The sequence below is a fragment of the Asanoa sp. NPDC050611 genome (assembly GCF_040654855.1).
Classification (GTDB): Bacteria; Actinomycetota; Actinomycetes; order Mycobacteriales; family Micromonosporaceae; genus Asanoa.
Window position 1 is genome coordinate 1 of the sequence record NZ_JBFAIU010000002.1, and the last position, 86,190, is coordinate 86,190.

Consider the following 86,190-nt stretch of genomic DNA (forward strand, 5'->3'; position numbering starts at 1 on the left):
GTTACAAGTTCCATCACATCGACACGACGCCGCTGGAACCCATCGTCGAGCGGTGGCTGAGGAAGGGATCACGATGAGGATCAACATCGCCAGCGCCTGGCGGCTGGTACCGCGGCGGCCGGCGGGCCGGCGCCGACCACCCCGGCGCCGGACCCTAAGGCGGATACCGGCGTCACCCCTGAGCAGGCGCGCGCGAAGGCGCTCGAGTCGGGTAACCACTCGTACACCCCGGCCCCGGAGCCGGCCGGCGACGCCGGCATCACGGGGTTCGCACCCAGCCCGCCAGCGGTGCCAGACGAGGACTTCGCGCGGGAGTGCGAGAACAGCCGCGCCGCGTCGGCCGACGAGTACGGGTTCGTGAAGAACCGGTTCCAGTGGTGTCGCAACATGATCGCCTTCCACTACGTCGTCGACAGCACCGGCCAGCGCACCGGGTTCATGTGGATGGACCTGACCGTCGTCGGCTACGGCCGCGACGACGGTCAACGCAACGTGCGCCTGTTCGTGCGGCCCAACGAGGTAGCCTTCGCGAAGTCCTACACCCCGACGACCAAGTTCGGGCTCGACATCGTCTGCCTCACAAACATCTCGTCCTGCCAGGAGCCCGACGACCACAACCTGACCATGGCGCAGTGGCTGGCTCTTCGGGTCTCCCGCGACTGGATCTCGTTCACCTTGAGCTCGGACGAGACCGAGGGCCTCGGCCCAGAAAAGGTGCTGTGGCACGACTTCGCCATCGAGGCCGAGTACTTCGACGGCGTCTCGGAATTCAACGGCGACTACGGCATCCGCTGCGACTCGGCGACGTACATCCCGAACGCAGCGAAGGCGTGCATTTTCTACGACGTCATTCCCCACCTCCAGTACTGGATCCTGAACGCCGACGGGACGAACAGCGGGCACAAGGCGGTGGCCGAACACATCCGGCAGGCCCAGGACCAGCCGAATACCACCTGGCCGCCCAAATTGGACGGCAGCAACAAGGTGATTCCGGGGAAGTACACGGGCGAGTCGAGCGCGTTCACGTGGCTGGAGCGGGTGTCCAGCGGCTCCGACCGGTACAAGGAAAACGGCACGGTCAAGGACTACTGGTGTTCGTTCCTGGAGCGCGAGGGCGACAATCAGTGCGACGAGTACCCGTTCGCCAGCACCTGGCAGGGCGCCGGACTCGGCGACGGCAACTTCTCGGTGAAGTACGTGCCCCAGCCCGACAACTCCAGCGCCGGCGGGTCCCTCGTCCAGTACTACAACCGCGACCGGATCCTCTACACCCCGTACGACTTCTTCTACGTTCAGGTCCTGGACCGCCAAGGGCAGGGCGGAAACTCGGACGGTCCGCCGATTGTCAGCGCGGGACCCGAGATCGACGGCGACGAGGGCTCGGCACTGCGGCTGTACGGTTCCGTGCGCGACTCGTCACCAGGACTGCAGATCCAGTGGACGGCGACGCCGGTCGAGAACGTGGACCCGGGCACGAGCTGCGTGTTCAGCGACGCGACGATCCCCCAGCCGACGATAACGTGCAACGACGACGGACTGTTCCTGGCTGAGCTGACCGTCAACGACGGAGTGAACCCGGCCGCCAGGGCCTCCACCCTCGTGACTGTCCACAATGTCAGCCCGGCCGTCCGAATCACCGAACCGACGGCCTGGCAGCTGTTCCGCGTGAACGGCCCGATCGTCTTCAACACACCGTTCACCGATCCGGGCACGAACGACACGCACTTCTGCCAGTACAACTTCGATCAGGGGTTCTCCGATCCCGCGTTCAGGCCCTCGGTGCCCAACAACTGCGGCCTCGTCAAGGGATACGATCACGCCGGCATGTATACGGTGACCGCCAGCGTGACCGACGACGACACCGGCCAGGACGACACGAGCGTAATGATCGTCGTATACGACCCGCATGAGGGATCGGCGACCATCACCGGGACTACCGCCACACCACCTGGGGCGGTGGTGGGAAACCCGACCGCGACCGGCGCCACCCACCTGGTCTACAACGCCCAATACCCGCTGGGCGGCAGTAGGCCGTACGACCCGGAGCTAAATGGCCAGGCACTGTCCTGGGTGGACGGAATACCATTCCGGCTGCAGCTGGTCGCGATGGAGTGGCTGGTCATCACCGAGGACGGCAACGTGGCCGGCCGAGGCACGGGCACGGTGAACGGTCAGACCGGCTACACCTGGGTCCTCTACGGCTGGGACTCCTGCGACGGCGCGAATAGCCCTGGCTGCCAGAACGTACCGACCGACAAGGTGCGGCTGGTCATCTTCGAAACCGCCACGGGCCAGGTGGTCTACGACCACAGCCCGGGCAGTCGCGAGTACGATGTGGATCGAATTTCGCCCACGGAACTGACGTCGGGCGCAGTGCGTGTCCGGCGCTGGCCGCGGAACTAGGAATCCACGCAAGCGGATCTGTGCGACTGACACCAACGCGGTCCGGGCCGGCGATGCCGCCGGCTCGGACCGGCGCCGAACGGCGCCGGGTCGAGAGGAACACATGCAGTCCCTTGGCAGCGTGCGGGCGCGCGTCACGCCCGACCACGGCTTCGTCATCGTGCTCGGCACTGGATACCAGAAGCCGTTCCTCCCCGACTTCAGGGAAGGCCGCCTCTGCTACGCCAGCGACGACATCCTGTACCTGATGAGCGCGATCGGCTGGGCCCACGACGACGAGGTGATCCTCGAGGCGTGGCCCGGCCAACCGCCGCCCGACCCAGCGGCGGAGCGCTCCGACACCACGAACATGGTCCTGAGTGAGGGCCGGATCTACGTCTCGCGCCTGATGGAGGCGGCGGTGAGCCCTGTGCTCACGGCCGGGTCGCCCGGGCCCTACCACGTACGGGTAGAGGTGACCGGCCGGGCGGCGGTCGCCACATACTACGAAGATCGCACCCCGGGCGATCCCCACGCCCTCGAACAGATGCGGGTCCACCTCTGGCCTGCGTCAGTCGGCGAGACCCTAGTAGACGACGACGGCGCTAAGGCGTGACAGACGATGCCGTTGATCTGGACGCAGGCTGTGGTCGTGGAGGAGCGGTTTCGCAGGCGATGAGTCGGTGGGGGACGGCGTCGCGGCGTTACCGGGCGTCAAGGCCGAGCATCCGCAGGGCGAGGTCGAGGGGTCAGCGTGTCGGCGGTGTTTTGGTGGCGCCGACCAGGTCGGCGACCGCCAGCACAAACTCGACTTGGCCCCTTTCGCGGATGCTGACCTGGCGGTTGCGTGAATGGGGAAGCACAGCGGCGGCAAATGCCGAGGCCGCGCTGGCCGGCGAGCCCATCGGCAGCCTGTTCCGCTGACGAGTAGCCGGAGATAGCCGGCCTGTTCCACACATCCCCCCGGTGAGAACAAGATCCAGTTCTGCGAGGCAGGTACTTTAAACGATTTTGGTCCATTGGTGCGTATGGATTAGAGAGAGCAGCGCCCACACCCCTCAAATGGATACCCTTGCCAACATGGAAAACGGGCGATCATTGAATCTGCCAAATCCATCAAAGCTGGGATCCGAGGACGAGTGGCGGCTGCTGCTGCCGTCACCCTGGTAGCCGCCGCACTAACCGGAGTAGCGCAGGCACCCGCAGCGGCCGCGGGATGTGTGCAGACCGGCTACATGCGAGACAACACAGATGTCGGCTCGCCCTCGTGGTATGAGGGCGTTGCCCGTTGCATCACGGGCGAGGGCTACGTTCAGGTCAAACTCTGGTGCACAAACTCCGTAGGCGGAGTCACAACCGTCTACGGCCAACGAAAGTGGTCGGATGGATCGTTTGCACGCGATTCCATCGCCCGCTGCCCCTATCCTGAATTCATTTACCCATACAGGATCGAGGTGCTTTTGGGTTAGCCGAGAAATGCTGACGCAATGGAATGGACGCGGGCGCACTGGTTGTTGGGTGTGTACCCGGGCGAGCTCGGACGTCACCGCATGCGCGTGCGACCGCGGCACACAGTCCTTACCAGTCAGGCATGTCAGGCGGCGAGCCGCGAGCCTGTCACATCGCCGGCGTATCACCAGCGCGAACGTGACCTGCCGACGAGCTCAGCGAGCCGTGCCTGCAGGTAGGTGTTGGCAGGGTCCATGGTGATGGCGGCCTCGAGGGTGGCGCGGGCGGAGTCGGGTGTGCTGCGGTCGGCTAATCGACGTAGGCGTCGAGCACGGTCCGGCGTACGTGCTCGCGCTGCGGCGACAGCCACGGCCAGCGTCGATTCTCGGCAAGCTCCCCTGTATACAGGTTCGTGACCGTGGTCCACGCGTCGATGAGGACCTCTCTAGTGACGGTGTGTGTGGCGAGGTCCGCGGCAGCGTGCAGCCGCCAGAGGTCGACGTCGAGCCGTGGGTGGAGCTGGTAATGGTCGCCGTCGCGATCGACCGCATCTGCGGCGTCGCCGGTGGCAAGGGTTCGGCGTAGTTCGCTGATTGTGGTTCAGAGCTTGCCGGTGGTGGAGTGCGGACGTTCGGCGGGCCAGATCGCTGTGACGAGCTGGTGGCTCGTGGCGCCAGCGGGGTGGACGGCTAGGTAGACCAGCACCTGCCACGCCGCCGAGCGGCGGATCGGTACCTCGTGTCCCTGGCGGCGAATCTCCAGCGGACCCAACGTTCGCAGCGACCATCGAGACCCGGTGGGGGCGGTCGCGTTGCCGCGGGCGCAGGCATTGCGGGGTCACGGAGGCCGGCTCAGTGGTGGGGTTGGTGGCGAGGTGGACGAGATCGGTGGCGGCACCTTCCGTTAGGAGGCAGAGGCGAGCAGGCCCCCACAGGTTCTGATTGGGTTGGTGGCAGGTAGCCGTCGCGGTCGATGTTCCAGGTGCGGCCGTCTGGCCATGGACCGATCAGGATCGCGTTGGCGTGGTGGGTGAGGGGTGTCGGCGAGCCGGGCTCGGGCAGCCGGGTCCGTCGGTGTGGCAGCTAGCAGGACTGCGGAACGTTCCGTGCGGCGGAGGGCGGTGAAGGCCTGGTCGAGGCTCGCGCACTCAACGAGGGCAGGGGCGCTAGCGGCAGGCACGGCGCCCGCAGCAGGTCAACGTCCCCACCGACCTCCTTACCGGCCGCCCGCACCAGCGCAAGCGCTAGGACCGGCCGGCGGCAATAGATGTCCCCCTCCGGTGTTCCCGCGGCGTTAGGTTGCGAACATCTATTCGCCGGGGGACCAGCGCTGAAACGTGGGTGATGCGAGACGAACGCTGAGCTACGGTCCTCCGATGCAGGCGTATGAGGTTCAGCGGGCAACACAGGCAGCCCTATCGAGCGCCTCGTCGCTCGGGCTAACCGCGCACGACGCCGCCGTCCTGCACAACTCGAACAAGCTCACCCTGCATCTGCGGCCCTGCGACGTGCTGGCCCGGGTGGCACCGGCGGCGCACCAGTGCGCACAGCTTGAAGTGGACGTCGCGCAGCGGTTGGCCGAGGTCGGGAGCCCGGTCGCCGCGCTTTTAAGGCCCGAGGTCTTCGTCCAGGACGACTACGTGGTCACCCTCTGGGCTTATTACGAACCGGTGACTACTCAACCGATCCCAAACGCGGATTTCGTCGACGCGCTCAAACGTCTGCACGCTGGAATGCGCAGGGTCGACCTGCCCACCCCGCACTTCACGGACCGGGTTTCTGAGGCCCAGACGCTCGTGGCCGATCACGGCCGAACACCGGAACTGGCTGACCCGGACCGGGTCTTCCTCGACCGCACGTTGGACCGCATGCGACGAGCGGTCAGCAACAGCGGCCTCCCTGAGCAGCTCCTACACGGCGAACCCCATCCCGGCAACCTGCTCGCGACCCGGATCGGCCCGCTTTTCATCGACTTCGAGACGTGCTGCCGAGGACCGATCGAGTTCGACCTGGCCCACGCGCCCGCCGAGGTCGGAGATGATTACCCGCGCGTCGATCACCAGGTGCTCCGAGATTGCCGGACACTCATGCTGGCGATGATCACAGCGTGGCGCTGGGATCGCGACGACCAGTTCCCCGACGGCCACCGCCTCGGCATGGAGTGGCTGAGCCAACTCCGGAAGGCAACGGCTCGGTCTGGATAAGTAGGCCGACTCACCTCATCCACAGGACAGTCGGCCATGCCGTTCCCGCTGGTTCACGTCACGCCGTGCTGATCAGTGCGGCTCGAGGACGGTGCGGCGGGCTTCGTCGATCAGTTCAAGGTGGCTGAGGCTGAGGCGCCCCTGCCAGTCGTCGGAGAAAAACTCGTCATTGCTGTTCTCGACGACAGCCGAGACCCTCAGCACGCTGCGACAGGACCGAGAGCTCGCAAGCAGGTTCCGAGTGGGCAACGGGAAGTGACCGCAGTTAAGGAGGGGCCGGCCAGAGCGGCATCATGGTACATGTACATATCGGAACGGGTCCTGTTGGGAACACGCTGGGCCCAGGAATAGGGCCACAGGCTGTCCGGCGGCGCGTCAACCGGTCATCGGTCGGTTTGCAGCGACCCGCTAGTCGGTTATGTGCGTGCGCTGTTTCTGATCACCGTGGGTACGTTGCTCCACCACCGTGCGGAGGCGCGGCTGTCCGGCGGCATGGCCAGGTCGGCTTCGATGGCCGCCAGCCCGCGTGTGTCGCCGGCGATGCCCAGCGCATAAGTGAGCCCGCGGAGGACCTCCCGCGCCGCTCTGGCGTGGGTGCGTGACCAGGCGAGACGATGGTGGTCGAGAGCGGCCGACCAAAACGCTGGCGGGCTAGCACCGGGCAGATGGGAAATGGCCCATGCGGCGCCGGCGCACGTGGCCGGGTCGAGGCCTGACGCCAGCACCATGTTCTCGACGACCCGCCGGTCCGCGGCGCCTCCGAGGAAGGGCAACGCCTCCAGGATGGCGCCGGCCCGTGCCGGATCGCGCATTACCGCCGGCGTACGCAGTTCGGCGCCGAGCGCGCGGGCCAGCGGGACCCGGTAAGGCGTGGCGCCTGCCACCTGGGCGGCATGGAGTCGGATGTCAAGGTTGGTGCTGAACAAGATCTCGTCAACGAGCCGCGCCAGCATCTCGTCGGAGGTGGGATCGGTGTAACCGGGAACGGTCGACACCACGTGCCCCACGACTCGTTCAACGGTGCGGTTGGACTGGTCGGGGTCTGCAGTGCGGCGTGCGGTCACTACGCCGGCCAGCCCCGGATCTGCGGCGAAAGCGCGGTGCAGGCGCCGGACCGAGTGGTCGTGCAACGCCGGCGGCAGGCGGCCGACGAGCTCGGCAGCCAAGGGCCGGACCAGGGTGTGCAGCTTCGGGTCGCTCAACAGGTGGATCGCGATATCGGCAATCCGGCGCAGCTCGTCCGATGTGAACAGCCGCTGTCGCACCTTGCTCACGGCGGCCAGCAGCGCGCCGCGGACGGCGCGCTCGGCGACTGGCTCGGTCAGTTGAGCGAAGAGTAACGCGGTGACGTCTGGTTCGACTGCGAGGTCGAGGATCGCGAATGGCTCGACGACGATCGGACAGCGCCTATCTCGGATCGTCGCCGCGCACGCAGCGACCACGTGTGGCCTCCCGCGCGGGTGCCACAGCAGCCGGTGCGTCGCTTCACTGCGCAGGCGCCAGGCCGGGCCGTCGGCGATGAGCTGCTCGGAGAGGAGCCGCTCGGCCAACCGGGTCCAGTGCCGCGGCGCCATCAGCACGCTTCGGGTCGCGGCGAGGAGCGTGGTGAGATCATCCCAGTCGGACCCGCTCATCCGGCGCGTCGTCCAAGGCCCGGTCGAGCAAGTCCTCGGCGCGGGAGAGCGTTGCCGCGTCGTCTGGGTCGACCCGGCGATCGAGCGGCGACGGCGCGAGGCGGTCGGTAGTCTGCCGCAGCACCGCGTCGACGATGCCGGTGAGGGCCTTGGCGGGCAGGCCAAGCGCCCTTTCGTACCCGGTGATGACCCGGTGAGGAACGGGGATCGTCCCGCTCTCCCAACGGCTAACCTGCCCAGCCGACGCCGGGCAGCCGTGCGAGCCGAGGCGTGCGGCGAAGTCGGCCACCCGTGCCCCACCGGCCGCGCCGCCGTAGCGTCGATTGATCCGCAACAACCAGGCGATCCGCATGCGCGGATCGCGTAGTTTCGCCAGCCCGAGGCGGCGGTGCGGCCGCCCAGGCCCGGCCGTCGATCGGGGCCGGGACACATCACTCAGCGTAGGGAACCCGGTGCGGACGGGGAAGAGCAGTTGTTGCCAAAGACGCCGGAACGCGCAACAAAACGTCTGCGTTGCTGTCGCGGCCCTTAATGTCGCGACTGCTAACGGCCATGGAGGTGATGGATATGAGGAGCCACCCGGCCCTGCCAACACTGCTGCTGATCGGTGCCACCACCCTCGCCGGCTGCGGCCAGCTCGGGGACCCACACCCGGCACCGAGCACAGTGCCGCAGACTTTCGGCGTCTACCTGAACTGCGGCGGACCAGCGGCGCCCAGCCAGCTACGCGACTACAGCTACGACCTCGACGGGGACGGCACCGCCGACCATTTCACCGCGATGCGCTGCCCCCGGACACAGAGCGATCAATTGGAGGTGTTCAGCGGCAGGTCGCCCGACGACCGCCCGCAACGGCTCGGCGGCGCCGACGCCGGCCCGCTGATCCACCGCGACGAACACGTCAACCTGGACTACAGCTGCCTGATGTTCTCCGGGCGCACAGTCCTCGTCGGAGTCCGCGATGCAGACGACGAGCCGAACGTAGTGCCGGTCGCCTGGATCGGCGAGTGGGACAGCGCACGCAAGAAGGTCGCCATGAGGCCAGACACACGCGGCTTCACGATCCCCTGCGCGGCCGCGGCGCCGCGTTGACAACCCCTTGATCGGGAGTTCCATGTGACGGGTCAACGAGGGCGCTCGTCGCCCACCTGCTGGTAGTCACGATCGCGTGCGTCGGCTTCGACGCGGCGTCACCATCGACCGCGAACGCGGCGCGCTTTGCGGGAACTGGCTTCTGAAGGCAGAGGTCTGTGCCTAAACAAGGCGCCGACCGGACCCATCCGTCGTCTCATGCCCACATCATCATCTACCCCACACCCGAGGCCCACCGGGCGAACAGATCAGCACGCGTCGTTGGATCAACTGGCAGAGCCTGCTGTCCCACCGTTCCGCTTCGTCGAGGCAGTCTCGCCGGATGATTTCGGCGTAGTTCTTCGCCGCGTGGGGGGAGAACCCGACCGCGCGGTGTTGATCGGCCAGGTCGTCGATTCGTGGGCAGGTCTGAACGACGATCATTTGGGCGGCGCGTTCCTGTGCCGGCGCGGCGCTTGCGGGCAGCGCGCCCAGCAACAATGAAGCCGCTGCCACAGTTGTGGCGGTGACGATACTTGTCGTGCGGAGTTGACATGACATTGGAGTCTCCTCGGGTCATGTGCGTTGTGATCGCACTTCACGCGCGATGTCTCCTCGGACGGTAGGCAAGACTGGTCGGCTACGAATCCGTGGAACCCCGTGTCGAATCCCCACACCGTGGCGGTCATGTCACGAGGGGTTCGGGCGCCTGCGTCGTCTACTTCAGGGAGCAGGCATCGACCGGCTTGATGGCGTAGTTGCGTGCGCTCGGGGGAGCCACAGCGCCGTACTGGAGGACAGAGCACGCTGACGTCAGATGAGGCAAGCGCCGCACCGTGCAAGCGGAGAGCCGATCCTGCTCTGCCGGGTTAAGACAGACGCTGGATCGAGCCGTCGGCCGGATATCTCCCTAGCTTGTGGCCGTCGTTTCTGCCGAGAATGGAGGTTGCTGACGGGAGGTGCGCTCGTCATGGCTGGACCGTTTCGAGTGGTGGGCCGAGCTGCCGAACTGGCCACGGCGCACCGCAGCCTGCTCGCAGATGGCCCGGGCCGCCTGTTGATCGCCGGCCCGGCAGGGATCGGGAAGACGGCTCTGCTAGGGGAGATCGCGTCGGCGGCGATCGCCGAGGGATTTAGGGTGCGGAGCTGTCGTCCGACCGCGGCCGAATACGATCTTCCGTTCGCGGGGTTGTACGACCTGCTCGGATCTGATGTCGAGGACGTCTCCGCGGAGTTGTCACCGCCACTGCGCCGTGCTCTGCGGGTTGCGTTGCTGCGCGAGGACCTTCCGCGCGATGGGCAGGATGTGCTCGCCGTGAATCTGGCCGTGCTGGAGGCTCTGGAGGCGCTGCTGCACCACCATCGGCTGCTGCTCACCATAGACGATGTCCAGTGGCTGGATATGCCTTCTCGGCGAGCACTGACGTTCGCCTTGCGGCGCCTGGCGGACCGTCCCATCTCGACTGCGTTCGTCGTTCGTGGCACAACGGAGGCCGCGCTGGAGCTGCTATTTGATCGTGCCGTCGTTGTCGAGCTCGGACCACTCTCTTCCGCGGAGATTGAGGAGGTGGTCAGGCCGCACGTCGGGTTTGTCCTACCGCCATTGCGGGCGGATGCCCTGCATCGCATGTCCGGTGGGATCCCCTACCTCGCGGTCGAGATCGCTCGGACAGCTCGGGGGCTTCCAGCGGATGTCACTGAGCTGCTGGTGCCGGCCCGGTTTCGGCTGGTGCTCGAGGCTCGGCTGGCACCGCTGTCGCTGGCATGCCGGCGTGTCCTGCTCGGGGCGGCGCTGTTGTCTCGTCCGCAGATCCCCACGCTGGATCGATTGTCGGGACCGCAGCCGTTAGCAGAGGCGTTTGAAGCGGGGGTGCTGCAGAGCGTCGATGGGGCTATCCGCTTTGATCATCCGCTGTTGGCGGCGACCGTCCGCGAGCAGGCGACGCCTGCGCAGCACCGTCAAATTCACGCAGAACTCGCCCGACTGGCCGTGGATCCGGTCGAGAGGGCACGGCACCTGGGGTTGGCGGCCACCGGCCGGGACAGTGGCGTCGCGGACGAGATAGAGGCGGCTGCGCATCACGCGCGCGCCAGCGCAGCCATTGCCACTGCCGCGGAACTGATGCGGCAGGCGCTGACCATCACTCCCCACGACGCGGTCCGAGACCGGGTTCGTCGCGCGGCCCTAGCCGCGGATTGGTACTCGACTGTCGGGGAGGTACAAGCGGCCCAACATTGCTTGGAACCCTTGCTGAAGGAACTCCCGCCAGGCCCTGAGCGCGCACGCTGCCTCCAGGCCCTGGAATGGACGCTGGGTCAGGAGATCCAACGTGGCCTCGCCCTCATCGACGAGGCGCTCTCCCAGCCCAACAAGGAGCGAGAGCTGACGGCCGAGCTGCTCCTTCAAAAGGCGGGTGTGCTGCGATGCATTGGGGACCTGATCGGTGCCCATGCCGAGGCTTCGGCGGCTGGCGCCGTCGCCGCCGCCATCCCCGACGGCCAGCTCGTCGCACGATCGGTCACAGCGAGGGCGGAGATTGACCTCTTCCTCGGCCGCGCACGACAGGGGCCGCTCGACTGGGGACTCGACGCGCTGGTCCCAGTCCATCCCGACAGCAATTACGCAGACCCGGGTCGCCTGCGGGCCTGGGCCGCCAGCTGGGCCGACGACAATGCCACCGCGGCGGATATCTTGGCCTCGCTGATCGACCAGGCGCATCAGGCGGGTGACCTCTATTCGGAGGGAGGCCTGTCGCTACACGCCGCCGAGGTGGCGCTGCGACAGGGGCGTCTACGCGAAGCAACGGACCTGGCGGCGCAGGGGTATCGGTTGCAGTCCGACGGGCTGAACGATCAGTTCCCTCTGTACGTCCAAGCGCACATCGCCGCCTGCAGCGGGGACGCCATCGCCGCGCTCCAAATGGCGAACGACGGGCTACGCATGGCCGCCCAGAGCGGCGACGCCATCTTCACCGCACAAAACCTCTTGGTGCTCGCCTTCGTCAAGCTGTCGACGGATGACCACGCCGCAGCCAGCCGCTACGCAAACGAGCTGGACAAGCTGCTCCGTCGCATGCGATGGGGCCACCCTGGGACATACCGCTGGCACGCTGACGCCGTCGAAGCGCACCTCGGAGCCGGCCTACTCGACGCCGCAACGTCCGTGACCTCCAGCCTCTGGGCGCAGGCGGACCGTCTGCGCCTGCGAGGATCCCAAGCCGTCGCGTCGCGCTGCCAGGGGCTCGTCAACGCCTATACCGGCGACACGAAACGCGCCCTGGAAGACCTGACACAGTCCCTATCGCTCGTGGACGGCCTCGATATCCCATTCGAACGTGGCCGAACACTGCTGGCCCTCGGTGTTACCCGCCGCCGCGCACGCCAGAAGGCCGCCGCACGCACCGCTCTGGAAGAGGCGCGCAACATCTTCTTCGCCATCGGTTTCCCGCTGTGGGTCGAACGGGCCGATCGAGAACTGACACGTGCGGGCGGCGGGGTCGGCGAGGGAGAACTGACCTCCGGAGAGCGGGCAGTCGCTGAGCTCGCTGCCGCCGGCGCGACCAACCAAGAGATCGCAGGCCGACTGTTCCTGAGTCCACGCACGGTCGAGACAGTTCTCACGCGGGTTTACCGCAAGATCGGCGTGAAGTCCCGTACACAGCTCTCCCGTCAACTCCGATGACCCGGGTTGGGCCGAGACCAACGCTAGGATGCGACGCGACCTCCTCGATCAATGCAGGCTGTGTTTGGCAACGCCCGCCGCACGCTAAGACACGCTGCGCACCCGTGGCGCCGTCGGCGGACACCGACAAGGCTCCGCGCCGAAGCACCCAGCCGCACCTGTTCCGCGGACTACTCACCTGCGGGCTGCTCGGCCGCAGGATGATCGCCAGCGTCCACCATGGCCACATTTACTACCGCTGCGTCGCCCGCACCCTAGGTTGATTACCCAACCTGACGTCGTCAGACGGCAACCGGAGGAGGCGAGCAGGCCAGCGGCACTCCCCGAACTATTGCAGCCGCGCCTAGTCTCCGCGGTCGACCGTCGCCGTGGATCTGCTCGATCAATGGCTCCAGGCAGTCCAGGACGCCGGCGTCGATGCAGAGTTGTCGCGGCGATCAGACAAATCCGAACCCGCGTTAGAGATGGCGGTGTCATCGACGACCCGAAAGGCCCTAGCGCTCGCCACGCGGCCGGCCGAGATTGCCGCTGACGAGACCCGGCCCAGCCAGTTGCGCGCCGCAGCCCGCAACGCCCGGTGCCGGACTCGATGTGTCGGAGCTGACCGACGAGGCGATCGTCACCGAACTGACCGGCCGCCTCCGTGATCGCCGGAGACGATCGTGAGACAGCCGACCACATCCCAATCGCTCTCGCGCCCGTCAGGTGTGGACGCTCGAGTCGCCACCGACCCGTGCAACCAAGGACAGGCGCGCGCGCATCTGCCGCGAAGCGGCGCGTGCTCTTCTGCCGCTGAATGAGTGCACGGTCGCCGAAGCGACCAGTCGGGCGGCCAAACGCACCGCCAGGGACAGCCGGCGTCGTTCGGGGGCGAGTAGAGGCGGCCGCCGGTCCGGGTCACGGCGGGTCAGGCGACTAGACGACGCGGCTATATGCCTTCGGGTGGACCCGCGCGGTGGCAGTGGCTTGCGCGGCTGCGGCAGCAACCCACAACCGCTGCTACCCGCGAGGCAGGCCAGCGGCTGTCCGTTGTGGAACTCGGTCGCCGGTTACGACCTTGCCTGCTTGACTTCCAGGCATGATCAGTGATGTGACGCTCCGTGCGTTCCTGGCGGATCTGTGGGGACTGGCAGGGGCAACGGTCGAGGTGCACAACGGCGGTTTGAATTCCGCGACGTGGTTCGTCGCCAGCGGCGGCGAGCGCTGGGTCGCCAAAACGGTCGTTCCGGCCTCGCGGCGGTCGTTCGCGGCGGGCCTCACGATCGCGGCCGCACTCGACAACGCGGGGATCCCCGCCGGAGCGCCGTTGGCGACCCGCCACGGAGATCACGTTGTTGATGTCGATGGCATCCCGTTGGCCTTGCTGACCTGGGTTCCGGGCGAGGAACTGTCGGGCTCCGATCCTGGCCATCAGCAACTGATCGGCACGACTCTCGCAGGAGTGCACCGGACGCTGCTTGACGTGTCGGTTCCCGATACGGAACGGTTTCATTGGGTCGACCCGCAGGGTGAGCACCTGAGCATTCGACCGTGGGTGCGAGCGGCCGTCGCCGCAGCTGTCGCGGCTTACGACGAGCTCAATCCTCGAACGCTGTCGTGGGGCCTGCTGCACACCGATCCCGCACCGGAGGCGTTCCGGATGGCCAGCCCTCAGGGAGTCTGCGGTTTGATCGACTGGAGCACCGCCATGCTCGGTCCATTGCTGTATGACCTGGCGTCGGCCGTCATGTACGCCGGAGGGCCAGACCACGCCGATGCCTTGATCGAGGCCTATCTGGAACAAGGAGTGGTGCCACGGGCCGAGGTCGAACGGGCGATGTGGGTGATGCTGCGCTTCCGGTGGGCGGTGCAGGCCGACTACTTCGCCCACCGCATCGCAACCCACGACCTGACCGGCATCATCAGCGCCGCCGACAACGAACGCGGCCTCGCGGAGGCGTACGCCTGGCTCAACCGCCTGAACGAGAGGGCCGCCGCGCCGTGAAGCAGCACGAGTAGGAACATCGCGCCGCCTTCGTCAGGCGACCGCATGGAAGGCGCACCCCGAAGCCGTTGGGCGGTTCGAAAGTCTGCGGCGCAGGTTCGAATCGCCCGGGCCCGGGCAAACGCGCTACTCGAAATCAATGGCAGGTTACGCCAAGCATGGGAACAGGATTTGATCAACGCTGAGTTGGTGATTGGGACAGCATCGTGGCGTTTGCCCAGCTAGAGCGCACTCGGAGTCCAGGCAACGCGGCGCTGCCGTGGTGTCCGAGGTCAAGCGTTCTCTGATTTCGCGGGCCGCCGTGGCTTGCTGTTCCCACCTAGCGCCATGCCGTGCGTTTGTCGAGCCCGGGCCTGACGGGGGAGATGGTGACTGGTGAACGGCTTCGAAACACAGGTCGCTCGAGCGGCCGGCGCAGCGCTGCTCAAGCTTGGTACCCGCGTGGTCGATGCCACCCGCCGTAAGCAGCTTCTCCTCTCCGTGCGTTCGCCGACGGCGGTGGCGGCCGCCGACCGGCTACGCGCCGAACTCGAACCCGCCGAGTCAGCGAACCTCGCGCGCTATGTCGCGTCAAGCCCCACCTCCATGCCTCGAAACGCGGCCCGAGACGCACTCTCGGCTGGCCCCTGACCTGCGAGAACAGCGCCCGCCGCGCAGCGCGATCTTGACGGCGGGATACAGCCCGAAACTGCGCACGGCCGGGCGGTTGTCCCTGGTCACGCACGTCTACGTCGGCAATTTACCGCGGCTGTAGGCGGTCTCTGGGCGGGCAGGTGGCCTGGCGACCTGCGCATGTCGGCGGCGCGAAATGTGGATCATGGCCGGTAGTCCCGGGCGGGAGACCAGACTGTCAAGCGCCGCATCCGCTCATGCCGATGAGAGTGACCGCCCTTCACAAACTGATGACGCCCCGTTACATTGTCGTCTATCCATGGGAGCGCTCCCGAGCCCTGGACCTGCCCCCACCCTGCGACAGGAGTAACCGTCATGCACCACGTCAGACGCCTCCGGCGGGCGCGGTCCGACCAGCCGTGGCCACGCCGTGTCCTCGCCGCCGGTGCGGCCCTGGTCACCGGGCTCACCGTCGGCGCCGTCCCCGGTCCCGCGTCCGCGGCCGTCCCCGCCACGACCGCCGTGCAGGCCGCCGCGCCCGCCTACAACTACGCCGAGGCATTGCAGAAGTCCCTCCTCTTCTACGAGGCCCAGCAGTCCGGCCCCAAGCCCTCCTGGAACCGCGTGTCCTGGCGCGGGGACTCCGCGTTGACCGACGGCGCCGACGTCGGGGTCGACCTGACCGGCGGCTGGTTCGACGCCGGCGACCACGTCAAGTTCGGCTTCCCGATGGCGTTCAGCGCCACCATGCTCGCCTGGGGCGCGGTCGAGTACCGGGACGGCTACGTGGCCTCCGGGCAGCTCACGCACCTGCTCAACAACCTGCGCTTCGTCAACGACTACTTCGTCAAGGCGCACCCGTCACCGAACGTCCTCTACGGACAGATCGGCAACGGCGACGCCGACCACAAGTGGTGGGGTCCGGCCGAGGTGATGCCGATGGCGCGTCCCTCGTACAAAATCGATGCGAGCTGTGGCGGCGCGGACCTGGCCGGGGAGACCGCGGCGGCGATGGCCGCGTCGTCCATGGTCTTCCGACCAACCGACGCCGCGTACGCCGACAAGCTGCTCGGCCACGCGAAGCAGCTCTACACGTTCGCCGACACGGTGCGGAAGAGCTACCACGAGTGCATCACCGACGCGACCAACTTCTACCGGTCGTGGAGCGGCTACCAGGACGAGCTGGTCTGGGGTGCGATCTGGCTGTACCGGGCCACCGGCGACGCCACATACCTCGCCAAGGCCGAGAGCGAGTACGACCTGCTCGGCAACGAGAACCAGACCACCACCAAGTCCTACAAGTGGACGATCGCCTGGGACAACAAGCAGTACGGCGCGTACGTGCTGCTGGCCCGCCTGACCGGCAAGCAGAAGTACCTGGACGACGCCAACCGGTGGCTCGACTACTGGACCGTCGGCGTGAACGGGCAACGGGTGCCGTACTCGCCGGGCGGCATGGCGGTGCTCGACTCGTGGGGCGCGCTGCGCTACGCGGCGAACACCAGCTTCGTCGCCCTGCTGCACGGTGACCACCTCACCGACGCCACCCGCAAGGCGCGGTACCAGGACTTCGCGCTGCGGCAGATCAACTACGCGCTCGGCGACAACCCGCGCAACTCCAGCTACGTCATCGGGTTCGGCGCCAACTCGCCGAAGAACCCGCACCACCGCACCGCGCACGGCTCCTGGTGGGACAGCCAGACCGTGCCCGAGGAGACCCGGCATGTGCTCTACGGCGCGCTGGTGGGTGGGCCCTCGTCGGCCAACGACGCGTACAGCGACACCCGGTCGGACTACGTGATGAACGAGGTCGCCACCGACTACAACGCCGGCTTCACCTCCGCGCTCGCCGCGCTGGTGACCAAGCACGGCGGCGCCCCGCTGGCGAACTTCCCGGTCGCCGAGACCCCGGACCGCGACGAGTTGACCGTGGAGACCACGGTGATGCAGGCCGAGCCGCGGGGCACCGGGCTCAAGGCCATCATCTACAACCGCTCCGCGTACCCGGCCCGCGCCCTGACCGACGCGAAGTTCCGCTACTACTTCCGCGCCGAGGGCGCGACGCCCGTCGTGGTCACCCCTGGCTACACCCAGGGCTGCCCGTCGCCGTCCACGGCCCGCCAGGTCTCCGGCGACCTCTGGTACGTCGAGGTCGACTGCACCGGGCACACCATCGCCCCGGCCGGGCAGTCGCAGCACCGGATGGAGGTGCAGTTCAAGGTCGGCGTACCGGAGGGTGGCACCTGGGACCCGACCAACGACCCGTCGTACAGCACCGTCGCCGGGCCCAACCGCAACGTGCCGCTCTACGCCGGTGGTCGGCGGGTCTGGGGCGTCGAGCCCGGCGCGCCCACCCCGGACACCACCGCGCCCACGGCGCCCGGCCGGCCGACCGCGTCGGCGGTCACCGCGACCGGCGCGACCCTGAGCTGGGCGGCGTCGACCGACAACGTGGGCGTCACCGGGTACGACGTCTACCGCGAGGCCGGCGCCACCGACGTCCTCGTCGGCTCGCCCCCCGCCGCCACGTTCGCGGTGACCGGGCTGACCGCCGCCACGTCCTACGCGTTCTACGTGGTGGCCAAGGACGCTGCGGGCAACCGCTCCGCCGCGTCCGCACCGGTCTCCGTCACCACCACCGACCCGCCCGCGCTGGACGCCGTCGCGCCGACCGCGCCCGGCCAGCCGACCGCGTCCACGATCACCGCAAGCGGGGTGACCCTGAGCTGGGCGGCGTCGAGCGACAACGTCGGCGTCACCGGCTACCGGGTCTACCGGGAGAACGGCGCGACGGACCCGCTCGTCGGGTCGCCCACCGGCACCACGCTCGCGGTGACCGGGCTGACCGCGGCCACCGCGTACACCTTCTACGTGGTGGCCGCCGACGCGGCCGGCAACACCTCCCCGGCGTCCGCGTCGGTCACCGTGACCACGTCGGCGCCGCCCGCCGCCGGTGCCTGCACGGTGGCGTACGCGACAAACGACTGGGGCAGCGGGTTCACCGCGAACATCACGATCAGCAACACCGGGACGACCGCGATCAACGGCTGGAGCCTCGGCTTCACCTTCCCGCACACCGGGCAGAGGGTCAGCCAGGGCTGGTCGGCGACGTTCACCCAAACCGGTACGGCGGTCACCGCGACGAGCCTGTCCTACAACGGTGCGCTGGCACCGGGGGCGTCGACCGGCATCGGCTTCAACGGCACCCACACGGGCAGCAACCCGAGGCCGACCAGCTTCACCCTCAACGGCGTCGCCTGCACCGCCTGATTCGCGTCGAGATCTTGGACAGTTACCGTTCCGCAGAGCGGTAACTGTCCAAGATTCACGTGTGAGGGTCGCCAGCCGATGCGGTGAGGACTCGATGGACCGTGGCGGCTACTAGTCGGGGCGGGCGCGGACAGCCAGGCCGGAAACCGCAGGATCCGATCACCGCTGGTCCACACGTCGTTCTGCCGCCGCATGGCCGCCGCCCACTGAGCCTTTCCGAGTAACGGTCGCCGACTGGATGCAGGCTCTGCGATCGGCTCAGTCCGTTCTCGACCCCTGGAGCTCGAATTCTGCGTGGGTTCGTAGCGCGCAGGTTCGAGCCCCACCTCGACGGGCCGAGACGCGCCCCTACGCGCATCGAGACGCAGGCCTTGAGCTGGGAAGATGCGATGGAACGAGCAGGTCTTTCTCGAGGGCGGGATCCAGCCCAAAAACTGCGCACCGTCCGGGCGGTTGTCCCTGGTCACGGACGTCTACGTCGGCGATTGACCGCGTCGGCACAAGGCGAGAAGTTGACCCTCCGTGGACCGAGCGCGCGAAGAAGCTCCGCGAGATCGGGGGAGAGCTGAGCTATCCGAATGACCTTCGAAACAGCGCGAACACGCTGGCGAAAAGCATCGAACGGGGATAGCGCGTGGCGGTGAACACACGATTGGCCGGTCACCCCCCGGCGACCTCCCTCCAGCGCTGCTCGTGGCGCACTATGCAACTGTCTTCGGCATGGCCGCTGACAGTTGCGCAGGAGTCCTGTGAGCTGTCCCGACTTGTCCATCGCTGGCCAGCCACGGCCTGGCTACGGATGGGCGGCTACGTGCACCCACCGACCAGATTGCATTTCCTCGCTTATCCGGCCGCAAGAGGGCCACACCCCGATCAGGAGTTCCGGACCATACCAGGATTGCCGGACAACGTCGTATTCCACACCGTCGACCGTGACTCGACTGGTATTGATGCTCTCATTTCGCTCGGCGGTGCCCAGCTTCTCGCCAGTGTCTTCGTTCACAACCCTCGCTGTAGTCATCTCTAAGTGCGTGTTTGAGATGTCGGTTAGATCCAGGTGAACGCGGTGGTGTTGTCGTTGGGCGGCTGGCTGCGAGTGATCCGACGGAGCCTGCGGTTGGTGGTGCCCGCCGGGTGATGGCTTCGGAGGACCGCGGGGCGGTGTTCGCGGGTGCGGGTCAGCCGGTGACAGGCAGTAAAGACCGGCAGGGATCGCCGTCTATCCCGGGCGCTGATGGTGGAAGAGCCCTTACCTGACGGCGGGTTACACATGACTCGCACGGTTTTCTGATCGTCCTGCAGGTAGGGCTAGGACTACCTGGGTGGTATTGCCAGTGTGCTGGTGCAAGTCCGAATGAGCATGGGAGGGTCCTGATGTCTGCAAACAAATAACGGAGCCTCGATGATCAACAGCAAGACAATTGCTTCCAGGAAACTCAACGCGGTTGGTATCGGTGCGATAACCCTTGCTGCGGTGCCGCCGGTACTATTAGTGGTGAACCTGCTAACTGAGCTTGCGTGGCCAATTGACTATAGCTGGGCGAGCAACAACATCAGCGACCTTGGGAACGTTGGCTGTGGCTTTTTTGATGGGCGCGACATCTGCTCTCCTTTGCACCTCTTTTTCAACGCCGGTGTGATAGTGCTCGGGTGTCTAGTTGGAGCAGGTGTGATCCTGGTACGAAGCGCGTGGGGCCGAGGGAGACGAGCAACCCTTGCCCGCGGCTGTATTCTGCTGGCCGCTACCGGCTACGTGTTAGTGGGAGTCTTTCCTGCCGATGTAAATCTCGGCATGCACCTGCTGGCTGCGCTACTCGTCATGCCGATTGCGAACATCGGGTTGCTGGCCAGCGGGTTCGTGCGCCGCGATTCGGCCATGTGGAAGGCGCGATGGACCTCTCGCGCTCTCGGGGCCACCGCGTTCGTTGCATCGTATTTGCATTTCGCCGGCCCGTGGCTCGGCATTGGTAAGGGCGGCATGGAGCGCATCGCCGTGTTCACTTTGCTTTTCTGGCTCGGAGGCATTGGAATTTTCCTACTACGCACAGCGCGGAACAGTGGCCGCGGTCACCAGTGAAACCGGCGTCACGGTGCGATTCCGCCGTGGATGCCGGCTGATCTGCCACCGTGGCAAACGGTGTACTGGCACTTCGCGCGATGGGAAGACGCCGGCGTCACGGAGAAGCTACTGACCGCACTGCGAATCAAGGCCCGGACAGCCCAAGGCAGAGAGCCCGAACCCTCCGCCGGAGTCCTCGACCGGCAGAGCGTCAAAGGCGCCGACACCGTCGGAACAGACTCCCGCGGTTATGACGCCAGCAAAAAGATCGACGGCCGCAAAAGGTTCATTGTCACCGAGACTGCCGGCCTCCTCATCGCCGTCGCCGTCCTGGCAGCCTCATGGCAGGACCCCGACGGCGGCAAGACTGCGCTACTGGGCATGTATCTCAGGAGCCCGGTCCGACACGTCTTCGCTGACCAGGGCTTCGCTGGCCGGTTTGTCGACTGGGCCCGCGACACATTGAAGACCACCGTAGAGATCGTACGCAAACCCGCCGACCAGCAGGGATTCGCTGTCCATCCGCGACGCTGGGTAGTGGAAGGCACCTTGGCCCGGCTCACCGCCCACCGCCGGGTGGCCCGCGACTACGAACGCCATCCCGAGGCCTCCGAAGCCGTCATCCGCTGGGCCGCCATCAACGGCATGCTCGGCCGCATCACCCGCGGCCACCCCGCCCAAAGCCAACTCCGCCGCACCTTCGCCTGGATCTAAACAACATCTCAAACACGCTCTAAATACTAATTCCGCGCAGCTCGCGGGGGACACGACTCGTCGACCGGGGCGCAACATCGATCGTACGTAGCTCTCGTCCCGCCTGGCCTGACTACCGCGCAACAAAATTCGACCTTCATCGAAGTCGATCTTCCGATGTCTGTATGGAAACTTCGTCCGCACCCACCGAGGCGGGATGCCGCCAGCGGTCAGGTCGGCGGCGGCGGGCTGCTCGCACCCAATAGCTGAGGTTTCGTCGGCGAACCGGGGCAACCGTCAGCCCGCGCTAACAGATCGTGGTCGGTTGATCGAGCGTAGGTTCGAGCCCCACCTCGACACGACCTTCACGAACCAAACGCGCCCCCAGACGCGTCGAGGCACGGGCCCTGGGCTGGGCGAATACCACCGAGGCGCAGGTTGATCTCGAGGGCAGGATACAGCCCACAACTGCGCACCGTCCGGGCGGTTGTCCCTGGTCACGAACGTGTACCTGGGCGACTGATCAGGCCGCAGGGGGTCGCTGGGTGGGTAGCCGGTGTGGGGACCTGCGCACGTGGCAGGTGAAGCGTGGATCATGATGGGCAGCCTCGGCGATGTACTCGAATGTCGAATGCCGCATCCGCTTCTGCCGAGAAGAGTGCATGCCTCGGGTGTGCGGATCGTCCTGTCGGTCTGCGGTAATCCGTGCGACCTTGATGGTGACGATGGGTCGTGCCGGGCGGTCCGAGGCGGCCCTGGCTTAGGTGTCCTGCGGACGCGGTTCGGTGGTGGCGCGGTGGTAGCGGCCGGCGAGCGTACGCACGAGTTCGACGAGTTCCGCGGGTTCCGTCACGGTGAAGTCGACGCCGAGCAGGCCGAGGTGGACGGCGAGCGCCTCGATGCCGTCCGCGCCGGTGTCCAGCAGACAGTGGGTGTCGTCGACCGGGGTGATGGTGCCGATGGCGGCGTTGATTTGCTCGACGAGCTGTTCGGCCGGTGCGTGTACGACGACCTGGGCCCGGTACCGCCATGCGGCCGACGACACGCCCCGGCGTACCTGGTCGACGGCTTCCTCGGGGAGATCGCGGGGGATGAATCGGGGGCCCGTCGGGGTACGTGGGTGGAGCCGGTCCACCCGGAACGTTCGCCAGTCGGCCCGCTCGACGTCGAACCCGACGAGATACCACCGTCGTCCCCAGTTGACCAGCCGGTACGGTTCCACCTCGCGCCGGCTCTCGGAGCCGTCGTGGCTTCGGTAGCCGAATCGCAAGCGCTCGTGGTCCCGGCAGGCTGCGGCGAGGACACTCAGCCTGTCCGCGTCCACCCGCGGCCCCAGGTCGTCCCGCGGCACCACGACGGCGTACCGCTTGAGGGCGTCAACGCGACGCTGGAGTCGCGCCGGTAGCACCTGCTCCAGCTTGGCCAGCGCGCGCAACGAGGTCTCCTCGACCCCGGTGATCGTGCCGCCGGCGGCAGTGCGCAGCCCGATCGCCACCGCGACCGCTTCCTCGTCGTCGAGCAGCAGTGGCGGCAGCGTGGCCCCGGCGCCGAGTCGGTAGCCGCCCACCGCGCCCCGGCTGCCGTGCACCGGATAGCCGAGGTTCCGCAGGCGGTCCACGTCGTTGCGAACGGTCCGGGTGCTGACCGACAGCCGTTCGGCCAGTTCGGCGCCGGTCCACTCGCGGGGTGTCTGGAGTAGCGAGAGCAGGCGCAGCAGCCGCGCCGCGGTTTCCAACATTCTTCGCAGTATGCCAGTTTATTAGGAACGGGCCTTGCCTAATTTCCTCCTACGCTGATGACCATGACGAACGACAGCACGATCGCACCGTTCCGGATCGACATCCCCCAGGCCGAGCTCGACGATCTCCAGCAGCGGCTGGCCCGCACTCGGTGGGCGGAGGAACTGCCCGCGGACGAGTCGGCGCCGGCTGGTCCGGTGCCGCCCGGTTGGGAGTACGGCGTCCCGGTGGGCTACGTGAGGCAGCTGGTCGAGCGGTGGCGGACCGGGTACGACTGGCGGGCCTGGGAGGCGAGGCTGAACGCGTACCCGCAGTTCACCACCGAGATCGACGGCCAGAACATCCACTTCCTGCACGTGCGGTCGCCGGAGCCGGACGCGACGCCGCTGATACTGACCCACGGTTGGCCGACCTCGGTGGTCGAGTGGCTGGATGTGATCGGCCCGCTCACCGAGCCACGAACGCACGGCGGCGACCCGGCGGACGCGTTCCACCTGGTCATTCCGTCGGTGCCGGGTTTCGGCTTCTCCGGGTCGACCCGGGAGCGCGGCTGGGACCGGTACCGGGTGGCCCGGGCCTGGGCCGAGCTGATGCAGCGGCTCGGCTACGACCGGTACGGCGCGGCCGGCAACGACGGCGGATCGCTGATCTCGCCCGAGGTGGGCCGGGTCGATCCTGAGCACGTCTGCGGCGTGCACGTGACACAGGTCTTCTCGTTCCCGTCGGGCGACCCCGCCGAACTGGCCGGCCTCTCCGAGGAGGAGCGCGGCAAGCTCGCGTTCGCCGAGTGGTTCACCCAGAACCGGGGCGCGTACGACAAGCTCCAGTCCACCGAGCCGCAGAATCTGGCGCACGCTCTAGCCGACTCCCCGGCCGGCCTGCTGGGCTGGAACGCGCAGCTGCTCGGCGCTTCGCTCGACCCGGATTACGTGCTCACGAACGTGATGATCTACTGGCTGACCAACACAGCCGCCTCAGCCGCCCGGTTCTACTACGAGGACGCGGCGGCGGCCCCCGTACAGCAGAAGTCGAACGGCCGGGGCACCACCGTGCCGAAACCGACCACCGTGCCCCTCGGCCTGGCCAACTTCGCCTGGGATTACCAGTCGATCCGGACGTTCGCCGACCGCGACCACGAAAACATCGTCTCCTGGAGCGTCTACGACCGGGGCAGCCACTTCGCCGCCCACGACGCGCCCGATCTGCTCGTCCACGACATCCAGCAGTTCTTCCGCAAGGTTCGCTGATCCGCCGCCGGTTGTAGGCGGACCCCATCAGACCCCCCAGTCTTCACACGAAGGGAAACCCTCATGTATCTCGTCATTGGTGCCACGGCTCAGTTCGGACGTCAGGCAGTAGAAGAGCTGGTCGCCGCGGGTGCGCCGGTACGGGCGCTGACCCGTACCCCGGAACAAGCCGGGCTCCCGGCGGAAGTCGACGTCGTCCAGGGCGATCTGACCAAGCCCGAGACGCTGCCAGCGGCGCTGGCCGGCGTCGAAGCCGCCTTCCTGGTTCTGCAGTACGGGATGGATGTCGCTCCGCTACTGGCGGCCGCGGGGCGGGCCGGGGTGCGGCGGCTGGTGTTCCTGTCCTCGGGGGCGATCGTCCCGGGCGCCGAGCGGCAGCCCGACGTAATCGCCCAGTACCACCGCGACGTCGAGCAGGCCATCGAGGCATCTGGGATCGAGTGGACGTTCCTGCGGCTACTCTTCCCCGCCATCAACTCGTTGACGTTCGCGATGCAGCTCCAGGGCGGTGACGTCATTCGCGCGCCGTACGCCGAAGCCGCGTTCAGCGCCGCGCACGAGAGGGACGTCGCCGAGGTGGCCGCGCGGATCCTGACCGGCGGCGGGCACGCGGGGCGGGCCTACGACCTGACCGGCCCCGAGTCGCTGACCCAGGCGCAGCAGGTCCGCATCCTCGGCGAGACGTTGGGGCGCCCGCTCACCGTCGAGGACCTCGACCCGGAGCCCGTGCTGGAGCAGATGAGCCTGTTCATGGACCCCGAGTTCCTGGCGGCGCTGTTCGGTCTCATGGCGCAGGCGGTCGGCAGGCCCGCGCCGGTCAACGACGTCATCGAGCAGATCACCGGGCACCCCGCGCGTACCTACGCTCAGTGGGCCGCGGATCACCGGGCCGACTTCGGCGGCTGATCGACGAGGCAGGGGCGGCATCCGCCGCCCCTGCCATACGATGGAAAGGACGGCACGGTGGCACAGGTGCTGCGGCGACGGGAGCTGGGGCGAGCCCTGCTGGCCCGTCAGATGCTGCTGGAACGGGCCGACGCGACCGCCGAGGAGGCGGTCACCCGGCTGGTCGGCATGCAGGCGCAGGCGCCCTACGCGCCCTACTTCGGGCTCTGGAGCAGATTGCGGAAGTTCGGCACTGCCGACCTGACGGACGCGCTGACCAAGCGCCGCCTGGTGCGGGTCGCGCTGATGCGCAGCACCGTCCACCTGGTCACCACGGCGGACTACCGCTCGTTGCGGCCATGGGCGCAGCCCGCGCTCGACCGTGAGCTGGACACCGCGTTCAAGACGATCCTGACCGGTCTGGACCGTGCGGCCGTGGCGGAGTCGGGCCGGGCACTGCTCGGCGCACGACACCTCACCCCCAAGGAACTCGGCGCGGCGCTGCACGAGCGGTGGCCCGATCGCGAGCCCCGCGCACTCGCCACCGTGGTGCGGAACCTGGTACCGCTGGTGCAGGTGCCGCCACGCGCCGTCTGGGGCGTCGGCGGCACCACCCGGTACGCGACGGCGGCCTGCTGGACCGGAGCCGAGCCCGCCTCCGCCGCCGACTCCGAACACATCGTGCTGCGCTACCTCGCCGCGTTCGGCCCGGCGTCGGTCGCCGACGTGCAGACGTGGGCCGGCCGAACCCGGCTGCGGCCCGTCCTGGAGAGGCTGCGGCCACGGCTGGCGGTCTTCCGCGACGAGCACGGGGTGGAGCTGTTCGACCTCCCGGATGCGCCACGCCCCGACGCCGACGCCCGCGCGCCGGTTCGCTTCCTGCCCGAATACGACAACCTCCTGGCCTCCCATACCGACCGCACCCGCGTGATCTCAGAGGAGGCCCGCAAACGGGTCATGACGCGCAACGGGATGCGCGCCACCTTCCTCGTGGACGGGCAGGTGACGGGCGCCTGGAAGCTCCATCCAGGCAAGGCGTCAGCGACTCTGGAGATCGACCCGTTCCGGCCGCTGACCGCCATCGAGCGCGCCGAGATCGAGGCCGAAGGCGCCCGGCTGCTGGAGTTCGCCGTGCCCGGCGCCGCCCACGACCTCCGCGACGGCACGGCCCCGTCCGTCGGCTCCGAGGACAAGGTGACCGGCGAGGAAACCGGTCAGCAGTGATCGAACCGTGCTCATGCGCGCCTTCCACCGACGCCCGCTCATAGCCGAGCGGGCTGCGCCGCTGGCAATTTCCTCACCGTCCGTACGTCCGTCGGAGTCTCCCGCTGGTGCGTATGGACACACGCCCTGCCGACGCGGCGATGCCTCGGGTCGCCAAAGGTCACTGCTCCCGCGCAAGTCGAAGCGGACCGCACCGCTCCAGCCCCTGAACGCGCCGGTCAGCCAAGATCACGTGCGCACATCTGCCGCTGGTCGGGCGTTCGCGCTAGGCCGGGCCGTCAGTAGCGATCGACCGGGCGTGAGCAGGAACGCTGTGGACGTGCGCAGGTTCGAGCCCCACCTGGACTCCACTTTCACGACCCGAAACGCGCCCCCCAGACGCGCCGGGGCACAGGCCCTGAGCTGGGCGGATAACCGTCGAGGCGCAGGGTGATCTCGAAGGCGGGATACAGGCCACAACTGCGCACCGTCTGGGCGGTTGTCCCTGGTCGCGGACGTGTACGTGGGCGATTGACTGCGCAGAAGGGGGTTGCTGGGGTGGGCAGCCAGTGTGGGACCTGCGCAGGTGGCCGGCGTGAGGTGCGTGCACCGCCGAGAACCCGCAGAACATCCCAAACAGATGATCAACGCGGGGCGAGATCGCAAGCGAACAACGCATTGCGTTGACATCCAGGTAGAACAGGGAGCGCCCGACCACATTGGTCTGGGCCAGACATATCGTGGGGTCGGGGTGCCAGAGCCGCACAACCCGGTCGTCGCCGGCGGTGGCGAGTCACGCGCTGCCGCGCGCCCCGGTCGGGGTTGAGCGTCAAGGATGGCCTTGGCCACACCGGTGGTGCCTACTACTGGCAGCTGATGGTGGCCGCGGTCGCCTGCATCGTGTTGAACATCCTCCGCCGACACAGCTGACCACTATCAGACCCGCTAGAAAGCGCCGGCGCCGGCCTCGGCGACGGTCTGATCCTGCTCGCCCGTACCGCCGCTGACCCCGACCCCACCGACAACCAGGCCGTCGCGCCGCAGCGGGATGCCGCCGGCGAAGATCATCACTCGGCCTTGGTTGCTCGCATGGATGCCGTAGAACTGTTGCCCCGGCTGCGCGTTGGTGGCCAGCGCCTCGGTCGGGATGTCGAAGGCGCGGGCCGTCCAGGCCTTGTTGACGCTGATGTCGACGCTGCCGATCCAGGCGCCGTCCATCCGGACGTGCGCGACCAGGTTGCCGCCGCCGTCGACCACGGCGATGTTCATCGGCTGGCCTATCTCGGCGGCCCGCGCCTCGGCGGCGGCGATGACCCGGCGGGCGTCGGACAGGTTGACGGTCGCCATGATTGCCTCCTTGCTGTTGGCGGACGGCGGCAGATCTGCGGGTACGGCGACGCCAGACCTGGCCGGGCTCTGCCGAGGTGCCCGCGTAGGTTCGAGCCGCAGATCGCCGTCGAGGTGATCTTGGCGAGCACGTCCGGGGCCTCAGCGGTGTCACCGCCCCTGGTAGACGACTGCCTTCACGCTCCCTCCTCGCCGCACTCCGGTGCGCTCACCGCATTTCCTGGCGACGACGTTATGCGGGCGGTCTCCGCGGCGTGGCGAAACGAGGAGATCCGCGGCGCGATCAGGACCAGCGCAGCGTGCCGCTCGCAAGAACGGCGCACGCGTAGGCCCTGCCGCCGGCTAACGATGAGCAAGCCGCGGCGACCCTGGGCCGTACGCTTGCTGTCAGCTCTGCTTGAACAGAGTTCCGCCGCCAAGCTGATCTCTGAGAAGTCCGGGGTTTGAGGCAGAGCCCCAGGGCTCAATGCCGGTGGGTGTGGTCAGGTTGCGACGGGTCGGCAGGGTGTTCCGCGCCAGGGCCGCGCTGGACCCGGTCGCGTACCTGGACGTCGAGCCACCGCGCGAACGTCGCCGCGCGGGCAGCGGCAAGCAGCAGTGCGGCGACGTCGGTGCCGGAAGCCTCGGCGATGTCGACGACCTCCAGCACGTCGCGACCCGACGTGACGACCGCGCCGCGCGGTGCCGCGAAGACCAGCGATCCGAGCACCTCGGTACGCCGCACCCGGTACGGCCGGCCCGCGTTGACCGGGCGGCCGGCGCGGATGTGCCGGACCACCCGGACCTCCTCGCCGGCCAGCTCCGGATTGGCCGCGCGGTAGGCGTCCACCTCGCCGGCGGAGACCGTCACGTCGGCCGTCACCGCGGCGAAGACGGCCGCCGCGTGTGGCGACTGGGCCAGCGCGGCCGCCGCGATGGTGCCCACCGAAACGCGGTCGGTGTCGGGCAGCGGGCCCGAGTCCGGAAGCCCCCGCCGCGCGGCCTCGTGGGCCAGCAGAGCCCGCACCGCCAGCACCTGAACCACCCAGCGCCGCAGCTGCCGGCCCTCGGTGGTGTCCGGCGTCGGCAGCACGTGCCCGCCAGGACCGCCGTAGAGGCGGCGCAGCTCCGCCGACACCTCGTCCGGGTCGAGCGGCTCCCCGTCGATCCACGCGAGCATCACGGACCGACCACCAACCGCACCGGGGCCGTGTAGGCGACCCGGCCGAACCACATCACCTTCGCCAGCGCCCACCAGGCGCCCGGGCCGGCGTCGGGCGGCACGGTCACCGCGATCTCGACGCACGCCTGGCCGCCCGCCTCGACCGCGAATCCCTGGGTGTGCGGCGCGAGCATCTCCCAGGTGCCCCACGGGCCGATGACCTGCACCTCGCCGTGCACGGCGTGGCCCGCCGGGTTGGCCAGCCGCAGTGTGATCGTCGCCCGCTGGCCGGGACGCATCCGGAGATCGTCGACGTCGAGGTCGGCGGAGAGCGCCGGGCCCGGGTCGCCGAGCGGGAGGACGTCTTCGACGGTGCTGCCGGCGTGGTCCAACCGGGCCGTGACCACGCCGGCGGCCGCGTCCGGGCCCGCGACGAGGTCGACGGTGAAGGAGGTCCAGCCGCGGGGAGAGAGCCGCACCGGACGCTCGACCGGGTCGGCCGTCCAACCGGCGGGGGCGTCGATCCACACCGTCCCGTCAAAGGCGGTTTCCGTGAGGTCGCTGGCCACCGTCACCAAGACCGACCGGTCGTCGCGGGGGTGCAGGTGGACGCTTACCGGCTGGTTGCCCATTGGCGCCGGACCCTTGTTGTGTAGCCAGTAGCGGGTGAACACCGGCTGCACCGGCTCGGTCCGCGGGCCGATCTCGACGGAGGACGCCCGAGCCGGCGCGCGCAGCAGCCACGTTCCGATCTCGAACGGCCCGAGAGCGTCGGGGTCACCGGACCGTGGGCGCTCCACAACGTCGGCGCGGCCGGCGACCGATAGGCCGGGACCGTCCAGCCAGAGCGTGGCGGGTCGGCCGTGCGGCTCGTAGACGCGGGCTGTCACACCTGTGTGAGGCGCGCCCGGGCGGCCGGACGCGAGCGGGTCACCGGTGGCCTTCAGCGCGGTGAGCACCGCACCCGGCGACACGCTCAGCAGCGCCGTGTCGGCTGCCAGCGGCCCGGGATGCGCAGCGGCGACCAGGGCGACGAGCGGATGGTTGTAGTCGTGGGCCTGCGTGGTGATTCCGCCGTCGCGCCAGTCGCCGTCCGAGGCGACCAGTGAATACTCGAACGAATGCGTCCAGTGCTGGAGCGCGAACGCCGAACCGTCCGGTGCCGTCCGGCGCGGCGGGTCGATCCACACTCCGGTCGGCCAGCCGGTGCACGACCGCAGCAGCGACAGGTGCAGCCCGCCGTCGGCGGTGACGGCGAAACCGGGTATGCCGCGGTTGAGAACCGCGACGGTCCGGTCCGCGTACGGCTCCGGCGACCACGGGCCGGCCGGCTGAGCCACCGGAACCACGGCGTCGGCCAGGTCGGCAACCAGCGCGGCCACCGCAGCCGCGTCATCATCGGCGGACGCGACCAGCAGGACGGGTAGGTCGCGCAGGCCGGTGAGATCCGCACTGGGTTGCCAGACCTCGGCCAGCGGCCGCGAAGCGGGCAGCCACATGCGGACGGTGCCGGTAGCGGCGAGTTGCCGGGTGTACTCGGCCTCGTAGGCCGGGCCGGCGGCGGCGAGCACCTCGGCGGTGAAAGCGTTGCGCCCCGGGCCACCGACGGCGATCCGCACGTCGGGCAGGTTCGAGTCGACCTCCGAACGGCCGTATCGCGGTGTGTGGGCAGTGGTGCACGTGGCGGTTACGCCGGCGCGCACCAGCGCCACGGCGATCGACCGCCCATGAGCAGGCGGCTCGGTGACGATGACCTCGGCCACGCCGATGGCCCGGTGCCCGACGGCGTCGCCGTCGGCGGAGGTCAGCGTGACCCGGGCCGTGGTCCCCGAGCCGAACCAGCGGTAGGCGGGGTTGTCGAGGGTCCACGGATGCCGCGCGCTGTCGACGTCGGGATGTGCGAACCCTCGCGCGACCACCGCGTTGGCCACCTCAGAGAGCGGCAGCCCGCCGGGAACACCGACCGGCCAGCGCAGCCGCACGAGGTGGTCGCTGCCCGTGAAATCGATCCGAGTCGAGCAGTCCACCCTGGACAGCCCATGCCACAGTGTCAGCGTCTGCGTGAAACGGGCCGGGCCGACCGACCCGGTCACGACGACGCGCTCGCCGAGCGGACTGTGTTCGACCCGCACCGTCTCGGCCGGGTGCTCGCCGGACGCCGTCATCGGGCCGCCGGTCGGCAACAGGTGCCACGGTCCCTCGTGGAACTCGGGGTGTTCGGCGTACTCGTCGTACACCAGGATCTCGTTGCCCACCCGCCCCGGCCGCAGCAGGTCGCGACCGGTGGCCAGCTCGGTGAGCGAGGCGACCGTCCCACCGCGCGCCGGGTCGACGGTGAGCCGATAGGCAAAGTTGGCGATGACGTGCCCGGACGCGGCGACCCAGCGCGGCTCCGCCGCGGACGGTGCCGGCAGCAGCCGGTAGCCACGGTGGCCGAGCGACGGCACGTCCCGTGCGAGGAAGGTCAACCGGTCACCGGAGCGCACCACAGGCACGGGCGAGCCGGCTGTGTCCACGATTCGCGTCGCCGGAGGCGCCGCAACGCTGACGATGTCGGTGCGCGACCACGACGACGGGTTGAAGACCAGCACGGCAGAACCAGGACCGGTGGTGTCGACCTGGTCGCCGAGGTGCGCGAGCGCGCCGCGGTGCACGGTCCGCGCCAGGTCGTGCGCCTCCCGCCAGCCGGCCAGTAGATCGAGGTAGACCTGGTCGGACTCGGTACCGGTGATCGCGTCGTGGTGCGCGCCGTAGATGAGCAACCGCCAGGCCCGGTCGAGCGCCTCGACCGGATAGCGCGCGCGCCCGTGCAAGGCAGCCAGCGTGGCCCACTTCTCCGCGTCGACAACCAGGTTCTCGACGACCCGCTGGGCCTGCTTGGTGTCGATATAGGACACGTCCTTGCCGGTGTAGATCGGATTCATGTCGCGGGTCTGCGGGCTGAGCGAGGTCAGCTCGGCGCGGACCGCGGCGAAGAAGTCCCGAGGGAGTGAGCAGAGCAGCCGCGGCCACAGATAGCGGCTGTTCCAGTCGCGATGGATCGCGGTGAGCCATTTGTTGGGCGGCGAGTAGTCGGTGCCGACCGGCAGCAGGATGTTGCGGGTGGCGGCCGCGGGCCGCATCAGCCGCCAGAGCCGCAGCACGGCCTCTTCCGCGGCGTCCAGCGTCGCCGCCGAGTCCATCCACCAGCCGGCGCTGTAGTGCGCCGGCATGTAGCTGGTCAACAGGCCCTGCCCGCTCGGCGCGATCCACTCGAACTCGCTGGGGAACTGCATCGCCGACGCGTCGGTGACCACGTCGCCGGCCACCCGCATCATCGGGCCCCACTGGTGGAACGGGCCGCGCGCCCACGAGCTGGAGGTGAGCCCGGCGTCGGCCATGATGCCGGGAAACTGCGGATCGTGGCCGAACGCGTCGAGCTGCCACGCGGTGGCCGGGTCGCCGCCCAACACGTCGCGCTGGAAGCCCAGCCCGTGTACCACGTTGCGGATGGTGGTCTCGGCACCGGTCAGGTTGGTGTTGGGCTCGTTGTAGGTGCCGCCCATCAGCTCCAACCGCCCATCGGCGAGCAACCGCCGGATCAGGTCGCGGTCCTGCGGATAGCAGTCCCAGTAGGGTTTGAGGTAGTCGACCTCGGCCAGCACGAACTTGTAGTCGGGATCGCGCCGGGCCAGTTCGAGATGCGTGCGAACCAGGTGGAAACCGGTGTGCTGATAGGTCGCGCGGTGCTCCTGCGCGGCGCCAGGCAGGGCATCCCATTGACTGGTGTACGCGGCCTGGGTGTTCCACCACACCGGGTCGTAGTGGAAGTGGGACACCAGGTGGACCGTCCAGCCCGGCTCGGCCAAGACGACCGTGCCCGAGCCCTGCGCGACCGACCCGCCGCCGCGGGCGGTCACGGTGACCGGCACCTGCGCGCCGGCGGGCCCACGCAGTGCGACGCCCACCTCGACCACCGCCGCACCCGCGGCGTCCGCCTCGGCGAAGAAGCCGTCGACCTCCACGGGTACGCCCGAAGGCGCACCCGCCACCCTGACCCGCACCACTTGGCGGGGCTCGTCGACCGTCCCGACGAACAGGTCGGTCGACTCGATGCTCTCGATCCGCAGCGACATCGGCCGGCTGTCAGGAGTCGAGCAGCGTGGTGACGTCGACCGCACGGCCGGTGCGGAACGACTCGTTGGCCGCCAGCCCGGGCAGCAGCGCTTGCAGGCCGTCGTCGGCGCCGGCCCGGTCCGCCGCCTGGTCGCTGGTGCCGTCCAGCAGCGCGACGAGCATCCGCTGATCGGCGCCGCCGTGCCCGGCGTGGTCGAAGTCGGGGACCCGCACCTCCTGCGGGGGCTGCCACAGCGGCCGCAGTAGGATCCGCGCGCCGCCGGCCGTTTCCGCGGCGAGGTCGCCGTGCACCGAGCCCTTCTTCGACTCGACCCGCGCCGCCGGCTGGGTCCAGAGCGCCTCCTCGACCTCGAGCTCGAGCCGGCCGCCGGTGCCGTTGAACATCACCCGGTAGCCCTCCCACGGCGAGTACGCGGTCAGGTGGTAGCTCATCGAGGCGCCGGTGTCGTAACCGACGACCAGTGCCATGTCGTCCTCGATGGTGATGCCCTCACCGAAGACGTTCTGGTCGCGGATATAGCCGGAGTCGGCCTCCGCGTCGAGGTAGAGCGCGCGCAGGCTCGGGTTGTCGACCAGGTGGATGGCGAACGGGTCGTCCTGTGCGGCCGGAGAACCATGTGCCCGGACATAGTCGCGGGCGTGGCCGGTGCGTCGCCCGTTGGCGCCGTAGAAGGCCAGCCGGCCCTGGCCGTAGACCGACACCGGCCGGGCACCGAGCCACCAGTTGACCAGGTCGAAGTGGTGGCTTGCCTTGTGCACCATCAGCCCGCCGGAGTTGACCCGCTCGCGGTGCCAGCGGCGGAAGTAGTCGGCGCCGTGCCGCACGTCGAGCAGCCACTCGAAGTGCACCGAGAGCACGTCGCCGACGGCGCCGGACCGCAGCAGCTCGTGCACCCTGGCGTGCACCGGGTTGAACCGGTAGTTGAACGCGACGGTCAGATCGCCGCCGGTGTCCCGCACGGCGGCCATGATGCGGCGGGCCTTGGCGGTGTCGGTGGTCATCGCCTTCTCGGTGATGACGCGGGCGCCGGCCCGCAGCGCGCGGACGATGTAGTCGTCGTGGGTGGCGTCCGGCGAGGTCACCACCACGAGGTCGGGGGCGTCTTTCAACAGCCGGTCGAAGTCGGCGGGCGCCCAGGTCCAGGCTGCTTCGCGACCGTGCTCGGCCAGCAGCGCGTTGTGGAACGCCATCCGGGTCGGGCTCGGGTCGCACAGACCGACGACGTCGTATGCCGGCCGGCTGGCGAGGCCCGCGGTGAACAGCTGGGCACGATGGCCCGTGCCGACGATGGCGACCCCTGACGCTGGCATGGCAGTTGCCTCTCGGTCTCGTGTGGACCGCGATGGACCGGTCCACCGCGAAAGGGACGCTAACAGTGGACCGGTCCAACGACAAGCCGTACGCTACCCGGAATGCGACGGGAACAGCTGCGGGCAGACCCGCGGATCGGCGTAGTCCGGCACGCCGTCGACCTGCCGGACGAGCCGGTCGTTGCCGTGCCGGGCCGGCCGGCCGTCCGCACCGACGTGGTGCCGCCAGCGGTTGTCGGCGGGCTGCAGGTGGATGGCCAGCGACCGGCGCGGCGCGCCGCCGCGGTTGGGGCCGCTGCCGTGCACCGTGCGGCAGTGGTGGAAGCTGACCTGGCCGCGCCGCATGGTCGTCGGCCGCACCCGCACCCGGAAGCCCTGCAGCGCGATCCGGTGGGTGAGCGCATCCAGGTCCTGCGTGAAGAAGTCCAGCCCGTCGACGTCCCAGTTGTGGCTGCCGTCGAGGAACGACACCGAACCACCGGCTTCCTCGACGTCGTGGAAGGCGACCCAGGCGGTGAGCATGTCGTCCGACGAGCAGCTCTGCCAGTACTGCCGGTCGGTGTGCCAGCCGACGTTCGCGACCAGCCCCGGGGTGTCGACCGGCTTGTAGAGCAACTGGTCGTGCCACAGCCGGACACCGCGTGCGCCGGCCAGCCGGGCGGCGGTGGCGGCGATCGTGGGATAGCGGACCAGTTCGGCCAGCTCGCGGATCACCAGCGACGCGTAGTCGTTCTTGCGCAGCCCCGGTCCATCGGCCGGGGTCCAGCCGCCGAAACCGCCGAGGTCGGCGTCGCGCTCCCCGGCGTAGAAGCGTCGCATGCCACGCTCGGCGGCGTCGAGTACCTCGCCGGGCACGATGACCGGCGAGACCCAGAAACCATGCTCGCGGTACGCCGCGACGTCGTCGGGTCCTGGCAGGAAGGAGTGATCCATGGCGTCCAACGTAGGTAGCGAAAGGGAACCGTTCGTGCCTGATCCGACCGAGTTCGGCGCGAAACCGAACGCGCTGATCCTGCACGGCAAGCCGGGCGAGGCAGAGTTCTACGACGCCACGGTGCCCTCGCCGAGCAACCACCATTGGTTGCCCTGGCTCGCCAAGCAGCTGATCGTGCGGGATATCCCGGCGCATACGCCCGAGATGCCGTTGGCGTTCGCGCCGGACTATCCGGCCTGGCGGCGGGAGCTGGAGCGCTACGACGTCGGCACACGGACTCTGTTCGCCGCGCACAGCTGCGGCGCGGGCTTCCTGTTGCGTTGGCTCAGCGAGAACCCGGGCGTCTCGGTCGGCCGGGTGGTCCTGGTCGCGCCGTGGCTGGACCCGACCGGTCGGGCGCCGGGCTTCTTCGACTTCACGCTGGATCCGCACGTGGCCGCGCGTACCGCCGGATTGACGGTGTTCCACTCCGCCGACGACTTCGACGACATCCAGGTGACCGTGCGGAGGATCCGCGACACCGTGCGGGATCTGCGCTACCGGGAGTTCCAGGGCTACGGGCACTTCGGCCGGCTCACCTTTCCCGAACTGCTCGGCGCCCTGGTGGACTGATGTCCGGCGTCGCGGTGTTCCGGCCGCCCGGCGTCACGGCCGGCTTTCACGCCGACGTCGACGACGGCACCGGGCTCGTGCACGCCGGCGAGCAGTGGACGCCGGCCCGGTTCCGGATCGGGCCGCACACCCACCCTGTCTGGGAGTTCTACCTGCAGCTGCACGGCGAGAGCCACTGGCAGGCCGGCGGCGAACGGTTCGCGCTGCGACCGGGCCACCTGCTCGGCGTCGGCCCCGGCGTGTCGCACCACATGCGCGAGGAGTCGGCGCGGCGCCACCACTTCTGCTTCGCGGCCGTCGACCCGGCGCCGGCCCTGGTCCGCCATCCCGGGCTCGCTGCGGACTGGCGCGGGCACCCGCCGGTCGTGCACCGGGCCGGCTCCGACGCGCTGGCCGAGACGTTCCGGCAGATCGGCCGGGAGCTGACCGCGGTGCGCCGGCATGGCACAACGGGCCTGCTGCTGGCGGTGGACCGCCTGGTGCTCGAGGTGAGCCGCCAGCTCCGCGACACCCACCCGGTGCCGACGCTGCCCGGCCATCCGGGGGTCGCGACCGCAAGGCGCCTGCTCGACCGGGACAGCGCGCGGCGGTGGACGCTCGACGAGCTGTCCCGGGCGATCGGGCTCGCGCCGGGCTATCTCGCCCGGCTGTTCGTCCAGGAGGTCGGGATGACGCCGCACCGCTATCTCAACGAGCGCCGGGTGGAGCGGGCCCGGCACCTGCTCGCCGACGGCGACCTGCCGGTCACCACCATCGCGTTCGCCGTGGGGTTCGGCTCCGGCCAGCATTTCGCGCGGGTCTTCCGGCAGCTCACCGGACGTACGCCCCGGGAACACCGGCGGGTCGCCAGGGGTCAGGACCAGGCTTTGGCGTCGCGGAACGGGAAGTGACGCGCGGCGTCGAAGGCGGGCACGGGCTGGTAGCTGTTGACACCCTTCTCGCCGCGCAGCCAGAAGGCGCTGGGGAAGGGCTGCTCGTCGCCGAGGATCCGGGTCGACGTCGGGATGTAGCGGATGGTCAGCCCGCAGCGCCGGTCCGGGCTGGTGTTGGCGTTGCTGCCGTGGATGATGTTGGGGTGGTGCACCTCGACGTCACCGGGGTGCAGCACGATGTCGACCGCGTCGGCCTCGTCGACGTCGACGGCGATCTCCTGCCCCAGGACGTTGGCGACGTCGGTGTTGGCGCGCATCGCCGCGATGTCCCTGGTGTGGCTGCCCGGCACGAGCCGGACGCAGCCGTTGTCCGGTGTGGAGTGGTCGATCGCCAGCCAGAGCGTCACGACCTCCATCGGCTCCAGCGGCCAGAACGCGCTGTCCTGATGCCACAGCACCGGCTGGCCGGTGAACGGTGGCTTGCTGATGTAGTGCGAGGCGAACAGCGCGATGTTCGGCCCGACGAACGTCTCGGCGATGTCGAGCAACCGGTCGTCGCTGATCAGGCGGATCCAAAATGGATCGTCGCGGAGGAACGTGTGACCGAGCTGCTCGGGGCGGACGTCCGGGTGCTGCCGCTCCAGCCAGGCGACGTGGTCGCTGGCCTCGGCGATCAGGTCGGCGTCGATGGCGTCGCGGAAGATGACGTAGCCGTCGCGGGCGTACGAGGTGGTGATCGACATGCCTTTCACCGTGCCACCGCCGTTCGTGACGGGATACGCCGCCGACAACCAGAACTTGTACTGTGTTGATGTGGCGCAGCGGGCGGAGCGGTTCGAGGACCACGCGCTCGGCCGGCCCTTCCACGCCGCGTTGGTCGACCTGAAGGGCCGGTCCCACCCGCACAGCCACCGCGACTACTTCGAGGTGATGGCGGTGGTCGCAGGCGCGGGCGAGCAGCTCGTGTCGCATGCCGGCAGGCCGGAGCAGGCCCAGCCGTTGCACCCGGGCGACGTCGTGCTGGTCCGGCCGCGCGACCACCACACGATCGTCGGACCGCTGCGGTTCTACAACATCGCGTTCCCGGCCACCGGCTGGCGCACCTTCGCCGGCCTGGCCGGGCTCGACCCGCGGTGGGCGACGGGCGCCCTCCCGCCACTGGCGCACGACGACCGCGGCGCGGAGCTCTGCGCGGCCATTCTGCGGCGGTTCCACGATGGACCTCGGCAGCCGGACCTCGTCCGGTTCTGGTGCGACGCCGTCGATCTCCTGGTGCCCGCGACACCGCGCCCAGCGCCGCCGCCCGGCATCCCCGACTGGCTGCTGACCGCCACGGCGGCCATGAGCCGGGAAGACTACCTGCACGAGGGCATCGCCCGGCTGCGCGCGCTGGCCCATGTCAGCGACGCCCATCTGGCCCGCAGCGTGCGCCGTTACTACGGCACCACGCCCACGGAGTTCGTCGCGGACCTGCGGCTGCGGCACGCGGCGACCCTGCTCGCCACGACGACCCGCACGATCTCGGACATCGCGTACGCGTGCGGATTCGCGAGCGCCTCGTATTTCAGTCGCCAGTTCCACGAGGCACACGGCTCGTCGCCCCGCAGCTTCCGCGACGCGGCTCGGCACGCCTTCGTCCCGCCGGGCTAGGTCAGCCCTTGATGGCGCCGGCCAGGCCGTTGACGAAGAAGCGCTGCAGCATGACGAACAGCGCGATGATCGGGACCAGGGTGATGATGGATCCCGCGCACAGCAGCGTCCACTGTGTCGAGTTCTCGCCGATGAAGGCGTACATGCCGACCGACAGCGTCCGCTGCTCCGGGCGGGCCAGGGTGAAGACCAGCGGGATGAAGTAGCTGTTCCACGCGCTGATCGCGGTGAAGAGACCTACCGTGGCCAGCATCGGGCCCGAGAGCGGCAGCATGATTCGCCAGAAGGTCTGGTGGAAGCTGGCGCCGTCGACCTTCGCGGCGTCCTCCAACTCGGTGTTGATGGTCTGGAAGAAGCCCATGAACAGGAACGTGCCGAATACGATGCCGCCCGCGGCCTGCACGATGATGATCGAGAAGATCGAGTTGAGCAGGCCCAGCTTCTCCATCAGGTCGAAGATCGGGATGATCGTGTAGCCGTGCGGCAGGAACAGCGTCGCCGAAATGAGGAACAGGCACAGCCCCCGGCCCGGGAACGGGGCGCGGGCCAGCACGTAGCCGGCCATCGAGGTGACCAGCAGCGTGCCGACGCAGGTGCCGATCGTGATCAGCAGGGTGTTGATGAAGTAGGTGCCGAACGACGCCTGTTCCCACGCCTGCTGGTAGTTGCCCCACAGCAGCTGCGTGGGCAACGGGTTGAGGCCCCGGCCGAAGAACTCGTCGGTGTCCTTCAGTGAGCTGCCCAGCGTCCACAGGAACGGGTACATCCACGCGAGGCCGCTGACCAGCAGCGCGACGTGGGTCATCAGCATCGCGGCGCGCGGCTTGCGGCGCCGCGGGCGGGCGCGCGTCGGCGCGGGCGCGCCCGGACGGGACAGCGGGGGCACGGGCGTGGTCGCAACGGACATGCGGAACCCTTCTATTTCGCGGCCCGGCGGCGCGCCAGCGAGCGGATGACCAGGACCTGGACCACGGACAGAGCGATCAGCAGGATCCCGTAGAAGAAGGACGCCGCCGAGGCGAGGCCGACGTCGGGATCGACGTCGCCCGTACCGCCGAAGGCCAGGTGGTAGATGTAGGTGTTGACGACCTCGGTGGCGAAGAAGGGACCGCCGTTGGTGAGCACCTGCACCATGTCGAAGACCTGGAACGAGCCGACGAGGGCGAGCAGCAGGATCACCACACCGACCGACCGCAGCATCGGAACGGTGACGTAGCGGAACATCGCGACCCGCCCGGCGCCGTCGAGCCGGGCCGCCTCGTACAACTCCTCCGGGATGGTCTGCAGGCCGGCGAGAAAGTAGATGAGGTTGTAGCCCAGGGTGTGCCAGATGCCGACCACGATGATGATGCCCATCGCGAACCGCGGGTCGCCCAGCCAGTCGATGTAGCCGCCGATCAGGTGCAGGTCCAGCAGGAGGTTGTTGATGACGTCGCCGAAGTTGGAGAACAGCAACTGGATGACGACGCCGACCACCGCGGCCGACGTGACCACTGGCAGGAAGAAGACGGTTCGGTAGAACGACGCGAACTTGAGCTTCTTCTGGTTGAGGACCAGGGCCAGGCCGAGAGCCAGGAAAAGCTGCACGGGTACGACGATGGCGACATAGAGGAACGTGTGCTTGACCGCACCCCAGAAGATCGAGTCGCCGATGATCCTGCGGAAGTTGTCGAGGCCCACATACTGGCTCGGGTCCCCGATGCCGTTCCATTTGTACAGGGTGTAGCCCAGCGATGCCGCGATCGGGTAGACGATGAAGACCAGCAGCAGCGCCATCATCGGCAGCGCGTAGGCGTAGGACCAGCGGGCCGCCCACATCCGGCCGGCCAGAGACTCGCGGCGCACGTTCATCTCAGCTTTCCTTGTCGTCGTCGGAGCAGGCCGCCGGGCCGGTCGCCCGGCGGCCTCCCGCTTTGTCAGGCCGGCTTGACCGCGTACGGCTTGCGCGGGTCCCAGTCGGCGAACACGAAGTCGGCCATGCTGACCTTCGCACCCGCCTTCGCGGCCGCCGCGACCCCGTCCTCCTGCGCCTTGTTGAGCCGCCCGTCGAGCTCCGAGAGCGCCCCGGCGACGTCCTTGAGCTGGCTGGTATAGAGGCCGGCGAGCACGTCGTTGATGTCCGGCTTGACGGCGTCGACCTTGACCTTGGCCAGCTCCGGGTTGCGCAGCGTGGGGTCAGGCCCCGGCAGGTTCGTGGTCGAGGTCGCCACGTACTGCGCGAACGGCGCGAAGTCGACGAGCGACGGGTCGTTGTTCTCCGGGTACGCCGACAGGCCGAGGCCGGCCTTGACCCAGCGCTGTCCGGCCTCCTTGCTGTAGAGCCAGTCGAGCCAGGCGAAGGCCGCGTCCGGGTTGGCCGTCTTCGCCGAGATGCCGAACATCCGGGCGCTGCTGCCCTGGCCGTAGTAGAAGTAACCCTGCGGCGTCGCCGTCGGCGACGGAAGCGTGACCAGGCTGTAGTCGGTGAACTTCGACTCCTTCCAGGCCGCCTGGCTCCACACGCCGTTGACGATCATGCCGAACTTGCCCTGCGCGAAGAACGCCCGGGCCTGCTCGTCCGAGGCGCTCATGGCGGTCGGGAAGATGAACCCGCGCCTCTTCCAGTCGAGCAGCAGGCCGATGAAGTCGGCGTAGTTGCGGTCGGTGCTGTAGGTCCACTTGCCGACCCGGTAGTCGAGGTTGTTCGTGCCGCCCACCGCACCGGCGCCCCGGGTGAAGATCTCCGTCAACCAGGCGAGCGCGCCGCCCTGGGAGTTGCCGAAGCCGAGGCCGAACGACTTGCCACCGGTCTTGTTGGTGATGGCCTCGGCCGCGCGGGTCACGTCGTCCCAGGTCTTCGGCAGTTGCGGGGTGCCGTCGGCGTTGACCAGGCCGGCCTGCTTGAACAGCCCGTGGTGGCAGTAGAGCTGCAGGTTGGAGCCGGCACCGGTGAACGGAGCGCTGTAGGTCTTGCCGCCGAAGGTGTTGCCGCCCTCGCCGAACCAACCCGGGCCGAACTTCGACTTCCACGACTCGTTGGCCCACTTGTCCAGCGGCAGCAGCCAGCCAGAGCTGACCTGCTCCTGGAGGGTCGGCGTACGCGCGATCTGGAACACGTCGGGCGCCGTGCCGCTGCGGGCGGCGAGCGCGAACAGGTCCGGGTACTTGTCGGTGACCTGGGTGGTCTTCTTGACCGTGTTGCCGCCGTGCGCCGCCTGGAAGAGCTTGATCTCCTGGTCCATCCAGTCGGCCTGGCTCACCAGCCAGTCCCAGCTGGTGATCTGCGACCCGGCGGCCGCCTTGTCGTCGGAACCGCAGGCGGCCAGGGCGGGGGTGAAGGCCGCCGCGACGGCTGCCTTGATCAACGTACGTCGTTGCATGGTTGCTTCTCCTGGGACGAGGTCAGACACAAGGGGACGAACTGGCGGTCGCGGTGGCGCTCTGCCCGCCGAGGTGCCACGTCACGGATGACGTGTCGGCGAACGCGACGGCCACCCGACGGGGGCGTTGGAAGGGCAGGAACGCGACCGGTTGACCGCGGTCGGCGGGCGCCGGGGCGAAGGTGTTGCGGGTACCGATCGGCACCGGCAACCCGAACGCGTTCGGGTTGTTGTAGCCGAAGTACGCCGTGTGCGTGCCGTTGTGGTTGTCGACCACGCAGACGTCCCGGGGCACGACCGGGGCGAAGGTGGTCCGGTCGGCGCCGGCCGGTTGCAGGGCGGCGTCGTCGACGTAGAGGTCGTCGGCCCCGCTGGTGGTGCTGATCCACCACTCGGCGCGGCTGAGCGTCTTGGTCCAGCTGATCGGGATGTCGTTGGCCGAGACCTGGGTCCAGCCGCCCGCGCTGACCGCACCGGACGCGAGCGGCACCGAGACCGTCGTGTTGTCGGTGAAGAACAGCTTCGCCTTGATCAGCGCGGTCGTGGTGGGTGCGCCGTCGGCGAGCCGGATCCACGCCGTGGTCTTGTAGCGGGCGCCGTTGGTCAGCTGGACGCCCTGCGCGGGGCCGGCCCACTCGTAGGTGCGGTTGGTCGCCCGCAGCGCCTGGCCACCGGTGTGCACCGGTGCGCTGACGGCCCCGGCGGTGCAGGGCGAGAAGCAGTACCAGCCGGAGCCGCCGCTCTCGACGTCGCCGTTGTCCAGCACGTCGACGCCCTCGGGCGGCGAGGCGTGCACGTTGAAGGCCAGGTCGTCGACCAGCAGGTCGGGGGTTCCGGCGGTGGTGTCGACCCACCACTCGGCGCGGGAGAACGAGCCGGTGAACGAGACCGGGATGTTGTTGCCCCGGATCTGCGTCCACCCGGTGTCGCTCACTGGGGCCGTGCCGAACGGGATCGTCACCTGGCCGGTCGAGGTCCACACCTTGAGCCGGATCTCCGCGGTCGCGGTGCCCGGTGTCGCCAGCCGGACCCACGCCGAGGCGTCGTAGCGCCCGTCGAGGCCCACCGTCACGCCCTGCGCCGGGCCGACCCAGTTGGCCGACCGGCCGGTCACCTTCAACGCGCCCGACCCGCCGTGCACCGGGCTGCTCACCACGGAGAGCCCGCCGCAGCCGCCCAGGCAGTACCACCCGCTGGTGTTGCCGCCCTCGACGTCGCCGTTGGCGAGCGTGTTGGTGTTGCCCGGCAGCTTCGGCGTGACGAACGGTGGTGCCACCGGAGGCGGCGCCGTGCCGACGGTCGGGGTCAGCGACACCTCGTCGAAGGTGCACGTGCGGCCACCCGGCACGGGGTTCTGCCAGAGGAACACCTCGGCCCAGCCGGTGCCGGGCGGCGCGGTGAAGGCGGCGACCTGCTGGGTGTAGGCGGTCTCGTCGCGATAGTTCAGCGTGTGCTGGAAGCTGGTCGTGCCGGGTGCCGGCCCGCCGCGGACGCCCACGTAACACTGGTTGCCGGCCCCGCTGGAGCGACCCCAGCCGGCGAGCGTGTAGTTGGTGCCGCCGGTCAGGCCGAGCACCGGCTGGCGCAAACCGCTGCCGCTGGCTGCGGTGGCCGCGGTCCGCACGGCCCCCGTCCCGGCGACCGCGTCGGTCACCGCGGCGGTCCCGAGTGCCAGCGGCGTCCAGCCGTTGGTGCCGTGTGCGAAGCCGCCCGCGACGATCATGTTGCCGAGGCCGGCGCGCACGGCGGTGCCGACGCCGTCGGCGACCACCTTGACCGAGGCGCCGGCGGTCGTCGGCATGTCCACCTCGACCTGCTTGGCGACGCCGTCGACGGTCACGGTCACCAGGTAGTCGCCCTGGAAGCCGCGGACGGTGTAGCGGCCGTCGGTCGAGGTCGTGCCCGACGCGTTGGTCCACCACTGCTTGAAGACAAGGTCGCGCAGGGCGAGCAGGTTCGGCTTCGGGGTCCAGTCCGGCCGGTAGAACGCCACCAGCGGGTTCCAGATGTTGGGCTCCCAGAAGCCGAAGCTGCTCACGCCGGTGATGGCGGGTTGGCTGAAGGCCATGGTGAGGAAGTCGCGGGTGTAGTCGGCCTGCAGCTGCTCGTCGTCGGTCGCCACGTCGAACTCGGTGATCTCCAGCGGCAGGCCGAGGTCGCTGTACTGGTCGAACAGCGCGGGCAGCTCGGCGGGCGGGGTGAGTTGGAGCCCGCTGAAGTGGCCCTGGATGCCGAGCACGTCGACGGGGGCGCCCTGCGCCAGGAGGTCGGCGAGCAGGTCGTGGATGTACCGCTGCTTGCGCAGGTTCCACCCGTTGTCCTCGACGAGGTCGTACTCGTTGAGGTAGAGCAGCGCGTCCGGGTCGGCCTGCCGGGCCAGCTCGAACCAGCGGCCGATCTCGGCCGAGCCGAGGATGTCGGTGACGTTGTGCTCCGAGTAGGGCTCGTTGACCACGTCCCACTCGTCGGCGATGCCTTGCAGCGCGCTGACCTCGTCGGTGACGTGCGCGTCGATCCGGGCCCGCAGCGCCGCCGGGTCGCCGGCCAGGGTGCGCACGTCGGGCGGCATGAGGCCCCACGAGCCCCAGACCAGGTTGTGCCCGTGCACGGTGTGTCCCTGCTCCTTGAGCCACTCCAGCGCCGGCAGCGTCTCCCGGGTCCGATGCGCCGTGTCCTCCCAGTAGTTCCACTTCAGGTCGTTGCCGAGCGCGACGGAGTTGAAGTCGGTAGCGACGACGTCGCGGTACTTGTCGCCGTCCGGCGAGTCCGAGACCAGCCACGGCGCGGCCGCGGCGGTGCCGAAGTCGAAGTCGTGGTCCTGCATCGCGACCTTGACGTCGGCGCCCGGCACCGGGTGGCCGGCCGGGTCGACCACGTCGACCTTCAGGTCGCCCTTGCGGTACTGGTCGATCCGGGCCGCGGCGCCGGCCCGCCAGGCCGCGTCGCTCTCCCGGCCGGCGTACGTCACGGCGGGGTAGCCCGGCGGGTCGCCCTGGCCGTAGTCGAGCACGGAGACGCCGGCGATCTGGAGCACCTGGGGCCCGTAGCCCAACCAGAACTGGAAATGGGCGTCACCCGGTGCGTAGTTCTCGGCAATCCGGAACGGAAACTGGAACCGCTGCCACTGCGTGCCGATCTTCAGCGGCGCGTTGGCCGACTTGGTGTAGCTGCCGCCGTCCCGCTCGAAGATGAAGGTCGCCTGTCCGGAGCCGCTGCCGGCGACCGGTGCGATGCTGCGCGCCCAGAAGGTCGCGAGCGCCGCGTCGCCCTGCTGCACCGCGCCGCCGATCTCGGCGCCCAGGGCGATCTCGTATTCGCCGTCGAGGCCGGTGCTGGTCGGCGCGGTCGTGGTGGTGATCTGGAGCGCTTCGGCGAAGTCGGTGTGGCTGACCGGCAGGATCTCGACCCGCGGCGCGGGGTCGCCCTTGAACTGGTTGAAGGCGGTCAGCGGGTGCGCCGGCATGACTTCCACCGGCGCCGCGGCGCGGGCCGGGTCGGCGAACCCCACGAGGGCCGTGCTCAGCAGCGTGCTGGCCGCGACGACGCGGAGGAGCCTTCGCTTCCGGGGACGGAGCAGTGTCATGAGCGATGCCTTTCCGGGGGGACGGTGGCAGCGCTTCACCACGCCCTCTGTCCTTTGTCGACAGAGCAGCTGGTGAAGTGTGTGGAGGTGTGTGCGGTGCTAGGACGTTCTGCTGACGTTCGGCCCGAGCCCGCTCCACGTCCGTGGTGGGGTGTCCGGGCCGACGGCCGGCGGGCGGGCCCGGCGGTGGGGCTTCTTCGCCGCGCGGGCGGTGCTCTCGCGGACGATCAGGCTGGTCGACATGCGGGCGGGTCCGGCGTCGCCGGTGGCGCCGTCGATCGTCTCCAGCAGCAGCCGTGCGGCGGCCTTACCCATCTCGGGGAAGGGCTGCCGCACCGTGGTCAACGGCGGATGGGTGTCCGCCGACGAGGCGATGTCGTCGAAGCCGACGACGGAGACGTCCTGCGGCACGCGCAGGCCGCAGTCGATCACCGCCTGCATGACCGCGTACGCGGTGTTGTCGTTGTGGGCCACGATCGCGGTGGGGCGGTCGCGCCGGGCGAGCAGCTCGGTGACCCGCTCCCGGATCGTCGGCGGGTGGAAGCTGCCTTCGACGGTCAGCTCCGGGTCGGGGTCGATCCCTGCCTCGGCGAGGCCGTCGAGGTAGCCGCGGTAGCGTTCCTGACAGCACACGTAGGTCATCAGGCCCTGCACGCAGGCGATCCGGGTGTGCCCGAGGTCGAGCAGGTGACGCAGCGCGGTGCGGGTGCCCTCGTAGTTGTCGGCCTGCACGGACGGCAGGGTCGACGGCGTGCCGAGGGTGTTGACCAGCACGACCGGCAGGCCGGTCCGGTGCAGCTTCTCCAGCGGGTCGAGCGCCTGGTCGTGGGTGACGACCAGCAGGCCGGCCGAGAGCCCGGACGCCCTGATCCGCTCGACGAGCGACGAGTAGTCCTTCTCGTTGGTGCTGGTGTAGAGGATGATCTCGTACGGCGACTGCTCTATCACCGACGCGACGCCCCAGTTGACGGCGGCGACCATGTGCCAGGTCAGGCCGGGCACGATCATCCCGATGAACGGTGTGCGTCCTTTCGCCAGCGCCGTCGCGGCGGTGCTCGGGGTGTAGTTGTGGCTGCGCATCACCTCGAGGACCCGGTCACGGGTGGCCGGGTCGACCTTCGGGCTGTTGTTGAGCACGAGTGACACCGTGCTCTTCGACAACCCGGCCAGCTGCGCGATGTCACGAATCGTCAGCTTGGGCATGTCGGTCCTCCGTGGTGGCAGCGATGGGTCGTGTCGCTCCATTGTGGTACGCGCCTCCGCGGAGGAGACACCAGGTGATCGCGTTCGCCGGTCGCGTTGGAGCGGTCCAACGCCTGTGCCGGACGGTAGCAGTGGACCGGTCCAACCGCAATGCCTCGGCGACACAATCCCGTAACCGGCCGGATGCCGGCCGGGCATTTGCGCACCGCGGCAAGGAGATGGCACGCTCGCACTCCGAGTCGTAACGGGCCTCGCCGGTCCCCGTTGGTGCCTCGCTTCGGATCGCATCCCCAAACGGACACCTGAGGAACCGGCATGCCCGCAGGCTATTCACTGCACGATTTCGAGTTCGATCTCCGAGCGCACATGGCCCCCGCCAACGTCTGGGTCACCAGCGGCTGGACCTCGGTCATCGCCCGGGCCGGCACGGTCTGCGGGGTCGGCGGTCTTTTCGCGCCGCCCTACGCGGCCCCGGACAGCACGCTCACCGTCACCCTCGACGTCGACGGCCGCGAGGTCAGCGACGGCGTCCGGCCCGGCATCGCCGGCTTCGGCCTCGGCCTGCTCGCCGCCGGCGGCACCTGGCGACCGGACCGGGTCGAGCGGCGCGGCACCTTCCACCAGTACGACGACGGGCGCCTGGTCTCCCTCGGGGTCTCGAGCCGCCTGACCCCGCTGCACGGCACCGCCGCCTACGTCCTCGAGATCACCGTCGAGAACCGGGCCGACGACGCCGCCGAGGTCACTGTGCGCCCCGCGCTGTCGACCGGGCGTTCAGGCTTCGTGCCGCTGGCCGAGTGGGGCTGGATGCCGCCCTCGCCGGACGGGGACGAGCCGCTCACGCTGCGGCACGACGACCTGCGCAGGCGGGTGCCGGCGGGCGGCCGGGCACAGTTCACCCTGACCGTGTCGGCGGGCGAAGCGCCGGAGGTGCCCGAAGCCGCCGCCCGCGAGGCCGGCGAGCGGTGGAGCCGCCGGCTGACCACCGCCCTGGCGGCCCTGCCGCGCCTGGAGACCGACATCCCCGGGCTCGCGGACTACTGGCACCGCAGTCTCGCCAGCGGCCTGGTCTGCCTGTGGGACAACCCGGCCTTCATCACCAACCCGTTCGTCGCCACGTCCGGTGTGGATGGTGGTGCGCTGTGCGCCTACGTCTGGGACACCGGCGGCTACGCGCCACACCTGCTCACGCTGATGCTCGGCGACACCGCGACCGAGCTGCTCGAAGCGATGCTGAAGGCCGACCTGACCCGGCACTACGCGATCGCGCCCGACGGCACCGGCCTGGGCGTCGCCTACGCCTACAGCGGCTGGTCGCTGGTCACCCTGGCAACAGCGGTGGCCAGCCAGCGCGACCTCGCGCCCGGTCTGGTCGAGCGGCTGCACGACGCGGTGGCGACCCTCGACGCCCGCTTCCCGGCGGCCGGCGAGCTGCGCGACTACGGCACCCAGCACAACCTGCTGGAGATGCGCGGCGCGGGGTGGGAGCACGTGGTGGCGAGCCCGAACGCCGAGCGCGCCGCGTATCTCGACGCCCTCGCCACGCTGGCCGAGGCCTCCGGCGCGGTGCTGCCGGTCGACGAGTTGCGGGCCACCGCCGGCCGGATCCGCACCGCGGTCGCCGACCAGCTCTGGGACGCCGACGCGAAGTGGTTCCGCAGCCGCTATCCGGACGGGCACACCGAGCTCGCGTACTCGGTGCAGGCCTTCGACGCCCTGCGCGCCGGCGCCTGCACCCCGCAGATGGCCGCCGACCTGATCGCCCGGGTACGACCGGGCGCCTTCCTCGGCGCCTACGGGGTCAGCAGCGTCAGCGCCGAGGACGAGCGGCACTACGAGGTGGGCGACACCGACTGGTCCGGCGCCGGCGCCTACACCGGCGAGGCACCGCAGCTCGCGCTGACCCTGTGGGAGCGTGGCGAGCACGAGCTGGCCTGGACCGTGCTGTCCCGGCTGCTGTGGATGGGCGAGCACTACCCGTACTTCCCGCAGGAACACTATTCCGATCGGCCCGCCGCCCCGCCGGTCGGCCGCCGGGCCAACGTCGTCGCCGGGCTCGCCGGCGCGGAGGCGATCCTGCTCGGGCTCGCCGGCGTGCGACCGCAGCCCGACGGGCGCCTCGTCATCGCGCCGCCGCCGGCCCCGGGCACGGTCACGCTGCGCGGGCTGCGGTTCCGGGGCCGCGTGGTCGACGTCTCCTGCACCCCCGACGGCTTCACCGTCGCCGTGGACGGCCAGCCGGTTCCGGCCGTCGACGGCGTGGTCACGGTGGGGAGCCGGTCGTGAGGAACCTGCTCGACGGCACCTGGACGCTGCGCGCCGGCGCCGGGCCCGTCCCGGCGGAGCTCGTCGACGACCTGCGCGCGGGCGTTCCCGCGACCGTGCCCGGCGTCGTGCACACCGACCTGCTGGCCGCCGGCCTGATCCCGGACCCGTTCGACGCCGCCAACGAGCCGGCCCTCACCTGGATCGGCTGGACCGACTGGGAATACCGCCGGTCGTTCACGTTCGAACCGGGCGACCACGACCGGCACGACCTCGTCGCCGAGGGCCTCGACACGATCGCGACGATCTGGCTCAACGGGGTCGCGGTGGCGCGGACCGCCAACCACCACCGGACCTACCGCTTCGACATCGGCGGTCTGCTGCGGGCCGGCGCCAACGAGCTGCGGATCGAGTTCGCGTCGGCCGCGCGGTCGGCGCGTGAGGCCGCGGCGGAGGTCGGGCCACGGCCGCTGGTCGACCGCGCACACCCGTTCAACGCGATCCGCAAGCCGGCCTACCACTTCGGTTGGGACTGGGGTCCGGAGATCGTCACGGCCGGGATCTGGCGGTCGATCGCGGTCGAGAGCTGGTCGGCGGCCCGGATCGCCGAGATGCGGCCGTTGACCTCGTACGCCTCCGGCGACGGCGGCGCGCTCGACCTGCACGTCGAGGTGGACACTGCCGCCGACGCCGCCGGTCTCGCGGTCCGGGCGCACGTCACCGGCCCCGGCGGGGTCGACGCCCAGGCGACGGCGGCGCTGACCGGCGGCCACCGCGTACACCTGCCGATGGCCGTTGCCGAAGCGCGGGCGTGGTGGCCGCGCAGCCACGGCGACCAGCCGCTCTACGACCTGGATGTCGAGCTCGTCGCGGCGGACGGTGCCGTGCTCGACCGGAGGGCGTCCCGGGTCGGGTTCCGCAGCGTCACTCTCGACACGACGCCCGACGAGGTCGGTACCCCGTTCCGGTTGGCGGTCAACGGCAGCGACGTCTACGTCCGCGGGGTCAACTGGATACCGGCCAGCTCCTACCTGCCCAGCATCACCGCGGCCGACCTCGACCGGGCCCTCGACGACGCGGTCGAGGCCAACGTCAACCTGGTGCGCGTCTGGGGTGGCGGCGTCTACGAGTCGGAGGACTTCTACGCCGCCTGCGACGCGAAGGGTCTGCTCGTCTGGCAGGACTTCCTGCTCGCCTGCGCGGCCTACGCCGAAGACGAGCCGTTGGCCGGGGAGTTCGAGGCCGAGGCCCGCGAGGCGGTCGCCCGGCTGGCCGGGCACGCGAGCCTGGCACTGTTCAACGGTGGCAACGAGAACCTGTGGGGGTACGCGTCCTGGGGCTGGCGGGCGCAGCTGCGCGGCGCGACCTGGGGCGACGGCTACTACACGGAGCTGTTCCCGCGGATCGTCGCCGAGCTGGCGCCTGGTACGCCCTACTCGCCCGGCAGCCCGTCGTCGATCGATCCCTACCTGCACCCCAACGACGAGTCGAACGGGACCATGCACATCTGGGACGTGTGGAACACCGACGACTACAGCGTGTACGCCGCACACCGGCCGCGGTTCGTCGCCGAGTTCGGCTTCCAGGGCCCGCCGGCGATCTCGACCCTGCGCGCGGTGGTGCACGACGTCCCCGAGTCGCCGTACGGGCCGCAGATGCTGGTGCACCAGAAGGCCGTCGACGGCAACGGGAAGCTGGAACGCGGGCTCGGCGACCACCTGTTCATACCGGTCGAGTTCGTCGACTGGCACTGGGCCACGCAGCTCAACCAGGCCCGTGCGATCCGCTTCGGCATCACGCACTTCCGGTCGCTGTTCCCGCTCAACACCGGCGCCGTCCTGTGGCAGCTCAACGACTGCTGGCCGGTCGTGTCGTGGTCCGCGGTCGACGCACGCGGCATCCGCAAGCCGCTCTGGCACGCCCTGCGCGAGGTGTTCGCCGACCGCTTCGCGTCGGTCCGTCCGGGTGCGCTCACCGTCCACAATGACCACGCACAGGCGTGGCGGACGACCGCGCACGCGGTTCGGATGACCCTCGACGGTAAGCCGCTCGCGTCCTGCACCGCGGAGCTGAGCGTGCCGCCGCGCGCGTCGGCCACCCTGGCGCTCGCCGCCGACGTGTTCGCCGCGGCCGACCCGGCCGACGAGCTCGTCGCCGTCAGCCTCGGCACGGGCGAACGGGCCGTCTGGTACTTCGTCGAGGACCCCATGCTCAACCTCGCCGCCGACGCCGTCGACGCGACGGTGCGGCCGGCCGGCGACGGCCACGACGTCGTGGTGCGGGCCGGCTCGTTGGTCAAGGACCTGACGCTGCTGGTCGACCACCTGCACCCGCACGCCCGCGTGGACAACGGCATGATGACGCTGCTGCCCGGCGAGGAGGTGACCTTCCACGTCAGCACGCCGGAGCCGCTCGACACCGCGGCGCTGGTCACCCACCCGGTCCTGCGGACCGCCAACGACCTGGTCGCATAGCCGGCATCGCTACGCCGTCGGCTGTTTCACCTCCACCGTGATGTCGTACTCCCCGACCATCGGTAGCGTCGTGACAGCCTGGTAGGTGCCTTTGCGGTTGCTCAGCTCGGCCATCGTGATCGGCCCTTGCCGGTGCGACATCGGCATCTCCACCATGTCGCTGTACGCCACCACCTGACCCATGGTGATGGGGTCGTGCGGCCGGCAGGCGAGGGGCCGCGCCCGGGCGGGTCACGATGAACGCGACGACCGCCAGCACCAGCGCGAGGCTCGAGCCGACCGCCATGCCCAGCACGAAGCCCTGCCGGTAGAGCCGGCTCTCGTGCGGCCCCGGCTGGCCGGTGCGCCGGGCGGTCCGGAACGGCCAGCCGACCAGCATTGCCCGCATGCGCAGGGACGTCTTGTCCGCAGAGATGCAGGCTTTGTAAGGCGCCGACCGCTCGGTAAACGGTTCTCATGACGGGCATTCAGGTACTCCCAGCCCAGCGTTTGACGGCGGGGTTCCGCCCCGCTTTCCCGCTTAAGCCGGTCAACGTCATCGACAGCTGTTGGCGCCTCGTCGGTTCGAGGTCATTGCGAATGTCCGGTAACGATCGGCAGGTGGGCGAGCGGCTGCACCCTGCCGTGCCGGGCATCGAGAATTGGGTGCCTGCCGTAGGAGCTGCGCTCGTACTCTCTGCTGGTGAGCGATAGCAATGACTACGTGAGGTTGCGAGAGATCTTCAACGAGGACGCTGCACGGTATGACCGTGCACGCCCTCGATACCCAGTGCAGATGTTTGATGATCTCGCTGCGGCCGGGGTAGCGCCTGGGGCAAGGGTGCTGGAGATCGGCTGTGGCACTGGCCAGGCGACCGTGCCGTTGGCTGAGCGGGGCTACCGCATCGTGGCTGTCGAGTTGGGCACGGAGATGGCGGCTGTGGCTCGGCGAAATCTTGCCGCGTTCGACGCGGTGGAGGTCGTTACGGCGGCGTTCGAGGAGTGGCCCTTGCCCGGTGAACCGTTCGACGTGGTGTTCTCCGCTACCGCGTTTCACTGGATCGACCCCGCGGTGCGGGTGTCGAAGTCTGCTGAAGCTTTGCGTCTCGGTGGCCTGCTGGCCACTGTGGGAACCCACCACATCGCTGGCGGTACCTGGACTGAGGCGTTTTTCGTTGAGATCCAGAAGTGCTACGAGCGCTTCGATCCGTCGACCCCACCGGGCCTGCGTCTTGAGACTGCTGGTGACATCGTCGAAGACGATCGGGAGCTCACCTCGTCGGGTCGATTCGGGCCTGCGGAGTTCTACCGATACGAGTGGGAGCTGCCGTACTCGACAGCTGACTACCTGGATCTGCTGTTGACCTACTCCGGACACCGTGCCTTGCCGGACGTGCAACGGAGCGCACTGCTGAACTCCATCACGCGGCTGATCGACGCGGACTACGGGGGTCAAATTGTCAAGCGCTACCTGACTGAGCTGAGGATAGCCCAACGAGTCCGGTGAAGCGCTTCGACCAGTGGCGGTTGGATTCAGCCGCCCGCTCATCGCTGCGCTCGCCGCAGCCGGCGCCGCACAGCGACTCGACCTCAGCGGCCATCAACGCCTCGGCGAACGTCTTGACCATCGCCCGCAACAGATCGGGTGACGGACTCGATGTGCTCGCGCAGGAACGCGGCACCATCCACACTTACAGGTGCCGCTCCCACTCCTCTCATCCCGCCCAAAGTGGGCGAGTCGTACACCACCTCCGTGGACGTGACCTCATGGAGTGGTGCTGGCCGAGGAGCGAGCCGGACCAGGGGGGGTTGAGCTTCGCTGGCGGTCTATTCGCAGGTGAAGCGGGGTTCCGCGGCGTAGGTCCAGGTGAACTTCTCCCGCTCGACCACCTTGCCGGCCTTCTTGAAGAGGCGGAACGCGTCCTGTGTGAAGCCAGGGATGCCGTTGGTCGCGATGCACGTCGGACTCTTTGGCAGCTTGATCACCTTCGGGCTGGTGATGTTGCGCCGCGGGCTGTACTCCGTGGTCACGTCGTCCCAGACCTTGGTGCTGTACATGGACACGGTGATCGAGTTCTCGGTCCACGAGGTGTCGATGACGACGCCGTACTCCGTGTTGTTCCGGAACTTCAGGTCCAGGTCCGGCCAGAAGATCGTCGACTCGATGACCGCCGGATAGCGGTCGAAGTAGTACGAGTGCGGCTTGTGCTCGATGTCCTCGAGCCCCGCGTAGTACGCCGCGTTGAACAGGGTGGTCGTGAACTGCGATGTGCCACCGCCGACGCCCGGCACGAGCTTGCCGTCGAGAATGACCGGGGCGTCCTGGTAGCCCTGCTGGTAGCCGCGTTCACCGGTACGCCCGTTGAGTGAGAAGACCGCGCCGGGCTTGACGAGGGCGCCGTCGACCTCCTTCGCGGCCTGCACGATGTTCTGGCTGCGCGGTGCGGACAGGCCACCGGTGAACTTCGTGGTGAACGTCGAGACCCGTTCCTTGATGCCGAGCTTGGCGATGTCGGCCGCGGTCGTCGCCGGTTTCGCGGTCACCAGCTTGCCGGCGACCGTGCGTTCGCCGGTCTTCGGCAGCACGGCCAGGAGGTCGGCGGCCAGGGCTTCCGTGTCGACCTGGCGCCCGTCGGTCCCTTCGGTGACCCGCGGCTTGCCGCCGACGATGGCGACCTGTGCGTCCTTGGGCTTGATCTCGACCGCGGCGAGCGGGCCGGCGAGCGCGGCACGCAGTTTCTTCACGTCCAGCATGGGCTCGATCCGGCCGGCCTTGTCAGCGGCCAGCCGCAGGCTCTTGGCGATTGCCGCCGATGCCACGGTCACCTCGCCCCGCTCGGTCGTGACCGTCACCGGTCCCGCCACCGCCGGCCGGGCGAACTCGGCGATCAGCCTGTCGACGTCCTCCTTCGTCGTGGCGGGATGGATCTCGACGATCGGGACATCCACCGGCGCGCCGGCGAGCCAGCCGGTGCGGAGCGCGCTCGCCGACCTCGCGGCGTCGAGACCACGCCCGGGCTGAGGGTAGTTCGCCTTGGGCGTGATGCCCGAGAAGGTGATCGACGGCAGCTTCATCGCCCGCGCGTCCCTGCCGAGCGCCTTGCCCAGCAGCTCGTGGAGCTTCTGTTCGTCGAGGGTGACGACCGGTTCTACGGCACGCGAGCCGAACAGGCGTCCGAGCGGGCCCGGACTGGTCTCGATCGCGGCGTCGACGGTCGCCTCGACGTCGACCGCGAGATCGACGTGGGCCGGGGTGACTTCGGTGGCCTGGTCACCCAGTCGCACCGGCACCGGGGCGCCAAGCGTTCGCACCTTCCATGCGAGCCCGTTCCGCAATGCGGCGACCGCCTCGGAGCGGCTCTTGCCGCCAATGTCGACACCGAGCACCGAGGTGCCGCGCGAGACCTCGCCCGCGTACGCGTAGGCGCCCGCGCCGCCAATGGCACCGAGCACGGCGGCGGCGACCCCGCCGGCCATGAACAGCCGGCGTCGCGACGAGCGTGGCCGGCCGGGCTGCGCGGGAACAGCGTCCGGTACGTGCTGCGGTGCCGGTCCCGTCTGGACGGGAATGAACGGCTCGACCCGGCCCGGCGGCGTCAACGGCTGTAGGTCCGCCTGACGCGGCGCCGGGAACTGCACGGTCGGGGCGTCGTTGGCCTCCGGCTGCTTGCTCACGTCAACTCCGGACTTCGGCGAGTCGACCGTCGGGCCGACGGGCGATCTGGTGACGCCCGCACGATGCTAGCGAGATTCGGTCAGAAGTTTGAACATCTCCCGCCAGCCCACCTTTCCTCGTTGCGATAGGTCCCTGGCGCAGCTTGTTCGACGAGCTTCGTCGTCAGGTGTGGGGAGTCCGTCCCCCACCACGTACTGGTGACGACCCAAACTCAGCCGGTTCCACCACCGTGAGAGATAGAACCTGCGTAGGTCTGCCACCGAGCGGGTGGGCCGTTTGAGGTGAATCTGCGTGGCTTGGAGCGGCAGGACGGAGCAGGTAAGCCGTAGACCAGTCGATAACCCGGATACTGTCGTCTCGTGAGGGTCGTCAGGCTGCGTGGTGTTCGATGTCGGCGACTGCCGCTATGACCTACGACGCGTTGATGGCGGCCGAGTATCGCACCGGCCGGCGGTTGAAGGCTGTCGATGTCGACCGGTGGATGTCGGTGGCTCGCCCGTACCTGCCCTCGGCAGATGGTCTTGTGCTTGACATCGGTGCCGGCACCGGACGGTTCACCGCGGCGCTGGCACAGGCTTGTGGAGCGGCGGTGATCGCGTGCGAGCCATCAGCCGCGATGCGTTCCGCGTGGTCAGTGCACCATCCGCAGGTCACACTGGTTGCGGGGAACGCGGAGGCTCTGCCCTTCCGTGACAACGCTTTCGATGCGGTGTGGGCGTCCCAGGTGGTCCATCACGTGGGCGATCTCCCGGCGTTCGCCGCGAACCTTCGGCGCGTCCTGAGACCATCGGGGCACCTCCTGCTACGTGGAGGATTCGGGCCAGCGGACCGTCTGCCGCTGTTTGGCTACTTTCCGGACGCGTGGAAGCCGGGAGCTGCGGTGAGCCTGGCGCTGCCGGCCATTGCCGAGGTTCTCGCCTGTCACCGTGTCGCGCTTGTCGACCGGGTCCCGGTAACGCAGGTTTTCGCCAGCACAGCGGCCGAACTCGTCGGCAAGGTCCGAACGCGATCATTGAGCAACCTCGCCGCTCTCACAGACGACCTCTTCGAGGAGGGCTGCTCCGCTCTGGAGCGTGACGCGACTATCGGCGCCATAACGTTCCCCGTCGTCGAGCACCTTGATCTCGTAGCTTTCCGCAGCGATTAAGACCACATCCGCTTCTGCAGCCGATCATGCGCGACCTACGACCGCAGGCATCGCGTTTAGGGAACGCGACAGCCGGCCGTGATCGGGTCGTTGAGCTGACGTGCGAGGAACCACGGCGTTCAACCGAATCCTGCAGCTGCCTGGCGCTTCGGTGCACACGGTGGCGTTCACTGATCAAGGCATCGTCATCGGGTTGCGTCGACGGCGGCGCCGGCTGCTCTGCCGGTGCGGGGCGAGAATGGCCGCTCCTTACGACTCTTCCCGGCGGCAGTGGCGGCATCTGGATTTCGGCGCCTGCCGGGTTTGGGTGAAGCCGACATCTATCGCGTCGACTGCCGCGCCTGCGGACGGGTCCGAACCGAACAGGTGCCCTGGGCTCGCCCCACTGCGCGGCACACCAGCGACTTCGAAAACATGGTCGCCTGGCTCGCTCAACGGATGGACAAGACCGGCATCAGCCGCCTGTTGCGCTGCTCGTGGGAAACCGTCGACGCCATCGTCACCCGCGTCGTCGCCGACCACATCGACGACGCCCGCCTGGGCCACCTCTATCGCATCGGCGTCGACGAGATCTCCTACAAACGCGGACACAAGTTCCTGACGATCGTCGTCGACCACGACACCGGCAACGTCGTCTGGGTCGGCAAACAACGCTCCAAAGCCGCCTTTGAACAGTTCTTCACCTCCCTCGGCTCCGACAGGGCCGCAGCGATCGAAGCGATCAGCCTCGACGGCAGCAGCATCTACCTGCCCGTCACCCGGGAACAAATCCCGCAGGCTCGGATCTGCCTCGACCCCTTCCACGTCATCAAATGGACCAACGAAGTCGTCGAATCGGTCTACCGAGCCGAAGCACCCGCACCGGCCCCGGACTGCCCTCGCGCCGGGACTGGCGACGCACCCGGTTCGCGGTCCGCGCCGGCCGCGAACACCTCGACGAGCACCACCACCAGATCCTTGGCGCGCTGCGGCGTCACCGCTGAGGCCGCGTCGATTCGGGACCCGTCGACTCCGAAGGGTGGGGGATTAGGGCGCGCGTCTGCTATCGATGGACCCGTGCCGAACCCTAGTCGCCACGGGCCGCGAGGACCGACGCAATTGTCTCCTCACATGGTTATCAGATTTCAAACCTTGTCGGAGACAAGCGATTCTCCACCATCCGTTGATTCTCAAGCGCCACCAATCGACGCAACCCATTGATTGTCTATCGGGATCGGCTCAGTCTCGATGAAGTACCGTGGCTCCCCACGGCCGGCAATGGGCACATCGAGGTAGGTCCGGTGTCCATCTGGTGGCGCCTTGGCTCTGCCCAGGCGCCACCGGCACCTCCGGCTTCACCGCGTCATCGCTTGGACGTCAAGATTCCGATCGCCGGCCCTGCCGCCCACGGTGCAGGGCGAGGTAGGCGATCCGTGTGCCGTCCGGCGAGATCGTCGGAACGGCGAACCGCGGATCGGCGAAACCGACCTCGACCTCGATCAGATCCGGCATCGAGGCGTACGACGAATGGCAGTCATCGGTGCTCCAGGCCCTCAGTCACCGCGGGGATGATCGCGGTGACGCGGATCTCCACACGCATGGCCGGCTCACCCAGGGCAACAACGGCGACCTCGGTCCAGATGGGGGAGCGGTCGCCCATCCGTTTACGGAACTGTTCGACCATGACCGAGTTGTGAGCCTCGAAGTTCAATCCGACACCCTGTGGTTGGAACCCACTCAATGACGGGAGGTTGCGTTCTCGTCCTGAAGGTTGCCGGGCTCCAGCGCACTCGGGCCCAGATGTGCCCCGCCGGACGCGTCGATCACCTGGCCGGTGATCCAGCGAGCCGCCGGCGAGGCCAGAAACGCGACCAGGTCCGCGACGTCCTCCGGCTCCCCGACCCGGCGCAGGGCCGAGAGCCCGGTCACGGCCGCCCGAAACGCGGGCATCGCGTCGAACAACGCCGTATTCGCCTCGGTGGCCGTGGTTCCCGGCAGCACCGCGTTGACCGTGATGCCCCGCCGGCCCAGCTCCTGCGCCAGCGTGACACTCATCGTGTTGATCGCGCCCTTGGTCATCGCGTAGCCGAGCACGTCGGGCACTGCCATCCGGGTGACCACCGACGAGATGTTGACGATTCGCCCGCCGTCCCGGAGCCGATCCAAGCCGCGCTGAATCACGAAGAAGGGTGCCTTGACATTGACCGCGAACAGCTCGTCGAAGTCAGCCGGCCGCGCGGCGCCCAGCGCGGGTGTGGCCCCGCCGATCGCCGCGTTGTTCACGAGCACGTCGATGCCGGGTGGCGCGCCGCGCTCGGCCAACGCGGCGTCCACGGCATTCCAGAGGTTCTCGGCGTCACCGGGGACGCCGAGCCGTCCCCCGACGGCGAAGGCCGCGCCACCGGTCCCGGTGATCTCCGCGACGGTGGCCTTGGCGGCCGCCTCGTCCCTGCCGTAGTGCACCGCGACCAGCCCCCCGTCCGCGGCGAGCCGCTTGGCGATCGCCCGCCCGAGGCCCCGGCTTGCCCCCGTGACGAGGCTGGTCGTTCCGGCCAGTGTTCCCACAACTTTCCTTCTTTCACGGTTCGCGTCGGTACGGACCAACGATGCGACCGTCGCGGGATGCCCGGCCATCAACTGAGTCATCGGCGTCCGGGGTTGGTCCACTTGCTCGCGCGGGTGACGGGGCGGAGTTGGCCAACACGCGGGAAACGGGCAGGTGGCGGCCCGATCGTTACACTGGGTCACTATGCGAATCGACGCCGAGGAGAACCGGGTGCGGATCATCGCCGCGGCCCGGGATCTGATCGCCGAGGCCGGCCCGGGGGTGCCGATGGCGCGAGTGGCGCGGCGGGCCGGGGTCGGCGTGGCGACGCTGTACCGGCGATTCCCCACGCGCGACGACCTGGTCGCGGAGACGTACGCGGATCAGCACGCCGAGTGCGCCGCGTCGTGGCGGCAGGTGGTGCGGGACTCGGACCCGGCCCGGGCGTTGCGGGACACGATCCTGCGGCTGTGCGCGACCCAAGTGGTGGATCGCGGGTATACCGCGGCCATCCTCGGCGGGCGGGGGCTGGAAGACGAGCGGATGGAGTACGACCGGGCGCTGACGGTGCTGCTCGACCAGGCGAAGGCGGCGGGGTCGCTGCGGCCGGGGATCGGGGTTGGCGATCTGAGGCTGTTGCTGGCCGGGAACGCGGGAGTCATCGCGGCGGCGTGGCCGGCTGCTGCGACGGCCTCGCGCCGGTTCGTGGAGCACATGCTGCGCTCCTTCGAAGCGCCACGGGAGACGAGCCGACAGGGCACACCAACGCAGTGTTGACCGGCCGGGCGGCAGGCAACGGGCACGATGGCGGGATGTCACTGGCCCGGCTCCCAGCGGAACATCTTCGAGGCGAACGCGATCGCCACGACGACCCAGGCGAGTGTCGGAGCCAGCAACTGCAGCGAGTCGGTGAGTGGCACTCCACCGTTCCAGGTGTTCATGACCAGCTCGGTGGCCGATCCGCCGGGTAGCAGCCGCTTGACCAGGGTGAGGTTCTCGGTGCCGGTGATGCCGACCCAGCTGGCCACGGCGATGGTGCCCAGGCTCAGGGGCAGTGTGGTCACCTGGGCGTGCTCGGGAGAACGCGTCACGCCGGCCGTCGCCATCGCCATCGCGAGCAGCATCGCGAATGTCGACGCGATCGCCACCGCGAGGAGCGGGACGTTGGCGGGCCTGTCGCCGATCGCGGCGGACACGCCGAGGATCAGCACCACCTGGATGAGCGCGATCGCGCTGACCGGAAGCACGAGACCGGACAGGATGGCCGGATCGCGCGCCGCGGTGGACCGCAGTCGCTTGAGGAACAGGTTCTGTCGGCGGGAAGCCAGGGTGGTCACGGCGGTGGTGTAAAGGGCGAACGCGCCGATGGTGAAGACGATGACGGCTGCGACGTAGCCGAGACCGCCGGCCCCCTCGAAAGCGTCGCGGTAGTAGACGAAGAAGACGCTCGCCGCGACCGGCATGATGAGGTTGGTGATCAGCACGGCCCGGTTGCGCAGGATCTGCACAAGCTCGCTTCGGGCGATGGAGAGCATGGGGATTCCTCTTTGGATGGTCAGGCCGGGACCGGATCGGTCTCGATGGCGCGGAAGACGTCGTCGAGCCGGGTGGGTGCCGCGGACAGCCCGTGCAACTCGACCCGGTGGGCAGCTGCCCAGTCGAGCAGTTGCTTGAGGTCGGTCTGCAGTTCGAAGGTCTCGACGAGGTACGACTCGTCGGACAGCGCGGCGGCACGCACCGGCGGCGCCGGGGCGTTTCGCGGGAGCGAGAACCGGATGGCGGCCGGCAGCGTCCGGGTCAGCTCCGCCACGGTTCCCTGTGCGCGGAAAGAACCACGGTGCATCAGTCCGATGCGGTCGGCGTACTGCTGCGCCTCCTCCAGGTAGTGGGTCGTCAGCACGATGGTGGAGCCGTCTTCACGGAGCTGTTCGACGGCGGCCCAGAGGGCGTCGCGGGACTGGATGTCGAGCCCCGTCGTGGGCTCGTCCAGAAAGATCAGCTCGGGTCGTCCGTAGACGGCGGTGGCGAAGTCGAGTCGCCGCTTCTGGCCACCGGAGAGCTGCGACACCCGGTTGCCGGCCTTGCCGGTGAGATCGACGATGCCCAACACGCGGTCGACCGAGTCTGACCGCCCACTGAGCCGACCGATCAGCCGGACGGTCTCCGAGACGGTGAGGTCGGGTGCGAAGCCGCTCTCCTGGAGCATTATCCCCATCCGGGGTCGCACCGCGGGCCGGTCCGTCGGGCTGTTGCCGAACACCCGCACGGTTCCCGACGACGCGTGACGGTGTCCTTCGATGATCTCCAGGGTCGAGGTCTTGCCCGCCCCGTTGGTGCCGAGAAGCGCGTAGAGCTCGCCGCGCTCGACCACAAAGGACAGATCTTTCACCGCCTGGAGTTCGCCGTACGCGAGATTGAGCCGATCGACCTCGATGACGGGAGATGTACGTGACATGCCGGCGCGCTCCCTTACCTCGGATCCGGTCGGCACACGATTCGCAGCTGCCGCGAGCCGTCCGTGGGGCGGACCGCGTCGCCCTGGGCGAGCAGCCAGGCCAGGACGACGAGGTCGAGGTCGCCGAGCGATGTGGTCCTCATGTCCGCTGATTCCTTTCCCCGTGGTCGCAGCTCCGCCGAATCAACACCGTGTTCTCGGCACAGGGTCAAGGACTGTTCGCCGGATCACGGTGCCTTACCAGCCCAGGTGCCCGAACTCGTCCTGGAAGGTTCCGGTCGGGCCGTCGGCGCCGAGCGTGGCCAGGCGGACGACGGTCCTGGCGCTTTCCACCGGTGACCGTCCGATGCCGTAGGCGGCGGTCATGTCGGTGGCGGCGGTGCCGGGCTCGATGGCGTTGAACTTGATGCCCGGCTGGGATTTGGCGTACTGGACGGTGAGCATGGTGGCGGCCGACTTGGAAGCGGCGTAGAGCGCGAGCGGCATGCCGGACTCCGGCCGCTCCGGGTTGGTGACCGCCCAGAAGGACCCCATGCTGCTCGACACGGTGACCACCGTGGGGTTCGAGGACTTCCGCAGCAGGGGCAGCGCCGCCTCGGTGACGCGGACGATCCCGACGGCGTTGGTGTCGAAGGCCCGCAAGGCGCCTGGTCCGTCGACGACTCCGTCGGCGAGGATGCCGGCGTTGTGCACGAGCACGTCGAGCCGCCCTTCGACCGTGTCGATGGTCGCCAGCGCGTCGCTCACCGACGCGTCGTCGGTCACGTCGAGCTGCACGAACCGTGCGCCCAGCGCCGCCGCGGCCTGCTCGCCGCGCTCGACGTCACGGGCGCCGACATAGACGGTGTGGCCGGCCTCGATGAGCTGCTTGGCGGTCTCGAAACCGATGCCCTTGTTCGCGCCGGTGATCAGCGTGATGGTCATGCGCTTCCTCCTCGATGTGCGGCACCGCGTTTTGTACCGCTCGGTTCGAGCGCAACCCTAGCAAGTTCTGTACCGCTCGGTAGGAGACCTGGATCACGATTTGTACCGAGCGGTAGGCTAGGGCGATGACTGGGACCACGACCACCGGACGACCGCGGGCCTTCGACGAGGAGACGGTCCTCGACCGCGCCACGGAGGTCTTCTGGCGGCACGGCTACGAGGGTGCGTCGTTGAGCACCCTCACCGACGCGATGGGCATCAACCGGCCGAGCCTGTACGCCGCCTTCGGTAGCAAGGAGCAGTTGTTCCAGCGCGCCTTCGCCCGCTACCACGCGGCCCAGGTGGCGAGGGCTCGCGCCGCACTCGCACAACCCACCGCGTACGCCGCCGTCGAAGCATTCCTGCGCTCCAGCGCCGACGGTCTCACCGCCGCCGATCACCCGGCGGGTTGCCTCTCCGTCCAGGGAGGCCTGGCCTGCTCGCCCGAGAACGGCCGGATCTCCGAGATCCTTGCCACCGGACGGGCCGCCACCGAAGACGCCCTCAACGAACGGCTGTCCCGCGCGGCCGAGGAGGGCGACCTCCCGGACGGCATGGATGCCCGGGCGCTGGCCCGATTCGTGATGGCGCTCAGCGAAGGCCACGCCGTCCACGCCGCGGCCGGCGCCAGCCGTGAAGACCTCCAGGCCTCCGTCGACATCGCCATGCGAACGCTCACCAGCGTTCGTCCCCGCGACTGACGATGCCGGGGTTCGCGGGCTCGCAGAAGGGTCGCGACGGCGGATCGGACGCGGCCCAGGCAGTCACCCGAAGTCAGTCCGACGGCGCCTTCGGCCGCCCGCGGTATGCCTGCACGCTGGTCGGGAAGGTCCACCCGAAGCGAACGGCGGCCAGACGCACGGACGTGGTCACGGCCACGCAGGTCAGACCCGCGATCACGGTCGGGGTGCCGAGTTCGGCAAGCAGGATGAGTGTCCCAGCGCCGGCACCGGCGGCCACGGCGTAGAGCGTGCCGACGTGGAGGAAGGAGACCGGCAGGTTCAGGATGACGTCGCGCAGCATTCCACCCCCGATGGCTGCGATGACGCCGACGACCAGCGCCCCGGCCGCCCCGACGCCGAGCGACAGCGCCTTCGAGGCCCCGATCGCGCCGAACAGGCCCATGACGACCGCGTCGAGCACGGTGATCAGCCGGCCCGCTCGACCGAGCGCGGGGTGCAGCATCATGCCGAGGACGGCTGCGGCGCCGGCCACCAGCAGATACCAGTTCTTCCAGATCACGACCGGCGGCTGATCGAGCACCGTGTCGCGGAGCAGGCTTCCGCCGACGGAGACGGCGAGCCCGATCACGACGACGCCGAGCACGTCGATGCGGCGATGTCTTTCTCCTGCCGCGAACAGGGCGCCCTGCAGGCCGCCGAGACCTGCGGCGACAAGCTCGATCCACAGTGCCACCTGAAACGGCGTGCTCGACATGCGGTCACACTCCGGGGGCGTTCGGGGCCGGCTCACCGGACGCGCACGAGCCGGCCCAGGGACGTGGTTCAGCGCGCGGTGGCCGCGGCGGTCGCGATGACGTCGGCGACCACGCCGGACTGCGTCACGTACACGGCGTGGCTGGCCGGAACGTTGGTGACCCGCGCGCCGATGCGCTTGGCCATGTACTGCAGCATCGCCTGGTCGAACGCCTTGTCCTCCGTCGCGATGACGGCCCAGCTCGGCTTGTCTCGCCAGGCGGCGTTCTTCACCGGCGCCGCGAACACCGCCATGTTGATGGGCACCTGCGCGTCGCGGAGGAAGGCCGCGTCGGCGTCGCTGGCGTCCGCGGCGAACCCAGCCTTGAACGTGTCGTGGTTGAGGAAGCCATATCCGTCCTCGACGTCGATGACGAAGTCGGGCGTCGGAGCGAATCCCTCGTACTGCTGGGCGGTGGTCTCGCCGGCGTCCGGCGCCAGCGCCGACACGTACACCAGTCCGGCGACCTTGGGGTGAACGCCGGCCTCGGTGATGACCGTGCCGCCCCAGGAGTGGCCCACTAGAATCGTCGGGCCGTCCTGCAGGTCGAGCACTCTCGTGGTCGCCGCGACGTCGTCCTCCAGCGAGGTGAGCGGGTTCTGCACGATCGTGACCCGGTAGCCGCGGGCCGTCAGGTTGTCGTACACGCCGCGCCAGCCCGAACCGTCGGCGAACGCGCCGTGCACCAACACGACGTTCTTGATCTCCTGACCAGTGGTGCTCATGAGGCTCGTCCTTCCGTCAGCCGCTCCGGGCGGGTGGTCGGGGCGGATCTTGAGAGTTGGCAGTCGCCGCCTCCGACGTGCAATATATTGCACATCGCACGTCGCATCAAGAGTTCGAGGAGGCTGGGCACGTGACCCCGGTTGGACGTCGGCGCGAACTGGCTGCCGTGCAGGAGCTGCTCGACCGGGCCGAGCGCGGCAATGGGGGGCTTCTGGTGCTGACGTGGCCGGCCGGAGCCGGGAAGACGACGCTCACCGATGCCGCCGCGGCGTCGGCCCATCGGCGGAAGCTGACCGCGTTCCGGGCCTCGGGGGTGGGCACGGACACGGGCCGGCTGATGTGGAACCAGCTGTTGCGCGACGTCGGTGCGGCGCAGTTGCCGGACGAACCCACCGCCGCGGATCTGGACCGGGCCGCACGAGACCTCGCCGCGGGCACTGGCCGGGTGCTGCTGATCGAGGATGTCGACCGGTCGGGTGGCTGGGCCGTGCAGCTGCTCGCCCGGCTGGCGTCCCGACTCGCCACGGCACCGACCGCCGTCCTGGTGACCTCCGGCGTTCCGCTCGGTCTGACACCGGAGCTGCACCTGGGCGGGCTGTCGGAGACGGACCTCGCGGGCCTGCACGAAGCACCGCTGCATCGTCTACCTCGCCGGCCTAACGGAATGGCAGAAGTGGTTCGGAGGCGACCTCGAGGACTGGGTGGTCGGCGATGCCATACCGGCCACGGAGAGACGATCCGACATCGTGCTCCGCCTCGACGCGATCGCCGGCGGCGACGCTGAAGCACGAGAAGGGACACGTCGCGACGCTCGCCGGCCGCGACGACAACCAGTTCCAGGGCGCGATCTGGTGGGCCACCGAGGGCATCGCCGAACACATCGAGTGGGGACGGCCGCGGCAACGCCGCCTACGGCGGGCGGCAGGCGGTGCGGCGTTACCTGCGCGAGAAACACTTCGCAGGGGACCCGGCGATGGTCACGCCGAATGACGATGCGACCGACTGGGAGATCGACGGCGCCTATGGCATCGGCTTCTACTACATCCGCTGCATCGCCGACCGGTACGGCCACAAGAAAATGCTGTCGTTCAGCGAGGCGCTGCTGCGCGACAAGAAACCCGCGGCGCTCGCGGCGGTCGACACCCTGGGCGGCAGCTGGCCCGACATCTCGAAGCGCTGCCTGGCATACCCGGAAGGCGGTGGGCGCCTAGGAGCCCGTCAGGTCGATGAGACAGATCCTGGTGCCGTTGCTGCCGGCGCCGAAGCGGCCGGGTCGACCGTCGCCATGGAGCAGGCGGCGGTTGATTGACGCGATCCGGTAACGGATCCGGGTGGGCGCCCCGTGGCGGGACGTGCCACCGCAGTACGGATCCTGGTCGGCGGTGTATGCCCTGTTCCGCATGTGGCAGCGCGATGACCGTGCGTGGACAAGTCGACTCAAAGGCACGAAGCCAATCAGACCAATGTCACACGCACGGCCACCAGACCACAGCCCGGCACAGTCAGGGTGCGAGAGCGATCCTCACGGTCAGCCCAGGATCGCTCGGATGACGGCGGCTTTCCCGTCCAGTTCCAGCAGGTGTACGACGTACCCTCCCGGCTCGGGCTCGGCTCTGGGCCGGTCGCATCCGACTCGCCCGCCGCCGTCGGCGTGTACCTCCACAGTGCACCCGGGCCCTGCCATGAAGCCGCCACCGCCGCCCATGCTATTGGGCTTGATCAGTCGCACGCTGACACCGCCATCCTCCACGTAGGCCGACACCTTCCACCTGCTTAGGGAGAACTCGACCGAACCGGAGAAGGACACTTGGCAGTCGCCGTCGGCACAGCCCGGGTACTTGGTGCCGCCTCCGCTCGGCGCCTCCGTCTTCTGTGGCGCTCTGGGCTTCTGTGCCACTTTGGGCTTCTGCGCCGCCTCCGCCTTCCGCGACTCGTCCACGGTGGGGGAGGAGGATGCGGAAGGGGAAGCAGCACGGGAGGTGGTCGCGGTAGCGGCGGTGTCAGGATTCGACCACGTGGCATCGGCGGATGATTCCGCTTTGGAGCCGCAGCCGGCCAAGGCCGAGACCAGCAGTAGCGCCCCGATCGCTGTGCGTTTTGTGAAGGAAGGTCGGCAATGTTGCATGCGCGGAGTCTAGTGGCCGACTTTGCCGGACCCAGTCCGGGACGAAACACTCCCCGCCACACAAGGAGCCGTGATGTGGACTGCCGCCACCTGGCAGCTCTGCAACGGCAGGCGAAGCCTCTGGCACGGCGGTGCGCGTCCCTGGTCCACCTTGCTGGGATGCACCCTTTAATCCCGCCGACGCAGGTGGGCGCGGCGCGGCTGAGTCGTCCGCAGCTGGACGCCTTGCGGCCACAAAATGCTTCGCCCTCGCGCGGTCCAGGCACTGATTTGGGCCCGCCTCGGATCAGTTCGGTGCCGTCGACTCGAAGTACTCGCGTAGCTTCTCCGCATATGGCAAGCGCAGCTCCGCCGGAGCGAAGTCCTGCTCCGGGCGGGTGACGTAGAGGTCGTCGCCGGCATACCGTGGGAAGACATGCATGTGGTAATGCCACCGGTCTTGGTTTCCGGCGGGCTCGTTGTGCTGCCGCAAAGAGGTTCCATCGCAGCCGTAGGTCTGCCGGATCGCGATCGCGACCTCGCGTGCCAGGTCGTGGATTGCGTGCCCGTAGCGATTCGGCAGGTCATACAGGTTCTCGTAGTGAGCGTTCGGCACGACCATCACGTGACCGTGATTCTTCGGCCACCATCGTGGCGAGACGAATGCGGTGGCCAGTTCGTCGCGCTTCACGACGTCATGCTGCTTTCGATGTTCGTCCTCGCCACCCTGCGCCAGTCGGCAGAAGGGACACACATAGTCAGGTGGCGCGTGGTTGAACATCACACTCCTTTAGGTCAAGGTGAACACCCGGTGGCGACCCGACCGGACACTGGTCGGGCCAGTTGAGTTCCCCTACCGGCGCAAACCGCGTCATGGTGGGCCCGCGCTTACGAAGTACACGACCCGGTCACGAATGGATGGGTCGTGATGGCCGGCATCGGCGCGACCTGCCTGGTGGCGGGCGGCCTCGCGCTGAGACAGCGTGGCGTTGGGACCGGGGGCCGCTCCCAGCCGATGTAGCTCCGAGTTGAGCGGCCCTCCGGCCCGGCCCCGGCCGTCAGGCGCGCGGGCCGCGACGAACCAATGCGCGAAGATCGTCGATCCAGTCGCCGTCGGGGTTCATGCCCTCGACGAGCCAGGTGGCGCCCGCGGCCGCGTACTCGTCGGCGCGCACTCCCTCCAGGTGCAGGGCGACCACGTCCCAGGCCGGCGGACGCTCGACGCCACTGAGGTAGGCCGCGAGCCGGTCGGGGGTGAGCGCCTCAGCACTGGGGAGCGGGACGAATCCGTCCCACCGGGCGGCGCGTTCCAGTGGGCGGCGATGCGGGCTCTCACCGGCGACCCAGATCGGCGGGCGAGGCCGCTGAACCGGGCGCGGGAGCATCTCGGTTTGCACGGTGAAGTGTTTCCCGTCGTGGTCGACCGGCCCGCGCAGCAGTCCGTCGAGAACCGTCAGGCCCTCGTCGAGCACCGCCGCACGCCGTCGCGCGTCTCCCGCTTCCCCGAAGGCCTCGAATTCGGCGTCCGCCGGGGCGCCCAGCCCGACACCGAGAACGGCGCGGCCGCCGCTGAGGTGGTCGAGGGTGGTGAGCTCTTTCGCGACCTTCCACGGCCGCCGCCGTGCGAGCGGCGTCACCATGGTGCCTAGCAGCACGCGCTCGGTGTTGGTGGCGACGGCGCCGAGCAGTACCCACGGATCGTGCACGTCGAGTCGCTTCTCGGGGAGCCAGGTCATGTGGTCCCAGAAGAAGACCGCGTCCCAGCCGGCCCGTTCGGCGTCGACGGCCAGTTCGAGCAGTGTCGCCGGCGGAGCAAACGGGGGCAGGTTGATCGCGAATCGCATGATCGTCTGGATCCTTTCGTCGCATGTGTGCTCGTCGTAGGGCAATCGTGTGTGTGGGTGAACGTCTCCGGAGCGTCGTCAGGCTGTCAACCGTGCGCCTGCCGGGTGTGGACAGCGGTGGCGTGGACGACGGCCGCGACAGCGGCGAGGATCGCCGCCATGACGGGCACGGTCCACCAGCCCGCGGCGTGATACAAGCGCACCGCCACCCACGATCCGAGGCTGCCGGCCAGGAACGCACACACCATGTAGGCGGTGTTCATCGCGCTGCGCGCCCCGGATCCGCAGCGGTACATGCGGGTGACGTTCGCGATCATCCCGGTCTGCATGGCGACGTCAAGCACCAGCACGCCGGCGACCAGCAAGACCAGCCCGGCCGTGCCACGCACGACGGCTCCGGCCAGGAGCCCGGCCGCGACCAGCGTCCCGACCAGCGCCCAGGTCGTCACCGGCTCCGGGCCCCAGCGGTCCACGGCCCGGCCGCTCGCCGGGACGACCACCATCGTCGCGACGACGACGAGACCGACCCAGCTCATCGCCGTCGCGCCGAGGTTGTGGTCCTGGCGCAGGGTGATCGCGAGCGTGGCCCAGGTCCCGGTGAAGGCGGCGAACACGCAGGCCTGATAGAACGCGGATCGGCGAAGGTCCGGCCCGGCCAGCAGTCGGTCGACAGGTCGCCGCAGATACCCGGGAAAGCTCAGCGGCGTCACCGCCGCGGGACGGGGCACGATCGACCACACCGCCATGGCGCACAGCACCGCGAGAACCGCCGCGGCGGCGTACGCGTAACGCCAGGAGTACTGGCTCAGGTGCCCGGCGACGGCGCGAGAGGCGATCATGCCGGCGATCGCGGCGCTGAGCAGGACGCCGCTGACACTGCCCAGCCGGCTCGGGCCGGTCCGGTCGGCCACGTACGGGCCGATCACCGGAGCGGCGACGGCCGCGCACCCCATCAGCAATGACGCGACGAGCAGGACCGACAGCGACGGAGCGAGGGCCGCCACGCCCGCACACACCGCGGTGCCGAGGAACAGCGCGAGGAGAAGCCGCCGGTGAACGCCGGTGTCAGCCAGGGGCACGAGGATGAGGATGCCCAAGGCGTATCCCGCCTGAGGGGCGGTCACGACCAGAGCCGCCTGATCGATCGGAACGTGCAGCGACGTCGTCACGTCGGCGATCAGCGCCTGCGGGAAGTAGATGGTGCCGACGCCCACGGCCGAGCACAGGGCGAGCAGCCCCAGCTGCCCGGCCCGGGGCCGGGCGTCGGCGTTCGCGGTAGTCGTCGCAGTGGCCGTCATGACTGCGACTCTGGTCCCATCGGCGCGGTCCCCGGCAACGATTTAGACTGAAGCTACATCGAGAGAGGTCTGCGGGGTGACCACCGGCCATGCTCACGTACGTTCTGACCGCGCAGGATCTCGAAGAGGTGCGGTTCGCGGTCTCGCCGGCCATGGAGACCGTTCTGTCCTTGCGCGCGCTGCGTGACCCCGGCCGTTTCCCGCTTCAACTGCCCTGGGTGCGCGCGGTACAGCCGCTGCTCGGCTCGCTCGACTGGGATGTGCTCCGCCTGCTCGTCAACGCCACGATGGGCAGCCCCGACTTCCTCACGCCGCGTCCCACCTCCCCGCTCACCCAGTTCGACGACGAGCTCGACGTCGTCGCCACGGTGGACCGGGACACGTTCGACCGGCAACTGGCCGCGGTCAACGACGAGGTGCCCGGCCATTTGGCCGGTCCTCACGGCATCACCAAGGTCGTCGACGCGCTCCGCGACTACTGGCGTACCGCAATGGCGCCGTACTGGCCCCGTATGCGGACGATCCTGTCGGCGGACATCACCTACCGCGGGCAGGTCATCACCCGGCACGGGACCGGCGCAATGCTCGACGAGCTGGGTCCCGCGATCAGCTACCAGGACGGCCGGCTGCGCGTCGACCGGGTCAGCGATCCCAGCCGTACCGAGCACGTCGACGGCCGCGGACTCGTGCTGCAGCCAACGCTGTTCGGTCCACACGCCGTCATTCCGTACGACGTCGGCGCGGACCCGTTGGTCGGCTACCCGCCGCGCGGGCAAGGACATCTGTGGACCGTGGTGGCGCCCCCGTCGCCGCACGATCTCAGCCGTCTCGTCGGCGCCCCCCGCGCCCGCATCCTGGAACGGCTCGGTCACGGCCGTACGACCGGCGACCTCGCCGCCGAGCTCGGCGTGACGCCCTCGGCGGTGAGCCAGCACCTGAGGCTGCTGCACCGCACCGGCCTGGCCGAGGGACACCGCGTCGGCAAGACGGTCCTCTACCGCCGCACCGAGCTCGCCGATCTGCTGACCGGCATCGGTGCCGGCCCGGCGTCCTCGTGAACGCCAGCCGATGAGCGTCGCGGAACGGCGCCGCAGCAATGAACCCCAGCTGGATGCGGTGTCCAATCCGCATGGTCCAACGTGACAGCTCGCCTCACACCGGTGCGATGTCCGGCCGGGATTCCGACGGTTTGGCGTCCTCCCGTACGGCGCACCGTCGCCCGGCCGGAGCTCCGGTGCCACGCTGCCTCCGCGATGTAGGTCAGACAAGGTGCGTGTGGCCATATCCCGTAGCGCTGGGCGGCCCTGACGTCGACGCACCTTCTGGCGCAGGTCTGTTCAGAGACCCTCGCTGTTGAGGGAACGGCAGCGCGCCGGGCGCACTCCAGCACGCCGACGACCCGGAGCGCATAAAAGGTCCTTATGCCGCTGCGGAAATCGATGCCCCGTTGTGCCATCCGTGCGACGCCGCCGCTCCGAATAACAGGTGCAGGAAATCACGTAGTCCAGCGCCAAGGAGGTCCGATGCGCATCATGACTCGGCTCAGCACGATCGCCGCGGTCGCCGTCCTCACGATCGTGTCCTGGCAGGCAGCGGCATCCGCCGCCACCGCGATCGAGTACGGCCTCATCGCCGCACTCATCGGCACCGCTCAGTAACGAGGAAGGACCCTGAGGTCCGTCTGCTAACTCCTGTCGGGGTGAGGGGGAGCCAGGGTGTCGTCCGCGCGTGCGCCGGGCTTGCCGGATGCCGGCGTTCTATCTGAGCAAGCCCGGCGTGCGGGAAGGCGGCGGCTGGGCCCAGTCACCTGCACTTGAGACGGGGGTTACGCGCGCCGACGTGACGGCTGAGCGGCTCCGCCGGCGACGCGCAGGCTCATCCTCGCGGGCGTCTTGCAGGTTTCACTAACGTGGACGCCGTGACAGTCTTCGATTGGCGGTCCTTCGGCGCAGCGCGAGAGGCGCGGCTGGAGTTGGTTCCCGACATCGTCAGAGACGCGTTGCGAGTGCTTGAGGACGTGCTGGATGAGCTGAACCACGCGTGCACGTTCACCCTCTCCGAAGGTCCGCTTGCCGGCGACGACGTGGTCGCCTCGGTAGCGGCGCTGCTGCCTGATGACTGCCGGGTCTCGCGCCTTGGGCCGGTCAGTTCGTGGTTGGAGGTGACCCGGGAGTCGCTGCCCGGACTGTTCATTCCCTGGCGGCCCGAGGAGACATGGGTGCGAGGATCACCGCCACGCGAGCTCGCTGAGGCCCTCGGCGACTGGACCGTCGCCCTGCTGGGTCGGCTCTGGCCGCACGATGCGCAGGCGTGGTCCGTCACGGTGGAATGCCGCGGCCGGTACGAGGGAGCGTATGTCGACCTCGCTGTCCGAGCGGCAGACCGTATGTGGCTGCTGCACCTCGGCGTCACCGACTAGCAAGCCCGCCTCGCACTGCGTCCACGCGCGAGGATAGCGGGAAGCCGGATGACTGGTCACAGCTTGACGCATCGGCGTTGCAGAGCCTTGACATCAGGCCGCGATCGAGCGTCACATCTGGTGCTGGTTGGATCATGTTCGGACGGCCGGACCGGTGCGCAGCGCGGGCGTCGGGGTGGGTGAGATAATGCGGGTGGCGAAAGATCGGTTCCTCGCTGGGACGACACGGCTCGCACCGATTTCGAGCAGCGGCTATCTCGTGCGCGAGACCGTTCAACGCTCCTTGTCAGCTCGGCACCCCACGACGCGCCGACGACGGAGAACGCTGAGTCAAAAACGAGGGACGCCGTGAGCATGGACCAACGCCGGAGTACGCATGAGCATGGTGGCGCAGCCGCGGACCGACATGGGTTGCGGGCGCGTCTGCGCGAGCTGCAGCAAGGGACAACGTTGGAGGTGGCGCTCGCCTTCTACGACAGTCTGGACACGGTCAGCCTCGACGAGATGATCGGGTCATGGCATGGCGAGGGCTTAGCCACCGGTCATCTGCTCGACGGAATGCTGGAGCACCTTGGCTGGCGGGGCAAGCGCTTCGTCGGCCCGAATGAGGCTCACCCCCTCATCTTCGATGCCGGTGGCGGGCGGCGAGTCGGCGTCAACCCGGCGTTTGTGCCACTGGCGCTGATCCGCCACCCGCGACTGCTGCACGCGCCGTTCGCCGAGCGCATCTTCTCGGTGATCCGCCCACTCGTGTCCACCGGGAAGCCGAAGGCGCGCCTGCGGCTGACCGAGTACCGCGGCGTGGTAACCGCCACGATGTGCTACGACGCTCTGCCGATCCACGACGTGTTCCGCAAGGTCGACGACGACATCCTCGTCGGAGCCATGGACATGCGCGGCCTCGAAAAGCCCTTCCTATTCGTCCTGAGTCGTGAAGAGCCGGCGGGGTCGGGCGGGAATCGGTGAGCAACGAGCCGCCGAGCTCCGTTCGGGACGGTGACTGCTACCAGCGTGCGTGTGTCCGGCGCAGCCGGATCCACCGGTAGCCGTACGGGTCCACCTCCAGGTCGTCCAGGCGGAGCTCCTCGTACTCGCGGTTGCTGAAGACCTCGACGGGTTTCTGTCCGTTTCCGCTGTCGTCGGGCGTGTGGGACAGGCAGACCCGGGCGGGCTCGCCGGAGAGATTGTGGACGAATACCACCGAGCCCGCGGCTGCGTCGGCGCGGTGCGCGAGGACGCCGGTCGCGTCGACAGGCACGACGTGATGCTCGCCCACGCCGATCTCCTCGCATTCGCGCAGGGTGTGCAGCATCCGGTCGAACCAGGTCAGCAGCGAGTCGGGATCGCGGCGCTGATCGGTGACGTTGACGTGGCGATAGGAGTGGTCGCCCTCGTCGATGACCGGTCGTACCAGCCGGTCCGCCGGGGCTTCGCTGAAACCGGCGTTGGGCGTGTCCGACCATTGCATAGGGGTGCGGATCGCGTCCCGTTCGGGTAGACGAAGGTCCTCGCCCATCCCGATTTCGTCGCCGTAGCGCAGCACAGGCGTCCCGGGCATCGTGAACTGCAGGCTGTACGCCATCCGTAGCCGGTCCTGGCGACCGTCGAGCATGGTCGCGAGTCGACGGCGGATCCCTCGGCCGTAGATCTGGTGCCGGCGGTCCGGCCCGAGAGCCTCGAACACGTCCTGCCGCGCCTCGGCCGGCAGGCCGGACAGATCAACCTCGTCGTGGTTGCGCAGGAACGTCGCCCACTGACCGTGCCGCGGCAAAGCCGGAAGGCTCGCCAGGGCCTCCTTGATCGCGGTCGGGTCCTGGCGTGCCAGGGACAGCATCAGGGCCTCGTTGAGCCGGAACGCGAACAGCATCTGCAGCCGCGTGGCCGCGCCGTCGCCGTTGCCGAAGAACAGCTCCAGTTCGTCGTGCGGCACGTTGGCCTCGGCGAGGAAGACGGCGTCGCCACGCCGCCAGGAGGTCTTCTCACGCATTTCGGTCAGCAGACTGTAGTCCCGGTCGCTCGGGTCCGTGCCTACGCCAGTGCGTTCGATGACGAACGGGGCCGCGTCCATCCGGAACCCGCTCACGCCGAGGCGACCCCAGAACGACACGATCTTGTAGATCTCCTTGCGTACCTCGGGATTGGCGGTGTTGAGGTCGGGTTGGAAGTCGTGGAACCGGTGGTGGTACCAGGCTCCGGCCTGGTCGCTGTAGGTCCATGTCTCCTTCTGGACGCCCGGGAACACCATCCCCTCCGTGCGGTCGGCCGGCTCCTCCTGCGACCACACGTACCAGTCGCGGTACGGCGAGCGTGGGTCCTCGCAGGCCGAGAGAAACCACGGATGCTGGTCACTGGTGTGGTTGACCACGAGATCCAACATGATCCGCAAGCCGCGCTCGTCGGCCACGTTCATCAGCTCCGCGAAGTCACCGAGGCTGCCCAACGCCGGGTCGACGTTGTAGTGGTCGGTGATGTCGTATCCGCCGTCGCGCCAAGGGCTGGGATGGATCGGCGAAAGCCAGATCGCCGTGATGCCCAGCCGGGTGAGGTAGTCGGCGCGGCTGATCAGCCCGCGCAGGTCTCCGACACCGTCATCGTTCGAGTCCTGGAACGCACGCACATCCAGGCTGTAGATCACCGCATTGCGGTACCACCGGTCAGTCAACGAAGGGTTCCTTCACCTCGAGCCCGGCCGACCACGTCTCCATTATGGACCGAGCAACGATGGCCATATCGGCACGGGAATTCAGCACGAAGGCGATTTACGAAAGACAGACAAGGCCGCGGAGGTACGTCACGGCAGCCGCGCCAAGGCGGCGATCACGTCCGGGTCAGCGCGGCCATCGTCACGCCCGCACCGACCGCGATCAGCAAGATACTGTCCCGATTCCCACGCCGATCCTCCTTGAGCCGGGCTGCCGCAGGCACCGTCATACCCGCACTTCACTCCCGCGCAAACCGGCCGACGACCGCAAGGGTGTCGACTAGGAGGGCTCGTCGTGGAGGAGATGGTCGCGCTCGGCGCCCGACCGGTGCTAGCGGGCTGGAATCCAGGCCGATTGAGCGCTGCGCCCGGCTCGCAAGCAGCCGACGGGGACCGAGTTGGAGACGGCCCTCGCCGACGCCGAACCCGAGCCGCTGCGCGTCTAACCAGGCCCGGCGATGTGGTGGTGTCGACCGTGGGACCGTTCGTGAAGATTCGGAGACCTGTTGTAGCTGCGGCTACGACTACGTGCCGGGCAATCTCGCCGGGCGCCTCGCGCTGGCGAGGCCGCCAGATCCACCTCGAGCCGGCCCTGAACCGGCCGTCAATTCGGGTTGCTCCGCCGCCGAGCCGATGGGCTTCAAACGTTGGTACCCCAGCTGGCTCGGACAGGCCGAAGACCAAGCCCAGGCCCGATCGAGCGAAGTCACCCGGTAGCGCATCAGCTTCGGCGGCGGAAGCGGATGCACCCACGATGATCGCGTCGGACTTCGATCGGTGGCGGCATGGTCGGGCTCCTGCGAAGCATCCAGCCCTCGGTGGTCCTGAACCGGTGACCTCGTAGTGGATGAGCGCGTGCCGTCGGTCCGGCGAACTCGTGCGTGGTGGTGCTCAACGTGGGACGCCGAGGAAGAAAGCGGTGACGGTGGCGGCGATCGCCGCGGGGTCCTTCTCGGGGCCGAAGTGGTCGAGTTTTGGGAACAGGGTCAGCTCGGATTGGGGCAGGACGTCCTTGAGCCGACCTGGTGCCCGACCCGCGCCGGTCTTGTCTGCTTCCTTGCCGGCCATCAGGAGCACCGGCATGGTGATCCCCGCGTACTTGCGGTAGTCGTTGTTTCGGCGCGCCTCTTCGGCGTGTTCGCGGATGGTGCCCGCCAGCAGGGCGTACTTCTGCTGCCGTTCGTGCTTCTTGATGGCCAGGGGGATGATGGCGCGCAGGAGCCAGCGCGGGGCCTTGCCGCTGGTCTGCGGGTTGATGCCCTGGACGAAGGTCAGGAACGCCTCGAAGGGCTTGCCCGCGTCGAGTTGTCGTTGGCATTGCTCGGCCCAGTCCATCGGGATCGAGCCGTCGATGCAGACGCCCGGCTCGTAGACCGCCATGCGGTCGAAGGCGTTGGTCTTGAGCGCGGCTTCCAGGGCCAGGAACCCGCCGAAGCTGTGCCCGAGGAGGAAGCGTGCCCCGGTCGCGGCGCGCACCGCTTCGATGTCCGCGCACTCGGCGTCGGCGCTGTAGTTGTCTCCCTGCGGCCCGCTGGCACCTCGGCCGCGCCGCTCGATCGTGTGCACGGTGAACCGGCCGGCGAAGGCCGCGGCCAGGGGATCGAAATCCGCGGCCAGCGCGAGCGCTCCGGGCACGATGATCAGGCCGGGGCCGGTTCCGGTGCTGCGGTAGCTGATGGGCGTGCCGTCCGCGGAGTTCACCGAACTCACCGACGCGTGCTGTTCCAGGGTCTGAGCGGTCATGCTGAGTCTTCTCCTACAAAGTGATTGATGGCGACGGACGTTCGGTGTCAGTCGGCGAGTGTGGCGAGGGCGCGGAGCCCTTCGAGGATTTCCTCCGCCGTCGGCGCCGTGGCGGGGTCGCTGAGGTGCTGGATCATCACGCCGGACATGAGGGCCATCTGGACGCTGCCGAGCGTGCGTACCGACTGATCGGAGACCTGGTCCTCGGGCACGCTTTCGAGGATCGCCGCCATGCCGCGGCGGCCCTGTGCCGTGCCCGCAGCGAGGGCCTCGCGCAACTCGGGTTGGCGCTGGGCCTGCATGAACAGTTCGACCGAGGCGAGCCAGAGGTCGGGCTGGGCGGTGAAGTCGTCGATCAGGCTCTGCCACAGCTGGGCGAAGTGCGCCTTGGTGGAGCCGTCGGCGTCGGGGCGCAGGGCTCGGCCCATCGAGTCGCCCCACTCGTCGAGGAGCTCGAACAGCGCCTGGTTGAGCAGGGCTTCGCGGGAACCGTAGTGGTATCCGATGGCGGCCATGCTCACGCCGGCCGCCGCGGCGATGTCCCGGACGCTGCTGCGGTCATATCCCTTCTGCCGCAGGCACTCCTTGGCGCCGGCGAGCAGGGCTTCGCGGTTTCCCATGCGACAGACCGTACCAGGGATTTGGGCGATCGCCTAATGCGTTCGATCTAGACAATTGTCTAACGGGATCGCGCGAGGGTGCGTATGTCGATCTCGCTGTCCGACTTGCAGATCGGATGTGGTTGCTGCATCTCGGCGTCACCGACCAGGAACTCGCTTCGCGGCTGCGTCCACGCGCGAGGCCGGCGGACTGGACGGGGAACGCGACCTGGACCGCGTAACCAAGGACGGTCAGCGCCGCGGTGTGTCTTCGGGGTAGGAGGCGCCGCCGTCCGACTCCCGGGTGAACGGCTTGGCGCCGCCCTCCGGCGGCCCCGCGATGGACTGTGCGCCGGCCGCCAGCTCCGGGAACTTCTGGTCGAAGGCGGGGCGCTCGGACCGGATGCGGGGCATCCGGTCGAAGTTGCGCAGCGGTGGTGGCGAGGAGGTCGCCCACTCCATCGAGTTGCCGTGCCCCCACGGGTCGTCGGCCAGCACCACGGGACCGGCCTTGTAGGCCTTCCAGCAGTTGAAGATGAACGGCAACATCGAAACGCCGAGGACGAATGCCCCGATCGTCGAGATCGTGTTGAGCGTGGTGAACCCGTCGGCCGGGCGGTAGTCGGCGTACCGCCGGGGCATGCCTTCGTTGCCCAGCCAGTGCTGCACCAGGAACGTGGTGTGGAAGCCGATGAAGGTCAGCCAGAAGTGGATCTTTCCGAGTCGCTCGTTCAGCATGCGGCCGAACATCTTCGGGAACCAGAAGTAGACCCCGGCGTAGACGGCGAACACGATCGTGCCGAAGAGCACGTAGTGGAAGTGCGCGACTACGAAGTACGAGTCGGATACGTGCCAGTCGACCGGCGGGCTGGCCAGCAGCACACCGGTGAGGCCGCCCAGTAGGAACGTGACGAGGAAGCCGATGGCGAACAGCATCGGTGTCTCGAACGTGAGCTGTCCGCGCCACATGGTGCCGATCCAGTTGAAGAACTTGATTCCGGTCGGCACGGCGATCAGATAGCTCAGGAAGCTGAAGAACGGCAGCAGCACCTGGCCCGTGGCGAACAGGTGGTGCGCCCACACGCTCATCGACAGCGCCGCGATCGCGACCGTCGCGCCGACCATGCCCTTGTAGCCGAACAGCGGCTTGCGGGAGAAGACCGGGATGACTTCGGTGATCATGCCGAAGAAGGGCAGCGCGATGATGTAGACCTCGGGGTGGCCGAAGAACCAGAACAAGTGCTGCCACATCAGTGGGCCCCCGGTGGACGGCTCGTACACCTTGGCGTCGAGGATCCGGTCCGCGCCGAGCGCGAGCAGCGTGGCCGCGAGCAGGGGGAACACGAGGATGACCATCACGCTCGTGATCAGGATGTTCCAGGTGAAGACCGGCATCCGGAACATCGTCATGCCGGGCGCCCGCAGGGTGACGATGGTGGTGATCATGTTGACCGCGCCGAGGATGGTGCCCAGGCCGGAGATGACCAGGCCCACCACCCACATGTTGCCCCCGACGCCGGGCGAGTTCTCGACGTCGCTCAGCGGCGTGTAGGCGAACCAGCCGAAGTCGGCCGCGCCGCTCGGCGTCAGGAAACTGAGCATCACCAGCGAGCCGCCGAACAGGTACAGCCAGTACGCGAACGCGTTGAGCCGCGGGAACGAGACGTCCGGCGCGCCGATCTGCAGCGGCACGACGAAGTTGGCGAACGCGAAGAGGATCGGCGTCGCGAACAGCAGCAGCATGACCGTGCCGTGCATCGTGAACAGCTGGTTGTACTGCTCCGTCGACAGGAACTGCAGGCCCGGCCGGGCGAGTTCGGCGCGCATCAGCATCGCCATGATGCCCGCGGCGACGAAGAACGCGAAAGACGTTGTCAGGTAGAGGATGCCGATCTGCTTCGCGTCCGTGGTGCGGATCAGACGGGCGAGCGCGTTGCCCCGCGGTTGATCCCGCACCGGCCATGGACGCGTGACGATCGGCTCTGGAACTACGGACGTCAAAGCGGGCCCCCGGGGTCGTCCACCAACCAACCTGGGACTAACGAGGCTGGTTGGTTGCGGGAAACGACCCCGGTTGGATGAGTGTCGTGTCCGGTCAGCCGCGGTAGAGCGGGTTGCCCACCTCGACCTCGTTGACCTGCTCGCCGGTCAGCGCGTCGAACGCCCGCACGACCGTCCTGTCCGGATAGACCGCGACCGTCAGCACCGACGGCGACTCGGGACGGTCCGTCGCGGAGTCCTCGTCCCACGGGTTGTCCGGGCTCGGCGCGAACTCCATCGCCAGCGCGCCCGTGTTGATGGCGGTGTAGCCGTCCGGGTTGCCGCCGACGGCCGGGACCTGGGCCGACCAGTCGCGTCGGTACGGCGACCAGTGGGTGTGTCCGCTCAGGTAGATGACGTTCGAATAGCGGCCGATGATCTGCTCCAGCTGCTCCTCCCGCGGCCCGTTGCCGTAGAAGTCGCCGTACGTGCCGGAGACCGTCCACGCGAACGGATAGTGCCGCATCACGAGCACCTGCTTGCCCCGCGCCGACCAGTACGCCAGCCGGTCGGTCAGGAACGCCACCTGCGCATCACTGATGTCCTGCTGCTCCTCGACCGTGCCCGTTCCCTCCTCGCCGAGGACGAGCACCGGCACCCCGCCGACCACCTTCTCGTAGTACGGCTTCGAGATCTTCGCGCCCCACTTGTTCGCGAACGCGACGAAGTTGTCGGCCTGCTGCTTGCGGGTCAGCACCCGGCTGCGCAGGTCGTGGTTGCCGATCGCCGGCAGGACGGTCGGCAGGCGCTTCTGGTCGGCGAAGATCGCGCTGACCTCGGCGTACTCCGCAAGCTGCTGTTCCTGGGTCTGTTCCCGCGGGCCGCTGATGACGTCGCCGGCGACGAGCATCGCACCGGCGCCGGGAGCCTCGCGCCGCAGCAGGTCGAGGGCGCCGTCCAGATAGGGGAGACCCTCGCCCTGGATGTCGCTGAGCACCTGGAAGGTGGTGGCTTTCGACTTGGCAGAGAGCGGTGCGAGCGGTGTACGCACGACGACGTCGTCGATCGCCCAGTAGAGCTGCGGCCGGTTGCTGGCGTAGCCGAAGCGGAAGACGGCGGTCTTCGCGCGGCTCGGCACGTTGATCTTGCGCACCTCCTGGCCGGAGATCACGTCACCGCCGCCGTTCGCGCTGATCCGCGCGGCCGAGTACCGCAGGATCTCGGTCTCCGCGCCGCCGTCGAAGGCGACCGTCACCCGACCGACCGCCTTGTGCGCCTGCCGGTAGTGCGACGAGAAGACCAGCTCGACCTCGCGCTGCCCGGAAACGGGAACGGCAGGGCTGGTCAGCGTGGTGTTGACGTCGGCGGTGGCGCCCTTGGCGGCCGCGAGACCGTTGTCGGCGACCGCGATCGTGCCGCGCGAGCGGGAGAACTGGTTGCGCTGGTCGAGGTAGCAGCGTGAGTCGAGGGGAGCGTCCTGTTCAGGGTCGCAGCCGACGCCGACGGGCTTATCGGCGGCGAACCACGCATCACGCTCGGCGAACGTCCATCCGCGCCAGTCGGCGGCCGCGCCGTCGGTCTGCACCGTCCAGGCGGACCGGGCGGTGTCGAAGTCACCGCGCCAGACGGTCCGCTGTGCGGCGCCTTGGTGCCCTTGCGTCGGCATGGCCTGGGTCGAGACGGCCTGCGTGGTGGAGACGACAACGGCGGGGATCAGCGCCACGAGCGCCGCCGCGACGACGGTCAGATGGCGGGTACGGGTCTTACGGAGCGACATGTCTCCTCCACAACGTGGGGAAAGGTAGCCACACCGTTTCGAAGATCGTCAACGCGCCGGTGAACGGCGAGCGCAGGCCGACCGTCTGATCGATGAGCAGCTTGGACTGGCGGTCCCATGTCGATCTGGGTCGCATGTCACCGCCGTGTCGGCGGACGACCTGCCCCCGGTTTGCCCGATCGCCGGGAACGGAACCGCAGCTTGGTCGCGAATCGTCAGACCCGAATACCTCACCGCTCCGCGACGCCCTCGGCCGCCCGGCGAGGGTCGTGCCAGCCCGGCAAAATCCGTTGACGGCGGGGACAGAAGGCCCGACGGTATCGGTGATGATAGTTCGACGTGAACGCTCCGACGATATTGACGCGATCCACGCGGTTACGGCGGCCGCGTTCCGCGGCGTCGAGTACAGCTTGCCGCCGGCGGAGCCGGGTGGTGATCCAGGCGAGGCGACGCTCGTTTCGTGGCTGCGCGACGATGCCGGTTGGATCCCGGAATTGTCGTTGGTCGCGATCGAGGACGACCAGGTCGTCGGCCACGTTCTCGCGACGCGGGCTTACGTCGAGGGCCGGCCGGCCCTGGGTCTAGGTCCGCTGAGTGTTCTCCCGCGCCGCCAGCGAGCCGGCGTGGGTAGCGCCCTGATGCACGCTGTTCTTGGCGCGGCCGACGCGCTCGGCGAGCCCCTGGTCGCGCTGCTCGGCAACCCTGCCTACTACAACCGGTTCGGCTTCGTTCCGGCGCAGCCGGTTGGAGTAGTCGCGCCGGTCTCCGGATGGGGTGACAACTTCCAGGTCCGAACCCTCAGCCAGTACGACGGCCAGGCCGGCCGTTTCCAGTACGCCGAACCGTTCGACCGGATCTGAAGCCCTCCTCGGCGGGCCCTAACGGTGAAGCCGCCATCGGCCGGTCGACGGTCGCGACGTCTTGATCGCGAACTGACCAGGCAGGAACTGGCCAAGGCGTTGGGAAACCGCCTGGCGCGTTCCTCGGTTGCCCGTCGGCGCGGTCGAGCGTTCACCCGGCCGTCGACGGGTACCAGGGATGAGGTCCGCACCGGCCGACGTGGGTGCTCTACCGGGAGAGTCGGCTGAGCAGCAACGCCAGGCGGCGTTCGTGGTCTTGGCGGGGGAGCCGCCCGCCGCGGGTCAGTGACACGAGCCCGTGCAGGCCGCTCCACAACACCTCCGCGAGCAGGTCCTCGTCGTCGTTCGCGGCGAACGGTCGGACCGCATGGCGCAACTCGTCGAACCCGGAACGCAGGGCCTCCGGTGTCTCGGAGGTCGCGAATGGCAGACTGACCGCCTGGTTGAACATGGCGTCGTAGAGCGCCGGTCGGTGCTCGGCGAACGCGACGTAGGCTGCCGCGACGTTGGCGATGGCCCGCCGCGGGCCGCGGGTCGACGTGCGGGCGGCCCGCATTTCGGCGGCGAGGTCGGCGAATCCTTCCACCGCGACCGCCGCCACGATCGCATCCTTGCTCTTGAACTGGCTGTAGAGGACCGGCTGGCTGTACTCGACGCGTTTGGCGAGCCGCCGGGTCGTCACCGCGCCCTGGAGGCGTTCATGCTCACACCCCTCGCGTACGGCCTGGCCATCGTCCTCGACCTGCTGGTCGTCGTGATCGGCATCCGGTTTCTGCTACAGCCCGAAGCCGCCGCCGCCGGCTATGGCGTGCCGGCCAAACCCGGCGCCTACCTGACGCTTGGTCGAGATTGTTTTTCAGCCTATTGTCGCGCTTGCCGATCAGCGGCCGGTGAGATTCGAAGCGCTCGCCAGAGGTCCGAAGGGCCGGTTCCACCGGGCGCCGGAGCTGTTCGCTGCGGCCGCCAGGACGGGGCTGTCGGCGGACTTGGACCGGCTGTGCGCGGGGGTGTAGCCCATGCGCCATGACCTCCACGGAACCGTACCGACCCAGCGCGCTCTCCACCGACCCGAGCGACACCGCGCGGAATTGTGGTGATCCCGCGGCGGCCAACGTGGGTTCGGCGGCCGACCCGGTCGCCGGCGCGGAGGGTGTCGGGCTGTTCCGCACCGAGCTGCTCTACCTCGACCGGGAGAAGGCGCCAGGACATGAGGAGCAGGTCGAGGCGTACGCGGCTGTCTTTGCCGCGTTGGGTGGCCGCAAGGTGGTGGTCCGCACGCTGGACGCGGGCGCGGACAAGCCGCTGCCGTTCCTGGACCAGTCGGGCGAGCCGAACCCGGCGCTCGGCGTCCGCGGTGTCCGCCTGGCCCGTCGCGATCCCGCGCTGCTCGACGGCCAGCTGTCGGCGATCGCGGCGGCCGCGGCGCGCACGGGCGCGACGGCGTGGGTGATGGCGCCGATGATCGCGACGCCCGCGGAGGCTCGCGACTTCGTGACCCGGGCCCGCGCGGCGGGCCTGGCGTCGGCGGGGGTGATGGTGGAGATCCCCGCGGCCGCGCTGCGGGTTCGTGCCCTGCTGCGCGAGGTCGACTTCCTGTCGATCGGGACCAACGACCTCAGCCAGTACGCGTTCGCCGCCGACCGGATGGCCGGGGAGCTGGCGGAGCTGCTGGACCCGTGGCAGCCGGCGTTGCTGGACCTGGTCGCGGCGTGCGGCCGCGCGGGCCGGGAGGCGGGCAAGCCGGTGGGCATCTGCGGCGAGGCGGCGGCCGATCCGGGCCTGGCGCCGGTGTTCGCCGGGTTGGGCATCGGCAGCCTGTCGATGCCGGCGCGGGCGATCCCGGCGGTACGCGACGCGCTGGCCGCGCACACGAAGGCCGACTGCGAACGCCTCGCCGCGGCCGTGCTGGCCGCGGAGGACCCGACGGCGGCCCGGGCCGTGGTCGGTTGACCGTAGCTTCGGGTTGCCGGACGTCCCGGCCAACCCGGCTCGGGTTTGGGTTGAGCGTTGGCCGCCGCGGGCCTGGCAGCGGAGCGAAGCGGAGCGGTGTCCGGCGGGAGCGACGGTCGCACCCCAGGCGGACCCGGGACATCCTGGTTCTAGGGCAGGTCGCGGGTCAGGACCACCCTGTTCTGGCCTGGGCCGCTGTAGTCCTCGACGAGGCGGGCCGTGAAGCCCAGCCGTTCGTGGAAGCGGATCGACTCCGCGTTGGCCGGGCCCGTGATCGCCTTGAGGCGGGTGGCGCCGCGGGAGCGGGCCGCGGACGCGAACGCCGCGTGCAGGTGGCGGCCCAGCCCGGTGCCGCGGCTGCGTTCGTGGACCGCTACCGCGTGGATGTAGCCGACGTGCGCCGGCGCCACGAAGCCGAACAGGTAGCCGTCCACCTCGCCCGAGACGAAGGCCGTGTCGCCGAACTCGCGGACGAACATCGGGTGGTGGAGGTGGCGGACGTCGCGGTCGCCCCAGTAGGCGGGGAGGTCCGCGAGGATCGCGTCGAGGTCGCGCGGGGTGGCGCGGCGCAGGTCAGCCATCGAGCGTGCCGAGTCGGGCGATGTTGGCGGCCTCGTCCGGGTCCGGGGCCGGCGTGTCCAGGAAGGCGGCGAGGACCTCGACCGCTACGTCGGGAGCCAGGCGTTTCAGGCTCATCGCCAGGACGTTCGCGTCGTTCCACTTGCGGGCGCCGGCGGCGATCCAGGGATCCCAGGCCAGGGCGGCGCGGACGCCCGTGACCTTGTTCGCGGCGATCGCCGTGCCCGTGCCGGTCCAGCAGAGGACGACGCCCAGGTCGGCCGTGCCGTCGGCGACCGCCCGGCCCACCGCGGCGCCGATGTCGGGCCACTGCTGGTCGCCCGTCACGTCGACGATCTCGATGCCCCGGTCGCCGAGCGACTGCTGGACGGCCCGTGTGGTCTCGTTCGCGTCGTCGGCTCCGTACGCCACCCGCATACCGCCCACCCTACGGGGCGAGCAGCCGGGCCCTCAGCCCGGCCACCAGCGCGTCGTCCGCGCCGAGGTGGTCGCGGGCATAGTCGTGCACCGATCCGTACCTGGCCGCCAGCTCCTTGAGCGTCAGGCGCATCGCGTCCGCGGGGGCGCGGCCGTAGGCCGGCCAGGTGATCGCCGGGTTGGCCGGGTTGGCCTGCCAGTCCGCGATGAACTTCGGCGCGGCCGCCTCCGTCAGCGCGTAGTCCGCGATGATGTCCTCGTCGTCCACGCCGACCAGGGCGAGGATCAGCGCGGCCAGCAGCCCCGTGCGGTCCTTGCCCGCCGCGCAGTGGATCACCACGGGCGTGCTGCGGGCGGCGGCGATCACGGCCAGCGCCTGGCCGATCTCGACGACGCCGTCGGCCAGGACCTCCGCGTTGCGGTCGGCGAGGAAGCGCACCGGCTCGATCTCGGGAGCGATGGTCGCCTGCTTGTACGGGCGGTGCTCGATCGAGAGGTTGTAGTAGGCGAGACCGTCGTACTCGGGTACCCGGCCGCGCCGCGCCACCTCCTCCGGGTAGCGCAGGTCGACCACCGTGCGTACGCCCAGCGTCTGGAACTTCACCCAGTCGGCGCCGGCGAGCTTGCCCAGCCCGTCGGAGCGGTAGAGCCGGCCCCAGCGGGTGACGCCTCCGTCCGATGTGGAGTAGCCGCCGACGTCGCGGAAGTTGTGCAGCCGGTCGAACGCGATGTGCCTCATGTGGACACCGTGAACCGCAGGGAGGTGCGCGCGCCGACCTCGAAAACCCGTTCCTTGCGCAGGCCCAGCGCGGCCAGGTCGGTGTCGGGCTCGAACAGCCGCCGGCCGCCGCCGAGCAGCACCGGCATGATGTCCAGCCGCAGCTCGTCGACCAGCCCCCGGGTGAGCAGCTGGTGGCCGAGGTCGACGCCGCCGACGACGGTGACGGCCCGGTCGCCGGCCGCCGCCTTCGCCGCCGCGACCGCGGGCTCGACGCCGTCCGTGACGAACGTGAACGTGAGCTTGTCGCTCTCCCGTGGGTGGGCGGCCGGCGGGTGATGGGTGACGACGAAGATCGGAACCTGGAACTCGTACGCGCCGGCGTAGCCGTCCGGGTCGCCCATCGCGAACGTCCGCCGCCCCATGAGCACGGCGCCGGTCTCGTCGACCAGCTCTGTCATGTAGTGCGTCGGGCGCAGCTCGGCCAGGTCCGGGTAGAGCGCCGCGGCGCTGCCTTCCGCGTCCTCGACGTAACCGTCGACCGACACGGTCATTCCGAAGATCACCCTGGTCACGGGGTCGAACCTACCAGCGGGCCGCCCGGCTCCGTACGAGGACGGATCGCGGGTACGGCGGGTGGCGTACCCGATGAGCCGTTGCGCGGCGGACGCCTCATGCCGGTGCCGCCGCGAGGCTGAAGCAACACTTCTCAGGAGGGACGGACGTCATGACAACGGTCGCCATCGCCGCCCAGCGCCGGCTCACGGACCTGCTCGCCCGGCACAGCATCGACATCCTCCGGGTCAGCCTCGGCCTGGTCTTCCTCGGCTTCGGGGTGCTCAAGTTCTTCCCGGGCGCCAGCCCGGCCGAGGCCCTGGTCGCCCGCACGATCGACGCGCTCAGCTTCGGACTCGTCAGCGGCACCGGCGCGGTGGTGCTCTGCGCGGTCGCCGAGTGCTTCATCGGCATCACGCTGATCACCGGCCGGCTGCTCAAGACCGGGCTCGTCGTCCTGGCCGGGTCCCTGGTCGGGATCATGTCACCGATTCTGCTGTTCTTCACCGACCTGTTCCCTGGCACGCCGACCATCGAGGGGCAGTATGTGGCGAAGGACATCGTGCTCGCCGCCGCCGGGCTCGTCGTCGCGGCCCGTGCCCTCGGGGCCCGGCTCGTGCCGCCGGCGACCCGCGCCGCCGTCGACTAGAGAGAAGGACGCACCCGTGCGGATCCTGTTCGTCGCAGCACCGCTGATCGGCCACCTCTACCCGATGGTTC

The 86,190-nt window shown here is 69.1% G+C and carries 72 protein-coding genes and 3 pseudogenes; 34 read left to right on the top strand and 41 right to left on the bottom strand.

From position 1 onward, the window contains the following. The first annotated feature begins 444 nt into the window (after positions 1–444). From AB0H87_RS00455 to AB0H87_RS00465, 3 genes are all read left to right on the top strand, one after another. Positions 445–2,403 carry a NucA/NucB deoxyribonuclease domain-containing protein gene (locus AB0H87_RS00455; protein ID WP_360137159.1) on the top strand — a complete coding sequence of 653 codons (1,959 nt, stop codon included), beginning with the start codon at positions 445–447 and terminating at the stop codon, positions 2,401–2,403. Positions 2,404–2,506: 103 nt separating this feature from the next. Next, entirely contained in the window at positions 2,507–2,998 is a 492-nt protein-coding gene (locus AB0H87_RS00460; protein ID WP_360137162.1) for a hypothetical protein, read from the top strand. A 2,208-nt stretch (positions 2,999–5,206) separates the two neighbouring features. After that, positions 5,207–6,034, top strand: coding sequence for an aminoglycoside phosphotransferase family protein (locus AB0H87_RS00465; RefSeq protein WP_360137165.1), 828 nt, complete (start codon positions 5,207–5,209; stop codon positions 6,032–6,034). Positions 6,035–6,106: 72 nt separating this feature from the next. Here the strand turns inward: AB0H87_RS00465 and AB0H87_RS00470 are convergent, their stop codons facing one another. The 3 genes from AB0H87_RS00470 to AB0H87_RS00480 all read right to left on the bottom strand — a co-directional run bounded on the left by AB0H87_RS00470 (position 6,107) and on the right by AB0H87_RS00480 (position 8,020). After that, positions 6,107–6,238: a hypothetical protein gene (locus tag AB0H87_RS00470; RefSeq protein WP_360137168.1), complete on the bottom strand. Its 132-nt coding sequence runs from the start codon at positions 6,236–6,238 to the stop codon at positions 6,107–6,109. Positions 6,239–6,450: 212 nt separating this feature from the next. Next, entirely contained in the window at positions 6,451–7,668 is a 1,218-nt protein-coding gene (locus tag AB0H87_RS00475; RefSeq protein ID WP_360137171.1) for a hypothetical protein, read from the bottom strand. Continuing rightward, positions 7,646–8,020 carry a hypothetical protein gene (locus AB0H87_RS00480; RefSeq protein WP_360137174.1) on the bottom strand — a complete coding sequence of 125 codons (375 nt, stop codon included), beginning with the start codon at positions 8,018–8,020 and terminating at the stop codon, positions 7,646–7,648. The genes AB0H87_RS00475 and AB0H87_RS00480 overlap by 23 nt, the downstream gene beginning before the upstream one ends. A 215-nt stretch (positions 8,021–8,235) precedes the next feature. On the opposite strand from AB0H87_RS00480, the gene AB0H87_RS00485 reads away from it, so the two are divergent. The 8 genes from AB0H87_RS00485 to AB0H87_RS00520 all read left to right on the top strand — a co-directional run bounded on the left by AB0H87_RS00485 (position 8,236) and on the right by AB0H87_RS00520 (position 21,060). After that, entirely contained in the window at positions 8,236–8,760 is a 525-nt protein-coding gene (locus AB0H87_RS00485; protein ID WP_360137177.1) for a hypothetical protein, read from the top strand. Between the two features lie 261 nt (positions 8,761–9,021). After that, positions 9,022–9,243 carry a hypothetical protein gene (locus AB0H87_RS00490; protein ID WP_360137180.1) on the top strand — a complete coding sequence of 74 codons (222 nt, stop codon included), beginning with the start codon at positions 9,022–9,024 and terminating at the stop codon, positions 9,241–9,243. A 466-nt stretch (positions 9,244–9,709) separates the two neighbouring features. Beyond that, entirely contained in the window at positions 9,710–12,421 is a 2,712-nt protein-coding gene (locus tag AB0H87_RS00495) for an AAA family ATPase (protein WP_360137183.1), read from the top strand. A 1,078-nt stretch (positions 12,422–13,499) separates the two neighbouring features. Further along, positions 13,500–14,405, top strand: a complete 906-nt coding sequence (locus tag AB0H87_RS00500; RefSeq protein WP_360137186.1) for a phosphotransferase — start codon at positions 13,500–13,502, stop codon at positions 14,403–14,405. Positions 14,406–14,780: 375 nt separating this feature from the next. Further along, positions 14,781–15,035 carry a hypothetical protein gene (locus AB0H87_RS00505; RefSeq protein WP_360137189.1) on the top strand — a complete coding sequence of 85 codons (255 nt, stop codon included), beginning with the start codon at positions 14,781–14,783 and terminating at the stop codon, positions 15,033–15,035. A gap of 357 nt (positions 15,036–15,392) precedes the next feature. Further along, positions 15,393–18,287 (top strand): glycoside hydrolase family 9 protein, encoded by a 2,895-nt coding sequence (locus tag AB0H87_RS00510; protein WP_360137192.1) that lies wholly within the window; start codon positions 15,393–15,395, stop codon positions 18,285–18,287. Positions 18,288–19,689: 1,402 nt separating this feature from the next. Further along, positions 19,690–20,364, top strand: coding sequence for a DUF998 domain-containing protein (locus tag AB0H87_RS00515; protein ID WP_360137195.1), 675 nt, complete (start codon positions 19,690–19,692; stop codon positions 20,362–20,364). Positions 20,365–20,394: 30 nt separating this feature from the next. Continuing rightward, on the top strand, positions 20,395–21,060 hold the full coding sequence (locus AB0H87_RS00520) for an IS5 family transposase (protein ID WP_360137198.1): 666 nt from the start codon (positions 20,395–20,397) through the stop codon (positions 21,058–21,060). 739 nt (positions 21,061–21,799) lie between these two features. Here the strand turns inward: AB0H87_RS00520 and AB0H87_RS00525 are convergent. Next, entirely contained in the window at positions 21,800–22,777 is a 978-nt protein-coding gene (locus tag AB0H87_RS00525; protein WP_360137201.1) for a YafY family protein, read from the bottom strand. A 63-nt stretch (positions 22,778–22,840) separates the two neighbouring features. On the opposite strand from AB0H87_RS00525, the gene AB0H87_RS00530 reads away from it, so the two are divergent. From AB0H87_RS00530 to AB0H87_RS00540, 3 genes are all read left to right on the top strand, one after another. Then, a complete protein-coding gene (locus tag AB0H87_RS00530; protein ID WP_360137204.1) occupies positions 22,841–24,025 on the top strand; it encodes an epoxide hydrolase family protein in 1,185 nt (394 codons plus the stop codon). 63 nt (positions 24,026–24,088) lie between these two features. Continuing rightward, positions 24,089–24,931, top strand: a complete 843-nt coding sequence (locus tag AB0H87_RS00535; RefSeq protein WP_360137207.1) for an NAD(P)H-binding protein — start codon at positions 24,089–24,091, stop codon at positions 24,929–24,931. A gap of 57 nt (positions 24,932–24,988) precedes the next feature. Beyond that, positions 24,989–26,134, top strand: a complete 1,146-nt coding sequence (locus AB0H87_RS00540) for a winged helix DNA-binding domain-containing protein (protein ID WP_360137209.1) — start codon at positions 24,989–24,991, stop codon at positions 26,132–26,134. A gap of 924 nt (positions 26,135–27,058) precedes the next feature. Here the strand turns inward: AB0H87_RS00540 and AB0H87_RS00545 are convergent. From AB0H87_RS00545 to AB0H87_RS00565, 5 genes are all read right to left on the bottom strand, one after another. Next, positions 27,059–27,460, bottom strand: a complete 402-nt coding sequence (locus AB0H87_RS00545; RefSeq protein WP_360137212.1) for a heme-binding protein — start codon at positions 27,458–27,460, stop codon at positions 27,059–27,061. A gap of 463 nt (positions 27,461–27,923) precedes the next feature. After that, the gene (locus AB0H87_RS00550) at positions 27,924–28,622 is read right to left on the bottom strand and encodes a hypothetical protein (protein ID WP_360137215.1); all 699 of its coding nucleotides are present in this window, start codon (positions 28,620–28,622) and stop codon (positions 27,924–27,926) included. Beyond that, entirely contained in the window at positions 28,619–32,716 is a 4,098-nt protein-coding gene (locus AB0H87_RS00555) for a glycoside hydrolase family 38 C-terminal domain-containing protein (protein WP_360137218.1), read from the bottom strand. The genes AB0H87_RS00550 and AB0H87_RS00555 overlap by 4 nt, the downstream gene beginning before the upstream one ends. Before the next feature lie 10 nt (positions 32,717–32,726). Then, on the bottom strand, positions 32,727–34,028 hold the full coding sequence (locus tag AB0H87_RS00560; protein ID WP_360137221.1) for a Gfo/Idh/MocA family oxidoreductase: 1,302 nt from the start codon (positions 34,026–34,028) through the stop codon (positions 32,727–32,729). Between the two features lie 93 nt (positions 34,029–34,121). Further along, positions 34,122–34,961, bottom strand: a complete 840-nt coding sequence (locus AB0H87_RS00565; RefSeq protein WP_360137224.1) for a phytanoyl-CoA dioxygenase family protein — start codon at positions 34,959–34,961, stop codon at positions 34,122–34,124. Between the two features lie 34 nt (positions 34,962–34,995). Between AB0H87_RS00565 and AB0H87_RS00570 the strand changes: the two genes are divergently transcribed. After that, entirely contained in the window at positions 34,996–35,574 is a 579-nt protein-coding gene (locus AB0H87_RS00570; RefSeq protein ID WP_360137227.1) for an alpha/beta hydrolase, read from the top strand. Then, a complete protein-coding gene (locus AB0H87_RS00575; protein ID WP_360137230.1) occupies positions 35,574–36,464 on the top strand; it encodes an AraC family transcriptional regulator in 891 nt (296 codons plus the stop codon). The genes AB0H87_RS00570 and AB0H87_RS00575 overlap by 1 nt, the downstream gene beginning before the upstream one ends. Here AB0H87_RS00575 and AB0H87_RS00580 read toward each other — a convergent pair. Next, positions 36,428–37,189 carry a phytanoyl-CoA dioxygenase family protein gene (locus tag AB0H87_RS00580; RefSeq protein ID WP_360137233.1) on the bottom strand — a complete coding sequence of 254 codons (762 nt, stop codon included), beginning with the start codon at positions 37,187–37,189 and terminating at the stop codon, positions 36,428–36,430. The two genes, AB0H87_RS00575 and AB0H87_RS00580, sit on opposite strands and share 37 nt — an antisense overlap. Between AB0H87_RS00580 and AB0H87_RS00585 the strand changes: the two genes are divergently transcribed. Continuing rightward, positions 37,188–38,096 (top strand): AraC family transcriptional regulator, encoded by a 909-nt coding sequence (locus AB0H87_RS00585; RefSeq protein WP_360137236.1) that lies wholly within the window; start codon positions 37,188–37,190, stop codon positions 38,094–38,096. The genes AB0H87_RS00580 and AB0H87_RS00585 overlap by 2 nt on opposite strands. Position 38,097: 1 nt before the next feature. Here AB0H87_RS00585 and AB0H87_RS00590 read toward each other — a convergent pair whose 3' ends face one another. The 5 genes from AB0H87_RS00590 to AB0H87_RS00610 form a co-directional block, all read right to left on the bottom strand. Then, entirely contained in the window at positions 38,098–39,003 is a 906-nt protein-coding gene (locus tag AB0H87_RS00590; protein WP_360137239.1) for a carbohydrate ABC transporter permease, read from the bottom strand. An 11-nt stretch (positions 39,004–39,014) separates the two neighbouring features. After that, entirely contained in the window at positions 39,015–39,947 is a 933-nt protein-coding gene (locus AB0H87_RS00595) for a sugar ABC transporter permease (RefSeq protein WP_360137242.1), read from the bottom strand. Positions 39,948–40,012: 65 nt separating this feature from the next. Next, positions 40,013–41,455 (bottom strand): extracellular solute-binding protein, encoded by a 1,443-nt coding sequence (locus tag AB0H87_RS00600; protein WP_360137245.1) that lies wholly within the window; start codon positions 41,453–41,455, stop codon positions 40,013–40,015. 22 nt (positions 41,456–41,477) lie between these two features. Continuing rightward, positions 41,478–45,038, bottom strand: a complete 3,561-nt coding sequence (locus tag AB0H87_RS00605; RefSeq protein WP_360137248.1) for an endo-1,4-beta-xylanase — start codon at positions 45,036–45,038, stop codon at positions 41,478–41,480. Positions 45,039–45,137: 99 nt separating this feature from the next. Continuing rightward, a complete protein-coding gene (locus AB0H87_RS00610; protein WP_360137251.1) occupies positions 45,138–46,241 on the bottom strand; it encodes a LacI family DNA-binding transcriptional regulator in 1,104 nt (367 codons plus the stop codon). A gap of 315 nt (positions 46,242–46,556) precedes the next feature. Between AB0H87_RS00610 and AB0H87_RS00615 the strand changes: the two genes are divergently transcribed. Beyond that, positions 46,557–48,527 carry a hypothetical protein gene (locus AB0H87_RS00615; protein WP_360137254.1) on the top strand — a complete coding sequence of 657 codons (1,971 nt, stop codon included), beginning with the start codon at positions 46,557–46,559 and terminating at the stop codon, positions 48,525–48,527. Beyond that, on the top strand, positions 48,524–50,980 hold the full coding sequence (locus AB0H87_RS00620; RefSeq protein ID WP_360137257.1) for a glycoside hydrolase family 2 protein: 2,457 nt from the start codon (positions 48,524–48,526) through the stop codon (positions 50,978–50,980). Before AB0H87_RS00615 ends, AB0H87_RS00620 begins: the two co-directional genes overlap by 4 nt. Before the next feature lie 9 nt (positions 50,981–50,989). Here AB0H87_RS00620 and AB0H87_RS00625 read toward each other — a convergent pair whose 3' ends face one another. Beyond that, a complete protein-coding gene (locus AB0H87_RS00625) occupies positions 50,990–51,154 on the bottom strand; it encodes a hypothetical protein (RefSeq protein WP_360137260.1) in 165 nt (54 codons plus the stop codon). A 508-nt stretch (positions 51,155–51,662) separates the two neighbouring features. Between AB0H87_RS00625 and AB0H87_RS00630 the strand changes: the two genes are divergently transcribed. Then, positions 51,663–52,466 (top strand): class I SAM-dependent methyltransferase, encoded by an 804-nt coding sequence (locus tag AB0H87_RS00630; RefSeq protein WP_360137263.1) that lies wholly within the window; start codon positions 51,663–51,665, stop codon positions 52,464–52,466. A 34-nt stretch (positions 52,467–52,500) separates the two neighbouring features. On the opposite strand, the pseudogene AB0H87_RS00635 reads toward AB0H87_RS00630, so the two are convergent. Both AB0H87_RS00635 and AB0H87_RS00640 read right to left on the bottom strand, forming a co-directional pair. Beyond that, a pseudogene (locus AB0H87_RS00635) lies at positions 52,501–52,644 on the bottom strand (hypothetical protein); the annotation flags it as partial. A gap of 142 nt (positions 52,645–52,786) precedes the next feature. After that, positions 52,787–54,634, bottom strand: a complete 1,848-nt coding sequence (locus AB0H87_RS00640) for a VanW family protein (RefSeq protein WP_360137266.1) — start codon at positions 54,632–54,634, stop codon at positions 52,787–52,789. 407 nt (positions 54,635–55,041) lie between these two features. Here AB0H87_RS00640 and AB0H87_RS00645 point away from each other — a divergent pair, with 407 nt between their 5' ends. Then, positions 55,042–55,782: a class I SAM-dependent methyltransferase gene (locus AB0H87_RS00645; protein ID WP_360137269.1), complete on the top strand. Its 741-nt coding sequence runs from the start codon at positions 55,042–55,044 to the stop codon at positions 55,780–55,782. Between the two features lie 303 nt (positions 55,783–56,085). Continuing rightward, positions 56,086–56,982: a transposase gene (locus AB0H87_RS00650; RefSeq protein ID WP_360137272.1), complete on the top strand. Its 897-nt coding sequence runs from the start codon at positions 56,086–56,088 to the stop codon at positions 56,980–56,982. 156 nt (positions 56,983–57,138) lie between these two features. Here the strand turns inward: AB0H87_RS00650 and AB0H87_RS00655 are convergent, their stop codons facing one another. From AB0H87_RS00655 to AB0H87_RS00665, 3 genes are read right to left on the bottom strand one after another with little or no spacing between them, the layout of a single operon-like run. Next, positions 57,139–57,273 carry a hypothetical protein gene (locus AB0H87_RS00655; RefSeq protein ID WP_360137275.1) on the bottom strand — a complete coding sequence of 45 codons (135 nt, stop codon included), beginning with the start codon at positions 57,271–57,273 and terminating at the stop codon, positions 57,139–57,141. Between the two features lie 22 nt (positions 57,274–57,295). Continuing rightward, positions 57,296–57,445: a hypothetical protein gene (locus AB0H87_RS00660; protein ID WP_360137278.1), complete on the bottom strand. Its 150-nt coding sequence runs from the start codon at positions 57,443–57,445 to the stop codon at positions 57,296–57,298. 53 nt (positions 57,446–57,498) lie between these two features. Beyond that, positions 57,499–58,395, bottom strand: coding sequence for an SDR family oxidoreductase (locus tag AB0H87_RS00665; RefSeq protein ID WP_360137281.1), 897 nt, complete (start codon positions 58,393–58,395; stop codon positions 57,499–57,501). A 142-nt stretch (positions 58,396–58,537) separates the two neighbouring features. Between AB0H87_RS00665 and AB0H87_RS00670 the strand changes: the two genes are divergently transcribed. After that, the gene (locus AB0H87_RS00670; RefSeq protein ID WP_360137284.1) at positions 58,538–59,083 is read left to right on the top strand and encodes a helix-turn-helix domain-containing protein; all 546 of its coding nucleotides are present in this window, start codon (positions 58,538–58,540) and stop codon (positions 59,081–59,083) included. A 38-nt stretch (positions 59,084–59,121) separates the two neighbouring features. On the opposite strand, the gene AB0H87_RS00675 is transcribed toward AB0H87_RS00670, so the two are convergent. From AB0H87_RS00675 to AB0H87_RS00690, 4 genes are all read right to left on the bottom strand, one after another. Next, the gene (locus AB0H87_RS00675) at positions 59,122–59,841 is read right to left on the bottom strand and encodes an ABC transporter permease (protein WP_360137287.1); all 720 of its coding nucleotides are present in this window, start codon (positions 59,839–59,841) and stop codon (positions 59,122–59,124) included. Between the two features lie 20 nt (positions 59,842–59,861). Next, positions 59,862–60,761, bottom strand: coding sequence for an ABC transporter ATP-binding protein (locus tag AB0H87_RS00680; RefSeq protein ID WP_360137290.1), 900 nt, complete (start codon positions 60,759–60,761; stop codon positions 59,862–59,864). A gap of 14 nt (positions 60,762–60,775) precedes the next feature. Then, positions 60,776–60,904: a hypothetical protein gene (locus AB0H87_RS00685; RefSeq protein ID WP_360137293.1), complete on the bottom strand. Its 129-nt coding sequence runs from the start codon at positions 60,902–60,904 to the stop codon at positions 60,776–60,778. 94 nt (positions 60,905–60,998) lie between these two features. Continuing rightward, positions 60,999–61,685, bottom strand: coding sequence for an SDR family NAD(P)-dependent oxidoreductase (locus AB0H87_RS00690; RefSeq protein ID WP_360137296.1), 687 nt, complete (start codon positions 61,683–61,685; stop codon positions 60,999–61,001). 125 nt (positions 61,686–61,810) lie between these two features. Here AB0H87_RS00690 and AB0H87_RS00695 point away from each other — a divergent pair, with 125 nt between their 5' ends. Further along, positions 61,811–62,425 (top strand): helix-turn-helix domain-containing protein, encoded by a 615-nt coding sequence (locus tag AB0H87_RS00695; RefSeq protein ID WP_360137299.1) that lies wholly within the window; start codon positions 61,811–61,813, stop codon positions 62,423–62,425. Between the two features lie 73 nt (positions 62,426–62,498). On the opposite strand, the gene AB0H87_RS00700 is transcribed toward AB0H87_RS00695, so the two are convergent. Beyond that, positions 62,499–63,161: a TRIC cation channel family protein gene (locus AB0H87_RS00700; protein ID WP_360137302.1), complete on the bottom strand. Its 663-nt coding sequence runs from the start codon at positions 63,159–63,161 to the stop codon at positions 62,499–62,501. 68 nt (positions 63,162–63,229) lie between these two features. After that, entirely contained in the window at positions 63,230–63,925 is a 696-nt protein-coding gene (locus tag AB0H87_RS00705) for an alpha/beta hydrolase (RefSeq protein ID WP_360137305.1), read from the bottom strand. A 56-nt stretch (positions 63,926–63,981) separates the two neighbouring features. On the opposite strand from AB0H87_RS00705, the gene AB0H87_RS00710 reads away from it, so the two are divergent. The 3 genes and pseudogenes from AB0H87_RS00710 to AB0H87_RS00720 form a co-directional block, all read left to right on the top strand. Continuing rightward, positions 63,982–64,710 (top strand): ATP-binding protein, encoded by a 729-nt coding sequence (locus tag AB0H87_RS00710; protein WP_360137308.1) that lies wholly within the window; start codon positions 63,982–63,984, stop codon positions 64,708–64,710. Positions 64,711–64,854: 144 nt separating this feature from the next. Continuing rightward, the gene (locus AB0H87_RS00715; protein ID WP_360137311.1) at positions 64,855–65,235 is read left to right on the top strand and encodes a hypothetical protein; all 381 of its coding nucleotides are present in this window, start codon (positions 64,855–64,857) and stop codon (positions 65,233–65,235) included. Then, positions 65,153–65,341: pseudogene (locus AB0H87_RS00720) on the top strand (transposase); the annotation flags it as partial. The gene AB0H87_RS00715 and the pseudogene AB0H87_RS00720, both read left to right, overlap by 83 nt. Before the next feature lie 113 nt (positions 65,342–65,454). Here the strand turns inward: AB0H87_RS00720 and AB0H87_RS00725 are convergent. From AB0H87_RS00725 to AB0H87_RS00740, 4 genes are all read right to left on the bottom strand, one after another. Then, positions 65,455–65,865, bottom strand: a complete 411-nt coding sequence (locus AB0H87_RS00725) for a hypothetical protein (protein ID WP_360137371.1) — start codon at positions 65,863–65,865, stop codon at positions 65,455–65,457. A 472-nt stretch (positions 65,866–66,337) separates the two neighbouring features. After that, entirely contained in the window at positions 66,338–66,811 is a 474-nt protein-coding gene (locus tag AB0H87_RS00730; protein WP_360137314.1) for an HIT family protein, read from the bottom strand. A 277-nt stretch (positions 66,812–67,088) separates the two neighbouring features. Further along, the gene (locus AB0H87_RS00735) at positions 67,089–67,919 is read right to left on the bottom strand and encodes an LLM class flavin-dependent oxidoreductase (RefSeq protein WP_360137317.1); all 831 of its coding nucleotides are present in this window, start codon (positions 67,917–67,919) and stop codon (positions 67,089–67,091) included. 41 nt (positions 67,920–67,960) lie between these two features. Next, the gene (locus tag AB0H87_RS00740; RefSeq protein WP_360137320.1) at positions 67,961–69,172 is read right to left on the bottom strand and encodes an MFS transporter; all 1,212 of its coding nucleotides are present in this window, start codon (positions 69,170–69,172) and stop codon (positions 67,961–67,963) included. An 89-nt stretch (positions 69,173–69,261) separates the two neighbouring features. Between AB0H87_RS00740 and AB0H87_RS00745 the strand changes: the two genes are divergently transcribed. From AB0H87_RS00745 to AB0H87_RS00760, 4 genes are all read left to right on the top strand, one after another. After that, positions 69,262–70,230, top strand: a complete 969-nt coding sequence (locus AB0H87_RS00745; RefSeq protein ID WP_360137323.1) for a DUF5937 family protein — start codon at positions 69,262–69,264, stop codon at positions 70,228–70,230. A gap of 465 nt (positions 70,231–70,695) precedes the next feature. Beyond that, positions 70,696–70,830 (top strand): hypothetical protein, encoded by a 135-nt coding sequence (locus tag AB0H87_RS00750; RefSeq protein WP_360137326.1) that lies wholly within the window; start codon positions 70,696–70,698, stop codon positions 70,828–70,830. 260 nt (positions 70,831–71,090) lie between these two features. Next, on the top strand, positions 71,091–71,591 hold the full coding sequence (locus AB0H87_RS00755) for a hypothetical protein (RefSeq protein ID WP_360137329.1): 501 nt from the start codon (positions 71,091–71,093) through the stop codon (positions 71,589–71,591). 456 nt (positions 71,592–72,047) lie between these two features. Continuing rightward, a complete protein-coding gene (locus tag AB0H87_RS00760) occupies positions 72,048–72,557 on the top strand; it encodes a DUF4334 domain-containing protein (RefSeq protein WP_360137332.1) in 510 nt (169 codons plus the stop codon). A 37-nt stretch (positions 72,558–72,594) separates the two neighbouring features. Here the strand turns inward: AB0H87_RS00760 and AB0H87_RS00765 are convergent, their stop codons facing one another. The 5 genes from AB0H87_RS00765 to AB0H87_RS00785 all read right to left on the bottom strand — a co-directional run bounded on the left by AB0H87_RS00765 (position 72,595) and on the right by AB0H87_RS00785 (position 80,391). Next, a complete protein-coding gene (locus tag AB0H87_RS00765; protein ID WP_360137335.1) occupies positions 72,595–74,253 on the bottom strand; it encodes an alpha-amylase family protein in 1,659 nt (552 codons plus the stop codon). Between the two features lie 930 nt (positions 74,254–75,183). Next, positions 75,184–76,035 carry an alpha/beta hydrolase gene (locus tag AB0H87_RS00770; protein WP_360137338.1) on the bottom strand — a complete coding sequence of 284 codons (852 nt, stop codon included), beginning with the start codon at positions 76,033–76,035 and terminating at the stop codon, positions 75,184–75,186. 47 nt (positions 76,036–76,082) lie between these two features. Next, positions 76,083–76,655 (bottom strand): TetR family transcriptional regulator, encoded by a 573-nt coding sequence (locus tag AB0H87_RS00775; protein ID WP_360137341.1) that lies wholly within the window; start codon positions 76,653–76,655, stop codon positions 76,083–76,085. 231 nt (positions 76,656–76,886) lie between these two features. After that, on the bottom strand, positions 76,887–78,635 hold the full coding sequence (gene ctaD, locus AB0H87_RS00780) for a cytochrome c oxidase subunit I (protein ID WP_360137344.1): 1,749 nt from the start codon (positions 78,633–78,635) through the stop codon (positions 76,887–76,889). A gap of 94 nt (positions 78,636–78,729) precedes the next feature. Continuing rightward, positions 78,730–80,391, bottom strand: a complete 1,662-nt coding sequence (locus AB0H87_RS00785) for a metallophosphoesterase (RefSeq protein WP_360137347.1) — start codon at positions 80,389–80,391, stop codon at positions 78,730–78,732. A 269-nt stretch (positions 80,392–80,660) separates the two neighbouring features. Here AB0H87_RS00785 and AB0H87_RS00790 point away from each other — a divergent pair, with 269 nt between their 5' ends. Then, positions 80,661–81,251 carry an N-acetyltransferase gene (locus AB0H87_RS00790; RefSeq protein WP_360137350.1) on the top strand — a complete coding sequence of 197 codons (591 nt, stop codon included), beginning with the start codon at positions 80,661–80,663 and terminating at the stop codon, positions 81,249–81,251. 208 nt (positions 81,252–81,459) lie between these two features. On the opposite strand, the gene AB0H87_RS00795 is transcribed toward AB0H87_RS00790, so the two are convergent. Next, positions 81,460–81,933: a WHG domain-containing protein gene (locus AB0H87_RS00795; protein ID WP_360137353.1), complete on the bottom strand. Its 474-nt coding sequence runs from the start codon at positions 81,931–81,933 to the stop codon at positions 81,460–81,462. A 428-nt stretch (positions 81,934–82,361) separates the two neighbouring features. Here AB0H87_RS00795 and AB0H87_RS00800 point away from each other — a divergent pair. Continuing rightward, positions 82,362–83,201, top strand: a pseudogene (locus tag AB0H87_RS00800) (putative PEP-binding protein); the annotation flags it as partial. Positions 83,202–83,350: 149 nt separating this feature from the next. On the opposite strand, the gene AB0H87_RS00805 reads toward AB0H87_RS00800, so the two are convergent. From AB0H87_RS00805 to AB0H87_RS00820, 4 genes are read right to left on the bottom strand one after another with little or no spacing between them, the layout of a single operon-like run. Next, positions 83,351–83,782 (bottom strand): GNAT family N-acetyltransferase, encoded by a 432-nt coding sequence (locus AB0H87_RS00805; protein ID WP_360137356.1) that lies wholly within the window; start codon positions 83,780–83,782, stop codon positions 83,351–83,353. Further along, entirely contained in the window at positions 83,775–84,197 is a 423-nt protein-coding gene (locus tag AB0H87_RS00810; RefSeq protein WP_360137359.1) for an RpiB/LacA/LacB family sugar-phosphate isomerase, read from the bottom strand. Before AB0H87_RS00810 ends, AB0H87_RS00805 begins: the two co-directional genes overlap by 8 nt. Before the next feature lie 10 nt (positions 84,198–84,207). Then, entirely contained in the window at positions 84,208–84,936 is a 729-nt protein-coding gene (locus AB0H87_RS00815; RefSeq protein ID WP_360137362.1) for a tyrosine-protein phosphatase, read from the bottom strand. Next, complete coding sequence (locus tag AB0H87_RS00820; RefSeq protein WP_360137365.1) at positions 84,933–85,490, bottom strand: dihydrofolate reductase family protein; 558 nt, start codon at positions 85,488–85,490, stop codon at positions 84,933–84,935. The genes AB0H87_RS00815 and AB0H87_RS00820 overlap by 4 nt, the downstream gene beginning before the upstream one ends. A 152-nt stretch (positions 85,491–85,642) precedes the next feature. Between AB0H87_RS00820 and AB0H87_RS00825 the strand changes: the two genes are divergently transcribed. Next, positions 85,643–86,119 (top strand): DoxX family membrane protein, encoded by a 477-nt coding sequence (locus tag AB0H87_RS00825; RefSeq protein WP_360137368.1) that lies wholly within the window; start codon positions 85,643–85,645, stop codon positions 86,117–86,119. Positions 86,120–86,190 lie beyond the last annotated feature (71 nt).

Bases quoted from the DNA above. Each gene is read 5' to 3' on its own strand.
- AB0H87_RS00455 (WP_360137159.1), top strand. From the start codon at position 445: ATGGACCTGACCGTCGTCGGCTACGGCCGCGACGACGGTCAACGCAAC.
- AB0H87_RS00460 (WP_360137162.1), top strand. From the start codon at position 2,507: ATGCAGTCCCTTGGCAGCGTGCGGGCGCGCGTCACGCCCGACCACGGC.
- AB0H87_RS00465 (WP_360137165.1), top strand. From the start codon at position 5,207: ATGCAGGCGTATGAGGTTCAGCGGGCAACACAGGCAGCCCTATCGAGC.
- AB0H87_RS00475 (WP_360137171.1), bottom strand. From the start codon at position 7,668: ATGAGCGGGTCCGACTGGGATGATCTCACCACGCTCCTCGCCGCGACC.
- AB0H87_RS00480 (WP_360137174.1), bottom strand. From the start codon at position 8,020: ATGCGGATCGCCTGGTTGTTGCGGATCAATCGACGCTACGGCGGCGCG.
- AB0H87_RS00485 (WP_360137177.1), top strand. From the start codon at position 8,236: ATGAGGAGCCACCCGGCCCTGCCAACACTGCTGCTGATCGGTGCCACC.
- AB0H87_RS00495 (WP_360137183.1), top strand. From the start codon at position 9,710: ATGGCTGGACCGTTTCGAGTGGTGGGCCGAGCTGCCGAACTGGCCACG.
- AB0H87_RS00500 (WP_360137186.1), top strand. From the start codon at position 13,500: ATGATCAGTGATGTGACGCTCCGTGCGTTCCTGGCGGATCTGTGGGGA.
- AB0H87_RS00510 (WP_360137192.1), top strand. From the start codon at position 15,393: ATGCACCACGTCAGACGCCTCCGGCGGGCGCGGTCCGACCAGCCGTGG.
- AB0H87_RS00515 (WP_360137195.1), top strand. From the start codon at position 19,690: ATGATCAACAGCAAGACAATTGCTTCCAGGAAACTCAACGCGGTTGGT.
- AB0H87_RS00520 (WP_360137198.1), top strand. From the start codon at position 20,395: ATGCCGGCTGATCTGCCACCGTGGCAAACGGTGTACTGGCACTTCGCG.
- AB0H87_RS00525 (WP_360137201.1), bottom strand. From the start codon at position 22,777: ATGTTGGAAACCGCGGCGCGGCTGCTGCGCCTGCTCTCGCTACTCCAG.
- AB0H87_RS00530 (WP_360137204.1), top strand. From the start codon at position 22,841: ATGACGAACGACAGCACGATCGCACCGTTCCGGATCGACATCCCCCAG.
- AB0H87_RS00535 (WP_360137207.1), top strand. From the start codon at position 24,089: ATGTATCTCGTCATTGGTGCCACGGCTCAGTTCGGACGTCAGGCAGTA.
- AB0H87_RS00545 (WP_360137212.1), bottom strand. From the start codon at position 27,460: ATGGCGACCGTCAACCTGTCCGACGCCCGCCGGGTCATCGCCGCCGCC.
- AB0H87_RS00555 (WP_360137218.1), bottom strand. From the start codon at position 32,716: ATGTCGCTGCGGATCGAGAGCATCGAGTCGACCGACCTGTTCGTCGGG.
- AB0H87_RS00560 (WP_360137221.1), bottom strand. From the start codon at position 34,028: ATGCCAGCGTCAGGGGTCGCCATCGTCGGCACGGGCCATCGTGCCCAG.
- AB0H87_RS00565 (WP_360137224.1), bottom strand. From the start codon at position 34,961: ATGGATCACTCCTTCCTGCCAGGACCCGACGACGTCGCGGCGTACCGC.
- AB0H87_RS00575 (WP_360137230.1), top strand. From the start codon at position 35,574: ATGTCCGGCGTCGCGGTGTTCCGGCCGCCCGGCGTCACGGCCGGCTTT.
- AB0H87_RS00585 (WP_360137236.1), top strand. From the start codon at position 37,188: ATGCCTTTCACCGTGCCACCGCCGTTCGTGACGGGATACGCCGCCGAC.
- AB0H87_RS00580 (WP_360137233.1), bottom strand. From the start codon at position 37,189: ATGTCGATCACCACCTCGTACGCCCGCGACGGCTACGTCATCTTCCGC.
- AB0H87_RS00590 (WP_360137239.1), bottom strand. From the start codon at position 39,003: ATGTCCGTTGCGACCACGCCCGTGCCCCCGCTGTCCCGTCCGGGCGCG.
- AB0H87_RS00595 (WP_360137242.1), bottom strand. From the start codon at position 39,947: ATGAACGTGCGCCGCGAGTCTCTGGCCGGCCGGATGTGGGCGGCCCGC.
- AB0H87_RS00600 (WP_360137245.1), bottom strand. From the start codon at position 41,455: ATGCAACGACGTACGTTGATCAAGGCAGCCGTCGCGGCGGCCTTCACC.
- AB0H87_RS00605 (WP_360137248.1), bottom strand. From the start codon at position 45,038: ATGACACTGCTCCGTCCCCGGAAGCGAAGGCTCCTCCGCGTCGTCGCG.
- AB0H87_RS00610 (WP_360137251.1), bottom strand. From the start codon at position 46,241: ATGCCCAAGCTGACGATTCGTGACATCGCGCAGCTGGCCGGGTTGTCG.
- AB0H87_RS00615 (WP_360137254.1), top strand. From the start codon at position 46,557: ATGCCCGCAGGCTATTCACTGCACGATTTCGAGTTCGATCTCCGAGCG.
- AB0H87_RS00645 (WP_360137269.1), top strand. From the start codon at position 55,042: ATGACCTACGACGCGTTGATGGCGGCCGAGTATCGCACCGGCCGGCGG.
- AB0H87_RS00655 (WP_360137275.1), bottom strand. From the start codon at position 57,273: ATGCCGGATCTGATCGAGGTCGAGGTCGGTTTCGCCGATCCGCGGTTC.
- AB0H87_RS00660 (WP_360137278.1), bottom strand. From the start codon at position 57,445: ATGGTCGAACAGTTCCGTAAACGGATGGGCGACCGCTCCCCCATCTGG.
- AB0H87_RS00665 (WP_360137281.1), bottom strand. From the start codon at position 58,395: ATGGCCGGGCATCCCGCGACGGTCGCATCGTTGGTCCGTACCGACGCG.
- AB0H87_RS00675 (WP_360137287.1), bottom strand. From the start codon at position 59,841: ATGCTCTCCATCGCCCGAAGCGAGCTTGTGCAGATCCTGCGCAACCGG.
- AB0H87_RS00680 (WP_360137290.1), bottom strand. From the start codon at position 60,761: ATGTCACGTACATCTCCCGTCATCGAGGTCGATCGGCTCAATCTCGCG.
- AB0H87_RS00685 (WP_360137293.1), bottom strand. From the start codon at position 60,904: ATGAGGACCACATCGCTCGGCGACCTCGACCTCGTCGTCCTGGCCTGG.
- AB0H87_RS00690 (WP_360137296.1), bottom strand. From the start codon at position 61,685: ATGACCATCACGCTGATCACCGGCGCGAACAAGGGCATCGGTTTCGAG.
- AB0H87_RS00695 (WP_360137299.1), top strand. From the start codon at position 61,811: ATGACTGGGACCACGACCACCGGACGACCGCGGGCCTTCGACGAGGAG.
- AB0H87_RS00700 (WP_360137302.1), bottom strand. From the start codon at position 63,161: ATGTCGAGCACGCCGTTTCAGGTGGCACTGTGGATCGAGCTTGTCGCC.
- AB0H87_RS00705 (WP_360137305.1), bottom strand. From the start codon at position 63,925: ATGAGCACCACTGGTCAGGAGATCAAGAACGTCGTGTTGGTGCACGGC.
- AB0H87_RS00730 (WP_360137314.1), bottom strand. From the start codon at position 66,811: ATGTTCAACCACGCGCCACCTGACTATGTGTGTCCCTTCTGCCGACTG.
- AB0H87_RS00740 (WP_360137320.1), bottom strand. From the start codon at position 69,172: ATGACGGCCACTGCGACGACTACCGCGAACGCCGACGCCCGGCCCCGG.
- AB0H87_RS00745 (WP_360137323.1), top strand. From the start codon at position 69,262: ATGCTCACGTACGTTCTGACCGCGCAGGATCTCGAAGAGGTGCGGTTC.
- AB0H87_RS00750 (WP_360137326.1), top strand. From the start codon at position 70,696: ATGCGCATCATGACTCGGCTCAGCACGATCGCCGCGGTCGCCGTCCTC.
- AB0H87_RS00770 (WP_360137338.1), bottom strand. From the start codon at position 76,035: ATGACCGCTCAGACCCTGGAACAGCACGCGTCGGTGAGTTCGGTGAAC.
- AB0H87_RS00775 (WP_360137341.1), bottom strand. From the start codon at position 76,655: ATGGGAAACCGCGAAGCCCTGCTCGCCGGCGCCAAGGAGTGCCTGCGG.
- AB0H87_RS00785 (WP_360137347.1), bottom strand. From the start codon at position 80,391: ATGTCGCTCCGTAAGACCCGTACCCGCCATCTGACCGTCGTCGCGGCG.
- AB0H87_RS00805 (WP_360137356.1), bottom strand. From the start codon at position 83,782: ATGGCTGACCTGCGCCGCGCCACCCCGCGCGACCTCGACGCGATCCTC.
- AB0H87_RS00810 (WP_360137359.1), bottom strand. From the start codon at position 84,197: ATGCGGGTGGCGTACGGAGCCGACGACGCGAACGAGACCACACGGGCC.
- AB0H87_RS00815 (WP_360137362.1), bottom strand. From the start codon at position 84,936: ATGAGGCACATCGCGTTCGACCGGCTGCACAACTTCCGCGACGTCGGC.
- AB0H87_RS00825 (WP_360137368.1), top strand. From the start codon at position 85,643: ATGACAACGGTCGCCATCGCCGCCCAGCGCCGGCTCACGGACCTGCTC.